Source organism: Microbacterium sp. S1037 (assembly GCF_048381605.1).
Taxonomy (GTDB): Bacteria; Actinomycetota; Actinomycetes; order Actinomycetales; family Microbacteriaceae; genus Microbacterium; species Microbacterium testaceum_B.
In genome coordinates, this window is the sequence record NZ_JBLWIG010000001.1 from 1,563,008 (window position 1) to 1,676,610 (window position 113,603).

Annotated in this window: 104 protein-coding genes, 1 tRNA gene and 1 riboswitch (1 of these 106 cut by a window edge); of the genes, 51 read left to right on the forward strand and 54 right to left on the reverse strand. The window is 70.0% G+C overall.

All coding sequences use genetic code 11. The annotated features are described in order from the left end of the window. Positions 1-13: 13 nt before the first annotated feature. From ACMW4R_RS07030 to ACMW4R_RS07040, 3 genes are all read right to left on the reverse strand, one after another. Positions 14-89, reverse strand: a tRNA-Met gene (locus ACMW4R_RS07030). 36 nt (positions 90-125) lie between these two features. After that, positions 126-842, reverse strand: coding sequence for a GntR family transcriptional regulator (locus ACMW4R_RS07035; RefSeq protein WP_418299514.1), 717 nt, complete (start codon positions 840-842; stop codon positions 126-128). Then, entirely contained in the window at positions 823-1,728 is a 906-nt protein-coding gene (locus ACMW4R_RS07040; RefSeq protein ID WP_418299515.1) for a DMT family transporter, read from the reverse strand. The genes ACMW4R_RS07035 and ACMW4R_RS07040 overlap by 20 nt, the downstream gene beginning before the upstream one ends. A gap of 221 nt (positions 1,729-1,949) precedes the next feature. On the opposite strand from ACMW4R_RS07040, the gene ACMW4R_RS07045 reads away from it, so the two are divergent. After that, complete coding sequence (locus ACMW4R_RS07045; RefSeq protein ID WP_058597129.1) at positions 1,950-2,888, forward strand: hypothetical protein; 939 nt, start codon at positions 1,950-1,952, stop codon at positions 2,886-2,888. On the opposite strand, the gene ACMW4R_RS07050 is transcribed toward ACMW4R_RS07045, so the two are convergent. Then, entirely contained in the window at positions 2,889-3,296 is a 408-nt protein-coding gene (locus tag ACMW4R_RS07050; protein ID WP_058597130.1) for a YccF domain-containing protein, read from the reverse strand. A gap of 80 nt (positions 3,297-3,376) precedes the next feature. On the opposite strand from ACMW4R_RS07050, the gene ACMW4R_RS07055 reads away from it, so the two are divergent. Together ACMW4R_RS07055 and ACMW4R_RS07060 are read left to right on the forward strand one after the other, a co-directional pair. After that, a complete protein-coding gene (locus ACMW4R_RS07055) occupies positions 3,377-5,809 on the forward strand; it encodes an ATP-dependent helicase (protein ID WP_418299516.1) in 2,433 nt (810 codons plus the stop codon). A 67-nt stretch (positions 5,810-5,876) separates the two neighbouring features. Next, the gene (locus ACMW4R_RS07060) at positions 5,877-6,935 is read left to right on the forward strand and encodes an SseB family protein (protein WP_058597132.1); all 1,059 of its coding nucleotides are present in this window, start codon (positions 5,877-5,879) and stop codon (positions 6,933-6,935) included. Positions 6,936-7,090: 155 nt separating this feature from the next. Here ACMW4R_RS07060 and ACMW4R_RS07065 read toward each other — a convergent pair whose 3' ends face one another. Next, entirely contained in the window at positions 7,091-7,717 is a 627-nt protein-coding gene (locus tag ACMW4R_RS07065) for a DUF1684 domain-containing protein (RefSeq protein WP_058626193.1), read from the reverse strand. Between the two features lie 203 nt (positions 7,718-7,920). On the opposite strand from ACMW4R_RS07065, the gene ligD reads away from it, so the two are divergent. Further along, positions 7,921-8,946 carry a non-homologous end-joining DNA ligase gene (gene ligD, locus ACMW4R_RS07070; RefSeq protein WP_418299517.1) on the forward strand — a complete coding sequence of 342 codons (1,026 nt, stop codon included), beginning with the start codon at positions 7,921-7,923 and terminating at the stop codon, positions 8,944-8,946. A 19-nt stretch (positions 8,947-8,965) separates the two neighbouring features. Here ligD and ACMW4R_RS07075 read toward each other — a convergent pair whose 3' ends face one another. The 3 genes from ACMW4R_RS07075 to ACMW4R_RS07085 form a co-directional block, all read right to left on the reverse strand. Beyond that, positions 8,966-10,009 (reverse strand): ATP-dependent DNA ligase, encoded by a 1,044-nt coding sequence (locus ACMW4R_RS07075; protein ID WP_418299518.1) that lies wholly within the window; start codon positions 10,007-10,009, stop codon positions 8,966-8,968. Positions 10,010-10,013: 4 nt separating this feature from the next. After that, positions 10,014-11,192: an AI-2E family transporter gene (locus ACMW4R_RS07080; protein WP_418299519.1), complete on the reverse strand. Its 1,179-nt coding sequence runs from the start codon at positions 11,190-11,192 to the stop codon at positions 10,014-10,016. A 63-nt stretch (positions 11,193-11,255) separates the two neighbouring features. After that, positions 11,256-12,497, reverse strand: coding sequence for an acyl-CoA dehydrogenase family protein (locus ACMW4R_RS07085; RefSeq protein WP_418299520.1), 1,242 nt, complete (start codon positions 12,495-12,497; stop codon positions 11,256-11,258). Positions 12,498-12,717: 220 nt separating this feature from the next. On the opposite strand from ACMW4R_RS07085, the gene ACMW4R_RS07090 reads away from it, so the two are divergent. Next, positions 12,718-13,260, forward strand: coding sequence for a YbaK/EbsC family protein (locus ACMW4R_RS07090; protein ID WP_418299521.1), 543 nt, complete (start codon positions 12,718-12,720; stop codon positions 13,258-13,260). 152 nt (positions 13,261-13,412) lie between these two features. Here ACMW4R_RS07090 and ACMW4R_RS07095 read toward each other — a convergent pair whose 3' ends face one another. The 6 genes from ACMW4R_RS07095 to ACMW4R_RS07120 all read right to left on the reverse strand — a co-directional run bounded on the left by ACMW4R_RS07095 (position 13,413) and on the right by ACMW4R_RS07120 (position 22,321). Next, positions 13,413-14,081, reverse strand: coding sequence for a TetR/AcrR family transcriptional regulator (locus tag ACMW4R_RS07095; RefSeq protein WP_418299522.1), 669 nt, complete (start codon positions 14,079-14,081; stop codon positions 13,413-13,415). A gap of 25 nt (positions 14,082-14,106) precedes the next feature. Then, complete coding sequence (locus tag ACMW4R_RS07100) at positions 14,107-15,900, reverse strand: S8 family serine peptidase (protein ID WP_418299523.1); 1,794 nt, start codon at positions 15,898-15,900, stop codon at positions 14,107-14,109. A gap of 134 nt (positions 15,901-16,034) precedes the next feature. Then, positions 16,035-16,667 (reverse strand): LysE family translocator, encoded by a 633-nt coding sequence (locus ACMW4R_RS07105; protein ID WP_058615240.1) that lies wholly within the window; start codon positions 16,665-16,667, stop codon positions 16,035-16,037. A gap of 567 nt (positions 16,668-17,234) precedes the next feature. Continuing rightward, the gene (locus ACMW4R_RS07110; RefSeq protein ID WP_418299524.1) at positions 17,235-18,800 is read right to left on the reverse strand and encodes an FAD-dependent oxidoreductase; all 1,566 of its coding nucleotides are present in this window, start codon (positions 18,798-18,800) and stop codon (positions 17,235-17,237) included. Beyond that, positions 18,793-20,931: a molybdopterin oxidoreductase family protein gene (locus ACMW4R_RS07115; protein WP_418299525.1), complete on the reverse strand. Its 2,139-nt coding sequence runs from the start codon at positions 20,929-20,931 to the stop codon at positions 18,793-18,795. The genes ACMW4R_RS07110 and ACMW4R_RS07115 overlap by 8 nt, the downstream gene beginning before the upstream one ends. 4 nt (positions 20,932-20,935) lie before the next feature. Then, on the reverse strand, positions 20,936-22,321 hold the full coding sequence (locus ACMW4R_RS07120) for an MFS transporter (protein WP_418299526.1): 1,386 nt from the start codon (positions 22,319-22,321) through the stop codon (positions 20,936-20,938). Between the two features lie 1,024 nt (positions 22,322-23,345). Here ACMW4R_RS07120 and ACMW4R_RS07125 point away from each other — a divergent pair. The 5 genes from ACMW4R_RS07125 to ACMW4R_RS07145 all read left to right on the forward strand — a co-directional run bounded on the left by ACMW4R_RS07125 (position 23,346) and on the right by ACMW4R_RS07145 (position 27,709). Beyond that, on the forward strand, positions 23,346-24,179 hold the full coding sequence (locus tag ACMW4R_RS07125) for a hypothetical protein (protein ID WP_153001447.1): 834 nt from the start codon (positions 23,346-23,348) through the stop codon (positions 24,177-24,179). A 233-nt stretch (positions 24,180-24,412) separates the two neighbouring features. Beyond that, positions 24,413-26,392, forward strand: coding sequence for a hypothetical protein (locus ACMW4R_RS07130; protein ID WP_153001446.1), 1,980 nt, complete (start codon positions 24,413-24,415; stop codon positions 26,390-26,392). A gap of 139 nt (positions 26,393-26,531) precedes the next feature. Continuing rightward, complete coding sequence (locus tag ACMW4R_RS07135; RefSeq protein ID WP_242864347.1) at positions 26,532-27,188, forward strand: epoxide hydrolase family protein; 657 nt, start codon at positions 26,532-26,534, stop codon at positions 27,186-27,188. Positions 27,189-27,196: 8 nt separating this feature from the next. Then, positions 27,197-27,472 (forward strand): hypothetical protein, encoded by a 276-nt coding sequence (locus tag ACMW4R_RS07140; RefSeq protein WP_418299527.1) that lies wholly within the window; start codon positions 27,197-27,199, stop codon positions 27,470-27,472. 36 nt (positions 27,473-27,508) lie between these two features. After that, positions 27,509-27,709, forward strand: coding sequence for a hypothetical protein (locus ACMW4R_RS07145; protein WP_418299528.1), 201 nt, complete (start codon positions 27,509-27,511; stop codon positions 27,707-27,709). Positions 27,710-27,747: 38 nt separating this feature from the next. Here ACMW4R_RS07145 and ACMW4R_RS07150 read toward each other — a convergent pair whose 3' ends face one another. The 8 genes from ACMW4R_RS07150 to ACMW4R_RS07185 all read right to left on the reverse strand — a co-directional run bounded on the left by ACMW4R_RS07150 (position 27,748) and on the right by ACMW4R_RS07185 (position 31,506). After that, on the reverse strand, positions 27,748-28,380 hold the full coding sequence (locus tag ACMW4R_RS07150; RefSeq protein ID WP_418299529.1) for a hypothetical protein: 633 nt from the start codon (positions 28,378-28,380) through the stop codon (positions 27,748-27,750). Next, positions 28,373-28,798 (reverse strand): RidA family protein, encoded by a 426-nt coding sequence (locus ACMW4R_RS07155; RefSeq protein WP_418299530.1) that lies wholly within the window; start codon positions 28,796-28,798, stop codon positions 28,373-28,375. Before ACMW4R_RS07155 ends, ACMW4R_RS07150 begins: the two co-directional genes overlap by 8 nt. A 202-nt stretch (positions 28,799-29,000) precedes the next feature. Beyond that, complete coding sequence (locus ACMW4R_RS07160) at positions 29,001-29,369, reverse strand: hypothetical protein (protein WP_418299531.1); 369 nt, start codon at positions 29,367-29,369, stop codon at positions 29,001-29,003. A 55-nt stretch (positions 29,370-29,424) separates the two neighbouring features. Continuing rightward, the gene (locus ACMW4R_RS07165) at positions 29,425-29,676 is read right to left on the reverse strand and encodes a hypothetical protein (RefSeq protein ID WP_058596376.1); all 252 of its coding nucleotides are present in this window, start codon (positions 29,674-29,676) and stop codon (positions 29,425-29,427) included. Positions 29,677-29,753: 77 nt separating this feature from the next. After that, the gene (locus ACMW4R_RS07170) at positions 29,754-30,116 is read right to left on the reverse strand and encodes a GNAT family N-acetyltransferase (protein WP_418299532.1); all 363 of its coding nucleotides are present in this window, start codon (positions 30,114-30,116) and stop codon (positions 29,754-29,756) included. Positions 30,117-30,213: 97 nt separating this feature from the next. After that, on the reverse strand, positions 30,214-30,492 hold the full coding sequence (locus ACMW4R_RS07175; RefSeq protein WP_058626158.1) for a hypothetical protein: 279 nt from the start codon (positions 30,490-30,492) through the stop codon (positions 30,214-30,216). A 145-nt stretch (positions 30,493-30,637) separates the two neighbouring features. Next, positions 30,638-31,066 carry a hypothetical protein gene (locus ACMW4R_RS07180; RefSeq protein WP_418299533.1) on the reverse strand — a complete coding sequence of 143 codons (429 nt, stop codon included), beginning with the start codon at positions 31,064-31,066 and terminating at the stop codon, positions 30,638-30,640. Positions 31,067-31,125: 59 nt separating this feature from the next. Continuing rightward, on the reverse strand, positions 31,126-31,506 hold the full coding sequence (locus tag ACMW4R_RS07185; RefSeq protein WP_136587130.1) for a nuclear transport factor 2 family protein: 381 nt from the start codon (positions 31,504-31,506) through the stop codon (positions 31,126-31,128). 305 nt (positions 31,507-31,811) lie between these two features. Between ACMW4R_RS07185 and ACMW4R_RS07190 the strand changes: the two genes are divergently transcribed. The 5 genes from ACMW4R_RS07190 to ACMW4R_RS07210 all read left to right on the forward strand — a co-directional run bounded on the left by ACMW4R_RS07190 (position 31,812) and on the right by ACMW4R_RS07210 (position 38,274). Next, a complete protein-coding gene (locus ACMW4R_RS07190) occupies positions 31,812-33,317 on the forward strand; it encodes a class I adenylate-forming enzyme family protein (RefSeq protein WP_418299534.1) in 1,506 nt (501 codons plus the stop codon). Between the two features lie 39 nt (positions 33,318-33,356). Beyond that, complete coding sequence (locus tag ACMW4R_RS07195) at positions 33,357-35,186, forward strand: DUF3556 domain-containing protein (protein ID WP_418299535.1); 1,830 nt, start codon at positions 33,357-33,359, stop codon at positions 35,184-35,186. Beyond that, positions 35,183-36,628, forward strand: coding sequence for a phytoene desaturase family protein (locus ACMW4R_RS07200; protein WP_058626153.1), 1,446 nt, complete (start codon positions 35,183-35,185; stop codon positions 36,626-36,628). Before ACMW4R_RS07195 ends, ACMW4R_RS07200 begins: the two co-directional genes overlap by 4 nt. Beyond that, entirely contained in the window at positions 36,625-37,914 is a 1,290-nt protein-coding gene (locus ACMW4R_RS07205) for a PucR family transcriptional regulator (protein ID WP_418299536.1), read from the forward strand. Before ACMW4R_RS07200 ends, ACMW4R_RS07205 begins: the two co-directional genes overlap by 4 nt. Before the next feature lie 102 nt (positions 37,915-38,016). Beyond that, on the forward strand, positions 38,017-38,274 hold the full coding sequence (locus tag ACMW4R_RS07210) for a nuclease (RefSeq protein WP_081322739.1): 258 nt from the start codon (positions 38,017-38,019) through the stop codon (positions 38,272-38,274). Positions 38,275-38,322: 48 nt separating this feature from the next. Here ACMW4R_RS07210 and ACMW4R_RS07215 read toward each other — a convergent pair whose 3' ends face one another. The 3 genes from ACMW4R_RS07215 to ACMW4R_RS07225 all read right to left on the reverse strand — a co-directional run bounded on the left by ACMW4R_RS07215 (position 38,323) and on the right by ACMW4R_RS07225 (position 39,660). Continuing rightward, positions 38,323-38,724 (reverse strand): hypothetical protein, encoded by a 402-nt coding sequence (locus tag ACMW4R_RS07215; protein WP_058596385.1) that lies wholly within the window; start codon positions 38,722-38,724, stop codon positions 38,323-38,325. Positions 38,725-38,839: 115 nt separating this feature from the next. Beyond that, entirely contained in the window at positions 38,840-39,268 is a 429-nt protein-coding gene (locus tag ACMW4R_RS07220) for a carboxymuconolactone decarboxylase family protein (protein WP_418299537.1), read from the reverse strand. Next, on the reverse strand, positions 39,265-39,660 hold the full coding sequence (locus tag ACMW4R_RS07225) for a MerR family transcriptional regulator (RefSeq protein ID WP_058628131.1): 396 nt from the start codon (positions 39,658-39,660) through the stop codon (positions 39,265-39,267). Before ACMW4R_RS07225 ends, ACMW4R_RS07220 begins: the two co-directional genes overlap by 4 nt. Positions 39,661-39,778: 118 nt before the next feature. On the opposite strand from ACMW4R_RS07225, the gene ACMW4R_RS07230 reads away from it, so the two are divergent. Further along, positions 39,779-40,390, forward strand: coding sequence for a LysE family translocator (locus tag ACMW4R_RS07230; RefSeq protein ID WP_058613234.1), 612 nt, complete (start codon positions 39,779-39,781; stop codon positions 40,388-40,390). Positions 40,391-40,801: 411 nt separating this feature from the next. Next, complete coding sequence (locus tag ACMW4R_RS07235) at positions 40,802-42,088, forward strand: sodium:proton exchanger (protein WP_418299538.1); 1,287 nt, start codon at positions 40,802-40,804, stop codon at positions 42,086-42,088. A gap of 46 nt (positions 42,089-42,134) precedes the next feature. On the opposite strand, the gene ACMW4R_RS07240 is transcribed toward ACMW4R_RS07235, so the two are convergent. The 7 genes from ACMW4R_RS07240 to ACMW4R_RS07270 form a co-directional block, all read right to left on the reverse strand. Next, the gene (locus ACMW4R_RS07240) at positions 42,135-42,344 is read right to left on the reverse strand and encodes a DUF1653 domain-containing protein (RefSeq protein WP_418299539.1); all 210 of its coding nucleotides are present in this window, start codon (positions 42,342-42,344) and stop codon (positions 42,135-42,137) included. Then, positions 42,345-42,665, reverse strand: coding sequence for a hypothetical protein (locus tag ACMW4R_RS07245; protein WP_058596392.1), 321 nt, complete (start codon positions 42,663-42,665; stop codon positions 42,345-42,347). It abuts the gene before it with no gap. Between the two features lie 123 nt (positions 42,666-42,788). After that, positions 42,789-44,360 (reverse strand): carbohydrate-binding domain-containing protein, encoded by a 1,572-nt coding sequence (locus ACMW4R_RS07250; protein WP_418299540.1) that lies wholly within the window; start codon positions 44,358-44,360, stop codon positions 42,789-42,791. Further along, a complete protein-coding gene (locus ACMW4R_RS07255) occupies positions 44,345-45,169 on the reverse strand; it encodes a polyphosphate polymerase domain-containing protein (protein WP_418299541.1) in 825 nt (274 codons plus the stop codon). The genes ACMW4R_RS07250 and ACMW4R_RS07255 overlap by 16 nt, the downstream gene beginning before the upstream one ends. Continuing rightward, entirely contained in the window at positions 45,166-45,849 is a 684-nt protein-coding gene (locus tag ACMW4R_RS07260; protein ID WP_418299542.1) for a DUF4956 domain-containing protein, read from the reverse strand. Before ACMW4R_RS07260 ends, ACMW4R_RS07255 begins: the two co-directional genes overlap by 4 nt. After that, entirely contained in the window at positions 45,846-46,946 is a 1,101-nt protein-coding gene (locus tag ACMW4R_RS07265) for a glycosyltransferase (protein WP_418299543.1), read from the reverse strand. Before ACMW4R_RS07265 ends, ACMW4R_RS07260 begins: the two co-directional genes overlap by 4 nt. A gap of 3 nt (positions 46,947-46,949) precedes the next feature. Continuing rightward, positions 46,950-47,963, reverse strand: a complete 1,014-nt coding sequence (locus tag ACMW4R_RS07270; protein ID WP_418299544.1) for a phosphodiester glycosidase family protein — start codon at positions 47,961-47,963, stop codon at positions 46,950-46,952. A gap of 107 nt (positions 47,964-48,070) precedes the next feature. Between ACMW4R_RS07270 and ACMW4R_RS07275 the strand changes: the two genes are divergently transcribed. Continuing rightward, on the forward strand, positions 48,071-48,553 hold the full coding sequence (locus ACMW4R_RS07275) for a nucleoside deaminase (RefSeq protein ID WP_418299545.1): 483 nt from the start codon (positions 48,071-48,073) through the stop codon (positions 48,551-48,553). A gap of 23 nt (positions 48,554-48,576) precedes the next feature. Here ACMW4R_RS07275 and ACMW4R_RS07280 read toward each other — a convergent pair whose 3' ends face one another. Both ACMW4R_RS07280 and ACMW4R_RS07285 read right to left on the reverse strand, forming a co-directional pair. Next, on the reverse strand, positions 48,577-50,025 hold the full coding sequence (locus ACMW4R_RS07280) for a GH39 family glycosyl hydrolase (protein ID WP_418299546.1): 1,449 nt from the start codon (positions 50,023-50,025) through the stop codon (positions 48,577-48,579). Between the two features lie 20 nt (positions 50,026-50,045). After that, positions 50,046-51,209: an FAD-dependent monooxygenase gene (locus tag ACMW4R_RS07285; protein ID WP_058628122.1), complete on the reverse strand. Its 1,164-nt coding sequence runs from the start codon at positions 51,207-51,209 to the stop codon at positions 50,046-50,048. A gap of 141 nt (positions 51,210-51,350) precedes the next feature. On the opposite strand from ACMW4R_RS07285, the gene ACMW4R_RS07290 reads away from it, so the two are divergent. Continuing rightward, on the forward strand, positions 51,351-52,049 hold the full coding sequence (locus ACMW4R_RS07290) for a TetR/AcrR family transcriptional regulator (RefSeq protein ID WP_418299547.1): 699 nt from the start codon (positions 51,351-51,353) through the stop codon (positions 52,047-52,049). Positions 52,050-52,088: 39 nt separating this feature from the next. Here the strand turns inward: ACMW4R_RS07290 and ACMW4R_RS07295 are convergent, their stop codons facing one another. Next, on the reverse strand, positions 52,089-52,589 hold the full coding sequence (locus ACMW4R_RS07295) for a hypothetical protein (protein WP_058596401.1): 501 nt from the start codon (positions 52,587-52,589) through the stop codon (positions 52,089-52,091). Between the two features lie 152 nt (positions 52,590-52,741). On the opposite strand from ACMW4R_RS07295, the gene ACMW4R_RS07300 reads away from it, so the two are divergent. From ACMW4R_RS07300 to sucD, 7 genes are all read left to right on the forward strand, one after another. After that, positions 52,742-53,908, forward strand: coding sequence for a sensor histidine kinase (locus ACMW4R_RS07300; RefSeq protein ID WP_241493661.1), 1,167 nt, complete (start codon positions 52,742-52,744; stop codon positions 53,906-53,908). After that, positions 53,905-54,507, forward strand: coding sequence for a response regulator transcription factor (locus ACMW4R_RS07305; protein ID WP_058596403.1), 603 nt, complete (start codon positions 53,905-53,907; stop codon positions 54,505-54,507). The genes ACMW4R_RS07300 and ACMW4R_RS07305 overlap by 4 nt, the downstream gene beginning before the upstream one ends. A 105-nt stretch (positions 54,508-54,612) precedes the next feature. Continuing rightward, positions 54,613-55,377 (forward strand): ABC transporter ATP-binding protein, encoded by a 765-nt coding sequence (locus ACMW4R_RS07310; protein ID WP_058596404.1) that lies wholly within the window; start codon positions 54,613-54,615, stop codon positions 55,375-55,377. Then, positions 55,353-56,909 carry a hypothetical protein gene (locus tag ACMW4R_RS07315; RefSeq protein ID WP_418299548.1) on the forward strand — a complete coding sequence of 519 codons (1,557 nt, stop codon included), beginning with the start codon at positions 55,353-55,355 and terminating at the stop codon, positions 56,907-56,909. The genes ACMW4R_RS07310 and ACMW4R_RS07315 overlap by 25 nt, the downstream gene beginning before the upstream one ends. 71 nt (positions 56,910-56,980) lie before the next feature. Further along, on the forward strand, positions 56,981-57,208 hold the full coding sequence (locus ACMW4R_RS07320) for a hypothetical protein (protein ID WP_058596406.1): 228 nt from the start codon (positions 56,981-56,983) through the stop codon (positions 57,206-57,208). Between the two features lie 173 nt (positions 57,209-57,381). Beyond that, on the forward strand, positions 57,382-58,545 hold the full coding sequence (gene sucC / locus ACMW4R_RS07325) for an ADP-forming succinate--CoA ligase subunit beta (RefSeq protein ID WP_058613220.1): 1,164 nt from the start codon (positions 57,382-57,384) through the stop codon (positions 58,543-58,545). A 17-nt stretch (positions 58,546-58,562) separates the two neighbouring features. Further along, positions 58,563-59,465, forward strand: a complete 903-nt coding sequence (sucD, locus tag ACMW4R_RS07330) for a succinate--CoA ligase subunit alpha (RefSeq protein ID WP_058596408.1) — start codon at positions 58,563-58,565, stop codon at positions 59,463-59,465. 247 nt (positions 59,466-59,712) lie between these two features. Here sucD and ACMW4R_RS07335 read toward each other — a convergent pair whose 3' ends face one another. Further along, complete coding sequence (locus ACMW4R_RS07335; protein WP_058628112.1) at positions 59,713-61,164, reverse strand: NCS2 family permease; 1,452 nt, start codon at positions 61,162-61,164, stop codon at positions 59,713-59,715. Positions 61,165-61,230: 66 nt separating this feature from the next. Between ACMW4R_RS07335 and ACMW4R_RS07340 the strand changes: the two genes are divergently transcribed. The 9 genes from ACMW4R_RS07340 (at position 61,231) to purH (ending at position 72,119) form a co-directional block, all read left to right on the forward strand. Next, positions 61,231-61,668 carry a nitroreductase family deazaflavin-dependent oxidoreductase gene (locus tag ACMW4R_RS07340; RefSeq protein WP_418299549.1) on the forward strand — a complete coding sequence of 146 codons (438 nt, stop codon included), beginning with the start codon at positions 61,231-61,233 and terminating at the stop codon, positions 61,666-61,668. A gap of 376 nt (positions 61,669-62,044) precedes the next feature. Next, positions 62,045-64,624 carry a nitrite reductase large subunit NirB gene (gene nirB / locus ACMW4R_RS07345; protein WP_418299893.1) on the forward strand — a complete coding sequence of 860 codons (2,580 nt, stop codon included), beginning with the start codon at positions 62,045-62,047 and terminating at the stop codon, positions 64,622-64,624. A gap of 29 nt (positions 64,625-64,653) precedes the next feature. After that, the gene (gene nirD, locus ACMW4R_RS07350) at positions 64,654-65,100 is read left to right on the forward strand and encodes a nitrite reductase small subunit NirD (protein WP_081317336.1); all 447 of its coding nucleotides are present in this window, start codon (positions 64,654-64,656) and stop codon (positions 65,098-65,100) included. Then, positions 65,097-66,329 (forward strand): uroporphyrinogen-III C-methyltransferase, encoded by a 1,233-nt coding sequence (gene cobA, locus ACMW4R_RS07355; protein ID WP_418299550.1) that lies wholly within the window; start codon positions 65,097-65,099, stop codon positions 66,327-66,329. The genes nirD and cobA overlap by 4 nt, the downstream gene beginning before the upstream one ends. After that, positions 66,326-67,465: a uroporphyrinogen-III synthase gene (locus ACMW4R_RS07360; protein WP_058596412.1), complete on the forward strand. Its 1,140-nt coding sequence runs from the start codon at positions 66,326-66,328 to the stop codon at positions 67,463-67,465. Before cobA ends, ACMW4R_RS07360 begins: the two co-directional genes overlap by 4 nt. After that, a complete protein-coding gene (locus ACMW4R_RS07365; protein WP_418299551.1) occupies positions 67,462-68,277 on the forward strand; it encodes a sirohydrochlorin chelatase in 816 nt (271 codons plus the stop codon). The genes ACMW4R_RS07360 and ACMW4R_RS07365 overlap by 4 nt, the downstream gene beginning before the upstream one ends. Positions 68,278-68,317: 40 nt before the next feature. Beyond that, positions 68,318-69,811 (forward strand): DUF6350 family protein, encoded by a 1,494-nt coding sequence (locus tag ACMW4R_RS07370; RefSeq protein ID WP_418299552.1) that lies wholly within the window; start codon positions 68,318-68,320, stop codon positions 69,809-69,811. A gap of 48 nt (positions 69,812-69,859) precedes the next feature. Further along, positions 69,860-70,459, forward strand: coding sequence for a phosphoribosylglycinamide formyltransferase (gene purN / locus ACMW4R_RS07375; protein WP_058596414.1), 600 nt, complete (start codon positions 69,860-69,862; stop codon positions 70,457-70,459). A 55-nt stretch (positions 70,460-70,514) separates the two neighbouring features. Continuing rightward, positions 70,515-72,119, forward strand: coding sequence for a bifunctional phosphoribosylaminoimidazolecarboxamide formyltransferase/IMP cyclohydrolase (gene purH, locus ACMW4R_RS07380; protein ID WP_058596415.1), 1,605 nt, complete (start codon positions 70,515-70,517; stop codon positions 72,117-72,119). A 297-nt stretch (positions 72,120-72,416) separates the two neighbouring features. On the opposite strand, the gene ACMW4R_RS07385 is transcribed toward purH, so the two are convergent. Together ACMW4R_RS07385 and ACMW4R_RS07390 are read right to left on the reverse strand one after the other, a co-directional pair. After that, complete coding sequence (locus tag ACMW4R_RS07385; RefSeq protein WP_418299553.1) at positions 72,417-72,932, reverse strand: DUF1697 domain-containing protein; 516 nt, start codon at positions 72,930-72,932, stop codon at positions 72,417-72,419. 9 nt (positions 72,933-72,941) lie between these two features. Then, a complete protein-coding gene (locus ACMW4R_RS07390) occupies positions 72,942-74,369 on the reverse strand; it encodes a dihydrolipoyl dehydrogenase family protein (protein ID WP_418299554.1) in 1,428 nt (475 codons plus the stop codon). Positions 74,370-74,622: 253 nt separating this feature from the next. On the opposite strand from ACMW4R_RS07390, the gene ACMW4R_RS07395 reads away from it, so the two are divergent. The 6 genes from ACMW4R_RS07395 (at position 74,623) to ACMW4R_RS07420 (ending at position 81,980) form a co-directional block, all read left to right on the forward strand. Continuing rightward, a complete protein-coding gene (locus tag ACMW4R_RS07395; RefSeq protein WP_058596418.1) occupies positions 74,623-75,648 on the forward strand; it encodes a LacI family DNA-binding transcriptional regulator in 1,026 nt (341 codons plus the stop codon). Positions 75,649-75,686: 38 nt separating this feature from the next. Then, positions 75,687-76,970 carry an extracellular solute-binding protein gene (locus ACMW4R_RS07400; protein WP_418299555.1) on the forward strand — a complete coding sequence of 428 codons (1,284 nt, stop codon included), beginning with the start codon at positions 75,687-75,689 and terminating at the stop codon, positions 76,968-76,970. Position 76,971: 1 nt separating this feature from the next. Continuing rightward, entirely contained in the window at positions 76,972-77,946 is a 975-nt protein-coding gene (locus ACMW4R_RS07405; RefSeq protein ID WP_418299556.1) for a carbohydrate ABC transporter permease, read from the forward strand. After that, positions 77,943-78,770, forward strand: coding sequence for a carbohydrate ABC transporter permease (locus tag ACMW4R_RS07410; protein WP_418299557.1), 828 nt, complete (start codon positions 77,943-77,945; stop codon positions 78,768-78,770). The genes ACMW4R_RS07405 and ACMW4R_RS07410 overlap by 4 nt, the downstream gene beginning before the upstream one ends. A gap of 2 nt (positions 78,771-78,772) precedes the next feature. Beyond that, positions 78,773-79,840 (forward strand): glycosidase, encoded by a 1,068-nt coding sequence (locus ACMW4R_RS07415; protein ID WP_418299558.1) that lies wholly within the window; start codon positions 78,773-78,775, stop codon positions 79,838-79,840. Positions 79,841-79,967: 127 nt separating this feature from the next. After that, positions 79,968-81,980, forward strand: coding sequence for a hypothetical protein (locus ACMW4R_RS07420; protein ID WP_418299559.1), 2,013 nt, complete (start codon positions 79,968-79,970; stop codon positions 81,978-81,980). Between the two features lie 71 nt (positions 81,981-82,051). On the opposite strand, the gene ACMW4R_RS07425 is transcribed toward ACMW4R_RS07420, so the two are convergent. Further along, on the reverse strand, positions 82,052-82,924 hold the full coding sequence (locus ACMW4R_RS07425) for a LysR family transcriptional regulator (protein WP_193752652.1): 873 nt from the start codon (positions 82,922-82,924) through the stop codon (positions 82,052-82,054). Positions 82,925-83,005: 81 nt separating this feature from the next. Here ACMW4R_RS07425 and ACMW4R_RS07430 point away from each other — a divergent pair, with 81 nt between their 5' ends. The 5 genes from ACMW4R_RS07430 to ACMW4R_RS07450 all read left to right on the forward strand — a co-directional run bounded on the left by ACMW4R_RS07430 (position 83,006) and on the right by ACMW4R_RS07450 (position 90,612). Continuing rightward, positions 83,006-84,238, forward strand: a complete 1,233-nt coding sequence (locus tag ACMW4R_RS07430; protein ID WP_418299560.1) for an MFS transporter — start codon at positions 83,006-83,008, stop codon at positions 84,236-84,238. Positions 84,239-84,396: 158 nt separating this feature from the next. Then, positions 84,397-86,115: an AlkA N-terminal domain-containing protein gene (locus ACMW4R_RS07435; protein WP_418299894.1), complete on the forward strand. Its 1,719-nt coding sequence runs from the start codon at positions 84,397-84,399 to the stop codon at positions 86,113-86,115. Continuing rightward, on the forward strand, positions 86,112-86,606 hold the full coding sequence (locus ACMW4R_RS07440; protein ID WP_418299561.1) for a methylated-DNA--[protein]-cysteine S-methyltransferase: 495 nt from the start codon (positions 86,112-86,114) through the stop codon (positions 86,604-86,606). The genes ACMW4R_RS07435 and ACMW4R_RS07440 overlap by 4 nt, the downstream gene beginning before the upstream one ends. A 326-nt stretch (positions 86,607-86,932) precedes the next feature. Beyond that, positions 86,933-88,798 carry an ABC transporter ATP-binding protein gene (locus tag ACMW4R_RS07445; protein ID WP_418299562.1) on the forward strand — a complete coding sequence of 622 codons (1,866 nt, stop codon included), beginning with the start codon at positions 86,933-86,935 and terminating at the stop codon, positions 88,796-88,798. Next, positions 88,795-90,612, forward strand: a complete 1,818-nt coding sequence (locus ACMW4R_RS07450; RefSeq protein WP_058596428.1) for an ABC transporter ATP-binding protein — start codon at positions 88,795-88,797, stop codon at positions 90,610-90,612. Before ACMW4R_RS07445 ends, ACMW4R_RS07450 begins: the two co-directional genes overlap by 4 nt. Before the next feature lie 373 nt (positions 90,613-90,985). Here ACMW4R_RS07450 and ACMW4R_RS07455 read toward each other — a convergent pair whose 3' ends face one another. Further along, positions 90,986-91,822 (reverse strand): DUF559 domain-containing protein, encoded by an 837-nt coding sequence (locus ACMW4R_RS07455; RefSeq protein ID WP_418299563.1) that lies wholly within the window; start codon positions 91,820-91,822, stop codon positions 90,986-90,988. 200 nt (positions 91,823-92,022) lie between these two features. Next, the gene (locus ACMW4R_RS07460; RefSeq protein ID WP_058596430.1) at positions 92,023-92,475 is read right to left on the reverse strand and encodes a GNAT family N-acetyltransferase; all 453 of its coding nucleotides are present in this window, start codon (positions 92,473-92,475) and stop codon (positions 92,023-92,025) included. Positions 92,476-92,650: 175 nt separating this feature from the next. Here ACMW4R_RS07460 and ACMW4R_RS07465 point away from each other — a divergent pair, with 175 nt between their 5' ends. Then, positions 92,651-94,870, forward strand: a complete 2,220-nt coding sequence (locus ACMW4R_RS07465) for an NADP-dependent isocitrate dehydrogenase (protein ID WP_363337796.1) — start codon at positions 92,651-92,653, stop codon at positions 94,868-94,870. 259 nt (positions 94,871-95,129) lie between these two features. Here the strand turns inward: ACMW4R_RS07465 and ACMW4R_RS07470 are convergent, their stop codons facing one another. The 3 genes from ACMW4R_RS07470 to ACMW4R_RS07480 all read right to left on the reverse strand — a co-directional run bounded on the left by ACMW4R_RS07470 (position 95,130) and on the right by ACMW4R_RS07480 (position 98,451). Continuing rightward, on the reverse strand, positions 95,130-96,530 hold the full coding sequence (locus tag ACMW4R_RS07470) for a L,D-transpeptidase family protein (protein ID WP_418299564.1): 1,401 nt from the start codon (positions 96,528-96,530) through the stop codon (positions 95,130-95,132). Positions 96,531-96,664: 134 nt separating this feature from the next. Further along, positions 96,665-98,068: an FAD-binding oxidoreductase gene (locus ACMW4R_RS07475; protein ID WP_418299565.1), complete on the reverse strand. Its 1,404-nt coding sequence runs from the start codon at positions 98,066-98,068 to the stop codon at positions 96,665-96,667. Then, complete coding sequence (locus ACMW4R_RS07480) at positions 98,065-98,451, reverse strand: YrdB family protein (RefSeq protein ID WP_081317485.1); 387 nt, start codon at positions 98,449-98,451, stop codon at positions 98,065-98,067. Before ACMW4R_RS07480 ends, ACMW4R_RS07475 begins: the two co-directional genes overlap by 4 nt. 126 nt (positions 98,452-98,577) lie before the next feature. Beyond that, a riboswitch (ZMP/ZTP riboswitch) is annotated at positions 98,578-98,663 on the forward strand. A 57-nt stretch (positions 98,664-98,720) separates the two neighbouring features. Between ACMW4R_RS07480 and glyA the strand changes: the two genes are divergently transcribed. The 3 genes from glyA (at position 98,721) to ACMW4R_RS07495 (ending at position 101,692) form a co-directional block, all read left to right on the forward strand. Beyond that, positions 98,721-99,995: a serine hydroxymethyltransferase gene (glyA, locus tag ACMW4R_RS07485; RefSeq protein ID WP_058614210.1), complete on the forward strand. Its 1,275-nt coding sequence runs from the start codon at positions 98,721-98,723 to the stop codon at positions 99,993-99,995. A gap of 239 nt (positions 99,996-100,234) precedes the next feature. Next, the gene (locus ACMW4R_RS07490; RefSeq protein ID WP_058626231.1) at positions 100,235-101,119 is read left to right on the forward strand and encodes a bifunctional methylenetetrahydrofolate dehydrogenase/methenyltetrahydrofolate cyclohydrolase; all 885 of its coding nucleotides are present in this window, start codon (positions 100,235-100,237) and stop codon (positions 101,117-101,119) included. Positions 101,120-101,209: 90 nt separating this feature from the next. Then, positions 101,210-101,692, forward strand: a complete 483-nt coding sequence (locus ACMW4R_RS07495) for a hypothetical protein (protein WP_058614208.1) — start codon at positions 101,210-101,212, stop codon at positions 101,690-101,692. A gap of 62 nt (positions 101,693-101,754) precedes the next feature. On the opposite strand, the gene ACMW4R_RS07500 is transcribed toward ACMW4R_RS07495, so the two are convergent. The 7 genes from ACMW4R_RS07500 to ACMW4R_RS07530 form a co-directional block, all read right to left on the reverse strand. After that, on the reverse strand, positions 101,755-102,489 hold the full coding sequence (locus ACMW4R_RS07500) for a DUF6882 domain-containing protein (protein WP_418299566.1): 735 nt from the start codon (positions 102,487-102,489) through the stop codon (positions 101,755-101,757). A gap of 36 nt (positions 102,490-102,525) precedes the next feature. Further along, on the reverse strand, positions 102,526-103,326 hold the full coding sequence (locus tag ACMW4R_RS07505; RefSeq protein ID WP_058598090.1) for an aldolase/citrate lyase family protein: 801 nt from the start codon (positions 103,324-103,326) through the stop codon (positions 102,526-102,528). Then, positions 103,311-104,096, reverse strand: coding sequence for a fumarylacetoacetate hydrolase family protein (locus tag ACMW4R_RS07510; protein WP_058626228.1), 786 nt, complete (start codon positions 104,094-104,096; stop codon positions 103,311-103,313). The genes ACMW4R_RS07505 and ACMW4R_RS07510 overlap by 16 nt, the downstream gene beginning before the upstream one ends. 128 nt (positions 104,097-104,224) lie before the next feature. Then, positions 104,225-105,376, reverse strand: coding sequence for a 3,4-dihydroxyphenylacetate 2,3-dioxygenase (gene hpaD, locus ACMW4R_RS07515; RefSeq protein ID WP_418299567.1), 1,152 nt, complete (start codon positions 105,374-105,376; stop codon positions 104,225-104,227). A 45-nt stretch (positions 105,377-105,421) separates the two neighbouring features. After that, the gene (hpaE, locus tag ACMW4R_RS07520; protein ID WP_418299568.1) at positions 105,422-106,942 is read right to left on the reverse strand and encodes a 5-carboxymethyl-2-hydroxymuconate semialdehyde dehydrogenase; all 1,521 of its coding nucleotides are present in this window, start codon (positions 106,940-106,942) and stop codon (positions 105,422-105,424) included. A gap of 94 nt (positions 106,943-107,036) precedes the next feature. Then, the gene (locus tag ACMW4R_RS07525) at positions 107,037-107,774 is read right to left on the reverse strand and encodes a GntR family transcriptional regulator (RefSeq protein WP_081317486.1); all 738 of its coding nucleotides are present in this window, start codon (positions 107,772-107,774) and stop codon (positions 107,037-107,039) included. After that, a complete protein-coding gene (locus ACMW4R_RS07530; protein WP_418299569.1) occupies positions 107,774-109,234 on the reverse strand; it encodes a fumarylacetoacetate hydrolase family protein in 1,461 nt (486 codons plus the stop codon). Before ACMW4R_RS07530 ends, ACMW4R_RS07525 begins: the two co-directional genes overlap by 1 nt. 116 nt (positions 109,235-109,350) lie before the next feature. Here ACMW4R_RS07530 and ACMW4R_RS07535 point away from each other — a divergent pair, with 116 nt between their 5' ends. After that, positions 109,351-110,733 carry an MFS transporter gene (locus tag ACMW4R_RS07535; RefSeq protein ID WP_418299570.1) on the forward strand — a complete coding sequence of 461 codons (1,383 nt, stop codon included), beginning with the start codon at positions 109,351-109,353 and terminating at the stop codon, positions 110,731-110,733. A gap of 441 nt (positions 110,734-111,174) precedes the next feature. Here the strand turns inward: ACMW4R_RS07535 and ACMW4R_RS07540 are convergent, their stop codons facing one another. From ACMW4R_RS07540 to ACMW4R_RS07550, 3 genes are all read right to left on the reverse strand, one after another. Next, positions 111,175-112,143 carry a hypothetical protein gene (locus ACMW4R_RS07540; protein ID WP_418299571.1) on the reverse strand — a complete coding sequence of 323 codons (969 nt, stop codon included), beginning with the start codon at positions 112,141-112,143 and terminating at the stop codon, positions 111,175-111,177. Between the two features lie 259 nt (positions 112,144-112,402). Beyond that, positions 112,403-113,170 carry a ribonuclease E inhibitor RraB gene (locus ACMW4R_RS07545; protein ID WP_081319284.1) on the reverse strand — a complete coding sequence of 256 codons (768 nt, stop codon included), beginning with the start codon at positions 113,168-113,170 and terminating at the stop codon, positions 112,403-112,405. Between the two features lie 39 nt (positions 113,171-113,209). Continuing rightward, positions 113,210-113,603: the end of an FAD-binding oxidoreductase gene (locus ACMW4R_RS07550; RefSeq protein ID WP_418299572.1), read on the reverse strand. It continues 1,037 nt past the right edge of the window; 394 of the gene's 1,431 nt are visible here — the last part of the coding sequence; its start codon lies beyond the right edge, outside the window; it ends in the stop codon at positions 113,210-113,212.

Consider the following 113,603-nt stretch of genomic DNA (forward strand, 5'->3'; position numbering starts at 1 on the left):
GGGAACCGAGACGTGGACGCGACGGCGGGAGTCGAACCCGCCACGCCTTCGGTTATGAGCCGAGGCCCGGGACCGCCCGGATCGCCGCGATGTGCCCCCACGCTAACCCGGGCCCCGCGGGCCTCCTACGGGCGTTGCGGATCGTGACCGGATGTGTCGCCGTGTGGCGAAGGTGCACGCCGACTCTCCAGGATCGCCCGCGTCGAGTGCTCCAGATGCGCGCGCACGGCCCGCTGCGGATCCGCCCACGCCTCCTCGACGTACTCGCGGTGTTCCTCGGTCAAAGCCCCGGGTGCGTACGCCGGGCGCACGTGCGTCAGCAGCAGGTGCATCTCGGAATCGAGGCGCCGATACTCCTCCGCGATCCGCGGGCTGCCGGCCGCATCGACGAGCGCGAGATGCACGCGCGCGTGCGCGTCGAGCGTCGCGGGCCAGTCTCCGGATGCCTCGGCGGCGGCGAGGGCATCGAGGGCGGCGTCGATCTCGGCCGGACGGATGCCGCGACCCCGCGCGATCCGCACCGCTTCGGTCTCGAGAGCACAGCGCAACTGCTGCAGCGCGACGAGCGCGTCGTCGTCGAGCAGTGACACGCGGACGCCGCGGTAGGGCTCCGCGGTGACGAGGCGTTCCGCGGCGAGCCGGGTGAGGGCCGTGCGGGCGGTGTGCCGCGAGACGCCGTGCGTCGCGCTCAGCTCCTCCTCCCGGAGGGGTGTGCCGGGCGCCAGTTCGCCGGAGAGGATGCCGGCACGCACCGCGTCCGCGACGAGGTCGGCGGCGCGAGGGCCGGGTACGTGGGCTGCTGTCGCGGCGGAGGCGGGGGAGTCACGCGGGGGCCGTGGCATCCGGAACCTCCTGACGTCGACGAGACGGAACCGACACGACGGCGAGGCCGATCGCGATGAGCGCGAGGCCGATCGCGCTGACGGGCGTGAGCTGCTCGTGCAGCACGAAGAGGCCGAGGAGGGTCGCCGCGAGGGGCTCGGCGAGGGTCAGCGTCGAGACCGTGACGGCCGTCAGACGCGCGAGGCCCCAGCCGAACAGGAGGTACGCGACCGTCGTCGTGATCACTCCCAGCCAGAGCGCGAGCGCGAGACCGTTCGGGGTCGTGAGCCACGACGCTCCGGCGATCAGGAGAACGGGCAGGCTCGCGACAGCCGCGACGCCGAACACCGTTCCCATCACGCGCGTGGAGTCCCACCCCCTCTCGATCAGCGCCTTTCCGCACACCGTATAGAGGGCGTACGACATTCCCGCGCCGGCCGAGGCGAGCAGCCCGCCCGGCGCGAGCACCACCGCCCCGCCGGTCACCCCCGATACGAGCACGACGCCGGTGAGCGCGATGGCGGTGGCGAGCATCCACCGGGGTGAGGGGAGGCGGCGTGAGCGGATGGCATCCACGATCCCCGTCGCGATGGGGGCCGATCCGAGGGCGACCACTGTGCCGATCGCGACGCCGTTCTCGCGTGTCCCGAGGAAGAAGAGCGGTTGGTAGGCGAGGACCCCGATCGCTCCCACGGCGATGAGCGCGGCCGTGGAGACGCGCGATCCGGTGGGCGTCGGCGTGCGCGGGCGCCGCGCGAGCGCGAGCAGACCCAGGATGCCGCCGCCGACGACGATCCGCGCCGCGCCGACCGCAAGGGGCGAGGCATCGACGCCGGCGAGCGCTTGCGCCGTCCCGGTGGTGGAGAAGCACAGTGCCGCGGCGAGGATCGCGAGAGCGGGAAGCATGGATGGATTGTTACACAATCTGGCCGCGCGTGTCGCCGCGCGGGCGGGCTGCCGTGCCGTCGTGCGGAGTTCGTTGCGGACACGCCGGTTCGGGATGCCGTGAGGCGGCGTGTCGGCCGCCAACTCCGCGCGATGGTACGCAGAGGCGGGGCGCGGGCGGCGGCGCTCGGGCCCCTCCCCGGTGGGACGGACGCTCAGGAACCGCTGTGTAACGTAGGTGCATGGCGACGACGGCGGGGCGAGGCATCCTGGCCCTGATCGTCGCCGGGGGGCTCCTGGTTCTCGGAGCCGCCTCGGCCCTCCTGGTGGATCCGTTCGCGCGCACGCCCATGGTCGTCGACGCCACCACCGAGTGGCTCGCCCGCATTCTGCTGCTGTTCGGGGTCGGCTGGATCGTCGTCGGCGCGGTTGCTGCCCGCACGCGTCTCGTGCGCCGCCCCGGTGCCGCCGCCGCCCGCGCGAGCTGGATCGCCTCGACGCGGCCGTGGCGAGCGGCGGAATCGAGCCTCGGCCTGCTGCCCCTCGACCGCTGGCTCATGATCGTCGTCCCCGCGGGTGTCCTGGTCGCCACGCGTGTCGTTCAGACGCCGCGCGACGGGCTCTGGGGTGCCGCGCTCGCCGTGGTCGGGTGGCTCTTCTTCGCGATCGTGGTGCGGTTGCTGCTCGGCAAGCGCTCGCCGTGGCCGATCATCGCCGCCGTCGGGGGAGCTCTCGTCCTGCGGTGCGTCGTCGCGCTGGCCGTGATCTCGGTCTCGGGTCCCGAGGGGATCTGGCCCGCGCTGTGGGCGATGCCGGTGGTCCGCGTGCTCTATCTCGCGCTGGCGTTCGCGCTCCTGGCCTGGGTGTTCGTCGTCGCCGGCTGGTCGCTGCGCCCGCAACTGGGGCGTCGGCGTGCGACCGGTGTCGCCCTGGCCGGGATGGGGATCGCGTACGCCCTGCCCGCGGCGACGATCGCCGTCGTCGGGGCCGGCGACGCCCTGCGCTCGTGGAACGAGCAGATCGGCGTGCTGCCCTGGGATCTCGCCCGGTTCACGGGCGGGCGCGACGGTGACATCCCCGCCGAGCTCGTCATCGGCGCGGCCGTCGCGGGTGCGGTCGTGACGATCATCGGCATCCTGCTCGCTCTTCCGCAGCGCTCTCGGGAACGCTCGACGCTCTAGTCAGCTCGCCAGGGTGCGGTCGAACGGACCGCCCCGACGGATGTCGCGCACCTCTTTGCCCAGCGGCATGAGCGACACCGGCACGAGCTTGAAGTTCGCGATGCCGAGCGGGATGCCGATGATCGTGATGCACAGCGCGATGCCGGTGAGGATGTGCTCGAGGGCGAGCCACCACCCGGCGAGGATCACCCACACCACGTTGCCGAGGAACGAACCGACTCCGGCGGTCGGCTTGGCCACGATCTCGCGCCCGAAGGGCCAGAGCGCGTACAGCCCGATGCGGAACGACGCGATGCCCCACGGAATCGTCACGATGAGGATGCACAGCACGATCCCCGCCAGCATGTAGCTGACGAAGAGCCAGAAGCCCGACAGGACGAGCCACAGGATGTTGAGGATGAGGCGCATGCCTCCATCATGGCGGGAGGACTCCGGATGCCAAGGGGGCGAGGCCGATGTCGGAGCCCCCGCCTAGACTTGGACGCGCCATGACCGACGCCTCCACGCCCCTGATCGTCGGCGGTCCCGCACCGTCGGATGCCCGCCCCGACGCCGACCTCCTCCAGGGGCTCAACGGCCCTCAGCGCGAGGCCGTGACTTACCGCGGGCAGGCGCTGCTCATCGTGGCGGGTGCAGGGTCGGGCAAGACGAGCGTGCTCACCCGACGTATCGCCTCGCTGCTCCGCACACGCGAGGCCTACCCGAGCCAGATCCTCGCGATCACCTTCACCAACAAGGCCGCCGGTGAGATGCGCGAGCGCGTCCACCAGCTGATCGGTCAGAAGGCCGACGGCATGTGGATCTCGACGTTCCACTCCGCGTGTGTGCGGATCCTGCGGCGCGAGGCCGAGCAGTTCGGCTTCACCAAGGCCTTCACGATCTACGACTCGGGTGACTCGCGCGCGCTCATCAAGCGTCTCGTGAAAGAGCACGAGGGCGACTCGTTCGGCCTCACTCCCGCGGGCACGCAGAGCCGCATCTCGAAGCTCAAGAACGAGCTCGCCGACGCCGAGTCGTACGCGCGATCGGCGAACATGAGCGACCCCGCTGAGCGCATCTTCGTCGAGATCTTCTCGTCGTATCAGCGTGAGCTGCAGCGGGCCAACGCCTTCGACTTCGACGACCTCATCGCGCAGACCGTCTACCTGTTCCGCGCCTTCCCGCAGGTCGCGGACCGCTATCGCAAGCGCTTCCGCCACATCCTGGTCGATGAGTATCAGGACACCAACCACGCGCAGTACGCGCTGATCCACGAGCTCACGCGGCCCGTCGGGGCCGACGCCGAGCCGTTCTCCTCTGGCGGAATGATGATCTTCGACGCGGAGCCCGCGGGCGACGATGCCGCGTCGCTCACGGTCGTCGGCGACTCCGACCAGTCGATCTACGCGTTCCGCGGCGCCGACATCCGCAACATCAGCGAGTTCGAGCGCGACTACCCGGGCGCCAAGGTCGTGCTGCTCGAGCAGAACTACCGCTCGACGCAGAACATCCTGTCGGCCGCCAACGCGGTGATCTCGAACAACTTCGACCGCAAAGACAAGAAGCTCTGGACCGACGTCGGGGCGGGAGACCCGATCATCGGCTTCACCGGCTACTCGCAGCACGACGAGGCGCAATTCGTCGCCGACGAGATCGAGGCGCTGCACAAGAAGGGCGTCGACTACTCCGGTATCGCGGTCTTCTACCGCACCAACTCGCAGTCGCGAGCGCTGGAAGAGATCTTCATCCGCTCCGCTGTGCCTTACAAGATCATGGGCGGCACGAAGTTCTACGAGCGCGCCGAGATCAAAGACGCCCTCGCCTACCTGGTCGCCGTCGCGAACCCGGCCGACGGCATGGCGGTCCGCCGCATCCTGAACCGCCCCCGACGCGGCATCGGCGACGTGACCGAGACGGCCATCGCCCGCTACGCCGCCGAGCACGACATCACCTTCCGTGACGCCCTGGCCAACTCCGCGCAGATCGGCGTCGGGCCGAAGCTTCAGAAGGCGATCGACCAGCTCGACGCGGTGCTCACCGAGGCCACGGCGATCATGCTCCCGACATCCGGAGAGCTCGCCCCCTCCACCTCGGTCACCGAGGGTCTCACTCTGCTGCTCAACAAGAGCGGGTACTTCGACGCCCTGCGTGCCAGCAAAGACCCGCAAGACGAAGCCCGCCTCGAGAACCTCGACGAGCTCATCGCCGTCACGCGAGAGTTCGCACGGAACAACCCCGAGGGGACGGTCATCGACTTCCTCACCGAGGTGACGCTGGTGGCGGATGCCGACGACCTCGACGACGCGTCCGGCTCGGTGTCCCTCATGACCCTGCACACCGCGAAGGGCCTCGAGTACGACGCCGTGTTCCTGACCGGTGTCGAGGAAGACCTGCTCCCGCACCGGATCTCGGCGAATGAGCCCGGTGGTCCCCAGGAGGAGCGGCGACTCTTCTACGTCGGCATCACGCGCGCGCGCAAGCGTCTGCACGTGTCGCTCGCGATGACCCGCGCGCAGTTCGGCGAGGTCACGGTGGCGATGCCGAGCCGTTTCCTGCAAGAGATCCCGGCCGACCTCATCGACTGGCGCCAGTCTCCGGGCGACGTCAACGGTCGAGGCGGGTCGCAGTCGCGCGCGCTGAATGCGCGCGGCCGCCGCCCGGGTCAGAGCGGGGGCGGAAGCCGCTACGGCGACGACCTCGTCCCGCTGCCGAAGCGCGCGCCGGCCGACCCCAGCAAGTTCCCGAACCGCATCCCCGCCAAGGTCCGCGACAACGGCGACATGGTGCTGGCGTCGGGCGATCGCATCCGTCACGACGACTTCGGTGAGGGGCGTGTGGACGCCGTCACGGGCGAGGGGGCGAAGCGCGTCGCGCACGTGCGCTTCGACACCGTGGGCCCGAAGAAGCTGCTGATCAAGATCGCGCCGATCACGAAGCTGTAGCCGGAGGGTCACCTCCGAGTTCACCCGGCGGAGACACGAGGAGAAGGCGCGCGGCTAGGCTGGCCCAATGGCTCTTTTCTCGCGCCGAAACAAGTCCGACGACCGCGCTGACACCACGATCGAACCGGGCGAGCAGCCCGTCGACCCGGCCGGTCCGAGCGACGCCACCGATTCCGCGGACGCCGGCACCGACGCCGCAGCCCCGCCCACCCCCAGCGTCACCATCTCGACCTCCTCCTTCCGCGGGGTCGGCGCCGCCCCCGAGACCCCGTCGACCCCTCCGGTCGCGGCGCGTCCGTCCGCTCGGCAGCCTGGCCCGATGGAGGCGCCCGAGGGCTTCGAGTCGATCCCCGGCCTGCGCGACAACGCGCTTCTCGCGACCGCGCTCGCTGAGATCAAGGGTCAGCCGGAGCCTCCCCAGCTGCTGAACGTCGCTCGCCAGTTGCTGCAGGGACACGTCTTCCTGCGCGTGAAGGGTGACGCACGCGCTCTTCTCGCCGAGGGCAAGGACCTGCCCCTCGCGATCGCGACCCGCGGAGACGAACAGCTCGTCCTCGCCTACAGCAGTGGCCAGGCGCTCAGCAAGAGCGTCGAGGCCGACGGTGACCGCGACACGTCCGCGATGGGGCAGCCGATCATGGCGCTCCTGCGGCACGTCCTCGACGGTCCGTACGCCGGAATCGTCCTCGACCCGGCGTCCGACGACGCGCGTGCCGTGCTGCCGTCGGCGCTGCTGGAGCGCATGGTCGGCGAGGCCGATGAGCAGCTGCGCGTCAAGACGGCGCTCAGCGAGAAGCGCACCGACGACACGGCCTCCGCGATCGTCTCCGCCATCGTCGACGGCGTCCCGCTCTGGATCGCGGTGAACCAGACCGAAGAGGGCGGAGCGGTCGGGGTCGCCGAGTCGCGCTCGGCCACGGGCGAGCGTTTCCTCGAGGTGTTCTCGCACCCGCTCGAGCTCCTCGCGCTCGGCCGCGGCGACCAGCCCGTGCCGCTCAAGGCGGAACAGCTGGCCAAGGCCCTCGCGAGCGACGAGGGGCTCACCGGCCTGCTCGTCGATCCCGCCGGCCCGTGGATCCGTCTGTCGCGCGCCGACCTCGCCCCGGTGCTGGCGCTCGCGGAGTAGATCCGCCGTTCCCGGCCGCTGCGTCGGTCCGCGCGGGCGAAACTCCTGAGTTTTCGCGGTGTCGCCCCTCCGGTGGTCGCCGCGCGGCGCAAAACCGGTAGATCCTCAGGAGTTTCGCCCACGGGCGGACGCCGTGGATTCGGGCGTCCGAAGCGTCAGACCCCGTACAACTCGCCGACCGGGACGGCGACCGGCAGGACGTTGCCCGCGGGTGCGAGCGGGCACGCCCACATCGGGTCGTACGCGCACGAGGGGTTGTACGCGAAGTTGAAGTCGATCACGAGCGTCTCCGGGGTCGCGCCCCGGCCGAGGTCGGCGCCCTTGATCGTGTCGATGAGGTAGCGGCCGCCGCCGTAGGTCCCACCGGGCCGGCCGGCTGCGGCATCCCGAACCGGCACGAACAAGCCCCCGCCGTACGAGGTCAGCCGCCACACGTCGAGAGACCCCGTGTCGGGCAGCTCGACGCGGCCGATGCGTTCGAAGCCGACTTCGCCGTCGGTTCCGGTCGTGGCGACGAACGACGCTTCGTCGGCGTCGAGCAGCGGCACGTCGAACCGCCATGCCGCGTCATAGGGCGCGAGCGGGAGACCCGCGAACGCCTCACGCTGCTCGGGGAGCAGAGGCGTCGCGGGATGCCCGGCGAAGAGCGCGTCGCGCTCGATACGCCAGAGCTCGTGCGCCTCTTCGGGGTCGTCCGCCTCGCGCACGGCGTCGTAGAGGGCGAACACGCGGCGACGCCAGTCGGCGATCTCGAGGGCGGTGCGGGCAGCGGCGGAGGTCATCCTCTGAGCGTAAGGGCGGCCGGATGCCAGGGCTCGGGGTGGACAGCGGGCGGTAGCCGTGATGCTCTGGGCCCCCCCGGCCCCGGATCCGGCGTGCACCTCGAGCGCGTGAGCAGGGGAGCGCATGGTCCGCGCCCCGGAACGCGACGACCACGATCGCAACGGGGCAGACACGACCCCGGCCCGCGCACTAGCGTCGGGGCATGGCATCCCCTCGCATCACCCTGACCGCACCGGGCCCGCACGGGGACCGAGAGATCGGGCTGTCGAGCCCCGACCGGGTGCTGTGGCCCGAGGTGGGTATCACGAAGCGCGAGCTGGCGGAGTACTTCCTCGCCGTCGCCGATCCGTTCCTCGCGGCCAACGGGAATCGCCCTGTCTCGCTCGAACGCTTTCCCGAGGGCATCGGCGGGGAGAGCTTCTTCTCGAAGAACCCGCCGAAAGGGGCGCCCGACTTCGTCGAGGCGGTCACCGTCACGTACAACAGCGGGCGGCGGCATCCGCAGCTCATCGTCACCGAGATCGGCACCGCGGTCTGGGCGGCGCAGATGAACACGATCGTCTTCCATCCGTGGGCGTCTCTCGCGAGCGACCCCGATCACCCCGTCGAACTGCGCATCGACCTCGACCCGCAGCCGGGTACGGGCATCACCGAAGCTGTCGCGGCGGCGCACGAGCTGCGCGCCGTGCTGCGCGAGGCGGGTCTCGAGGCCTGGATCAAGACGAGCGGCAACCGCGGCCTGCACGTGTTCTGCCCGATCGAGCCGACGCACGAATTCCTCGACGTGCGGCACGCGGTGATCGCCGCGGCCCGGGAGCTGGAGCGACGGATGCCGGAGGCCGTCACCACCAATTGGTGGAAGGAGGAGCGGGGACAGCGCATCTTCGTCGACTTCAACCAGGCGAACCGCGACCGCACCATGGCGGGGGCCTACTCGCCCCGCGCCCTGTCGGCCGCGACCGTGTCGACGCCGATCGGGTGGGACGAACTCGACGGCCTCGACCCGAGCGTGTTCACCGTGCGCACGATCCCCGAGCGGTTGGCATCCATCGGCGACCCGTGGGCGGACTTCGCGGCGAATCCCGGCCGCATCGACACGCTGTTGGAGTGGTGGCGGCGCGACCTCGACGACGGCCTGGGCGAGCTGCCATTCCCGCCGGAGTTCCCGAAGATGCCCGGCGAGCCGCCGCGCGTGCAACCGTCGCGCGCGAAGGCCCCCGAGGCCTGAGCCCGGCCGCGCGGCTGGCTCAGTCGAGCACGCCGCCCAGGTCGTACGCGTTCACGGCCTCGAGCTGCGCGAACGTGCAGGAGCGGGCGTCGCGGTCGGGACGCCACCGTTCGAACTGCACCGTGTGGCGGAAGCGCATGCCCTCGAGCTGGTCGTAGCGCACCTCGAGCACGCGTTCGGGACGCAGCCGGACGAACGACACATCCTTGGACGCCGAGAACCGCGAGCGATCGGTCTCTCCGACCACCGCTTCGCCGTCGGCATCCCGTTCGACCAAGGGGGCGAGCTCGTCGATCAGCTCGAGACGACGTTTGTCGGTCCAGGCGGAGACGCCGCCGACGCCGTGCAGTCGACCTTCGTCGTCATAGAGTCCGACGAGGAGCGAGCCGACGCCCTGACCCGACTTGTGGATGCGATACCCCAGCGCGACCACGTCGGCCGTGCGGGCGTGTTTGATCTTGAACATCGTGCGCTTGTTCGGCGCGTACGGCTGGGCGAGCGGCTTCGCGACCACGCCGTCGAGGCCCGCGCCCTCGAACTCGGCGAGCCACCGGCGCGCGAGGTCGGGATCGTCGGTCGTGCGTGTGACGTGCACCGGGTGGGGGACCGCGCCGAGCAGATCTTCGAGCTGCGCTCGCCGCTCGGAGAAGGGCTCGGATTGCAGATCGCGGTCGCCGCGCGCGAGCAGGTCGAACGCGATGAACATGGCCGGGGTCTCTTGCGACAGCATCGTCACGCGCGAGGCGGCGGGGTGGATGCGCTGCGACAGTGCTTCCCAGTCGAGGCGCTGGGCGCCGGGCTCGCCGCGCGCGACGACCACCTCGCCGTCGATCAGGCAGGGTTCGGGCAAGATCTCGGCGAAGGCCGCCACGAGCTCGGGGAAGTACCGCGTGAGGGGCTTCGCCCCGCGGCTCCCGATCTCGACGTCGGTGCCGTCCCACGACACGAGCGCCCGGAAGCCGTCCCACTTGGGCTCGTAGCTGAACCCGCCGTCGACCTTGCTGTGGTCGGGGATCGCCGGTACGGCCTTCGCCAGCATCGGCGCCGGGATCTCGTACGCCACGGTGTTAGTCCGAGCTCTCGTCACCGGCCAGGGGGACCGGGTTCCGACGCTTCTTGCGGCGCGCCCACTCGGCAGGCTTGTCAGGGCCGTTCCAGACGGTGATGATGCCCCACGCGACGGCGGTGAGCGGCACGGCGAGCAGGGTGCCCAGGATGCCGCCGATCGCCGTTCCGCCGGCGAGCACGACCAGGACGACGAAGGAGTGCAGCTTCATCGTGCGCCCCATGAGGACGGGCTGGAGGAAGTTGCCCTCGAGCTGATTCACCAGCACGACCACGCCGACGACGATCAGCGCGACGATCGGCCCGTTCGTGACGAGAGCGACGAGCGCGGCGAGGATACCCGCGGTCACCGCGCCGACGATCGGGATGAACGCCAGGAGGAACACGAGGACCGCGAGCGGCAGCGCGAGCGGCACCTGCAGGATGAGCAGACCGATGTAGATGCCGACCGCGTCGACGGCGGCGACGGAGGCCGTGCCGCGAACGTAGGAGCCGAGGACCGTGACGGTCTTGTCGCCGATGCGGCGCGCGCGGTCGTAGTGACTGCCGTGGAACGGCCGCAGGACGAACTCCCACATACGCGGGCCGTCCTTCAGGAAGAAGAACAGGATGACGACCATCAGCACGAAACCGGTGACGAACGACGCGATCGCACTGACACCGGCCAGGGCCCCCGTGCCGAACTGCGAGCTCGTGACGAAGTCTTGAATGCCCTGCACGACCTGGTTGACCTGGTCGGGTGAAACGGCGAACGGGAGGGTGTGGTACCAGTCCTGAGCCTGCTCGAAGCCCTTCGTCGCCTGTGACGACAGGTAGTCCCACTGGTTGATGACCGCGTTGACGACGAGCCAGCCGAGCGCGGTCAGGACGACGACGACGGCGAGGAGCGTCAGGAGCGTCGCGAGGACCGAGGGCACGCCCTTCTTGCGCATCCACATGGTCACGGGCCCGAATGCGGAGGCGAAGATGAGGGCCAGGATCAGGGGAATGATGACGAGCGTCACCTGCTGGATGCCCCAGATCAGCCCCGCCACGAGGACCACGACGACGATGATCTGCACAGCCCGCACCGCGAGGCGACCGAAGCCGTCGGCCCACAGGCTCTTCGGTGGCGGCTCGACCGCTGCCGCGGCGGAGGCGATGGCGTCGCGGGGCGCGGGTTGACGAGAGAACAGGCCCATGCGATGACGTTAGCGCGAGGCTCCGACATGACCCGCGCGGCTTGCGCGGGTCGCCGTCGCGGATTAGACGAACGCGCTCATCCCGGTGATGTCGCGACCGAGGAGGAGCGCCTGGACGCTCTCGGTGCCCTCGTACGTGTGGATCGCCTCGATGTCGGCCATATGCTGCATGACCCCGTTCTCGAGCAGGATGCCGTTGCCACCCAGCAGGTCGCGGGCGATCGCTGCCACGCGGCGGGCGGCTCGCGTGTTGTGATACTTCGCGAGCGATGCCTGCGTGGGGCGCAGGCCGCCCGAGGCCTCGAGGTCGGCGAGGCGGCGGCAGTAGAGCTGCATCGCCGTGAGCTCGTCGAGCATCTGCGTCAGGCGTTCCTGCACCATCTGGAACTTCGCGAGGGGCTTTCCGAACTGCATGCGTTCGGTGGCATATGTCCGCGCGATCTCGTAGCAGGCGGTCGCATGGCCGAGGGCCGACCAGGCGACGCCGGACCGTGTGGCGAACAGCACGGTGGACGCGTCCTTGAAGGTGTGGGTGCCGGGGAGGACGGCATCCGGAGCCAGACGCACGTCGTCCATCGCGATGTGGGCCTGATGGATGCCACGGAGCGACACCTTGCCCGTGATGACGGTGCCGGTATATCCCGGGGTGTCCTGCTCCACGAGGAAGCAGCGCACTTTGTCGTGGTCCTCATCGCCCTCGGCGTCGACGCGGGCCCAGACGAAGGTGATGCCGCCGGAGGCGCCGTTGCCGATCCATTTCTTCGTGCCGCTGAGCGACCATCCGTCGGCCGTGCGGGTCGCGGTGGTCTCGAGCGAGACCGAGTCGGAACCGTGGTCGGGCTCGGTCAGCGCGAAAGCGCCGAGGACCGTGCCGTCGGCGAGGGGCTTCAGCCAGCGGTCCTGCTGCTCGGGGGACCCGAAGAGGGCGAGCGTGCGGAGCGCCAGGCCGCCCTGCACCGCGAGAGCCGTGGCGAGCGAACCGTCGTGGCGCGACACCTCCATGTTCACGAGGCCGGCGGCGAGCGGCGAGGAGTCCGGCAGGTCGGGGTGCTCGATGCCGTCGGTGAACAGCTCGAGCTCGCCCATGCGCCGAAGAAGCTCGACGGGGTAGGTCGCGGCATCCCACTCTCCCTGCATGCGCGTGCCGACCTCGTCGCAGAAGGCCTTCGCGCGATCCCAGACCGCGCGGTCGGCCTCGGGGATGTCGGCGAACACGCCGTAGTAGTCGGTGTCGCGGCGGCCGAGAAGGTCGTAGTGCGAGACGCGCTCGCCGGGGAGCGTGCGGGCATCGGCATCGATGGTCATGGTTCCCAGTATCGCTCAAGTTGGTACTGGGTGTCACGCTGTGATCCCGTGCCGTGTGTCGTGGAATCGTCGGCCGCGGGCGGGATGCGGCGCTGAGTGTCCAGAACACCCGGGCAGTGTCGCGCTCGCTTCCGGGTGTTGCGGACACTCACGCGCATCGGGGTGTGGCGAGGGCGGCATCACGCGGGTAACCGAGGGCGCGCCGGGTAGGGTCGCGAGGGTGAGCGCGCTGACCTTCCTCCCCGCGGTGGAGAACCCCGAACTTCTGGCCGCACCGGTCGCTGCGGCGATCGCGGCGATGGATGCCACGACCGCCGCGCGCATCGAGGTGGCGGCCGTCGACCCGGCGCTGGCCGACACCGCCGCGTTCTGCGAGGCCTACGGTCAGAGCCTGGACATCTCGGCGAACTGCCTGGTCGTGCAGGGGACCCGCGGCGGCGTCACCTCGACGGCGGCCTGTCTCGCCCTGGCGACGACCCGCCTCGACGTCAACGGCGCGGTGCGGCGCCTGCTCGACGCGCGCAAGGCGACCTTCGCCCCGATGGACGACGCGGTCGCCCAGACCGGCATGGAGTACGGCGGGATCACGCCGGTCGGCATCCCTTCCGCGTGGCGTCTGCTGCTCGACGCGCGCGTGGCCGCGCTGCCGCGAGCGATCATCGGTGCCGGGATCCGCGGCGCGAAGCTGTTCCTTCCCGGTGTGGTCCTGGCATCCCTCCCCGGCGCCGAGGTGATCGAGGACCTGGCGAAGCCCGTCGCCTGATAGCGCGGGCCCTGCCGCGTGTGCCGTGGCGGGGTTCCCTGACGCGTTCGCCTGTCGAGTGTCCAAAACACCCTGACGATTTTTCGAGGCGTCCGGGTGTTTTGGACACTCAGCGGGCGTCGACGGAAGCGGCACCGCCGAACGAGCGCGCGCTACTCGCCGAGCGAGGCCCGCAGTCGCCGCGTCACCTCGGCCGCGGGCATGCGGCGGGGGAAGGCCGCGACGATGAGGTCGTCGCCGGCCGCGTCGTCGCCGGCGGGGTGCACCCCGTAGCGACGGAGCACGTCGTCGAGAGCGCGACGGAGGACGGATGCCGGGACCCGGGCGCCCCGCATGAGCCGGCGCAGCACGTGGTTGTGCACCGCCGTGACCAGGGCTGCGAAGCCGACGGCATCCAGGGGATCGAGACCGGGGAGCGCTTCGCGCAGGTACTCGTCGAAGAGGCGCTCGTAGCGGAACACCGTGATGATCTCGCGGTCGCGCAGGCCCGGAACCTGACGCACGATCGCGTAGCGGCGCCGCGCGAGCTCGGGGTCGGCCGCGAAATGCCGGAACACCCGCACCGACGCTTCGCACACCGCCGCCCACGGGTCGTCGTGAGGTTGGGCGAGGTACGCGCGGGTCTCGTCGAGCAGCACCTCGTGATCGGCGAAGACGACGTCTTCCTTGCCGCCGAACTGCCGGAAGAACGTCGAGCGCGACACCCCCGCGGCCTGCGCGATCTGTTCGACCGACGTCTGGTCGTACCCGCGCTCGGCGAACAGGTCGATGGCCGCGGCCACCACGGCCGTGCGGCTCGAGGGGGCAGCGGCGTCACTCACCCTCGAAGCCTAACGGCGCGTGGTCTCAGCGTCGCCGCGACCGCACTCGCACGACGATGACCACCGCGGTCCCCACGATGAGGAGCACGATCGCCCCGATGGCGAGCGACAGTGTCGCCGAGGCATCCATTCCGCTGTTGGCGAGGCGCGAGGGACCGGCGGCGACGGGGCTCGTCGCGGATGCCGACGGCGACGGGGAGTTCGTCGGGGAGGCAGTGGGGGTGGGGGTGGGGCTCGGGGTCGGGTTCGGCGCCGGAGGAAGCGCCGCGAGAGCCGCCTCCGCGTTGATGAGTCCCGCGCCGACCGAGTTCTCGACGGATACGAAGTCGTTGGGAGCTTCCATGGGCGTGGCCGTCGAGGTGAGGAGGGCGCGCAGGCCCTCCTGGCCGAGGTCCGGGGCCTTCGACAGCGCCAGCGCGGCGACGCCGGCGGCGTTGGGAGCGGCCGCCGAGGTTCCGACGAACGTCTTCACCGCCGGATCGTCGGTGGGCATTCCCAGGACCGAGTTGCGCGCGCGGTCGACCGAGATCACGTCGGGTCGGCTCACCACGGGTCGCGGGTCGAGGATCGCCGACGGCGGGTCGGCGGTGGCCGACCCGAACGCCCAGACGACCGGGCCGTAGCTCGAGAAATACTCCATCTCGGTGGGGTCGTTGACCGGAGACGCGCCGATGGAGAGGGCCGCGGGGTCGCCGTTGTGCCCGGTGTTGGTCCGCCCGACGATGTCGTCGCCCGCCGAGCGCCAGTACTCGGCTGACAGGAAGGTCGCGCCCTGGCCGAAGATGACGGAGATGGGTGGGAGGGGCAGGGAGGTGTCGGCATCCGGAATCACGATGCGGGCGACCGAGATCTCGACCTCCGTCGGGTTCGCGGACGCGGGGAGCGTCACGGTGAAACCCGGAGTGCCGTCGAGCATCCGGGCCGCGGGAGTCGCGAGAACGTCGCCGTCGACCGTCACCACCGGAACCAGGAGGCCGCTGACCCGGCCGAGCGGCTCTCCCCACTGCACGTCGACGGTGGTGCTGCCACCGGCGGCGAGGGTGTAGCCGAGGGTGGCATCCGTGCCCTCGCCGGGATCCATGTCGAGGCAGTCGACGGGGGCGTCCCAGCCCTCTGCCTGGGCGCCCGTCACGATCTCGTCGGGGCAGGCCATCGGGCGGTACGCGGGGGTTTCCCAGCCGTTGATGGGGGATACCTCCTGGCCCGGGCGGGGGTCCCGAGCGAGGGCCGTCGAGTTTCCGGCGGCCGAGAAGTACGCGACGCCCGCTTCGTTCGCCCGCGCGATCGCTTCGCCGACGGGGGAGCGCTGGAAGACGGGCTCGTTCTTGGGCTCGACGTCGTCGACGATGACGTCCGCCCCGTCGGCGACGAGCATCTCGATCGCCTCGATGACGGATGCCGCGTGCCCCTCGTCGACGGAGGCGAAGGCGAGCTCGGCACCCGGCGCGATGCCGTGCACGAGTTGCACCATCGCGCGACCTTCGTCCGTGCCCTCGGCGGCTTCGCGCACGACGTGGACGGGGGTCTCGTGTCCGCAGGGGTTCCCGGGTCCGGGGAGAAGCCCGTTCGCGATGTCGTCGGCGACGGTCGCGCCCGGAGCCGAGGTGCGGCCGAAGGAGTCGGAGATGACGCCGACCTTCACGCCCGTACCGTCGACGCCGAAGGCCTCTCGCGCGATGTCGGCGCGCAGGGGCGCGTCGGCGTCGACGGGGATGGTGCGGCACGATTCCGGCGCGGCGGGTGGGGCGGCGAGAGCCGCGGGGGCGACCCCGCCGGTGATGAGGATGAGAGCGAGGGCGAAACCGACGGACGTACGCAAGGCGGGGGACTCCTGGTCGATGACGCCGTCGGCCGGGTGGCTCGGCGGTGGCTCGAGGAGCCGACGAGACTCATCCTATGGTTTGCACTCAGCTAACGCACAGGTTTCTCGCGAGCTCGAGATAGCGGACTCGTTCAGCTCTTCGCGCCGGTGAAGGCGAGAGCCCCGCCGAGGCCGATCATCATCACGCCGCCCGTTCCCGACAGCGTCGAGATGCGCTTCGGCGATCGGGCGAACCAGGTGCGCGCGGTGCCCGCGGCGAGGGCCCACACGCTGTCGCACGTCAGCGCCATCAGCTGGAACGTCAGCCCGAGGATGAGCAGCTGCAACCACACGGCACCCGCGTGCGGTGCGACGAACTGGGGCAGCACGGCGACGAAGAAGGCGATCGTCTTGGGGTTGGTGAGGCCCACGACGAATCCCTGGCGCAGCAGCGTCCACGAGGAGGTGGGTCCGCGCGTGGCACCCGCGACGTGCGCGTGGCGGTGGCGGATGGCCTGGATGCCGAGCCACACGAGGTAGATCGCCCCGACGATCTTCAGCACGGTGAACGCCACGATGGACGAGGCCACGATCGCGCCGACACCGAAAGCGACGGCGAGCACCGCGGGAACCGTGCCGAGGGCGTTGCCGACGACGCTCAGGACACCCGCACGGCGACCGAGGGCGATGGAACGTCCGATGACGAACAGCACGCTGGGCCCCGGAATGACGATGATGACGACGGATGCCGCCACGAAGGCCAGCATGTTCTCGATCGGAGGCATGCGTGCAGCGTACTGCTCTCGCGTTTCGGGGACGTTCCGTTGTGGAGCGTCGGGGCGTTGCTTGCCGGTGTTGGTCGATTCGGGGGTGCTCGGGCGGCGAAGTGCGGCAAGTCACGCGGGGTCCGGGTCGGCGTGCGGAGGCTTCGTTTGCCGGTGTTGGTCGCTTCGGGGGTGCTCGGGCGGCGAAGTGCGGCAAATGACGCGGCATCGCGCGGGAACGGAATGCTTCGTTTGCCGGTGTTGGTCGCTTCGGGGGTGCTTGGGCGGCAAAGTGCGGCAAGTCACGCGCGTTGTCGCCCTGCGCGCGCTGTCGCGCCGGCGCGCGGACGCTTCGTTTGCCGGTGTTCGTCGCTTCGGGGGTGCTCGGGCGGCGAGGTGCGGCAAATGACGCGGTATCGCGCGGGAACGGAATGCTTCGTTTGCCGGTGTTCGTCGCTCCGGGCGGCTCGAGCGGCCAAGTGCGGCAAGTGACGCGGCATCGCGCGGGAACGGAATGCTTCGTTTGCCGCTGTTCGTCGCTTCGAAGCGCTTGAGCGGCAAAGTGCGGCAAGTCACGCCGGGACCGCTCTACGCCGGCACGGCCTCCCGCGCCAGCAGCTCGCTGATGCGCCCCACGCAGCCGCCGCAGCCGGTGCCCGCGCGGGTCGCGGCCTTCACGCACGCGACCGTCGGCTCCCCGGCCGCGATCGCCTCGCGGATGGCCCCGGCGCTCACGCCGTTGCACCAGCACACCGTCGCGTCCGCGGCGAAGGGGTCGGCGACGACGGCCATCCCGGCATCGGGGGCGTCGAGCCGGAGCAGCGACGAGCGGTCGGCCGGGAGCTCCGAGCCGCGCTCGAACAGCAGGGTGAGCTCGGCGCCGGTGCGAGGCATCCCGACCGCGACGAAGCCGGTGAGCACGCCCTCGACGGTGACGAGCTTCACGTAGGCGCCCCGCGCGGGGTCGGCCCAGAGGGTGACCTGGGGGCCGTGGCATCCGGGAGCGTGTGAGAACGGGTCGGCGTCGACCGCGCCCCCGGCCACCACGTCGATCCCCTCGGCCTTGAGCATGACGACACCGGGGCGTTCGACGGATGCCGGCCCCGAGACGCCCGTCGAGAGCAGCGCCGCGAGGCGGTCGGCCTGACGCCAGCCCGGTCCGACGAGTCCGCTCGGACCGCCCGGGACGCGGCCGTGGGCGTCGGCGTCCGCGGGGTCGGCGACGTGCGCGCAGTCGCCGATGGCGAAGATGTCCGGGTCGGTCCACGAGCGCGAGGAGCCGTCGACGAGGATGCCGGCCGACGTGGCGAGTCCGGCGAGGGATGCCACTTCCGTCCGCGCCGCGACCCCGCACGACAGCACGAGCAAGTCGCCCGCGAGCACCTTGCCGTCGGCGCAGACGAGGCCGTCGAACCACGCGTGTCCGTGGTCGTCGTACCGGAGAAGGATGCTCTCGGCGCGCGCGTGGTGCGCCATCTCGACGCCGACGGCCGTCGCGGCGGAGGCCAGCACTCGGCCGCCGTTCTCGTCGAGCGTCCGGTTCATGGGGGCTGCGGAGTGGTAGGCCACGACGACCTCCGCCCCGGCCTCGGCGGCGGCCAGCGCCAGCTCCATGCCGAGGACTCCCGCCCCGAGCACGACGATCCGCTGCCCGGCCGAGACGGCTGCCCGCACGTGCTCGGCGTCGGCGAGGTCGCGCAGGGCGACGACGCCGCGGGGGAGGGGAGCCCCGCCGAGGTCGAGTTCTGCGGGGCTGGCTGACACGGAAGCCCGGTCGCGCCGCGCGCGTTCCATTCCGGCGAGCGTCGGGACGTTCGCGCGGGCGCCGGTCGCGAGCACGAGCCGGTCGTAGTCGAGACGGATGCCATCGTGCAGGCGCACCACACGGCGGTGGCGGTCCACGCCCACCACCGCCGTCGCGAGATGGAACCGCACTCCGGCTTCTTCGGCGACGCGGCGGTCGTCCATGTCGAGACCCGCGCGGTCGGTGCGGCCGACCGCGTACTCGGCGAGCAGGACGCGGTTGTAGACGTCGTGGGGTTCGGCTCCCACGACGGTGAGATCGATGCGCCCGTCGCGCACCGCGGGCAGCAGCCCGTCGATGAGCCGCGCCCCGACGGGGCCGTAGCCCACCAGCACCACACGCTCAGACATGTGTTCCCTCCTCGGTGCGAACAGCGCCCGGATGCTCCGACACCACCACGGGCCCGTGCTCGAACGCCGGCACGGGGACAGTGGCATCCGGAGCCACCCGCACCCGCGTGCGCTTGAACTCGGGCATCGCCGAGGTCGGGTCGACGATCGCGTCGGTCAGGCGGTTCGCGCATTCGTCGCCGGCGTAGTGGAAGGGCAGGAAGACGGTGTCGTGACGGATGTCGGTCGTCACGGTCGCCCGCGCCTTCACGGTGCCGCGCTCGTTCGACACGGCGACCAGCGCACCCTCGCGGATGCCGAGACGAGAAGCCGCCGCGGGGTGGATCTCGAGCCGCGCCTCGGGGCGCGCGCCATTCAGCTCGGCCACTCGGCGGGTCTGCGTGCCCGACTGGTACTGCTGCAGGTACCGGCCGGTGACGAGGGTCAGTTCGCCGCCGCGATCCGTGGGCGCCGGGGGAGTGGCATCCACCGGCACGAGACGCGCGCGGCCGTCGGGGTGGGCGAAGCGCTCGGTGAAGGGGCGGGGAGTGCCTGACGAGCGGTACGGCCAGTAGGCCTCGACGCCGGTGTCGAGCAGTTCGTGCGAGAGGCCGGAGTAGTCGGCGATGCCGCCCTCCGACGCGCGGGCGAGCTCGTCGAACACCTCGGCCGGGTCGGTCGACCAGGTGGATGCCGCGCCCAGGCGCCGCGCGAGCTCCGACAGGATCCACAGCTCGCTGCGGGCTCCCTCGGGTCCAGGCAGCGCCCGGCGACGGCGGATCACGCGCCCCTCGAGGGAGGTCATCGTGCCCTCCTCCTCGGCCCACTGCAGCACGGGCAGCACGATGTCGGCGAGCTCCGCGGTCTCGCTGAGGAAGAAGTCGCAGACGATGAGGGTGTCGAGCGCCGCGAGCCGCGAACGCACGGCCTCGACGTCAGGGGCCGAGACGACGACGTTCGACCCCGCGACGAGTAGGGTCTTCACCGGACCGCCGAGTTCGCCGAGCAGGGCGGTGGCCGGGATGCCGGCATCCGGAAGGTCATCCGGATCGATGCCCCACACCCCGGCGACGTGCCGGCGGGCTTCGGGGTCGCGGATGGAGCGGTATCCGGGCAGTTGGTCGGCCTTCTGGCCGTGCTCGCGTCCGCCCTGGCCGTTGCCCTGGCCGGTGAGGGTGCCGTAGCCCGAGCCCTCTCGGCCGACGAGGCCGAGGACGAGCGCGAGGTTGATCGCGGCGGTCGCTGTGGCGGTGCCGTCGACGTGCTGTTCGACGCCGCGTCCGGTGAGGATGTACGCGCCGCCCGCGGCGAGGCGCCGTGCGGTCTCGCGCAGCTGGGCGACGGGGATGCCGGTGGTCGAGGAGGTGCGTTCGGGCCACCATGCGGCGACCGACCGCCGGAGGGCGTCGAACCCCGTCGTGCGCTCCTCTATATGCGCGCGGTCGTCGAGGCCTTCGGCGATGACGATGTGGGTGAGGCCCAGCAGGAGCGGTAGGTCGGTGCCGGGCGCCGGCTGCAGGTGGGTGCCGGCGCCGTCTTCGGTGAGGCGCGCGGTGGCGGAGCGGCGCGGGTCGACGACGATGAGGCCGCCGTTCGCGCGCGCCCCGGCGAGGTGCGCGAGGAACGGGGGCATGGTCGCGGCGACGTTCGAGCCGAGCAGCAGGATCGTCCGCGCGTCGTCGAGGTCGGTGACCGGGAAGGGAAGGCCGCGGTCCATTCCAAATGCGCGATTGGATGCCGCTGCCGCCGACGACATGCAGAACCGGCCGTTGTAGTCGATGCGCGAGGTGCCGAGCGCGACGCGGGCGAACTTCCCGAGCTGGTACGCCTTCTCGTTGGTGAGTCCGCCGCCGCCGAAGATGGCGTTGGCGTCGGGTCCGTGGGCGGCTTTCGTCTCGCGCAACGCTGCGGCGACGGCATCCAGTGCCTCATCCCAGGTGGTCTCGGCGAGGGTGCCGTCGGGGCGCCGCATCAGTGGCATCCGGAGTCTGTGGGGGGAGGCCAGGAGCTCCGCCGACGTCCAGCCCTTGGCGCAAAGTCCTCCCCGGTTGGTGGGGAAGTCGCGGCCGGTGACCGTCGTGTGGCCCGCGTGGCTGACGGTCATGGCGCACTGCAATGCGCAGTAGGGGCAGTGGGTGTCGGCGGAGCTCATGGGGTCAGATCCGCGTTCCGGTCTTCTTCGACATGCGGAGGTACACGCCCGCAGTGAGGGCGAGGAACGCGACGTAGGCGAGGGCGAACCAGCCGAGGGCGGGGGTGTACGAGCCGAACGTCGTCTTCGAGAAGCCGAGCAGCTGCGGGATGAAGAAGCCGCCGTACGCGCCGATCGCCGAGATGAGGCCGAGGGCTGCGGCGGCCTTGCGCTGCGCGCCGATTCCGCCGTTGGCCTTGAGGGCGAAGATCGTCGGGATCATGCGGTACGTCGAGCCATTGCCGATGCCCGCCGCCGCGAAGAGCACGAGGAAGCAGAGCAGGAAGATCGCGAAGTTCTGCATCGGCAGGGTGAGGATCACACTCAGGATGCCGAGCCCCATCACCGTGAAGGCGCCGATCGTGATGACGGTGCCGCCGAAGCGGTCGGCAAGCTTGCCGCCGTAGGGGCGGGCGAGCGAGCCGACGAGGGCGCCGAGGAAGGCGAGGGTGACGGTGGCGGTGCCGATCGTGAATCCCTTGAAGTCGGGGAAGGTGTCGGCGAGCAGCTTCGGGAAGACGCCCGCGAAGCCGATGAACGAGCCGAAGGTGCCGATGTAGAGCAGCGAGAGCACCCACATGTGCGGCTCTTTGAGAGCGGCGAGGGATGCCGTGATGTCGGCCTTCGCGGCGGAGAGGTTGTCCATGCGGAAGTAGGCGCCGACCATCGCGACGAGGATCAGCGGCACCCAGATGAGTCCCGCGAGCGGGAGGTTGAGCGTCGCCGCGGCCCCGACGGTGATGACGATGGGGACCACGAACTGCGCGACCGAGGCGCCGAGGTTTCCGCCGGCGGCGTTGAGTCCGAGGGCGTATCCCTTCTGCGCGGCGGGGTAGAAGAACGTGATGTTCGACATCGAACTGGCGAAGTTGCCGCCCCCGAAGCCAGCGAACGCGGCGATCAGGAGCAGCAGGCCGAAGGGCGTCTGCGGGTTCGCCACAGCGATGGCGAGGCCGATGCTCGGGATGAGGAGGAGACCGGCGGACACGATCGTCCAGTTGCGGCCGCCGAAGCGCGGAACCATGAACGTGTAGGGGATTCGCAGCGTCGCGCCGACGAGGCTCGGCATGGAGATGAGCCAGAAGATCTCACCAGTGGAGAGCTGGAAGCCCGCCGCCGGCAGCGAGACGACGACGACCGACCACAGCTGCCAGACGACGAAGCCCAGGAACTCGGCGAAGATCGACCACCGCAGGTTGCGGGAGGCGATGGCCTTGCCCTCGGTGGCCCACTGGGTGGCGTTCTCGGGGTTCCAGTTGTCGATCCAGCGGCCGGGGCGGTGGCTGAGTTCTGCGCTGGCTGTTGCGGGCGGCGCCGTGGTGGCTTCGGGGCGCGGGTCGGTGACGGTCACGGGGTCCTCCGTTGGGCGATGTGGGGAGGTGCAGCGCCCCGCATGGACGGGGCGTGCCGCCAGCGTAGGAACGGGGCGTTACCCGGGAGGGCGTCGGGAGGGGCGGGCAGGTAACGGTTGTCTCACCCCGCCGGGCGGGGTGGGAGAGGGGGAGTTTACGTGGGCGTTACATGGAATCAGCGACGATATCCTTCCGCGACTCGGTGCTGGCATGAGTCCAGGCGCTGCGCTATCGCTCGAAGGAAGCTCGTCCAGTGGTGAACAGGCGGAGTGGAGAACGAATGCGCCGCTCTGCTACTCGCTCGCCTACCTTGACGGCATCGATGACGCGACCGGCAGATCGCTAGCCCGTGCGGCTTCATGACGTCATGGAGAAGAACCACTTGGCTCACACCATCAGGTCATACGATCGCTTGCTGCAAGGGCGATTGATCTTGAACGCTGGTGGGATGCAGCGTACGTTGACGGCTACCGGATCGCCCTCCATAGCTTCTTCATGGAGGACGAGGACCTCCGCAAGATCCAACTATTCCCAACTTTTGACTCCAGTGACCACCCCGGCGTCGCCGCAACCGACGATGCGGGCGGAGCTGACAGCGGGGCCGGGACGCAGACTGGAGATCACTCGACGCGACACCTACCTCCACTTCCCGAGCCGACAGAAGTAATTGCCAGGTTCCAGCGGAGCGAGAGCAGCGCGATTCAATCGATCGAACGAAACTTTGCAACGGTGGTCGGCGCGATGCCTAAGACGGGCGTGCCCAGACAGACCCATTCCTCGATGGTCAGACCGACGACAACGAACCGCTGCCCTCCATCTGGCTGACCGTTCCGCCGCCGAGGTCAGGGCAGCGCGCGATCATCCTCGCCGGCTTCGGTCATGTTCCGGCTCGTCGCGGCACCGGTCAAGGTCTCGGCGATTGCCAGGGACGGATTGGCCCGCGTAGCAGCCAGGTGGAGGCAAAATCGGCCCCCGCTCGCCGCCCTATTGTGGGTATGATCGCCGAAATGAGCTGGGGGGCCAATGTCGGCTGAGGACTTCAATGAAGCGGTGGCCAGGGGCGTGGACGCCCCTCTGAGGCAGGGGGACGTTATCGAGGCAGTGGCGGCTGACTCTTCGGCGTGGACGAGATATCTGCTGGTGCTCACTGCGGACTGCGATCTCGCAAATCAGAAAAATGCGGGAAGAATCACCTGCATACCGCTACTCCCTGCCGAGGACTACCTTCTTGCTCTTCTGCTGCCTGAACATCGAGACAAGGCGGTTCACCGTCTCGCGGAGGATTTCAATGATGATTTGAAACGTCGCGGGAAGAGAGGGATTTCGATCGAGCGTCTAATCGAGTGGGTAGGCGAGTCTGGCTTCGACGAGATCCTTGAGGCATTAGAGATAGATCAGTCAAATGGTGGCGATCTGTTGTCGCGGTACGATGGTATTCGTTTCGCGCTCGAGCCTGTGAAAACACTGGACGACGCCGTCGCGAATATCGTGGCGGCGCAGCAGAGATTTGCGCAACCAAAGTCCGCCGAGAAACTTTCTGCGGCGATGCGGGATGTCCTATCGAATAGGTTTCGCCAACCTCCCGGCGACTCTCTCTTCTTGGGGAAAATATCCCCAGGCTACGAAGCGGGGTACTTTGCATATCTTCGACACATTGAGCAGGTCTGGGAGCAAGACATCAGCTTGTCGGCGGCGCGCTCGCCTTCGGCTTATCGCAGGATTGGCGCCCTGAGTGATCGGTTTACGCATGCAGTAGTCCAGCGGTTCGCCATGGTCTTCATGCCTATTGGGCTGCCAGTGGAGTACGAAAGAATTCGAGACAGCTACGCATCGGACTTCGGAAGGCTTGTAGTTTGAATCCTCTGATTACCTCGCCAAGAGCTCTTCGAGAATTGTCCACGGGCATAGCGGCTGACGCCATCGCCACGGCCCCAGGCCTCTTCGCGAGAAGCTACGAACACTTCGATGTTCTTCTTTCGACCTCTGATACAGCCGACACGCCGCTTGTGTTGCTCTGGCGTGAGAAGTTTGGGAGGGACATGTTTGTTCCCCCCCAGTTGGCTGCGAGTCGCCGGGAGACGTTGGGCCGAATGGCCTCCTTCGCCGAGCGTGCCGAGTCCGCGCAGCTGACACTTCCCAGGGGCTGGCACCAGTACAAGCACGAAAATTTGGTGTCCTTCTTCGCTGTCCCCGGGATGGATGTAAATCGAGTCAGGTGGATCACAGAGCGTGTGAACCGCGGCCCTGGGCTTACGGTCTTCTGGAGAGTTGACACACCAAAGAGCCAGGTACGGCTGGAGGAGTTCCGGCCGGAAGTTCCTGACCTGCCTGGTGATGTCTTTGAAGTATGGGATAGCGCGCTACAGAATCTACAGTCACAACTTGAGAGCGTTCGAACTGCGGCAGACGCAGAGGTTTACCTCCCGCATCTCGCGCCCACCGCGCAAAAAGATCAGACGCTGGCTGGGTGGTTGAGCGTTGCGAGTCCCGACCAGCAGTCGTTCATCGCGGCGCCCACGGATCGTTCGATTCGACTTCGAGGGCCGGCGGGCTCTGGGAAAACCCTCGCGCTGACGCTGAAAGCCGTTCGTGAGACGCTCGCTGCGCGGACGTCTGGCTCCCCGCTTCGCGTTTTGATCGCTACGCACAGTTGGTCTCTGGCCAGCCAGATCTCGCACAACATCGACATGCTCGGGGTCGGAGATCTGCCGGAAATCGAGGTCTTCCCTCTGCTCGCAGTTGCCGAAAATCTCGCACCGCAGGCTGCTGAAGGAATCGACGATTACGCGGTGGTCGGCGACGACAGCTTCTCTGGCAAGCGGGCGCAGCTGGACGAGATTCTCGATGTTCTTTCTGACTTCCTCGCTACGGATTGGGTTACGTATAAGAAAACTACATCTCCGGAGCTGCGCGCGCGGTTCGAATCCGACGACGTCGGAGACCATCTTGCTCTTGCCTGGGACCTCCTGACCGAATTCGGGTCCGTGATTGGTGCGGCAGGAATTTTCCCCGGGGCGGGCTCGGAATCACGGTATATCCAGACTCCGCGGTCCTCGTGGATGCTCCCACTGGTTGCGCCTGGAGATCACAGGGTCATCTTCCGTCTTTATGTGCGTTACATGAAGAATCTAGACGAACGGAAGTTGATTACGACGGACCAGGTCATCGCCGACTTCTTGAACTACCTCGCAAGTCATGCGTGGAATCGAGCTCGCCGAACCCATGGGTACGATCTGGTTTTCGTAGATGAGTTCCATTTGTTCAGTCCGCTCGAGCGACAGGCCATCCATTATTTGACCGCCAACGTTCTGGAGTATCCGCGAATTTTCATGGCGATGGATCCGCGACAATCCCCTTCGGAGGTCTTCATTGGAGTTGCAGCGGATTCGACGCAATCGGGAGGAAACTTCCCACCGGAAGAAGATCTGGGTGACGTGACGAACTTGGAGTTGTCCAGCGTCCATCGGTTCACCCCTCAAATTCTCTCTCTCGTCAAACACATACACCACGCGTTTCCGACATTTGCGTTGGGCGACGATTGGGAGGTTGACTTCGCAAATGTCACGTCATCGAGATCGGATGGCAAGAAGCCGCTCGTACTGAATGCGGGCACCGCCTTCGCTGAAGAGAACGACATCGTTAGGGCAGTTCATGACGTGTATCAGCGCGGGCGGGTCGCGATAGCTGTAGTTGATGGCCGTTTCTGGCCCCGATATAGCCAGCTTGCGGCGACTCTTTCGCAGTCAGGCAAATTTCATGTGGCGACGCTTAGCGCGCGCGCCGACATCGATGACATTGGATATCGAAGTCGCGGCATCGTTCTCGGCGCGGCCGAACATCTCGCCGGACTCCAGTTCGAGACGGTACTGACCGTAGGGCTTCCCAATATTCACGACACCGCTCCGGTGCATGAGCGACGTCGCCTCCTATCGCTTCTTTATCTAGCGGTGACTCGAGCCGAATCGGAGGTTCGGATCTTTACCAACGATGAGGACGGGGGTGTCCCGGATGTCCTGCTCCAAGCTGCAGCTCAGGGACACGCCGAGGTTGCCCGCGGCGCTGAAGCGTAATGCAGATGGGTGTCTCGCCCTTGACCGCTGCACCGTTGCGGGTGACTGCGCTGGAGCTGCGTATCTCTTTCATCATCGCCTCCCTGCGGTGCGGGGCGGTGTGGGCGCGGTTCCAACAACCTGACGGCGGGGAGTGCCGATGAGCGACCAGACGACGACGGACCGGATCGAGCGCTTCGAGCCGTACGCCACCGACGAGAACCTCGCCGAGCTGCGCGCACGCCTGGCCTCAGCGCGACTCCCCGAACGCGCGACGACACCCCACGACGCGCGAGGCTCCGATCGGTGGGAGCAAGGTCCGCCTCTCGCCGACATCGTGGAGCTCCTCGAGTACTGGCGCACCACCTATGACTGGCGGGCATTCGAACGCCGACTCAACGAGATCGGCCAGTTCCGCACGCTCATCGACGGGCTCGGCATCCATTTCCTCCACCGCCGTTCGCCGCGGCCGGATGCCACCCCGCTCGTCCTGACCCACGGCTGGCCGGGGAGCGTCGCCGAGTTCGTCGACATCATCGACGAGCTCGCTGAGCCTCAGGATGCCGAGACCCCGGCGTTCCACGTCGTCGTGCCGTCGCTCCCGGGATTCGGCTACTCCGACAAACCCACCGACGAGGGGTGGGGTACCGAGCGCATCGCGGCTGCGTGGGTCCAGCTCATGAGCAGACTTGGGTGCGACCGCTTCCTCGCTCCCGGGGCGACTGGGGTGGGCCGATCACCATCGCGCTCGGTGGTCGGTTTCCGGCGCAGGTCATCGGCATCCATACGACGACCCCGATCGCGCCGCCCGGGCTGAGGCTCGACGTGCTCGACGCCACCGAACGGCAATGGGTCGAGCACACCCGCGCCTTCGAGAGGAATCGTCTCGCTTACGCGCAGGTCATGGCGACCGCGCCGCAGACGATCGGCTACTCCCTGGTCGATTCGCCCGTCGGGCTGCTCGCGTGGATCCTTGAGAAGTTCTTCGAGTGGAGCGACACGGTCGACTCGCCGTTCGAGACCATCTCGCGCGACCGCTTCCTCGACAACGTGACGTTGTACTGGCTCACCGCGACCGGGGCATCAGCGGCGCGGATCTAATTCGAGAGTCATCAGTCGCTCGACCCCGACCTGCGCGTGACGGTGCCCGCGGCCCTGACGACCTACCCGCACGACATCGAGAAGCATCCGCGGCCCTGGGCGGAGAATCGGTTCCGCCACATCGTGCGATGGCGGGCGCCCGAGGCGGGTGGCCACTTCCCCGCGATGGAGATGCCGGGGGAGTTCGTGCGCGATCTGCGGGAGGGGTTGGCGGCGGTGCTTGCGGCGTCGGTGTGAGGTGCCAGGGAGCCGCCGGGGGCGCATTCCGCCCCTCGTTACGAGGGCACGCGCGTCCCGCCGGCGTCTGAAACCGGGCGAAAACGCCGCGCCGCGAGCACGAGCACCCCGAGACCGCCGGTGATCCCCACCCAGACGACGAGGAGTCCGGTGGCTATCAGCGCGGTGAGCGGCAGGACGGAGAAGGCGACGTCCGCGTCGATGGAGCCGGAGTTCGGGAGCCAGATCGCTCCGGCGGTGAGGAGGGCGTAGGCGATGGCCGTCGACGTGAGCCAGGCGCCTCGCATCCGGCGGCCGCGACGCAGCACAGTCATGGTCCCGCCCACCAAGCCGGCGATGATGGCGACGCTCACCGCCGCGAGCACCACCCATGGTATCGACGAAGCCACGAAGCCACCCATCAAGTCGCGGCAGAAGAATGCCCTGTTGTCGCCCCAGCTTGTGTCTGGACGACGGCATTCGGCGCTGACGAAGACGATGTAGAAGAGGACGATCGTGCCACCTGCCACCAGCGCGCCCAGGCTGAGGACGAGCCAGCCCCAGCCGTAGCCCGAGCGTGGCCATCGCCGCTTTCCGCCGTTCCCCACGTCGTCAGTGTGGCATTCCGAGAGGGAGATGACCGAGTGTGTTCCGGATGCCGAGACCTCGACGGGTACGGTGCCGTCAGTCACGTGGAGTGGCGGGGTCGACCACCGCAGCCACCGCTTCGATCTCGACGAGCTGGTCGTCGTACCCGAGCACGGTCACGCCGAGGAGCGTGCTCGGCACGTCGTGCTCGCCGAATGCCTCTCGAACGACCTCCCACGCCGCCACCAGGTCGGCCTGGCGCGTCGAGGCGACGAGGACGCGCGTGTTGATGACGTCCGTGATCCCGGCGCCGGCCTCGCGAAGTGCGATCGTCATGTTCTCGACGCACTTCGCCGCCTGGGCTGCATAGTCGCCGACGCCTGCGGTCGTGCCGTCCAGGTTCAGCGGGCACGAACCGGCGAGGAAGATCAGCCGCGCGTCGGCGGCAGCGGTGGCGGCGTAGGCGTACTCCGCGCTGTCGGAGAGCGCGCTCGAACGGATGAGCGTGACGGCGGTGGGCATGTTCTGACCTTTCGCGGGCGGGCTCAGACGTTGCGGGCCATGAGCACTATCGGGGCGTCGAGGGTCTCGGGGTCGGCGGCGAATCCGAACGACTGCAGCTCTTCACCGTAGACCGGGCCGCTGCCGCCACCGGATAGTTACGCGCTCTGAGCAGACGCGGCTGTCTCAGGGCTCCGCCCACCCCTCGGCATCCGGCCGCCCGTCATCGCGCCCACCGTTCCCGCTCCGGCACCGGAGACCATGGCCACCTCTCCTCGGCTCCCGCCTCCACCGGCTTGTACGCCGGCCGGCCGCGGATGCACAGTCCGTAGAACCACGTCGTCCCGCACGCGGCGCACTTCGCGAACAGGACGATCGTGTACTTCAGGTCGGATTCGGCCAGTGGCACCATGTCGCGGAGGGGAACGTCGGCGCGGAGGACATGCATGCGTCCGTCATCCAGTCGCTCGGCGAGCCGATCCTCGGCGACGCGAATGTCCAGCTCGCGCTGGCCGTAGCTCATCCGGTACTCGGCGACCGACGTGCAGACGTCGCAGTCGGGCAAGGGAAGGTCGGGCGCGAGGGGTGGCATTCCCCGATTCTGCCTGGCGCCGTGGAAGGAGGTGCGCCTCGCGCGACCGGCCGAATCACGTCGGCGGTGTGCCCGAACGACCTCGCGGATACATCACCACTCCGACCGTGATCACTGCGCTCCCGATGACCAACAAGACGGACGTGGACAACCACAGGGGAACACCTCGGGCACTGGTGACGGTCGGGTCTCCCAGCGCCAGGAAGATCGTCAGAAAGACGAGGCCGACGAAGAGGATCATCGAGCCGACGATGATGACGAGCTGCGCCGTCGTCCGCGTCACCGGCGGTTGCTTGGGCTGGCGCATGCGCAGATCGTACCTACGGCGAGCCAAGGACGCTTCGCGGAACGCTGGCCCGGTCTGCCCGGTGGGTGCGTTCGCTGTCATCGGCAGGGAGTAGGTGTTGCCGTCGAGGCCCGCGGTGAGGTGCGCCTCGGCGTGCTGCCCCAGCCTCCCGGGTGTCGGTGGCGAGAGCTATGGCCGCGCACGGTCGGATCGACGATCAGTCGGCCGATGCGCAAAGCGTCATCGGCCGGGGTGAGCTGCACGTGGCCGACGGGCTCGCCCTCTCCGGTGTCCAGCATCCAGGCGGTCGCGCCGGGTCGTTTGTGCAGATCGTCGAGGTCGCTCGGGAGGAAGGGCCACGTCATCCACGGGCCGGCGAAGGCGTAGAGAGCCTCGGCGTCGGGAACCCAGCTCGCGACGACAGGCAGGTCTGCGTTCGTCCGAGGGCGTAACGAGTGCACGCTCTTCACCGTAGACCGGGCCGCGCAGGGAATGCTGCCGCCATCGAAGAATCACACGCTCCGAGCGGACGCGGCTGTCTCAGGTGATGAGCAGGCTTCAGTCGGCCGGCAGCTCTTCGGTGGCGGTGGGGCGCCCGCGCACCGTTGCCGCCGAGACGATCAGAGCGCCGCTGACGACAGACGCGGCAATCACCGCCGACCCGATCAAGATCGCGGCGAGGAGCGATTGCCGAAGGCGCAGACTCTCGCATGTCGCCGCGTCGTACACCACTCCTTCGCACGCCCCACCCGGAACCGTGCCCGCGAAGAGGGAGATTCCGGCGATCAGCGCGATAGCGCACGCGGCGAAGGTGACGAGGGAAAGAATCACACGCATGAGGACCCAACGTTGAGCGTGAACGACAGCGTCCTCGGGCAAGGCGCTGCATACAACGTATCGATCGTGCGCGTCTCGCCCTGAACACGTGGCGAGAGCAGAACGATTCCTCACCCGTTGCGCGAAGGCGTCGCGCTTGCTTCTCTCACGCCATTCTGAGCGAGCCCAGCACGACATCGACCTGGTCCGCGAGGTGGTCGTCGTCGATGGGAACGAAGCCGAGAACAACCACCCGATTCGCCCCCAAAGCAGCGCACATCGCGACGACCGCGAACGCGTCGGCCTCGCCCCGGACGACGGCGCAGTCGATCCCCGCCAGCGTTCCGTACTCGACATGGTCGATGTGCACGTGCGGTTCGCTCGCGTGAACGACACTCATCATGTCCACGCCATAGTCGCGCACCGTCATCACGCCGATCTCACGATGCGCGACGACGCGGACGACCGCCTCGCTCCATCGCGCCGTCAGCAGGGGATCGTCGCCGCCTGTGCCGTGCTCGATGCGTGCGCCGGACGGCACGTCGATGGTGAACGCCTCCGCCTTCGTCGTACGCAACTGGGGAGGCGTCTCCACCGAGGGAAGCTCGTCGGGAACCCGGAAGGCCACTCGTGAGTGTGTGAACAACACCCGACTCACTGCACCGGTTGGACGCTGCCGGCGACGACCTGCCACCGCCCATCGATGATCGACCAATAGCGGAGGTAGTTCATCTTTCCTTCGACGTGGTGACCGTCGTCGATCAGCCGTGCGTCGATCAATGAGTCGACCCGAGCCCTCCCCGCGTGCTCTCGTGTCGATCGATGCAGCTCGACCAACTGCTCGAAGCGAACCGCTCCGGTCGAGTGGGCGTTCAGGTCGGCTTCGCGGTCGGTCAACGAGCCATCAGGAAGCTCGAACGTCAGACCCTCGAAGAGCAAGTCCTGCAGGGCATCCGTGTCGCTGCGTCGCATAGCTTCGTGGAGGGCGTCCTGGGCCGCGTCGACGGTGCGCCCCGACGCATCGCGCGTTGTCATGCCCCGAGGCTAGCGCGGGTAGGAATGGCCCCGGACGCGCTTTGCAACAGTCCCGACGGGGTTGTGCTCGTTCCGCTCAACGACGACGACCATTCCCGACAACGGGAAGCCGATAGGCCGGGATTCCCCCGCCGGCCCACGAACCGCCCCACCCGTGCACGGTGCACACCTCGCGGTGTGAAGTTCGCCACCCGCGCCACTGTGCTGCCCGGCCGACCTTTCTAGCGTGAGGGGAGCGCGAAGACGCGCACCAGAACGCTCGAATCGCGTCCGACGCAGCCGTCGGCGCGGGGAGGTGAACGACGATGTCTCTCGACGAACTCGACACTCGCACCACGACACCGCTCTCGGTGTCCGGCCTCGCGCATCTGCCGTGGCGGAGCCCCTCAGCCGGGACCGGTCGGCCCGCTGTGCGTGACGTGACCGAAGAACTCAGCTACCGCGGCCTCGAACGGCGGGCGGCCGCGTGCGCGGAGCAGTTCGCCGCGCGCGGCATCGGACGCGGGGACGTGGTGGCGATCATGCTGCCGAACTCGGTCGCGTTCCTTGCCGCGATGCTGGGCGCCTGGCGCGTGGGCGCAGCCGTCACGCCGGTGAACCCCACGTTCACGGAACGGGAACTGCGCTACCAACTCGACGACTCGGGAGCGCGTCTGCTCGTGACGGCCGGCGCCCCCGCGGTCGAGGTCGAGACGTTGGCGCCGGCGGACCTCGCGCGCATCCCCGACCGACCCGTCGACGACCCGCCCATCACCCCCGACACACTGGCCCTGCTCGTGTACACGAGCGGCTCGACGGGCCAGCCCAAGGGCGTCATGCTCGATCACGCCAACCTCAGCGCCATGGCCGCCTCCCTCCGCCGCCACATCGAGCTCGGACCCGACGATCAGGCGCTGCTCGTCCTGCCCCTCTTCCACGTCAACTCGCTCTGCGTGAGCTTCCTCGCCCCCATCAGCGCGGGCGGCAGCGTGTCGATCCTGGAACGCTTCGCCCCCGGCACGTTCCTCGACGCGATCCAGCGTTATCGGCCCACCTACTTCTCGGCGGTGCCGGCGATCTTCGCCCGCCTGGCCGAGGTGCCGCGGGAACAGATTCCGCGCCTCCCCTCGCTGCGCGTGGCGATCTGCGGCGCCGCGCCGGCCAGCGCCGAACTCCTCGCCCTCAGCGAGGAGCGATTCGGCATCCCGATCCTCGAGGGCTACGGCCTCACCGAGGCCACGTGCGCCTCGGCGTGCAACCCGCTGTGGGGCGAACGCAAGCCGGGCACCGTCGGTCGCGCGCTCCCGGGCCAACAGATCGCCATCCTCGACGACGAGGGCCGTCTCGTGCCCCCGGGCGTGCGAGGCGAGGTCGCGATCCTCAGCCCGACCGTCATGCGCGGATACCTCGGACGACCGGATGCCACGGCCGAGGTGATGCGCGGAGGATGGCTGCGGACGGGGGACATCGGCATCCTGGACGAAGACGCCTACCTGACGCTCGTCGATCGGGCCAAGGACATGATCATCCGCGGCGGCGAGAATCTGTACCCCAAGGAGATCGAGGCCTTCCTCGCCACGCATCCCGCGGTGCTCGAGGCCGCGGTCGTGGGGCGTCCCGACCCCGTCTACGGCGAGGTTCCGCTCGCGGACGTGGTCCTCCACCCCGGCGAGGCGGTCACCGAGGACGAACTGCGCGCTCACTGCGCGCAGGGTCTCACCAAGATCAAGGTGCCCGCCGAGATCCGCATCGTCACGGATCTCGTACGCAACCCGGTCGGCAAGGTCGACAAGCCCGCAATGCGCCGCGCGCTCGCCGCGGCCGCCGCCTGACCACTTCTCTTCCCCCATCCCGTCACCGAAGGAGTTGTCATGGGATTCAAGACAGCGGATTTTCCGCCCGTGGATACGACCACGTTCCTGCACCAGCCGCTGCGCGAGCGGATCAGGGCGCTGAGCCTGCACTGGGTGGAGTACGGCTTCGGTTCACCCCGCATGATCGCCGCGACCTACGTCGTCAAGATCGTCGTGCTCTGGCTCCTCGTCGGCAGCATCATCATCACCGCCACGAGCGGCGTGGGATGGTTCTGGCAGGTCGACCAGTGGTGGAATCAGCCGATCGTCTACCAGAAGGCGATCATCTGGACGATGCTGCTCGAAGCGATCGGACTGGCCGGTTCGTGGGGGCCGACTGCGGGCAAGTTCAAGCCCATGACCGGTGGCATCCAGTTCTGGGCGCGGCCGGGCACGATCCGGCTGCGGCCGTGGGCGTGGGTGCCGGGGACGGCCGGTGACACCCGGACGGTGTTCGATGTCGTCGTCTACCTCGGATTCCTCGCGGCGCTCGCCACGGCGCTCGTGCTCCCCGGCACGGTGACCCCCGCGCTCGCCGCGGCGCTCCCCGAGAACACGAGTGGGTTGGTGCAGACCACTCCCGTGATCGTCGCGATCGCGCTCCTGGTGATCGTGGGCGTTCGCGACAAGACGATCGCGGTCGCCTCGCGCATCGAGCAGTACCTGCCGGCGCTGGTCTTCTTCGCCACGCTGTCGTTCGTCGACATGATCATCGCGCTGAAGCTGCTCATCGTGACCGTGTGGGTGTGCGCGGGCATCTCGAAGTTCGGCAAGCACTTCGTCAACGTCATCCCGCCGATGCTCAGCAACACCCCGTTCTGGCCGCCGCGGTGGCTCAAGCGCGCGCTGTACCGCGACTTCCCGCGCGACGTCCGCCCGTCGAAGCTCGCGCACTTCATGGCTCACGCCATGGGCACCACGGTCGAAATCGCCGTTCCGCTCGTGCTGCTGTTCTCACAGAACTTCTGGGTCACGCTTGCCGGGGTCGTCCTCATCGTCGGCTTCCACCTGTTCATCTTCTCGACGTTCCCGCTCGCCGTCCCGCTCGAGTGGAACACCCTGTTCTGCTACGCCGCGGTGTTCCTCTTCCTCGGATTCCCCGCGCAGTCGGGGTACGCGGTCACCGACTTCTCGAATGGGTGGCTGCTCGCCGGGATCGTCGCGGCGCTGCTCTTCTTCCCGGTGCTCGGCAACCTGCGCCCCGACAAGGTCTCGTTCCTGCCGTCGATGCGCCAGTACGCGGGTAACTGGGCGTCGGCGCTGTGGACCTTCACCCCGGGAGCGGAGAAGAAGCTGGATGCCGTCATCCGGCCGACCTCGAACCAGGTCGATCAGCTCACGCAGCTCGGCTACGCGCCCGAGATCGCCGAGATCACGATGCAGCAGACGCTGGCGTGGCGCTCGATGCACAGCCAGGGCCGCGGTCTCTTCTCGGTGCTGTACCGGGCACTGCCCGACATCGAGACGCGCACCATCCGCGAGGGCGAGTTCGCCTGCAACTCGGTCATCGGATTCAACTTCGGCGACGGACACCTCCACGACGAGTCGCTCATCCGCGCCCTGCAGAGCCGCTGCCATTTCGAGCCCGGGGAGTTCGTGGTGGTATGGGTGGAGTCCCAAGCCATCCACGCCAACTTCCAGGAGTACAAGGTGATAGATGCGGCCCGGGGTGTCATCGAGCGGGGACGGTGGCGCGTGGCGGATGCCGTGGCCGCCCAGCCGTGGCTTGCGGACGGCCCCATCCCGCTCGAGCGGTCCTGGCGTGCCGATGCGGCCGGCCGAGTGGCCGACGTGACGAACAGCGTCCGAACGGTCTCGCGGAGGCGGGGAGAGCGGGTACCGAAGTGACGAGAGCGGTGGTCGTGGGCAGCGGTCCGAACGGACTGGCCGCTGCCGCGACACTGTCTGCCGCCGGTCTCGACGTCCATGTCGTCGAGGCGGCCGAGGAACTGGGGGGAGGGGCGCGCAACAGCGAGCCCCTCCTCGCGGGTCTCATCCAGGACCACTGCGCCGCGGTCCACCCGATGGCGGCCGGCTCGCCGTACTTCGCCGACCTCGACCTGCCGGAATCGCCCTGGGTGCTCCCCGAGATCGACTGCGCCCACCCGCTCGACGACGGCGACGTGGTGCTGCTGCGCCGCTCCATCGACGACACCGCGGCCGACCTCGGGCGCGACGGGTGGCGGTGGCGAACGATGTTCGGCCCGTCGTCGCGGTCGTTCGCGGCCCTGTCGGAAGACATCCTGCGCCCGCTCGTCGGCATCCCTCGTCATCCCTTCCTCCTCGCGCGCTTCGGGGCGTCCGCGGCGCTGCCCCCGCTGTGGACCTCGCGCGCCTTCGCCGAGGAGCGGACGCGCGCGCTGTTCCTGGGCGTCGCGGCGCACGCGTTCCAGCGCCTCGACCTGCCCCTCGTCGGCGGGATCGGCGCGGGCATCATCACCGCCGGGCACGCCGTGGGGTGGCCCGTCGTCGCGGGCGGCACGGGGACGCTCACCGCGGCGGTGATCGCGCGGCTCCGCGAGCGCGGCGTGACGTTCGAGACCGGGAGGCGCATCCGGTCCCGACGAGACCTGCCCCCGCACGACGTCGCCATGCTCGACGTGCACCCGCACGCCGTCGCCGAGATCCTCGGGGGGAGCATGCCCCGTCGCACGGCCGAGGCGTTCCGGCGGTTCCGCCCGGGGCCCGCGGCCTTCAAGGTGGAGTTCGCCGTCGAAGGCGGTGTGCCGTGGCGGGCGGAAGAGACCGGCCGCGCGGGTACCGTGCACCTCGCCGGGTCGGCGCGCGAGATCGCGGCGGCCGAACGTGACGTCGCCGAGGGACGGATGCCGGACCGTCCGTTCGTCCTCGTCGGGCAGCAGCACGTCGCCGACCCGCAGCGCTCCGTCGGGGACGTGCACCCGTTGTACGCCTACGCGCACGTGCCCGCCGGATACACGGGGGATGCCACCGAAGCCGTGGTGTCGCAGATCGAGCGGTTCGCGCCCGGATTCCGGGACCGCATCCTGGCGATGCGGGTCATCACCGCGACGGAGTGGAGCCGGCGGAACCCGAACTTCGTCGGGGGCGACATCCTCACCGGCGCGAAGACGCCGCTGCAGTTCACACTCGGTCCGCGTATCACGGCGCGGCCGTACGATACGGGGGTGCCGGGCTACTACCTCTGTTCCGCTGCCACGCCCCCGGGGCCGGGGATCCACGGCCTGTGCGGGGTGAACGCCGCCCGTCGCGCGCTGCGCGGCATCGTGCCCACGCCCACGGGACGGTCGGCGGAGGTGCAGCCCGCGTGACGACGGCATCCGAGTCCGAGGCGGGGCACGCCGACGACGTGGCCGAACTGCTCGCGCTCGTCGCGCGACAGCTCGACCTGCGCATGCCCGAGATCGTCCGCGAGATGCGCGACCTCCTGGCATCCCGTATCGACGACCTCGGTGGCGATCCGCAACTGGTCGAGATGCTGCAGGCGAGCATCGAAGGCAACGTGACGACCATCTGTCACATCCTCGCCAACCACATCGACCTCGACAGCCTGCAGCCCACGACCGCTGCTGTGGAGTACGCAGCGCGCCTCGCGCAGCGCGACGTGCCGCTGTCGGCTCTGACGCGCGCCTACTACCTGGGGCAGAGCATGTTCCTGCGCCTCGGGATGGACGAAGCGGAGCGTTTGGGCGTCGCGGACCGGGTCAAGATCGACGTCGTCCGTGAGATCGCCGATGTCGTGCACCGCTACATCGACTGGATCCTGCAGCTCGTGACGGGCGTTCATGAGCAGGAGCGCCGACGCTGGTGGAGCACGCGCGCGACCCTCAACGCCAGCATCATCCTGAAGGTGCTGCGCGGAGACTCCCTGCCGATCCGCGGATTCGCGTCGGAGACCGGGTACACGCTCGCGCAGGCGCACCTCGGGGTCATGGCCTGGTCGGATGTGGATGCCGAGGAAGCGGCGCGCCAGCACGAGATCGATGTTCTGCTGCGCCGGCTGGCCACGGTGGTGCGCTCTCCCACACCGCCGCTGATCACGGCGGTGGACCGGTCGACGGCGTGGGCGTGGTTCGGGGCACCGCTCCTCGACGCGGGCGTTCTCGCGCAGGTCGAGGAGCTCGTGGCGACGGTGCCCGGCGTCCGGATCGCGCTCGGCGAGCCGGGTCACGAGGTCGAAGGCTTCCGCCGAACGCACGAGCAGGCCGCGATCGCGCGGCTCGTGGCGCTGTCGTCGCCGCGCTACCGCGATCGCGTGGTGGTGTCGTACGCCGACCCGCAGGTCGCGCTGGTCCAGCTGCTGACGAAGGATGCCACGGCGACGGCGACGTGGGTGCGCGAGGTTCTGGGCGACTACGCCGGTGCCGGCGAGCATGCCCGCTCGATGCGCGAAACCGTGGCGGCGTACTACGCCGCCGACAAGAACGCGGTGCGGGCGGCGGAGCACCTCGGCGTCCATCGCAACACCGTGCGGCAGCGCGTCGATCGGTTCGAGGGCTCGGTCGGCGCGCGCGGGGTGGATCCTCTGCAGGTGGCGCTGGCCCTGCGGATCTACGACGACCTTCTGCTCGACAGTGGTGATCCGCGGCCCTCGTGACGCTGATCGCCGAGTGTTACGGTTCGGGTCGCCTTCGATCGCTTGAGCCTGCGGCATCCCGTAGCTTCGTTTCACCAACCCCCTCCGAAGGCAGGTGAAGCCATGTCCCGCACGATCTCGTCGACAGTCCACCCGATCCAGCGCTGCATGGCAGCCTCGAACCCCTCGGCATGGTGGGACGGCCTCGTGGTCGACGCCGACGGCGCGACCGTGACCGTGGCACTGCTGAACGGCGCGACGACGGAACTGCGGGTCGTGGGACCCGCGGTCGACATCGCGGTAGGGGAGCCGGTGGCCTACCACCCGGTCGCGGAACTCCTCAGCGCCGCCGCGATCACCACGACCGCGCGCGTCGCGTAGCCGAACGGCCGCCGACGAAACGTCAGCGGCCGCGCGGGAAGAGAGCAGTCAGGCAGACATCGAGGCCATCATGGCCTCGCACTTCATAACCATGTCGTCGCAGGCCATGGCGCAGTAGCGGCACATCTCGTCCATGTCGGCGTGGGCGCGGCACTCGGCGGCGCAGGCCTTGCCCATGGTCATGCAGGCGGTCATCATGGCGCTCATCACGTCCATGTTCATCCCGGCCGGACGCATCATCATGTGCATCGTCGCCTGAGCCATCTCGACCATGTTCGAGCACATGGCGCAGCACGTGGCCATCTCGGGGCCGTGCATCATGTCGCTGCCGGCGCACATCGCCGCGGCCATCGCGCAGGCGTTCAGGGACTGCATGCATTCCTGCATGGCATCCATGTCCATGGTCATCTCGCCCATGTCCATCGACTTCATCATGGCCATCGTGTCCATTGCTTCTCCCGAGTGCTCGTTGTGACGGAGGGACCGGATGCCGCGGAGGGACTCCGGCGTACCGGCGATGCTACGCCGACGTCGTCGACGCTCGACAGGGTTCCGAGGTGGTTGATCAGAAATCAGGGGAATCGACCGAGGGCCTCGACTGTCTGACGGGCAGCAGCCCGCGCGCGGCGAACACCTTCTTCGCCGCGAACGTCGCGTTCAGCGCCCGGGGAAAGCCGCAATAGACAGCGGCGTGGAGCATCGCCTCGGTGATCTCCTCCGGTGTGAGCCCGACGTTGAGCGACGCGTTCACGTGGACGTCGAGCTGGGGCTCGCACCCGCCGAGGGCAGTCAGGATGCCGAGGGTGACGAGTTGGCGCTCCCTCGGCGCGAGGGTCGGGCGGGCGTACATCTCGCCGAAGGCCCACGCGACGACCTGGTGAGCGAGTTCCGGGGAAACATCGGCCAGTGCGTCGATGACTCTCGCGCCGGCGTCGCCGTCGATGGCATCCAGAACCTTCTTGCCGGAGGCGAACTTCTGCTGGCGATCCGTCATGGCTTCTTTCCTTCTCGGGTGGTGAGGGTACGGCGGTAGACGCGCACCTTGTCGTCGAGCGCTTTCTCGTGGGCGCGGAGGACGGCGATCTGCTCTCGCACGGCAATCTGATGGGCCTCGAGGAGGCGGAGGCGGTCGTCGATCGTCGCGTCGCCGAGCTGCCGCAGGTCGGCGTACTCGCGCATATGCGCGATCGGCATGCCGGTCTGGCGGAGTCGGAGCAGGAATGCGACCCACTCGACGTCGACCGCGCTGTATCGGCGCTGGTTGCCGGCGTTGCGGGCCACGGGGCGGATGAGGCCGGCGCGCTCGTAGTAACGCAACGTGTGCGCGGTGACCCCCGTCGCTTCCGCCATCTGCGCGACGGTCAGGAGCGTCTCGTCGTCTGCCATGCGGTCAGGCTAAGAGTTCGAGCGCGCTCGAAGTCAAGCGGGCGCGGAACGGAGCACGGCGTCAGCGGGCCGGCGAACGCGGTACTGTGCGGAAGCAACGACTCTCGGAGGAACAACGATGAGCATTGCCTTCTTGCTGACCACCCTCGTCGTGGTCGCCACCCCGGGCACGGGGGCCGTCTACTCCATCGCCGCCGGGCTTTCTCGGGGCACGAAGGCCGGCATCATCGCCGCTTTCGGTTGCACTCTCGGCGTGATCCCGCACATGATCGCCGCGATCACCGGACTCGCCGCGATCCTGAACGCGTCGGCGATTGCTTTCCAGACCATCAAGTGGCTGGGGGTCGCCTACCTGCTCTACCTCGCCTGGCAGACCTTCCGTGACAAGTCGCTGATCGACGTCGACGCGAGCGCGGAGCCCGTCTCGTTCTGGCGCGTGATCCGAACCGCCGTCTTGATCAACCTGCTCAACCCGAAGCTGACGATCTTCTTCTTCGCTTTCCTGCCGCAGTTCGTTCCCGCAGGCGAAGCCAACGGCACCTGGCACATGGTTTGGCTCAGCCTCGTGTTCATGGCGCTGACGTTCGTCGTGTTCGCGTTCTACGGCGTCTTCGCCGCGACGATGCGCACCCAGGTGATAACTCGGCCGAAAGTCATGGCGTGGCTGCGCCGCACATTCGCGGCGACCTATGTTCTGCTCGCCGGACGGCTCGCTCTCGAGTCGCGGTAGGGGCCACCGGCGATCGGTCCCAGAGGTACCGCGTGAGCGTGGCCCCGTGGCAAGAGTCCTCATGACCGGAATGTCGGGCACGTCGGCGGGACGGACAGGTCTCGTTCGGGGTCCCGAAACGCTGAGAATGCGTGACGCCGGCCGCGGAAACACGAGAGTTAGGGCACCCTAAAAACTGACAATCGCGCTCACAGCTTGCGCTCAGGAATCGCGATGTCGAAAGCTGGAATCCACGAAGGGGAGTAGCTCCGGACCGCGCGCGGTCCGCGGCGATGTCGACATACTGGCGTTCACGACGATCGCCCGGCATCCCACCTCGGCCGCACGGCGGCGAGGCGAGCGAGACCTTCGGCCCGCCCAGGCCGAAGCGTCGCTGTACCGTCTTCGGCCGCGTCCGACCGGAGATCACCCATGCCTCGCGCGCTTATCCATCGCATCGGCCTGTGCCTGCTCATCGCGGCGCCCGCCATCGTCTTCCGCCTCTTCGGGTTCCATCCGAACGCCGTGCTCGACCTCGTCGTGTTCGGAGCGGCCGTGGTGGCGGCGAGCTTCATCCTCGCCTGGGCGGCCGAGGCGGCGCAGAAAGACATCTCGGGGCCGCTCGCGATCGCGATCCTCGCGCTCATCGCCGTGCTGCCGGAGTACGCCGTCGACCTCTACTACGCCTTCCGTTCGGGATACGACCCGGCGTACGAGCAGTTCGCCGCGGCGAACATGACCGGCTCGAACCGCCTGCTGCTCGGCTTCGGCTGGCCGCTCGTCGTGATCGTGGCGCTGATGGTGGCGAATCGGGCGGCGAAGCGCACGCGGGCTGCGCGGGTGTCGTACCTGCAGTTGCCCGAAGAGTCCCGGCTCGACGTGGGCTTCCTCGCGGTGCTCGCCGTCCTCGCTTTCGCGATCCCCTTCCTCGGACACATCCCCATCTGGTTCGGCCTCGTGCTGATCGCCGCGTTCGCGTTCTACCTCTGGCGCGCCAGCCAGGCCGAGAACGACGACGAGGAGCACTTCGTGGGACCCGCGGCGCTCATCGCCGACATGCCGCAGCGTCCCCGTCGCCTGACCGTGATCGCCCTGTTCGTCGTGGCCGCGGCCATCATCCTCGCCTGCGCCGAGCCCTTCGCCGAGGCGCTCGTCGACTCCGGGTCGGCGCTGGGGATCGACAGCTACTTCCTCGTGCAGTGGCTGGCGCCCCTGGCATCCGAAGCTCCCGAGTTCATCATCGCCGTGATGTTCGCACTGCGCGGCATGGGAGCGGCCGCGATCGGCACGCTCATCGCGTCGAAGATCAACCAGTGGAGCCTGCTCGTCGGGTCGCTCCCGCTCGCGCACTTCTTCGGCGGCGGCGGGGGAGACCTTCCCCTCGACGCGCGTCAGATCGAGGAGTTCGTGCTCACCGGCTCGCAGACGGTCATGGGCGTGGCGATCATCATGGCGCTGCGTTTCCACTGGTGGTCGGCGGCGTCGCTCGCGGCGATCTTCGCGGTGCAGTTCTTCGTCACCGACACCGGGGGACGCTACGTCCTCTCGGGAGTGCAGATCGCGATCGCCGTCGTCGCCCTCATCGTGCACCGACGCAGCGTGCTGCCAACCCTGGCGGCGCCGTTCCGGCGGCGGTTCGTGCCCGAGGCGCTTCCGAGCACGGCGCAGGGCTCGTCGGGGGAGTCGACGATGACCGGCCCGCAGCGGACGAGCGTGTGACGGCGCGCGGCTGCCACGGCTCTCGGTCGCGAGGCCGGGGCAGCCGCTAGGCGATCCGCCGGAAACGGGGGCCGGAGTACCCGTCGCGCTCGACGTCACCGGTGAACATGTCGACGGGACGCACCCAGTACGAGTAGTCGTCGTACAGCTTGCGGTACGAGACGAAGACCTCTTCGGTCTCGGAGTGTCTCGCCACCCCGAACACTTCGTAGCGTTGGCCCTTGAAGTGCTCGTAGATCCCGGGTTCGATCTCCACTCAGGCCGTCCGCGACTGCAGGTACTCGCAGAGACGACCGGTCGTCAACAGCTCCTCGCCGAGAGCGATGAGGTGCCCGCCGGAGAGCGGGAACTCGCCGGATCGCTCCGTGAGGGCGGCCGTCCACTTCCGGTCGCAGTCGACGTTGAGATAGATCGAGGCGGGACCGTGGTTCAGGTGGACCGCGACGATCCCGGACTCGAGGTGCTCGGGGTCTTCCTGGGGGAGGACGTGCACGGTCGCGTGGGCGACGTGGTCGTGCTTCTCGTAGTCGGCGACCCACTCGGAGATCTCGGCGAACGTCGGGCGGGAGCAGGTCATGCGTCGAGACTAGTCGGCCGGGGGCTGAGCGACCCCTCGGAGAGCCGCCGATCTCCGCTCACGACGCATGGATGCCGCGAGCCCGAGGAGAAGCCCGGGCTCGCGGCATCCTGCTCGTGACGGTCAGGGTCGACCGCCGCCCATGCCTCCTCCTCCCGTGCCCATTCCGCCGGACGCGGCGACGCCCGCGGTGACCGAGGTCGCGCTGCCGTCGACGGTCACGGTGTACGACTGCCCATCGGTGATCGCCGCCGACGTGAAGACCACCGAGCCGAAGGTCTTCGTGGCGGTGTAGGTGGCGATGACGGTGCCGGTGGCATCCTGGATCTCCACCGTCGAGCCCGCGGAGCCCGACGCCGTCGCGGCGAGCCAGCCCTGAGCCGACGACTCGTCTGGCGACTCGGCCATGCCGGTGCTGCCGATCGCGACGAGCGTGCCGCCCGAGACGTCGATGCCGCCGTTCGAGTCCAGCGCGCCGTTGTTCTGCGCGGTCGGACCGAGGACCGTCACGTCGCCGCCGGTCATGGTGATGGTCCCGTTCGAATCGAGCCCGTCACCGTTGGCATCGATCATGAGCGTGCCGCCGGAGATGGTGATCGTCTCACCGGTGTCCTGCATACCCCCGCCGCCCATGCCGCCGCTCGAGCTCGTGCTGCCCGAGGCGTTCACGCCGTCGTCCGACGAGGTGACGCGGGTGGTGCCGCCGGCGATGCGGATGTCGGCCGATTCGAGGCCCTCGTACGATCGGCTGATCGTCACGTCGCCGCCCGTGATCGCCAGTGCGGTCTCGGAATGGATGCCGTCATCCTCGGTCGCGAGAGAAACCGAGCCGCCGGTGATCACGGCGTCGGTCTGCGCGTCGATGCCGTCGTCGGTGGCGGTCGCTTCGACGGTTCCGCCGGCGATCCACACGTATCCCTTCGTGGCGTCGTCGGTCTGATCGCTCTTGAGGGCGTCGCCGCCGGCCGTGAGCGTCAGCGTTCCGTCCTTCACCACGAGCGAGTCCTTGCCGCGCAGGGCGTCGTCGGCGGCATCCACCGTGATGGTCCCGCCGATGATCGCGAGGTCGTCGGTGGCCGAGATCCCGTCGTTGCCGGTGTCGGTGACGCTCAGCGCGCCGGAACCCGAGACCGTGAGGTCGCTGTCGGCGTAGATGGCCGCGCTCGCCTCGGCGGCGGCCGAACTCGCCGCGGTGACCGTGTTGGTGGAGCCAGCGGCGAGGTTGATGGCGACGTCGTCGGCGGTCACGACCTGGATCGCTGCGCCCGAGCTGCTCGCGATGGTCGCGTCGTCGAGGACGAGGATTACCTGTGCGTCGTCGGGGGCGGCGACGACCACCTGCCCGTCGAGCGTGCCGCTCAGCTGGTAGACGCCGGCGGCGGTGATCGTGACGGTCGCGCCGTCGACGGTCACTCCCGCTGAGTCGCTGGAGGCGGTGGATCCGGCGAGCGTGATGGTCTCGGCATCCGAGAGGCTCCACTCGTCGTCGTTCACGACCGTGCCGTCGGCGTTCGCGGCGAGCAGCTCGGCGGCGGCCGCGGGGATGGTCTCGTCGACATCGGAGACGGTCTCGACGACGGAGGTCTCGGCCGCCTGCGTCGAGCTGCCGGTGGGCTGCGCGGTGACCGCGCATCCCGCGAGCACGAGGCCGGCGAGGGCCAGAGGGAGAGCGAGGGGGATCAGGCGGCGGCGCATGGCGTGTCCTTTCGGGTGGGGTGGCTGGAGGCGAAGGGGCCCGTGAGAACGCGGGTCCATCGGTTGCGGGGCAGGTCGGCGCGCAGGGCCGCCATGCCGGTGGCGTACTTGCTGATCCGCTGCGGGCGATGACCCGCGCGCCAGAGCGCCCGGTCGAGGGCGCCCGCCTGCCCCGGCGATTTGGTCTCGACGATCGCGAAGCGCGGGAGGGTGAAGCCTCCGCCGTCGGCGTCGATCCACCGCAGGTCGAGGTCGATCGTCGCCCGCGAGGGGATCTCGCCCGGCAGGAGCAGCGTCGTGCGCCTATAGAGGGTCTGCAGTCGTGCGTCGAGGTCGTCGGCGCGCTCCGGCTGCACCCCGATCGCTGCGAGGGCGGTCGCCACCTCGTCGCGGGCTTCGGCGGTGAGTCGGTCGACCGCGTCGAGGTCGTAGGCGTCGCGCTCCTTGCGCGTGAGGCCGCGCGCCCCGCGCGTCTTCATCTCGAGGAACGCCGCTCCCGTGTCGAGGTAGGTGCGGGTGCGGAGCTTGAAACGGCGTCGACGCCCGTGGGCGGCGAGGCGGAAGCTCAGTAGGTCGGGGGTGTCGAAGTACACCGAGCGGTAGGCGAGCTCGCGCTCGCCCGCGATCTCGAGAGCGGCGGGAGCATCGGCCGAGCGCTGGAGGGCGTGGAGAAGGGATGCCGTGGCCTCGATCGGCACGACGTACTTGCGGTCGATGCGGGTCAGGAGGGCGGCGTCGGTCGTCAGCGCGTCGAGACCCACCGAGGGCAGGGCCGCGATCGCGGAGGCCGCGCCGTCGCGAGCGTTCATCGGGTGCCGCCGATCAGGTCGGCGAAGCTCTGCTCGGTGTCGGTCGAGGGGGTGCGACCCGGGCCGGTCGTGGGGCCGGTGCCCGTGCTCGTGGTCGTTCCGAGGCGCGGGTCGAGGGATGCCGTCGGCGCGGGCGTCCCCACCCGGTACCGCACGTCCACCAGCGTGGTGTCGTCGACCAGGTCGAGCTGCTGCACCGTGAGGCCGGTCACCTCGCCGCCGAGCAGACGTTCGAGTTCGGCGCGCAGCTCGCCCTCGTCGGCGATCGCGCGGTCGAGGTGCACGGTCTGATGACGCGAGCGCGACAGCACCCGCGGGTGGTCGGCGACGGCGAGGACGGCCACGATGAGGCCGACGAGCACGAGCGGGGTGGCGAGCTCGGCGTGCGGGAGTCCGCAGATCAGGCCGATCGCGAGGGCGGCGAAGTAGTACGCGACCTCTCGCTGCGTGATCTCGCTCGAGCGCAGGCGGATGATCGACAGCACGCCGAAGAGGCCGAGTCCGAGACCGAGGGCGACCTCGGCGGTCCCGAGGACGGTCGCCACAGCGAGCACACCGACGTTGACGCCGAGGAAGGCGACCACGAGGTCGCGGCGCCTGTGGCGCTGGAAGTACACCGCACTGAGGAGGACGGCGGCGACGAGGTCGGTGGCGGCGATGATCAGGGCGGTGGTGGTCATGGGGTGCTCCTTGTGGGGGTGAGGGATGAGGGGCGGGGGGACGGGGTGCGGACCTCGGGTGCGGGGTCACGGGTCTCGGGGAAGACGAGCGAGCGCTGCACGCCGTAGCTCAAGACGAAGAGGACGCCCTCGGTCACGACCTTCGCGGGAAGGAGTGCGAGTCCGTTGTCGGTGAGGAAGGACATCCACGCGATGTTCGAGGCGAGCAACGCGAGCGCGAGCACGCCGTACCGCACGGCCTGCGCGAGCATCGGTCCGCCGCGTGCGCGGAAGACGACACGACGGTTGACGGCGAAGTTCGCTGTCGCCGACAGCACCCGCGCGGCGACGATCGAGGGCACGAGCCAGCCGGTCAGCGCCTGCAGCACGAGAAGAGCGACCGTGTCGACGACGAAAGCGGCCAGCGACGACGACGCGAACAGCAGCACCGGGAGCAGGACGCGCAGGGAGTCGCGTACCGGGCGGAAGTGGCTCGACGCGTTGTGATCGAGATACACCGTCTCGATCGGCACTTCGTGCGCGGCCAGCCGGTCGGGCCCGAGGCGCAGCAGCATGCGCTGCTCGTACTCGAAGCCGTCGCCCGGGATGCCGAGTGCCCAGCCGAGACGGTCGGAGGGGATGCCGCGCAGTCCTGTCTGCGTGTCGCTTACGCGCCGCCCCGTCGCGAGGTGGAACAGTCCGCGCGCGATCGTGTTGCCGAGGCGGCTGCGCAGAGGGACGTCGCCGCGAAACCCGCGCACTCCCAGGACGAGAGCGCTGCGTGCCTGCGCCGCGTCTTCGCGGAGAGCGTCGGCGATGCGGCAGACGTCGGCCGGCGTGTGCTGGCCGTCGGCGTCGGCGGTGACCACGTCGGCATCCGGATCCTGAGTCGCGATATGGGCGAAACCGGTCTTGAGGGCCGCACCCTTGCCACGGTTGCTCTCGTGCGCGATCACCCGCGCGCCCGCGGCGCGGGCAGCCGCGAACACGCTCGCGAAGGCCGGCCCGCTGCCGTCGTCGACGATGAGGACGTCGAGGTCGGGATCGGCGCGGAGCAGATCGGCGACGAGGTCGGGCAGGCGCGGGCCGGGCTCGAAGGCCGGGATGAGCACGAACATCGCTCAGCCCGCCACGTAGAGGATGTCGCTCGTGCCGCGCTCGCCGCCGTTCGAGGGCGAGTTCACCACCTGGCCGTTGAAGTACATGGTCGACGAGCCGCCACCGTCGAGGTTGTAGGCCGTCGTGGCACCGAGCGACAGCATGATGTCGGCGAGCCCGGGCAGCGTGACGCCCTCGCTGTATCCCTCTTGGCGACCGTCGACGACCACGAAGACGAGGTGGTTGTCGTCGATCACGCCGACGGCGGTGCGAGGCTGGTCGCCCTGGATCGAGTGATTGCCGACGTTCGTGTCGATCTCGACGTCGTCGATGCCGTCGACCGTCTCGCCGTTCTCGACGATCGCGGGGCCGAAGCTGAGGGTGTTCCAGACTCCGGATGCCAGCAGCTCGTCGGCAGTGGTCTGCGTCTCGTCGTAGACCTCGACATGCCCGTCGGTGTAGAACGCCAGTCCCTGGCGCGCGCCCTCGTCGCGGTACACGACGCCGTTGCGGATCTCGATCCCCGTGGAGCGGAAGCCGTAGTAGTCGCCGTTGATCGCGAACACCGCTCCGTTGGCGGCCGCGATCTCGCTCGTCGTCTGCGTGATGTTCTCGCCGAACTGATTGTTCGCGAAGGCGGAGCGCAGATCGGTGGCGTCACTGAGCACGACGTCGGCCACGTAATACGTGAGCGTGTCGGTCGTGACCGTCGAGAGGGTCACCGAGGTGGAGCCGTTGCTGTAGCTCGTGTCGGTGAGGGTGGTCGCCTCCGGTTCGGGTGTGGTGGTGGTGACCACGGCGGCGTGCTCGGCTTCGTACGCCGCGACATCGGTCACCTCGACGTGCGGGATGAGGAACCGATCGGCCGCCCACCACGTGACCCCGCCCGCCACGAGCACGAGACTCAGGCCGCCGGCGAGGAAGGCCCGCCGAGCGACACGGCGGCGCGGGGCGCGGGCGCGGGTGGCCGGGGGGCGCGGGGCCGGGGCGATCGATCCGCCCGGGAGGGTGTCGGGGGTGGTCTGCTCGGGGTCCATGGCATCAGAGAAGACGCCGCGCCCTACCCGTGACCAAAAGGCGCCCTACCCGCGGCCAAGAGAACCTATGGGTGTGCCATGAGCGCTGGGCGCGCCATCATCGACTCATGGCCGACACCCTCGACGCGACCGACCTCGCCCATCTCCGCCGAGCGATCGAGCTCGCCCAGCTCGCCCGCGATCACGGCAACCACCCGTTCGGTGCGCTCCTCGTGACCGCTGACGGCCGTGTCATCGAAGCCGAGAACACCGTCCTCACCGACCGTGATGTCACCGGTCACGCCGAGACGAACCTCGTGCGCCGCGCGTGGACCGAGGTGGATGCCGCCGAGTTGCCGGCATCCACTCTCTTCACCTCGTGCGAACCCTGCGCGATGTGCTGCGGCGCGGTCTTCTGGGCGGGGATCGGCCGCGTGGTCTACGCGCTGTCGGGGACGGGGCTCATCGCCCTGGCCGGACCCGAGGACGACGGCGCCTCGCTCGACCTCCCGTCGCGCACCGTCTTCGCGCACGGGACCCGCCCCGTCGAGGTGTCGGGCCCGCACCTGGAGGACGAGGCGGCTCAGCCGCACGTGGGATTCTGGCGCTGAGATCGCTCGCGGACGTGGTGGCCTTACGCCGTGACCTCGAGGAGGACCGCGGACTGCGGAGTGATCGCGAGATCGAGCTCGAGGTCACCCGTGTCGGATACCCGCACCTCGCGGGGCTCGGACGTCTCGCCGCTCAGCGCGGTCTGCGTGAGCGAGACGGTCCGGCCGGCCCACGGCAGGTTGGCGATCGAGACGTGCGCCGAGGTGACACCGGCGGATGCCAGCTCCGCCCGCTGCGGGGGCAGGTCGAGGCTCAACTCGATGCGCTGCTCTCCGATCGGGATGCGGAACGTGAACGTGTCGCTCTCCCTCTTCTCCAGCGCTGAGGCGGGGGCGACGAAGTTCGCGACCAGCACGCGGACGGTGTCGCCGTCGCGGCCCGCCGCGCAGGCGAAGCCGGAGGTGTCGCCGCCGGTCACCGCGAGCCGCTGACCCGTCATCGTTCTACCGGCGAGGATCAGCGCGCGGGCGCGCTCATCGGGTCCGTCGGCGCCGTAGACGCCGGCGGGATCGACCATGCCGTAGTGCGGATCCCGTCCGCTGTCGGCGCGGAAGAAGAAGGCGCTGTCGATCGCCGTGTCCTGCAGGGCGATCGCCGTCGCCACCTGGAACGCACCCTTCTCATCGGAGGGGGCCGAACTCGTCGGGATCGAGAGGTAGTTCCAGTAGCAGAGCATCAGCTCGGTCTTCGTGAATCCGTACTCGTCCAGCAGGCGACGAAGCTCGTCGGCGACGTAGCCGAAGTTCAGCGGGTCGCGGCTGGAATCGGTGAACCACAGGAACGAGAAGAAGTCGAGCGGCAGACCATGCTCGCGGACGTAGGCGAGGAAGCCCTCCCGGTAGGCGGCATCCGCGTTCAGGGGGAAGGCGACGGCCGGGCCCCCGATGATCAGCGCGTCGTCGACGCGCTGGACCGCGGCGCAGAACGCCGCGTACATGTCGTAGAACTCCTCGGGGCGACCCGCGAAGTGCAGCGGGCCGAGGTCGGGCTGATCGCCGAACTCGAACATCCGGATCGGCTTGGCGGGGCCGCCCGCCCACCCCTGCGCGTAGTGGCGGACCACGTGCTCGACGACTCTGCCGTAGACCTCGATGTCTTCGGCGGGCAGCTTGTTCTTCGGGATCGAGCTGGCCACCGTGAAGAGCACCTCGGCGCCGATCGCGTGCACGGCCTCGACCCACTCGTCGGTCGCGGTGAAGTTGTAGCTCGCCGGATCGTCGGGGTCGGCGGCCCAGTCGGGGAAGAGGCTCGTCGGATTGTCGCGGGTGTCGAGCCGCGACATCCAGTCGAACGAACGGATGACGCTCACTCCCGCCTCGCGCCAGATCGGCGTCAGATCCGGGAACTGTTCGAATCCGGTGGCGGGGCCCGGGATGCCGCCGACCCCATTGAGGGGCTTCCACGCGCTGACGGCGCTCGCGTCGACGTGCACGGAGCGGACGGTCTGGGAGGTTTCGTGGGTAAGGGACATGGGATTCTCTCCTCGACCGATCAGATGGGCATTCTCAGGAGCCGGTTCGCGTACTCGTTCGCGATGGGCTCGTCGTGGGCGAGGAACTCGATGCGGCGCCGGAACGTCTCCGGCGTCACCGAATCGAACTCCTCGTTCATGGACTCGATCGAGCGATCGTGCACTGCCCGCACCCGCGGGAGTCGCCGTCGCATCACGGCGAGCTGCGCATCGAGGAGGGACTGGTCCTTCGCGAGCTCCTGGGCGAGCACGACCCCGTCCTCGATGCTCATGGCCGCTCCCGAACCGAGGTACGGCGTCATCGCGTGTGCCGCGTCGCCCAGGATCATCACGCGCCCGCGGAACCACGGGTAGGGCACCCAGACCGTGGAGTACGGCGTGTACGCCACGCTCTCGGAGTGCAGCACGTCGTCGAGCGCGTCGCTGAGCCACTCCGCCCCGCCCATGAGTGCGAGAGCGCGGTCGTGCATGATCCTCGGCATCTCGGCCGGGTCGTAGCGCGGACGCCCCTGCTCCGCGACCGTCAGGACCATGTACATCGTCTCGGCCGACAGCGGGGTCAGCATGATCTTGCCGCCGTAGCCCTGGCAGATGATGGGCTGGGTCAGGCGACGACGATTGGGCAGGGCGCATCGCCAGGCGACACCGCCGACGGGCTTCGGGTCGTACTGCGCGCCGAAGTACTCGTGGCGGATCTGCGAGTTGATGCCGTCGTAGCCGACGACGAGGTCGTACTCGGCGCTGTCGCCGGTGTTGAAGGTGACAGTCACCCCGTCGTCGTGCTGCTGCAGGTCGGCGACGGTCGTCGCGAGACGGATGGTGCAGCCCACTTGGAGCGCGCGATCGGTGGCGATCTCGAGGAAGCCGATCCGCGACATGGTGACGCACCCGGGCAGACCCTCGTCTTCGGTGCCGTAACTCATGGTGCTGAGCAGGCGTCCGTCGGGGTCGTAGAGGTCGATCGCGGGGGACTGCTGGCCCATCTCGAGGCAGCGCTCGAGGAGGCCGATCTCACGTATGGCACGGAGGCCGTTCAGGCGGAGTCCGAAGCCGACGCCGGGAACGCTGTTGTCGGGCTTGATGTCGATGATGTCGACTTCTGCGCCGATCTGGGCCAGGGCGGTGGCAGCGCAGAGCCCGCCGAGGCCGGCTCCGACGATCAGGACTTTCTTCGCGGCGGGCATGCCGTGCTCCTCTCTGAGCGGATGGCTTCCGAGCGGCCGCTGGCGAGCGAAGCCATCTCTGGAATCCGAAGCTGAATACGTATTCGGATTTCTCACGGTAGCCTCGACCTGACGAAAGGGCAAGCCGACATGGAGTCTCGCGTGAGAGCGCAGTCAGCGGAGGCGACGCTGCCTCCCGCGACGCAGGAGCGCAGTCGCGCCTCGCTCGAGCGAGTGCTGGATGCCACGGTCGCTCTGCTCGTGCAGCGCGGGGCGACGGGGTTCACGGTTGCGGAGGTGAGCACGCTCGCGGGTGTCGCGGTAGGCACGATCTACGGCCGCGTCGGGAGTAAAGAGGCGCTGTTGCTGGCCGTCTCGGCACGCGAACTCGATCGCATCGACGCCGACATGGCGGAGTCGCTCGCGGATGCCGCGGAGCAGGGCGGCGATCTGGTCGACGCCATCGCGCATCTGATCGATGCCCGCCTGACGATCCTCACCAGAGAGGCGACGCTGCTGCGCGCCATCATCCGCGCCGCCGACGACTATCCGGCCGCAGCCGGACGCGGTCACACCTCGGGCTCGGTCGTGCAGCGAACCGTCACCGACGCTCTCGCGCGCGTCTGCGATCGCTTCGGGATCACGGTGACCACGGACGACCTGTACTGGGCCGGCGACGTCGTCGAGGCCGTCGCGACCCATCACCTCAGCATCGGCCTCCCCGACCACGCCGCCCCGGCCCGCCGCGTCGACTCGGATGAGTTCGCGCAGCGGTTGACCGAGACCGTGGCATCCTTCCTGCTCGCGAGAGCCGGGATGAGCGACCCCGCCCCGCCCGCGGCGTCGCGTTCGCGACGCTGATCCGGGGTCGGATGCCGCGTGCGCGACGCCGCACCCGACTCACGCGACTGCGCGGATGACTCCCGTGATGATCAGCGTGATCACCGTCGTCCACAGGGCGATCGCCGCGGCCTGCCACGCGAGCACGCGCATCGGCGGGACCCCGGTCGAGGTGAGGGCCGCGGCCGTGAACTGCGTGGGCAGCAGGAGGGGGCCGAGCAGGCTCACGCCCGGCGTTCCGTAGCGGTGGTAGGCACGCTCGAACTTCTCGCGGCGAGCGGTGGCGGGCTTCGCCGAACCTCCTCGGCGAGTGGTCACGGCCGTGCGCACGCGCGAGGTCGCCAGGACGACGACCGCGACGCAGATCAGGTTGCCGACGGCTCCGGCGAGAGCCGCGACGATCGGGTGGATGCCGCCGATGATGCCGATCGCGGCGGCCCCCTCACCCTCGATGAAGGGCACGGCGCCGGCCAGGGCCACGACGAGCGGCTGGACGAGGTCGGGAACCTCGGCGACGAGGTTCTGGAAACCGAGGACGAGATCGGAGACGGGGTTCGACATGGATGCTCCCGGGGGATGAGCCCGCGGCGTGTTCCGCGGTGATTCCATCCCAGCGAGAGCGGCCCTCCGACGGCAGTGTCACGGTGTCACGGTGAATCCGGAGGATGTTCCGCCCCACCCATGACGAATGTCACGGCCGTACAGTGGCCGGGGTGAGCACTTCCCCCGCTGCCGCGTACGCCCGTGACGTCCGCGTGACGTGGTGGTACACGGTCGTCTCGATCATGATGCTGCACGTCTTCGGCCTGGTCGTCTGGGCCCTCGTGCTGATCCTGAACGAGCCCGCGTGGATCACGGCGCTCTACGTCGTCGGGGCGGCCGGGTCGGTGGCATCCGCGATCCTGCTGCTCGTGCACTACCGGCGCGAGCCGCTAGACGACGGCGATGTCAGCGCGCGGCGTCCGGTCTGGCCGTGGGTGCTCGCCGGGTCGGCGTCGGCCGTGCTCGCCGGAGCGGCCGCGGGCTCCCTGCTGCTCGGCACCGTGCTCGTCGCCCAGACCCTGTGTCTCGTGCGGTGGCGAGCGGGTATCCGGCTCCGTCTCGTCGTGCTGCTGACCGTCGTGATCATCGCCGCGTGGATCATCGAGGTCACACGCCTCAACCCGGACGGATACGTCGCGCAGATCGTCGGGATGGGCATCTTCATCGCGATGCTGCCGCCCCTGACCGCGACGTCGCTGTGGTGGTGGGACATCGTGCGCGAGCTCGATCGCGCCCGTCGCGCTGAGGGTCGTCTCGCCGCCGCTCAGGAACGCCTGCGCCTGGCAAGCGACCTGCACGACCTGCAGGGGCACCACCTCCAGGTGATCGCGCTCCAGCTCGAGCTCGCCGAGAAGATGATGGGGCGCGATCCGGAGGCGGCCGTCGAGCAGGTGCGCGCCGCTCGGGCCAGCGTCGACGATGCGCGGCGCGGCACCCGCGACCTCGCCGCGCGGTTCCGCGGGGTTCCCCTTCCCGATGAGCTCGCCAATGCCGCCGACCTGCTCCGCGCGGCGGGTCTCACCGTCGAGCTACTCGTCGACACCGAGGCCGGTCGAGCCCCGGCCGACGTGCTGGGTCCGGTGATCCGCGAGTCGACGACGAATGTGCTCAAACACGGCGGTGGGGTGTCGGCATCCCTCTCCCTCGCTCGACACAAGGGCGCGTGGGTGCTGACCGTCGAGAACGATGCGCGCGCCGCCGCGTCTCCGGTCGGAGACGGCGCCGGGCTCTCGGGAATCGCCGAGCGCGTCCGCCGCGTCGGCGGAACAGTGGATGCCGCCCACGCGGGCGATCTCTTCCGCATCACCGTTCGCGTGCCCGAGGAGGTGCCGGCATGATCCGCGTGCTCATCGCCGATGACGAAGACATGATCCGCACGGCACTCGCCGCGCTCCTGCGCCTCGAACCCGATCTCGAGGTCGTGGGGGAGTGCCGCGACGGCGAGAGCGCGATCGTCGAGGCCGAGCGGTTGCGTCCCGACGTGTGCCTGCTCGACCTCGAGATGCCCGGGCTCGACGGTGTCGACACGGCCGCGCGGATCCTGCGGCGTGTGCCGTCGCGGTGCGTGATCGTCACGCGTCACGCGCGGCCCGGTGTGCTGCGGCGCGCGCTCGGTGCGGGGGTCGACGGCTTCCTGCCGAAATCACGGCCGGCGGATGACGTTGCCGCGGTCATCCGCGAGGTCGCCGCCGGGCGACGCTATGTCGACCCCGAGATCGCCGCCGACGCCCTGAGCGACGAGCGCAGCCCGCTGACCGACCGCGAGCTGGACGTGCTGCGCGCGGGGGCGCGAGGAGAAACGGTGGCCGAGATCGCGTCGGCGCTGCACCTGTCGGCCGGCACCGTGCGCAACCACGTCTCGTCGGTGCTCGGGAAGCTCGGTCTGGCGAGCCGCCAGCAGGCGACGATCCACGCGCGGGAGCGGGGCTGGATCTAGTCGACCCGTGCGTTTTCGATCGCAGGTCGCGCGCATCGAACAAAGACGAAACTGATTTAGCAGCTCGTCACAATCGCAACCTTTTCTTCCCCTATTCTCAGCGATATGACAGGCGCTATTCAGGTTGCGGGAGTGGTCAAGAAGTTTGGTGACGTCACGAGCGTCGACGGTCTGAACCTGACCATTCCGCAGGGGTCGTTCTACGGCATCGCCGGCCCGAACGGCGCGGGCAAGACCACCTCGATTCGGATGATCACCGGTCTTCTCGAGCCGGATGCCGGCACGATCGAGGTCGCCGGAGTCTCGGTGTGGCCCAACCCGCGGCGCGCCAAGGCCCTTCTCGGATATGTCGCCGACAACCCGCCCTTGTTCGGACGTCTCACCGCACGGGAAATGCTCGACTACGCGGGGATGCTGCGCGGAATGGCATCCGCCGACATTCGCAGCCGCGGCGACGATCTGCTTCGCGTGCTCGACCTGGAAGCCGACGCCGGGCGTCCCATCGCCGACTTCTCGCTCGGAATGACCAAGCGCGTCGGCCTCGCCGTGGCGATGCTGCACAGCCCGCGCGTGCTGATCCTCGACGAACCCTTCGGTGCGTTGGACCCGGTCAACACGCAGGTGATGGAGCAGATGCTGCAGCGCTTCCGTCAGGGCGGCGGCACCGTCGTCTTCTCGAGCCACGTGCTCGACGTGGTCCAGAAGCTGTGCGACCGCGTGGCCATCATCGCCAAGGGCACCCTCGTCGCCGAGGGCACGGTGGCAGAACTCGCGCCGAACGGTTCGTTGGAGGATGCGTTCGTCGACATCGTCGGCGGCCGCGACCTCGCGGAGGGGGATCTCGCATGGCTCTCGTCCTCGCCCGCCTGAGGCTCGCGATCCAGATCGGGGGCGCGCGCGCCTCCGCTCTCGGCATCGCCACCTTCGCGCTCGGCTGGGCGCTCGGCATCCTCGCGGGGCTGTGCGGCGGTGCGCTCGTGGCGGCCCTCGACTCCGGGGTCGAGGCCTTCGGCGACCTTCTCGTGCTCCTGCTGTTCGTGGCGCTCTTCGTGGGGTGGGTCGTCCTCCCCATCACCACGCCCCTGCCGATCGCGAACATCATCGATCCCACGGTGCTCGAGCAATACCCGCTCAGCAGGACGCAGCAGGTGAGCGGGCTGCTCCTCGGTGGACTGTTCTCGCCGATGGCGGCGGCGACGTTCCTGACCGCCATCGGCGGCGTCGCGCAGATCCATGTCGACCTGCCCAGCAGGCTCGCGGCCGTCGCGGCGGGGCTGTTGTTCACCGTGATGTGCGTGGCGACGTCGTACGCCGTGCGCGCACTGTTCGCGGAGGCGCTGTCGGCACGTCGCGGACGTGACGTGGCCGTGATCCTCTCGAGCCTCGTGGTGGTCTCGATCTACGTCCTGCCGCACGTGTTCGCTCCGATCCTCGGTGCGGCCGAGGACGCGGGGGCGATCTTCCTCACCGTCCTCACCTGGACGCCCCCGGGCGCGGCAGCGGCCGTCGGCTACGTGCTCGACACGGGCGATCTGCCCGGTGCGCTCGCGCGGTTCGGCGTCGTGATCGTGACCATCGCGCTCGCCCTCGTGCTCTGGGGCGTCGCCCTGCGCCGGCATGTGAAGGGCCACACCGCTCGGGCCGTGGCATCCCCCCACCGCCGGTCGGCGCGGGTGCTGTCGCTCGTGCCGCCGGTGCTGCGTCCGCTCTCGGCCGGCGCCGCCCTGGGGGCGGCGAGCCAGCAGTTGCGCTACTACTTCTTCCGGGCGCCGCGCGCCGCGCAGTTCCTGATCGTCGGCCCCGTTGTCGGCGTGATGTTCGCCGCGGCGCAGGTGCATACGACGGGGCTCCCGTTCGCTGTCGCCATCGGAACCGTGGCCATGGGGTCGGGCGTGCTGCTGAACCTCTTCGCCTGGGACGGGCGCGGGGTCGAACTGACGGTGCAGACCGGCGCGTCGCTCGCATCCGTGCTGCGGGGGAAGATGCTGGCGGTCTCGCTGTTCCTCGTTCCCGCGGCGGCCGCGCTCACCATAGGGCTCGGGATCGCGAGCGGGACGGCCGATCAGGTTCCGACGGCGCTCATCTCCGCGCTCGCCGCCCTGGCCCTCTCGTTCGCCGTCGGCGCGGTCTCGAGTTCGCGCAACCCGTACGACCAGGAGACCCCGCAAGGGGACCGCAGCACACTGGCGGTGCGTGCACTCGGCGCGTCCGGTGCCGCTATCGGCCTCGTGCTCCTGGCCGGGTGGCTGAGCTCTCTCGCCCAGGCGTTCCTTCCCGTACAAGCGGTGCTCGTCGCGGCACTGGTGGTGGCCGTCGTCGCCGCCGTCGTGTCGACCAGGGTCAGCGGGCGGTATCTCGACCGGCATCCCGATCGGCTGCTCGCTGCCTTCACCCCACGCTGAACCTGCACGTCCCGCCCCGACCGTCGGACCTCGCCACCGCGAACCGACGCCACCCACCCAGAGGAGAACCCATGTCCACCCCCGCTGCTCAGCCCAGCAAAGGCCGTCTTTGGCTCAACAGCTTCATCATGGCGCTCGCGTCCAGCCTCGGCTACCTCATCGTCGCGCTGCTCGGTCAGCACCAGACGCTCGTCATCGTCATCGCGATGTCGGCCATCGTCGTCGTGCTGACGCCGATCTTCTACTGGGTCAACGTGCGCCGCATCCGCCTCGGGGCTGCGCCGCGCCGCGACTCCTGAGCCTGTTGCGCAGCGAACGGAGGGGGTCCCGGCATCCGGGACCCCCTCCGTTCTGACGGGCTGGGGTCGGGGGCGGCGGACCTGTCTAGTAGGCTTGTCGATTGGCGCAGATCTCTTGATATCGAGAGACTTTTGCCTCCTCCCACCACCGATCGCCCAGCGAAGGATTGTCCGTGGATCTCTACGAGTACCAGGCACGTGATCTTTTTGAGAAGTACGAGGTGCCGGTGCTCGCCGGCATCATCGCCGACACCCCTGAGGAGGCGAAGGCGGCCGCAGAGAAGCTCGGTGGCGTCGTCGTCGTCAAGGCTCAGGTCAAGACCGGAGGCCGCGGCAAGGCCGGCGGCGTGAAGGTCGCCAAGAACCCCGACGAGGCCTTCGAGGCGGCGCAGGCCATCCTCGGACTCGACATCAAGGGCCACGTCGTCAAGCGCGTCATGGTCGCCGCAGGCGCGCGCATCGCCAAGGAGTTCTACTTCTCGGTGCTGCTCGACCGCTCGAACCGCTCGTACCTCTCGCTCTCCAGCGTCGAGGGCGGCATGGAGATCGAGGAGCTCGCCGTCGAGCGTCCCGAAGCCCTCGCGCGCATCGAGGTCGACCCGATCGAGGGCATCACGCCCGAGAAGGCGCTCGAGATCGCTCGCGCCGCCAAGTTCGACGAGGAGCTCGCGCCCAAGGTCGCCGACGTCTTCGTCAAGCTCTTCAACGTCTACAAGGGCGAGGACGCCACGCTCGTCGAGGTGAACCCCCTCATCCAGAGCGAGGACGGCGACATCATCGCCCTCGACGGCAAGGTCTCGCTCGACGAGAACGCCGGCTTCCGCCACCCCGACCACGAGGCGCTCGAAGACAAGGACGCCGCCGACCCGCTCGAGGCCAAGGCCAAGCAGCACGACCTCAACTACGTCAAGCTCGACGGCCAGGTCGGCATCATCGGCAACGGCGCGGGTCTGGTCATGTCGACCCTCGACGTCGTCGCGTACGCCGGTGAGAAGCACGGCGGCGTCAAGCCCGCCAACTTCCTCGACATCGGCGGCGGCGCCTCGGCGACGGTCATGGCCGCCGGCCTCGACGTCATCCTCGGCGACGAGCAGGTCAAGAGCGTCTTCGTCAACGTCTTCGGTGGCATCACCTCGTGCGTCGCCGTGGCGGAGGGCATCGTGAAGGCCCTCGAGATCCTGGGCGACACCGCGACCAAGCCGCTCGTCGTCCGCCTCGACGGCAACCAGGTCGAGGAGGGCCGCGAGATCCTCGCCGCCGCCAACCACCCGCTCGTCACCCTCGCCGCCGGTATGGACGAGGGCGCCGACAAGGCCGCCGAACTGGCCAACGCGTAAGGGATAGGGACAGAGAAATGTCGATCTACCTCAACAAGGACTCCAAGGTCATCGTCCAGGGCATCACCGGAGGCGAAGGCACCAAGCACACCGCCCTCATGCTCAAGGCCGGCACCCAGGTCGTCGGCGGCGTGAACGCCCGCAAGGCCGGCACGACCGTCACCCACAAGGACGCGTCGGGCAACGACGTCGAGCTCCCCGTCTTCGCCTCGGTCGAAGAGGCCATGCGCGAGACCGGCGCCGACGTGTCGATCGCGTTCGTGCCCCCGGCCTTCACGAAGGACGCGATGGTCGAGGCCATCGACGCCGAGATCCCCCTCCTCGTCGTCATCACCGAGGGTGTGCCCGTCGGCGACACCGCCGAGGCCTGGGCGTACGCGAAGTCGAAGGGCGAGAAGACCCGCATCATCGGCCCGAACTGCCCCGGCATCATCACGCCCGGCGAGGCGCTCGTGGGCATCACCCCCGCGAACATCACCGGCAAGGGCCCCATCGGCCTCGTGTCGAAGTCGGGCACCCTGACCTACCAGATGATGTTCGAGCTGCGCGACCTCGGCTTCTCGACCGCCATCGGCATCGGCGGCGACCCGGTCATCGGCACCACGCACATCGACGCGCTCGCCGCGTTCGAGGCCGACCCCGAGACCAAGGCCATCGTCATGATCGGTGAGATCGGTGGCGACGCCGAGGAGCGCGCCGCCGCCTTCATCGAGGCCAACGTCACGAAGCCCGTCGTCGGCTACGTCGCCGGCTTCACCGCCCCCGAGGGCAAGACCATGGGTCACGCCGGTGCCATCGTCTCCGGCTCCGCCGGTACCGCTCAGGCGAAGAAGGAGGCCCTCGAGGCCGCCGGCGTGAAGGTCGGCAAGACGCCGTCCGAGACCGCCGCCCTGATGCGCGAGATCATCGAAGCGCTCTGACGTTGCGTTTGTGAGGGCCCGGATGCCATGGCATCCGGGCCCTTTCGCGTTGCCGCCGCGGCGCGTCTGCGCGCCTGTCGGCGCCGTCGAGTGTCCAGAACACGCCGTTATGCGGGGCGACTTTGCGGCGTGTCTTGGACACTCGACGTCGTCGCGGCGGAGCCGCGGTGGGCGGGCGGGCGACATGCTCGCGGAACGGGGAGGGGCCCGGATGCCGTGGCATCCGGGCCCCACCAACGCGCGGGGCTCAGCCGAGCAGCGCCTCGACCGGCCCGCGGGCGAAGAAGATGACGAAGCCGGCGGCCACGATCCACAGCAGGGGGCTGACTCGGCGGGCGCGGCCCGACAGTGCCTGGATGAGCACCCAGCTGACGAAGCCCGCGCCGATGCCGTTCGCGATCGAGTAGGTCAAGGGCATCACGGTCACGGTGAGGAACACCGGGATGAGCACGGACATGTCGCTGAGGTCGACGTGGCGGATCTGCGCCATCATCAGAGCGCCGACGATGACCAGGGCCGCGGCGGCGATCTCGGTCGGAACGATGCTGGTCAGCGGGGTGAAGAACATCGCGAGCAGGAACAGGCCGCCGGTGACGACGTTCGCGAGGCCCGTGCGAGCGCCCTCGCCGATGCCCGAGCCCGACTCGATGAACACGGTGTTCGACGACGACGAGGTCGCTCCACCCGCCACCGCGCCGATGCCTTCGATCACCAGGGCGGAGCGCAGACGGGGGAACGTGCCGTCGGGAGCGGCGAGACCGGCTTCGCGGGAGAGGCCGGTCATCGTGCCCATCGCGTCGAAGAAGTTCGTGAAGACGAGCGTGAAGACGAGCATCAGGGCGGCGAGGACGCCGATGCGGCCGAAGGAGCCGACGAGGTCGACCTGGCCGACGAGAGAAAGGTCGGGCAGGCTCACGAGCTGCGCAGGGAGCGTCGGGACGCTCAGGCTCCAGCCGCCCGGGTTGACGTCGGAGCGGGCGCCGAGGTGCGCGACCGCCTCGACGATCACCGCGATGATCGTGCCCGAGAGCAGACCGATGAGAAGTGCCGCCTTGACCTTGCGCACCAGCAGCACGGCGGTGATGACGAGCGTCAGCACGAACAGCGTGGTCGGGATCGTCGCGATCGAGCCCTCGACACCGAGGCCCACCGGCGGCGAGCTGAGCCCGGTCGAGGTGACCAGGCCGCTGTCGACGAAGCCGATGAACGCGATGAAGAGACCGATGCCGACGGTGATCGCGGTCTTCAGGGCCAGCGGCACGGCCTCGAAGATCATGCGACGAAGCCCGGTGACGGCGAGCAACACGATGATGAGGCCGTTGATGACGACGAGCCCCATGGCCTCGGGCCAGGTAACCCCGCCGACGATGCCGACCGCGAGGAACGAGTTGATGCCCAGGCCCGCGGCGAAAGCGAACGGCAGGCGGGTGACGAGACCGAACAGCATCGTCATGACGCCGGCGGTGAGGGCGGTGGTGGCCGCGACCTGGGGGAAGCCGAGGGCGTTGCCGGAGACGTCGGGGGTCCCCGACAGGATGATCGGGTTCAGGATGACGATGTAGGCCATCGTCACGAACGTGACCACGCCGCCGCGGACCTCGGCGCCGACGGTCGAACCGCGGGCGGTGATCTCGAAGAACCGGTCGAGGCCGTTCTTCGGTTCGGGGGCGGCCGTGGTCTCGGGAGCAGAAGCGCTCATGAAGGCTCCAGAAAAAGGGGGAAGGGGCTAGACCGGAGGGGAAGACGCCGACGTATCGTGGGAGACATGTCGCTCTCAGGAGAGTATCTGCCCAGCACCAGCGAGTGGGCCCGCCAGCAGGCCGAAGCGTTCGAGGCCTCGGGAGGCCGGGAAGCCGCCGAGCTGCGGGGCGTACCCATCATCGTCCTCACCACGGTCGGGGCCAAAACCGGAGGGCTCCGCAAGACCGCGCTGATGCGGGTCGAGCACGACGGAAAGTATGCGGTCGTGGCCTCCAAGGGCGGCGCTCCCGAGCACCCCGCGTGGTTCTACAACCTCGTGAAGAACCCGCGCGTCGCCCTGCAGGACGGCGACGAGAAGAAGGAGTACGACGCGCACCAGGCCGAGGGGGTCGAGCGCGAGGAGTGGTGGGGCTACGCGACCGAGGTCTGGCCCGACTACGACGAGTACCAGAAGAAGACCGAGCGGCGCATCGAGGTGTTCGTGCTGGAACCGGTCGACTGACGCCTCGTGCGAGGGGTCCGCACGGGCCGCTGAGTGTCCAAGACACCCGGACGTTCTGAAAATTTGTCCGGGTGTTTTGGACACTCGGCCATCGTTCGCGGACGTTGCTGGATATCGCCCGGGTGTTTTGGACACTCGATGAGGATCACCCGGCACGAGCGGGGGTTGCGGGTTGCGGGGCGGGGAGGATGCCGCCGGCAAAACCTCACACGAACGACAGCCCCGCGTGAGAGAAACGTTCGCCGGGGGTAACGCCGGGGCGACGGCGGGGGAAACCTCGGCTGCTTAGCGTCGGGGCATGGCCCGCTCGAACCCCGCAACCGGAACGAAACACGCCGCAGACGCGTCGGCAAAGTCCGCCGCGTACGGTGACGGCATGCTCCACCCCGCGTCATCCGGATCCGTCGTGGTCGTGGGTGCCGGGATGGTGGCGCATCGCTTCGTCGAGAGCCTCACCAGCCGGGACACCGACGGCCGCTGGGTGATCACCGTGCTCGGCGACGAGGCCCGCGGACCCTACGACCGCGTCGGCTTGACCGGGATCTTCAGCGGCAAGACCCCCGACGACCTCACGCTCGACCCCGCGGTGCTCGACCACGAGCGGGTGCGTGTCGAAACCGACGCGCGCGTCACCACCATCGACCGCGCGGCGCGCACCGTCACCACCGCGGCCGGCTCCACCTACGACTACGACCGTCTCGTCCTCGCCACCGGCTCGTACGCCGCGCGGCTCGCGCTCGACGGCTTCGACCACCGAGGCTGCTTCGTCTACCGCACGCTCGACGACGTCGCCGGCATGCGCGCCTGGATCGCTCAGCGCTCCGCACAGCTCGGCCGCCCCCTGCGCGGCGCGGTCGTCGGCGGCGGCCTGCTGGGCCTCGAAGCTGCCGGTGCGCTCCAGGCCGAGGGCGTCTCGCCCTTCGTGCTGCAGTCGAACGAGCGGCTCATGTCGGCGCAGCTCGACCTGGGCGGCGCGAAGGCGCTGCAGCGGCTCATCGAGGCACGCGGCATCGAGGTGCGCACGCAGTCGGTGACCACACGGGTGGATGCCGACAAGTCCGGCGCCGTGGTCGGCCTCGAGCTGCGCGACGGCACCTGGGAGGCCGTCGACATCGTCGTGTTCACGGTCGGCGTGCGTCCCCGCGACGAGCTGGCCCGCGCCGCGGAGCTCGCGGTCGACCCGCGCGGCGGCGTCGTGATCGACGCGGGCTGCGACACCTCCGACCCCTCCATCCTCGCGATCGGCGAGGTCGCGAGCTTCGACGGACAGTGCATCGGCCTCGTCGCCCCGGGCTACGCGATGGCCGAGGTCGCCGCGACCCGCCTGCTCGGGGGAGAGGCCGCGTTCGACGGCTTCGACACCTCCGCGAAGCTCAAGCTCTCGGGCGTCGAGGTCGCCAGCTTCGGCGACGCGTTCGCCGAGACGCCCAAAGCCCTCGACGTCACCTACGCCGACCCGGTGTCGGGCGTCTACAAGAAGCTCGTGCTGAGCGACGATGCCCAGACGCTGCTCGGCGGCATCCTCGTCGGCGACGCCTCGGCCTACACCTCGCTCCGTCCGCTCGTCGGCCGGGCGCTCGGCGGCGACCCGGCGGCGTATCTCATGCCGAGCGACCTCGCCCCGGCCCCGCAGGGCGACCTCCCCGACGACGCGATCGTGTGCTCGTGCAACGGCGTGACCGCCGGTACGGTCCGCGGGGCCGTGACCGAGCACGACTGCGCGGATGCCGCCGAGGTCAAGGCCTGCACGAAGGCCGGGGCGGCGTGCGGTTCGTGCTTCACGCTCGTGAAGAAGCTCGTTCAGACCGAGCTGGCGGCATCCGGGAAAGAAGTGTCGAACGGCCTGTGCGAGCACTTCGCGTTCACCCGCGCGCAGCTCTTCGACGCCGTCCGCATCTCGGGGCTTCGAACCTTCACCTCGATCGTCGAGCGCTTCGGCACCGGCCGCGGGTGCGACATCTGCAAGCCGGCTCTCGCGAGCATCCTCGCGAGCCTGTACGCGGAGCACGTGCTCGACGGCGAGCTCGCGACGATGCAGGACACCAACGACCACGTCATGGCCAACATCCAGCGCGACGGCACGTACAGCGTCGTCCCGCGCATCGCGGGCGGTGAGATCACGCCCGAGGGGCTCGTCGTGATCGGCGAGGTCGCGCGCGACTTCGGGCTGTACACGAAGATCACCGGCGGCCAGCGCATCGACATGTTCGGCGCCCGGCTCGAACAGCTCCCCGCGATCTGGAAGCGCCTCGTCGACGCCGGCTTCGAGTCGGGGCAGGCGTACGGCAAGTCGCTGCGCACGGTGAAGTCGTGCGTGGGGCAGACGTGGTGCCGCTACGGCGTGCAGGACTCGGTCGGCATGGCCGTGCAGCTCGAGCTGCGCTACCGGGGCCTGCGCTCGCCGCACAAGATCAAGTTCGGCGTCTCGGGCTGCGCGCGCGAGTGCGCCGAGGCCCGCGGCAAGGACGTCGGCGTCATCGCGACCGAGGCCGGCTGGAACATGTACGTCGGCGGCAACGGCGGCTTCACCCCGCGCCACGCGGTGCTCTTCGCCGAGGGTCTCGACGACGAGGGCCTGCTGCGCGCGATCGACCGCTTCCTGATGTTCTACATCCGCACCGCCGACCGGCTGCAGCGCACCGCGCCCTGGATGGAGGACTACGAGGGCGGCCTCGAGGCGCTGAAGGGTGTCGTGTTCGACGACACGCTCGGCATCGCCGAAGACCTCGACCGGGCGATGGCCGCCCACATCGACAACTACGAGGACGAGTGGGCCGCGACCCTTGCCGACCCCGAGAAGCTCAAGCGGTTCCAGAGCTTCGTCAACGCCCCCGACACGGCCGACCCCACGCTCGCCTACGTGAGCGAGCGCGGTCAGCCCCGTCCCGCCACGGCCGAGGAGCGCACCTCGGGCGCGGTGTTCATCGGCGGCACGACGCTGGCGGTGCGCTCGTGACGATCGTGAACGCGACGAGGACGGATGCCATGACTCCGGATGCCGAGACCCCCGCCGCCGCAACGCCCGAGGCGACCGCCGTGCCCGCGCCCGCGGCATCCGTCCCCGGTTGGACCCGCATCTGCCGCGTCGACGACCTGCTCGTCGAGCGCGGGGCGGCCGCCCTCGTCGACGGGCGCCAGATCGCGCTGTTCCGCACCTACGACGGCCGACTCTTCGCGACCGACCAGATCGACCCGTTCAGCGGGGCGGCGATCCTGTCGCGCGGGATCGTCGGCGACCGCGGGGGAGTGCCCACCGTGGCATCGCCCATGTACAAGCAGGTCTTCGACCTGCGCACCGGCGCGTGCCTCGACACGCAGGGCAAGGAACCGTTGAGCGTCCGGGTGCACCCGGTCGCGGTGACCGACGGCGTCGTGTTCGTCAAGCTCGCCCCCGCGGATGATTCCGTCGGCGCAGGAAAGGACCCCCGATGATCGCTCTCGCAGGACTCGACCTCACCGATCGCCTCGTCGTGTGCGTCGGCGGAGGCACCGTCGCCGAGCGGCGGATCGCCCGGCTCCGCGCCGCGGGCGCCCGGGTGCGCCTCGTCGCGCCGGTCGCGACCGACGGGCTGACCGCGCTCGCCGCTTCCGGCGACATCGAGTGGCACGCGCGCCCGTTTGCGGCCGCGGACCTCGACGACGCCTGGTTCTGCCACACGGCCACGGGCTCGGCATCCGTCGACGCGTCCGTCGTCGCCGCGGCCGAGGCGCGCCGCGTGTGGTGCGTCAACGCCGGACACGGGGGCAAGGGCACCGCGCGCCTCGCCGCCGAGACGACGAGCGGCGACGTCATGGTCGGCGTCGTCTCGACCGCGGGTGCCGACCCGCGCCGCACCGTCGCCGTGCGCGACGCCATCGCCCAGCGCCTCGCCGAAGGCGCCCTTCCGCTCCGCCGCCGACGTCGCCCGCTCGTGGGGAGCGTGGCGCTCGTCGGCGGCGGCCCTGGCCCGGTCGACCTGATGACCGTGCGCGCCCGCGCGCTGCTGGCCGAGGCCGACGTCGTCGTGCACGACCGCCTCGGCCCCACCGGGGTGCTCGCCGAGATCGGCGACGACGTCGAGCTCATCGACGTGGGCAAGCGCCCCCAGCACCACCCGGTCCCGCAGGACGAGATCAACGCGATCCTCGTCGACCGCGCCGCGAAGGGCCTGCGCGTCGTGCGTCTCAAGGGCGGCGACCCGTTCGTCTACGGACGCGGCGGTGAAGAGGTCATCGCGTGCCGGGCGGCCGGCATCCCCGTCGAGGTCGTCCCGGGGATCTCCAGCTCGATCGCCGTCCCGTCCGCCGCGGGAATCCCCGTGACCCATCGCGGCGTGGCCGGTACCCTGCACGTTGTGAACGGTCAGGAGTCCCCGAGCGAAGCGACCCTCGCGGCGCTCCGCGACGACACCGCCACCGTCGTCGCCCTCATGGGGGTGAGCGCCCTGCCGCGGTTCGTCGCGGCGGCCCGCGCCGCGGGCGCTCCCGAGGACCGCCCCGTCGCCTTCGTCGAGAACGGCCACACGCCCGCCCAGCGCACGATCCGCACGACGCTCGCCACGGCGATCCAGGATGCCGAGACCCACCGTCTCGCCAACCCCGCGGTCCTCGTGTTCGGCGAGGTCGCCCGGCCCGACCTGCTGCTCCCGGTGGCGGTCGCCCAGAGCGAGGGGATCGGGTGACCACACCCGCGCGGACGATCAGCACGGTGCTCCAGGGATGCACCGTGCTGCTTCCCGTCGACCGGCGGTCGGGGGAGCTGTCCGCCGCGCTCGAACGCCACGGCGCCCGGGTGCGCGTGGCGCCCGCGCTCACGATCGTCCCGCACGTCGACGACGAGGAGCTCATCGCGCAGACCCGCAGCCTGGTCGACGACCCGCCGGACGTCGTCGTCGCCACGACGGGCGTGGGCTTCCGTGCGTGGATGGAGACGGCGGACGAGGCGGGACTCCACGACGCTCTCGCCCCGGTGCTCGACGCCGCGCGGATCGTCGCGCGCGGACCCAAGGCCCGCGGCGCGATCCAGCAGGCGGGATTCGAGGCCGACTGGGTCGCCGAGAGCGAGACGGCGGCTGAGCTGCGCGACTTCCTCGTCGCCGAGGGGATCGAGGGGCTGCACGTCGCGGTCCAGCATCACGGCTCGGGGGCCGACGGCCTCGACGAGGCCTTCGAAGCCGCGGGGGCGCGTGTGACGAGCCTCACCATCTACCGCTGGGGTCCGCCGCCCGATCCCGAGGTCGTCGCGGCGTCGACGCAGCAGGTCGCGCGCGGAGAGATCGACGCCGTCCTGTTCACCTCGGCTCCCGCGGCACGCGAATGGATCCTCGCGGCCGAGCGGGCCGACGCGCTCGACGGGGTGGCATCCCGTGCCGCCCGCGGGCACGTCCTGGTCGCCGCCGTCGGCCCCATCACCGCCGGCCCCCTGATCGAGGCGGGGATCCCCCCGCTCATCCCCGACCGCGGTCGACTCGGAGCCCTCGTGCGCGCGGTCGTCACGTACTACGGCGGGGCGGACGCTCCGCTCATCCCCACCACGGCGGGGCGCCTCGGCATCCGGTCGTCCGGGATCGTGCTCGACGGCGTCTTCACGCCCCTGCCCCGCACGGGCGTCGAGATCCTGCGCGCGCTCGGCCGCCAGCCCGGGGCGGTGGTCTCGCGCGCCGACCTCATCGCGGCGCTGTCGAGCGCGGAGTCGAGCGGGCACGCCGTCGAGGTCGCTGTCGCCCGTACGCGCGAGGCGCTGGGCGGGCTCGACCTCATCCGCACCGTGTACAAGCGCGGCTACCGGCTCGACGTGATCGACGAGGAGGACGCATGACCGCTGTACTCATCGCCTGTGCGCACGGCACGAGATTCGAGGAGGGGCGCGTCGTCGTGCGCGAACTGCTCGAGGTGCTGCGCGAGACCGCGCCCGCGGGCGTCGAGGTGCACGAGGCCTACGTCGACGTGCACGGGCCCTACGTCACGGACGTCGTCGCGGCAGCGCGCGAGCGCACGGACGACATCGTCATCGTGCCGCTGCTGCTGTCGACGGGCTATCACACCGAGGTCGACCTCGTGGAGGCGGCGGACGGGCTTCCCGTGGCTCCCGCGCTCGGCCCGCACCCCGTGCTCGCCGAGATCCTCGTGGACCGCGTCCGCGCGATCGGTGCCCGCACGGACGATACCGTGGTGCTCGCCGCCGCGGGCTCCACACGCCCCGGCGCGGTCGTGGACGTCGAGCGTATGGCCGAGCTGATGACGGAGGCCGGCATCGCCGGTCCCGTCGTGACGGCGTACGCCGCGGCATCCGAACCCCGGATCCCGGATGCCGTGAACGAGGCGCGCGAGGCCGGTCGCCGCACCGTCGCGGCGAGCTACGTCCTCGCGCCGGGGCATTTCTCGCGTGTGATCGAGAAAGCGGACGCGGATCTCACCACCGCTCCGATCGGTGCTGACCCGCGGTTGGCGACCGTGGTGTGGGAGCGGTGGGCGACGGCGCGCAGCGCTGCGACGGCGGAGGTGGCTGAACCTGTCGAAGCCTCCGGTCGGGCGCCGGGGGCGGACCCTTCGACGGGGTCAAGGCCCTCTCGGCGCCGCCTGCTCGGAACCTTGCGCGACCTCGTCTCGGGCGCTCGCCGCCGCGCCTGAGGGGAGCGCTGGGGGAGCGCGGGTAGGGTCTCTCACGCCCATGCATCGCCTTCTCGTCGCCCTTCTGGCCGCTCTCGACGCCGTCCTGGCCGCCGCGGGCGGTATCGCCGTCGTGCTCGCCCCGCTCGCCCTGCTCTGGGTGGCCGGTCTCGGCAGCCCCGACTGGAGTGCGCTGTGGCCCGCAACGGCCGCCATCTGGCACCTCGGGCACCTCGTGCCGCTCGCGGTGACCCTCCCCGACACCTACCTCGCTGCCACCGGCATCGACCCCTCGCTCGCGAGCTTCACCCTGTCGCTCGCTCCGCTGGCGTTCGCCGCGTTCACCGCGCTCTTCGCCGCGCGCTCGGGCGTTCGCGCCGCGGAAGCCGGGGCCGGGATCACGGGATGGCTCTCGGGCTCGCTGGTCTTCGCCGCGATCGCGAGTGTCGTCGCGTTGACCGGCAACGCCGCGCTCGTGGCATCCGAGACCTGGCTGGCGATCCTGCTGCCCTCGCTGCTGTTCTTCGTTCCTTCCCTCCTCGGCGCCGTGGTCGGGGCCTGGCGCGTCGGCGACGACGGGCCGATCGACGCGCTGCGCGGTCAGCTGGCGCGCCTGCCGGGAGCATGGGGGAGCGTGCCGCCGCTCGCTCTGCGGGGCCTCGCCCTCACGACGCTGGGACTCGTCGGTGCCGGCGGGGTCGTCGTCGTCGCGGGACTCATCGCCCGCTCGACCCAGGTCATCGGCATCTACCAGGCGAGCAACGCGGATGCCATCGGCGCCACCGTCATCGCGCTCTGCCAGCTCATGTACCTCCCGACGCTCGTCCTGTGGGCGGTGGCGTTCATCGCAGGTCCGGGGTTCGCGGTCGGCACCGACACCGCCGTCACCCCCGCAGCCACGCAGGTCGGCGCACTCCCCGGCATCCCGGTGCTCGGGGCGATCCCCGACACGACCTCGCCGTGGCTGCTCCTGCTGGTGCTGCTCCCCGTCGGTATTGGCGCCTTGACCGGGTGGATCCTTCGATCCCGGATGCCACTGACCACCGACCCCGAACCGGTCGGCCCGCGTCTGGTCCTCGCGATCGTCGTCGCGGCGCTCACCGGCGGGGTGGGTGCGCTCATCGCGGTGGCGTCGACGGGAGCGATCGGTCCCGGGCGCCTGGCCGACACCGGCCCGGAGGCGGGCCCGCTCGCCCTCGCCCTCGGTCTCGAGGTGCTGGTCGGCCTCGCGATCCTGCTGCTGAGCCCGCGCTTCGGTCCGACGGCCGCCGACGAGGTCACGCCGCGCCTGCAGGACGAGGCGCGCGACGAGGTGCCCGCGTTCTCGTTCAGCCCGCGCGCGCACGCACCGTTCGACCGCGACGAGCACGCCACCGGGCCCGCCCCCACCGTGTCGGCGCCCGGCACGGGAATCGCCCACGACGTCTGGCCGAGTTCGTATCGCGCCCCCGGCGAGACGGACCCGGCGGGCGAGCTCAGCGACGACGAGGTGCGCGCGCGCATCCGCGCGGCGTGGGCGAAGCCCGACGACGACGGTTCGGCGGGTCGGGGCTGAGCGTCACGCGCTCGGCGGGCCCGGACGCACCTGCGTAGACTGGCCTCCGTGCTCACGGTCGCCGTTCTCATCTCCGGCACCGGCTCCAACCTCCGCGCCCTGCTCGAGGCGGCTGCCGCCCCCGACTTCCCGGCGCGCGTGGTCGCGGTCGGTGCGGATCGCGAGGCCGACGGCTTCGCGCACGCCGAGCACTTCGGCATCCCCACGTTCCTCGTTCCCTTCGGCGCTTTCGCGACGCGCGAGGAGTGGGGCGCCGAGCTCGGAGCGCAGTTGGCGGTGTGGAACCCCGACCTCGTCGTGCTGAGCGGGATGATGCGTCTGCTGCCCGCCGACCTCGTCGCCGCGTGGGAACCGCGCATCATCAACACCCACCCCGCGTACCTGCCCGAATTCCCGGGTGCCCACGGTGTTCGCGACGCTCTCGCCGCGGGCGTGGACCAGACGGGGGCCAGCGTCATCGTCGTGGACTCCGGCGTCGACACCGGGCCGATCCTCGCCCAGGAACGCATCCCGGTCCTCCCCGGCGACGACGAAGCCGCCCTGCACGAGCGCATCAAGCCCGTCGAGCGACGTCTGCTGATCGACGTCGTCCGCCGTATCGCCGAGGGCGAGCTCGACCTCGCCGCCGCGGCATCCCGCACCCCCTGATCCCCGCGGGCGGTCGCCCGCTCTTCGAACCGCACGAGACACAGGAGCCGCAGCCATGGCCGGACCCCGCCACGACCCCGCCGACTACCGTCCCCGCGACATCGTCCCGATCCGCCGCGCGCTGGTGTCGGTGAGCGACAAGACCGGCCTTCTCGAGCTCGGGGCCGCTCTCGCGGCGGCCGGGGTCGAGATCGTCTCGACCGGCGGCTCGGCGACGCTGCTGCGCGAGGCCGGTTACGACGTCACCGACGTCTCGGCGGTGACCGGCTTCCCCGAGTCGCTCGACGGTCGCGTGAAGACCCTGCACCCGAACGTGCACGCGGGACTCCTCGCCGACCTGCGCTTGGAGGGCCACGAAGCGCAGCTCGACGAGCTCGGCATCCTGCCGTTCGAACTCGTCGTCGTGAACCTGTACCCGTTCGTCGAGACCGTGGCATCCGGAGCCGAGGGCGACGACGTCGTGGAGCAGATCGACATCGGCGGTCCCGCGATGGTGCGCGCCTCGGCGAAGAATCACGCGAACGTCGCGATCGTCGTGTCGCCCGAGTCGTACCCCGCGATCATCTCGGCCCTGCAGAGCGACGGCGGGACCTCGCTGGTGCAGCGTCGCGAGCTTGCCGCGCGCGCGTTCTCGCACACCGCCGCCTACGACACGGCGGTGTCGACGTGGTTCGCCGAGGGGACGCTCGGCGACGACATCGACCTCCCGGCGCACCTGACGATCCAGGCCGAGCGCCTCTCGACGCTGCGTTACGGCGAGAACTCGCACCAGCGCGCCGCGATCTACACGCGCGTCGGCGGTCACGGCATCGCCCAGGCGACACAGCTGCAGGGCAAGGAGATGTCGTACAACAACTACGTCGACGCCGACGCCGCCCTGCGCGCCGCCTTCGACATGGTCAAGCCGGCCGTCGCGATCATCAAGCACGCGAACCCCTGCGGCATCGCTGTCGCAGCGCCCAACGCCCTCGACCCCATCGCCTCGGCGCACCTGCGCGCGCACGAGTGCGATCCCGTCTCGGCGTTCGGCGGCGTGATCGCGGCCAACCGCACGGTGACGCTCAAGATGGCGGAGAACCTGCGCGACATCTTCACCGAGGTGATCATCGCGCCCGACTTCGAGCCCGAGGCGCTCGAGGTGTTCAAGCTCAAGAAGAACCTCCGCGTGCTGCAGCTGCCCACCGACTGGCAGCAGGAGCGCATGGACGTGCGCCTCGTCTCGGGCGGCCTGCTGCTGCAGGATGCCGACCGCTTCCCCGACGACATCGAGTCGGTCGCGAAGGACTGGGAGCTCGTCTCGGGCGAGCGCCCCGCCGAGATGGAGAGCCTGATCTTCGCGTGGAAAGCGTGCCGCGCCGTGAAGTCGAACGCGATCGTGCTCGCCCAGGGCTCGGCCACCGTGGGCATCGGCATGGGCCAGGTCAACCGCGTCGACTCGTGCCGCCTCGCGGTCGAGCGCGCCGGCGACCGCGCTCACGGTTCGATCGCGGCATCCGATGCGTTCTTCCCCTTCGCCGACGGCCCGCAGGTGCTGATCGACGCCGGGATCTCGGCGATCATCCAGCCCGGCGGTTCGGTGCGGGATGCCGAGGTCGTCGACGCCGCGCGAGCCGCCGGCGTCACGATGTTCTTCACGGGGGAGCGTCACTTCTTCCACTGACCCGCGCTGTTCCCGCCGCCCCCGCGACTTCGGTTGCGGGGGCGGCGGTGTTTGTGCGGCGTGCGGTGGGTGCCGCGGGGGCGGGACGCCGCGGCATAAACGCTGTTTGCGCACATAAACGCGTGGGGCTCGTGTTTATGTGCGTGGATCGTGTTTATGCGTGGGAGAAGGCGCCGATGCCGGTGCGAGCGCGAGCGGCGCGGGTGCGGGCGCTCGCTTGAGCGTGGATGCGGCCCTCGGCGCGGGGCCGCGGGCGCGGAGGGGCAGGGCGCTGTGATCGGGTGCGGGTCGCGCGGCTCAGGCGCTCAGCGCGATGAGCTTCGCGATCGTGTTCGCGTTGCGGGCGGTACCCGTGGCGCCGAGGCGCTTCTCGAACCAACCGGCCTGCAGCTTCGACCCGCCGATCCCCTCGGGATAGCGCACGAACACCTCGCGGCCGTCGAGCACGGCCTCCTCGGGGATGCCATCGGGCACCGCCAGCGCGACGACCGGTGCGGCGTCGAGGAACACCGTCTGAACCCAGCGTCCCTCCGAGGCGTCGGCGAACGGATTCCGCGCATGCGCATCCGCCAGCTCGGTGTGCGAGCGAACGATCACCGGAAGGTCGTGGCCGAACGCGGAACGGACCGCATCCCGAACCGTCCCGGCAATCTCGTGGGGGGAACGGCCACCGTCGTCGAGCACGACGTTCCCCGCCACCTGCAGCGTCTCGACCTCACCGAGACCCGCGGATGCCAGCACCTCGCGCAGCAGCGGCATCTTCATGGCCGTGGGTCCACCGACCCCGCGGATGAGGGCGACGGAACGGGGCATGGCGCCAGATTACGCGGAGTCGCGACCGAGCGTCTCGAGCAGGCGGAGCCAGACCTCGCTGACCGTGGGATACGACGGCACGGCGTGCCAGAGCCGCTTGATCGGGACTTCGCCGACGACGGCGATCGTCGCGGAGTGCAGAAGTTCCGCGATGTCGGGGCCGACGAAGGTCGCGCCGACGAGGACGCCACGGTCGAGGTCGACGATCGCGCGCGCTTTGCCGACGTACGCGTCGGACTGCTCGCTGGAGCCCGCGACGTGTGCCAGGTCGTAGTCGAGCACTTTCACGTTCAGCCCGCGCTTCTCGGCGCTGGCGGCGGTGAGACCGACGGATGCCACCTCGGGATCGGTGAACGTCACCTGCGGCACGGCGTCGTGGTCGGCGGTGGCGACGTGGGCGCCCCACGGAGCGTCGTCGACCTCGCCACCCTGCGCCCGCGCGGCGATGACGTCGCCGGCGGCGCGAGCCTGGTACTTGCCCTGGTGGGTGAGGAGCGCACGGTGGTTGACGTCGCCGACGGCGTACAGCCAGTCGAAGCCGCGCACGAGGAGCGTGTCGTCGACATCGAGCCACGACCCCTCTTCCAGCCCGACGGTCTCGAGGCCGAGGTCGGTCGTGCGGGGGACGCGGCCCGTCGCGACGAGAAGCTCGTCGGCGGTGACGGTGGTGCCGTCGGACAGCTCGAGCACGCGGCGCCCATCGTCGACGCGGCGGGCGGCCGTGGCATCCACGCCCGTCTTCACCGTGACGCCGCGCGAGCGGAGGGAGTCCGCGACCAGCTCGCCGGCGAACGGCTCGGTGCCGCCCAGCAGCCCCGAGCGCGCGATGATCGTGACCTGGGCGCCGAGGCTCGCAAACGCCGTCGCCATTTCGGCACCGACGACGCCGCCTCCGAGGACGGCGAGCGAGGCCGGGACGCTCTGGACCGCGGTCGCCTCGCGGCTCGTCCACGGTTCGATGTCGGCGAGGCCCGGGATGTCGGGGAGCAGTGCGGCGGAACCCGTGCACACCGCGACCGCGTGGCGGGCGACGAGGTCGGTCGTCGTGCCGTCGTCGGCGGTGACCTGGACCGTCTTCTCGCCGGTGAGGCGTCCGTGCCCGCGAACGAGGTCGATGCCCGCGCCCTGCAGCCACTCGACCTGGCCGGAGTCGTTCCAGTCGCTCGTCATCGTGTCGCGGCGCCGAAGGACAGCGGCGACGTCGAGGTCGCCGGTGACGGCCTGCTTCGCGCCGTCGACGTCGCGCGCGGCGCGGAGCGCGGCGCCGCTGCGCAGCAGCGCCTTCGAGGGCATGCACGCCCAGTACGAGCACTCGCCGCCGACGAGCTCGGACTCGACGATCACGGCGGTGAGCCCCGCCTGCACCGCGCGGTCGGCGACGTTCTCGCCGACGGGGCCGGCTCCGATGACGATCAGGTCGTACTGGCGTTCGCTCATGTCCTCACGCTATCGAGGGCCTCCGACATCGGGGAGGGGTTGCGCGCGTCCCCGATGGCGGCCGGGGTTCGGGGCGCGAAATGGCGTTGGGGGCGGAGAATCTCACGCCCCACGCGGAGAAACGCGCCCCGAACCCGCACGTCGACCCGTCGACGAACGCTCCCACCGCGGGACTTGACGCCCGACCTGAACCGGTTTAGGCTCAACACCACTGAACCGGTTTAGACCGACGGATGCCACAGCGAGGTGCACCATGACGAACGAGACGCGACCCACGATCGCCGACGTTGCGCGGCGCGCCGGGGTCAGCAAGGGCCTCGTGTCGTTCGCGCTGAACGGCCGCGCCGGCGTGGCCCCCGACACGCGTGACCGCATCCTCTCCGTCGCCGCCGAAATGGGTTGGAGCCCGAGCCTGCGAGCGCGGTCGCTCAGCGTCGGCCGAGCCTTCGCGTGCGGCCTCGTCATCGGCCGCAGCCCCGACGTCATCGCCGCCGACCCGTTCTTCCCGTCGTTCATCGCGGGCGTCGAGGACGAGTTCTCCGTCTCGGGCCAGGTGCTCGTGCTCGCGGCCGCCACCCCCGGCCGCCACGAGGAGGAGACCTACCGCGGACTCGCGGCCGACCGTCGCGTCGACGGCGTGATCCTCTCCGACCTCCGTGCCGACGATCCGCGGATCGACCTCGTCGCGAGCCTCGGCATCGCGGCCGTCACCCTCGGCGTCCCCGACGTCGACAGCCCCTTCACCTCCGTCTCGGTCGACGACGGCGCCGGAATCCGCCTCGCCGTCGACCATCTCGCCGACCTCGGCCACACCGACATCGCCCACGTCGCGGGGCCCTTCGCGATGCTGCACGGACGCCACCGCGCCGCGGCGTTCGAAGCCGCGGCGCAGGCGCGTGGCATCCGGGTCCGTGTCGTCGAGACCGACTTCAGCGCCGCTGACGGGGCGCGGGCCACCACCGCCCTGCTCGACGCCGAGGTCCCGCCTACGGCGATCGTGTACTCGAACGACAACATGGCTGTCGCGGGGCTCGGCACGGCGCAGCGCCGCGGCCTGTCGGTGCCCCGCGACCTCTCGATCACCGGGTTCGACGACACCGAACTCGGCCGGCACCTTTTCCCCGCCCTCACGAGCGTCTCCACCGACGCGCGGGGCTGGGGAGCGGCCGCGGCCCGCGCTCTGCTCCAGGCGATCGCGGGGGGAGAGCCCGAGGCGCTGGCCCTCGCCGACCCCGGCCTGCAGGTGCGCGACTCCACCGCGCCGCCGACCCGAAGCTGACACCCGCGGGCCCCCGCCCGCCCCACAAGGAGGAAGACATGCGACGACGCATTCTCGCCACAGCAGTAGCCGCCACCGGCATCCTCGTCCTCTCCGCGTGCAGCGGAGGCGGCGGGGGAGCATCCGGGATGGATGCCAAGGGCCCCATCACCATCTGGTACTCCAACAACGCCGCGGAGATCGCGTGGGGTCAGCAGATGGTCGAGGCCTGGAACGCCGACCACCCCGACGAGCAGATCACCGCGCAGGAGATCCCCGCCGGGTCTTCCAGCGAAGAGGTCATCGGCGCGGCGATCACCGCGGGCAACGCCCCGTGCCTGGTGTTCAACACCTCGCCCGCGGCGGTGCCCGGGTTCCAGCGCCAGGGCGGCCTCGTGAACCTGTCGGACTTCCCCGACGGCGAGCAGTACATCAAAGACCGCAGCGGCGACCTCGCCGACCAGTACCGCTCCGACGACGGCGGCTTCTATCAGCTGCCGTGGAAGAGCAACCCGGTCATGATCTTCTACAACAAGGACCTGTTCGCGAAGGCCGGCCTCGACGCCGAGAACCCGCAGCTGTCGACGTACGACGAGTTCCTCGCCACCTCGCAGAAGCTGAAGGCGGCGGGCGTCTCGGACTACGCCATCAACCCGGCGCCCACGAGCGAGTTCTTCCAGTCGTGGTTCGACTTCTACCCGCTGTACGCCGCGCAGACCGGCGGAAAGCAGCTCGTCGAGGACGGCAAGGCCACCTTCAACGACGCCGACGGTGAGGCCGTCGCGAACTTCTGGCGCACCATCTACGCCGACAAGCTCGCCGGCAACGAGCAGTACCAGGGCGACGCGTTCGCCGACGGCAAGGCCGCGATGGCGATCGTCGGGCCGTGGGCCGTTTCGGTCTATAAGGACAAGGTCAACTGGGGTGCCGTGCCCGTGCCGACGGAGAAGGGCACCGCGGCCGACCAGACGTGGACCTTCAGCGACGCGAAGAACGTCGGCCTGTTCACCGCGTGCCAGAACAAGGGCACCGCGTGGGAGGTGTTGAAGTTCGCCACCAGCCAGGAGCAGGACGGGAAGTGGCTCGAGGCGACCGGGCAGATGCCGCTGCGCACCGACCTGACCACCACGTACGCCGACTACTTCAGCGCCAACCCGGCGTACCAGCAGTTCGGCGACCAGGCCGCGCGCACCGTCGAGGTGCCGAACGTCACCAGCTCGGTCGAGATCTGGCAGGCGTTCCGCGACGAGTACTCCAAGTCGGTCATCTTCGGCGAAGAGGACGTGAACACCTTCCTCTCCAACGCCCAGACCCAGATCGACCAGCTCGCGGCGGGGAAGTGACATGACCGTCGATCTCACCCGCACGCCCGGGCGGACCGGGGGCGACCCCGGCCGGTCCGGTCGTGCGGGGGGAGTGGGGGATGCCGGGAAGAAGCGGCGCCGCCTCCTCGGGGCGCAGCCGCTCGGCATCCTGTTCTCCGCTCCGTACCTGATCTTCATCGCGGTCGTCTTCGCCTACCCGATCGTGTTCGCGGTGTGGATGTCGTTCCACGACTACTTCTTCACCGCCCCGGGCGCGAACGTCGACCGGCCGTTCGTCGGCCTCGACAACTACGTCACGGCGCTCAGCGATCCGGCCGTATGGCGGTCGTTCGGCAACGTCGGGATCTTCCTGCTCATCAACGTCCCGCTGACGGTCGTGCTCTCGATCGTGCTGGCCACGGCGCTGGACCGCGTCGTGCGCGCCCGGGCGTTCTTCCGGGTCGCGTTCTACGTGCCCTACGTCACGGCATCCGTCGCCGTGGTCGCGGTGTGGCTCTTCCTGTTCTCGAACGACGGGCTGATCAACAACGCCCTCGGGCCGCTCGCGCCGAACCCGTCGTGGCTGGTCAACTCGGCGCTGGCGATGCCGACGATCGCGCTTTTCGTGACGTGGAAGGGGCTCGGGTTCTACATCCTGCTCTACCTCGCGGCGCTCCAGAACGTGCAGCGCGAGCTCTACGAATCGGTCGCGGTCGACGGTGGCGGACGCCTCCGGCAGTTCTTCTCGGTGACCGTCCCGGGCGTGCGCCCGGCGACGTTCCTCGTGGTGCTGCTCGCCACGATCACGGGCGCGAATCTCTTCACCGAGCCGTACCTGCTCACCAACGGCGGCGGCCCCAACGGAGCGTCGACCTCACCCGTGCTGCTGATCTACCAGAAGGGCATCGAGCAGCAGAACCCCGACGTCGCCGCGGCCATCGGGGTGGTGCTGATCGTCTTCGTGCTGATCATCGCGGCGCTCCAGCGCCGGTTCGTGGGGAGGGAGGAATCATGAGATCCAAGGTCGTGACCTACGGCGTGCTGACGCTCGGGGCCCTGGCGTTCCTGTTCCCGTTTTACTACATGGTCGTCGGCTCGCTGCAGACGAACCCCGATACCTCGATCGCGGGGGCGTTCCCGCACCCGTCGAACCTGACGCTCGAGAACTACGTGGCGATCGACGGACGCATCAACCTGTTGAAGGGCCTCGTCAACTCGGGGATCTTCACCGGGGGAGTGATCCTCGGCACCATCGTGTTCGGCGTGCTCGCTGGGTACGCGCTCGCGGTGCTGAAGTGGCGCGGCCGGTCTGCGACGTTCGCCCTCGTGCTGCTGGTTCAGGTGATCCCGTTCCAGCTGCTGATGATCCCGCTGTACGTCATGATCGCCCGCGACTACGGGCTGAGCGACAGCTACCTCGGCATGATCCTGCCGTTCTTCATCAACTCCACGGCGGTCGTGATCTTCCGGCAGTACTTCCTGCAGCTCCCCAGGGAGCTGTTCGACGCCGCCCGGATCGACGGGGCCAATGAGTTCCGGCTGCTGTGGAGCGTCGCGCTGCCGCTCGTGCGTCCGGCGCTGCTGACCGCGGTGCTGCTGACCTTCATCGGTCCGTGGAACGAGTTCCTGTGGCCCTTCCTCATCACGAAGGACGCCGCGATGCAGCCGCTCGCGGTGTCGCTCGCGAACTTCATCTCCACGATCGCGGCATCCACGACCAATCCCTTCGGCGCGATGATGGCCGGCGCCGTCGTGCTCGCCGCCCCCGCCGTGGCGCTGTTCCTGATCTTCCAGCGCTACTTCACCTCCAACGACCTCGGATCCGGAGTGAAAGGATGACAATGACCCCCGAATCCCCCGTCCCCTACCGCCTCACACGTGTGGGTGTGGTGATGACCCCCGAGCCCGGGAACGCCGACGAAGCCGAGGGTGTCCTCAACCCGGCCTCGGGCCGCGGCCCGGACGGCGAGCTGTACCTGCTGCCGCGCCTGGTCGCCGAGGGCAACGTCTCGCGCGTGGGCCTCGCCCGCGTCGTCGTCGAGGACGGTGTGCCCGTCGCCGTCGAACGCGAGGGCGTGGTGCTCCAGCCCGACCGCGGGTGGGAGCGCGGCGCCGACAACGCCGGAACCGAAGACCCGCGCACGACCTGGGTCGAGGCACTGGGGCTGCACGTCATGACGTACGTCGCCTACGGCCCGCTCGGCCCACGCACAGCCGTCGCGGTCTCCGAGGACCTGCGCGACTGGCGGCGGCTCGGCCCGGTGCTCTTCCGATACCAGGAGGACCTCGACATGGACCTCAACCTGTTCCACAACAAGGACACGGTCTTCTTCCCCGAGACGGTCACGGCCCCCGACGGCAGCGAGGCGTTCGCCGTGCTGCACCGACCGATGTGGGACCTCGGCGAGACCAAGCCCGGACAGGGCGTGCGGGTGCCGGCCGGCGTCGAGGACGAGCGGCAGTCCATCTGGATCAGCTACGTGCCCGTGGCATCCGTCCGCGAGGACCTCGCGAACCTCGCGCTGTGGGAGCAGCATCACTTCGTCGCGGGACCGGAGTTCCCCTTCGAAGAGGTGAAGATCGGTGGCGGCCCGCCGCCCCTTCGCATCCCCGAGGGGTGGCTCGTGCTGCACCACGGGGTGACCGGCGTGATCGACAGCGCGTTCTCGCAGCAGCAGAAGGTCAACTACGCGGCGGGAGCCCTGATCCTGGATGCCGACGACCCCCGCCGCGTGATCGCGCGGACGCCCGAGCCGCTGCTGGCCCCCGAGACCGACGACGAGCGCAGCGGCATCGTGCCCAACGTCGTCTTCCCGACCGCGATCGAGGAGATCGACGGCCGCCACTTCGTGTTCTACGGCATGGCCGACTCGAAGATCGGCGTCGCCCTGCTCGAGCGCACGGACTGAGACCCGCGCCGCGCCCGACGCCGTGACGGCTCGGGCGCGGTGCGGACCGAACCCCCGCCCGCGCTCGACGCCCTGACGGCTCGGGTTCGGGTGGACGGACACCCCCCATCGAAAGGATCCCCCTCCCATGAACGCACGATGGAGTGCGCGCATCACGGCGGCCCTCGCAGCCGTCGCCCTGGCGGTGCCGATCACGGCGGGCCCGGCGTCGGCCCTCGCGACCTCGTCCACCGCCACGGCCGAGGCCGCCCCGGCCGCGCCGCTGACGAACCTCGCCCATCTCGACTTCCTGCTCGACGAGGCCACCCCGCCCGCGGGCGTCGCCGGCCACTCGACGTACCGGCAGGCCGAGGAACCGACGCTGCTGGCGCCGTGGACCTACGCCGACGCCCGCGACGGAGGTGCCTTCGAGCGCGTCGGCGGCGGGCCGCTCGACCCCGCGACCGGCGATTGGGGCCAGGGCGCGTACAACGCCGACGACAACACCCGCGCCGCCGTCGTCTACCTCCGCCACTGGAAGCAGACCGGCGACGCAGACAGCCGGCACAAGGCCTACGAGCTGTTGCGGACGGTCGCCTACCACCAGACGACGGACGGACCCTCGGCCGGCAACGTCGTGCTCTGGATGCAGCCGGACGGCGAGCTCAACCCGTCCGCCGAGCCCGTCGAGTTGCCCGACCCGTCCGACTCGGACCCGAGCTACTGGACGGCACGCACGGTCTGGGCGCTGGGGGAGGGGTATGCGGCCTTCGTCGACGACGACCCCGCCTTCGCGGCCTTCCTGAAGGAGCGCCTCGCCCTGTCCCGCGGCGCGATCGAACGCGACGTGCTGTCGAAGTACGGCCAGTACACCGAGGCCGACGGCATGCGCGTGCCCGCGTGGCTCATCGTCGACGGGGCGGATGCCTCGGCCGAGGCCGTCCTCGGACTGACCGCGGCCGTCCGCGCCGGCGACGACACCTCGGCCACCGCGGCGCGACAGCTCGCCGAGGGCGTCGCGGCGATGGCATCCGGGAACACCCGTCAGTGGCCGTACGGCGCGATCCTGCCGTGGGCGCAGTCGCCCGCGATGTGGCACGCGTGGGGCTCGCAGATGCCCGCGGCCCTCGCCGAGGCGGGAGACCTCTTCGGCGACGATGCGCTCGTCGCCCCGGCGATCACGGATGCCACGAGCTTCACCACCACGCTGCTGACAGCGGGAGGGCCGGACAACGGCTGGTTCCCGAGCCCCACCGATCGCGTCCAGATCGCGTACGGTGCGGACTCGCGTGTGCAGTCCCTGCTCGCGCTGGCCGACACGACCGGATCGTCGGCATTCGCCGAGCTCGCGGGACTGCAAGCCGCGTGGTTCTTCGGCGCGAACCACGCCGGAGCGCGGATGTACGACCCGTCGACCGGTGTGACCTTCGACGGCCTGCAGCCCGACGGGACCGTGAACCGGAACAGCGGCGCGGAGTCGACCATCCACGGGCTCTTGACCGCGCTCGCCCTCGACGCGCACCCCGAGGTGGCCGCGCGTGCGACGGCCCTCACGTCCGTCACCGACCGCGTCGGCCTGACGTTCGTCCAGGCGGAGGATGCCAGCTCCACCGACGGCACCGTGTCGACGCCGACGTCGTGGACGGGCGAGTCGAGCTGGTCGGGCGACGCTCTCACTCTGAAGCCCGGGCAGAGCGCGACGTGGGACATCGGCTCCGGAGACACGAAGCGCTGGGTCGAGCCGGTCGTGTTCTCGCAGCCGAGGGAGCAGTCGCTCTCGCGATGGCGCGGGAACGGGGCACTGAAGATCACCGGCCCCGCGCAGGGCATCTCACCGACCCCGGGGGCGCTGCTGCCGCGCGCTCTCACCGCGCCCGTGTCCGAGCGCCGGACGGAGCTGAACGTCACCGCCCAGCGCGGCGATCTGATGCTCGACGGACTCATCGTGCGGCCGTTCGTGTCGCGCCTCGTCCTCGAGGGCGCCGGAAGCCGCAGCGAGCTCGTGCAGTCCAGCGCGCCCGGTGCGCAGCGGACGACCGTCACGGGCGGCGGTACGGTGCGCGTCTACGACGCCCGCGGCGTGCTTCTGCGCACGGCGTCGTTCGACGGCGAGATCACGGTGGTCCTGCCCTCGGGCGGGTTCGCGGTCGCGGAGCGCTGAGCGCCGGCGGTGCCTGACCGCGGCGTCGACCTCGCGTGGGTCGGCGCCGCGGTGGCATCCGCTCACCGGGGTCACCCCGACGCGTGGATCGCCTCCACCACCGCCTGCACGTGCCGGCGGCGCACGGCCGCGGCGGCGACCGTCAGCGAGACGATCCACGGCGGGAGGTCGTCCGCGACGGGACGGACGCGGCATCCGGTCGTCGGCACCACGTCGGGTATCACCGCGACTCCGAGCCCGGCGGCGACGTACTCGGGGACCGTCGCCAGTTCGCCGACCTCGGCCACGATGTGCCGGGCCATCCGACGGCGCTCCAGCTCGCCGTCGAGCTGCACGCGGTTGCCGAATCCCGGGAGCACGTCGATCCAGTCGTCGCCTGTGAGTTCGGCGAGGGCGATCGGCCCGTCGGCAAGGGCGAGCGGGTGCGCCTCGGGCAGCACGGCGACGTAGGGGAAAGAACCGAGCGGTCGCGAGACGGCACCGGATGCCGAGGGCAGAGCCGTCAGCGCCAGATCCAGCCGGTCGCGATCGAGGTCGTCGAAGAGCCCCCGCGAGCCGGTGGCCGAGACCGTGACCCGGACATCGACCAGCGGGTGCGTGCGACGGAGGCGGGCGAGGATCCGCGGGAGGTCGATGACCCGCAGGCCGGCGAAGGTGCCGATGCGCACGAGGCCGCGGACGCCGGTCCCCGACTCGGATGCCACTCCCCGCAGCGCGTCGAGATCGGCGAGCAGCGCGCGGGCGAGGGGGAGGAGCGCCTCGCCGGCGGGCGTCGGGCGGACAGCCTTCGTGGAGCGCTCGAACAGACGCACGCCCAGGTCGCGCTCGAGGCTTGCGAGACCCGCCGACACCGTCGACTGCGCGGCGAACAGGCGGGCGGCGGCGGCCGTGACATTGCGCTCGTCGGCGACCGTGACGAGGTATTCGAGCAGGCGCGTCTCCATGGCGCAATGATAGAGCTGATCGATCATCAGCATCGAAAACGTTCGTTTCCCTCGATGTCACGCCCGCGGCATCCTGAGCACATGACTTCCTCGATCGTCGTTCCGGTGGCCGTTCCGGCGACCACCGCGCGTCTCTCGCACCGGACCGGGTTCTGGGTCACGGCCGCCACGTTCCTCGCGCTCATGGCCTTCAACACGGTGCCGACGCCGCTCTACGCGCTGTATCAGGCACGCGACGGCTTCCCTACGTTCCTCATCACGGTGATGTTCGCCGCGTACTCGATCGGCGTCACGGTGTCGCTGTACCTGGCCGGGCATCTCAGTGATCGCCTCGGTCGCCGCCCGCTCATCCTCGCGGCCACGGTGCTCGAGATCGTCGCGGCCCTGGTGTTCGTGCTGCGCGCCGACCCCGCCAGTGTCATCGTCGCCCGCCTCGTGGCCGGGCTCGGCATCGGACTCCTGACGGCCTCGGCCACCGCGCATCTCGCCGATCTGCGGCGCGTGTCACATCCGGCATCCCCGGGTTTCGCCGCCACGGTCGCGGGTGTCGCGAACATGGGCGGCCTGGCCCTCGGTCCGCTGATCGGCGGCCTCTTCGCCGAGTTCACCCCCGCGCCGCTCGTGCTGCCGTACGTCGTCTTCCTCGTCGGGTTCCTCGCGCTCGGCCTCGCTTACGTCTTCGTTCCCGAGACGGTCGAGGTCGACCGCTCCTTCCGGTACCGGCCGCAGCGGGTCCGCATCCCCGCGGACGGACGGCGCGCCTACTGGGCTGCCGGGACCGCGGCCTTCGCGGCGTTCGCGGTCACGGGGCTCTTCGGCTCGGTGGCCCCGACGTTCCTCGCCGGGCGGCTCGGCGTCACGGATCACCTCGTCGCCGGTGCGGTGTCGTTCTCGGTTTTCGGTGCCGCCGCGGTGTCGCAGGTCGTGTTCGCGGGCCGCTCCATCCGCACTCAATTGCGCCTCGGGCTGGTGGCGATGATCGCCGGGCTCCTCATGCTGGGCGCGGCGGACCTCTCCACCTCCGGCATCCTGTTCGTGAGCGGCGGCATCGTCGCGGGAGCCGGCGTCGGGCTGCTCTTCCGCGGCGCTCTCGCCACGGCCGGGTCGCTCGCCGACCCCCGTACCCGCGGCGAGATCACCTCGGGCGTCTTCCTCCTCGCCTTCGCCGGGATGACCGTGCCGCCGCTGGCCGTCGGCATCGCGCTCCTCGCCCTCCCGCTGGTGCCGGTATTCCTCGGCTTCGTCGTGCTGGTGCTGGCCCTGACGATCTGGGGCGGCCTGGTGATCCTGCGCGAGACCGCGCGGGTCGCCTGACGGATCGGCATCCGGCCCCGCGTCGTCGCTCGCCAAGTGTCCGCGGCACGCCGTGTCGGGCCGGGGGATGCGGCGTGTCGTGGACGCTCGAGCTCAGCCCCACGCTCGTGTCCGATTTCCGCCAGCCGATGTCGGAGGTCGGTGGCAGGGTGGATGCCATGAGCCTCCCCGTTCCGACCGCTCCGGGCTTCGCCGAGCGCTACCGCGCGATCCAGTCGCGCGACCGGCGCTTCGACGGGCAGTTCGTCACGGCCGTGCGGTCGACGGGCATCTACTGCCGACCGAGCTGCCCCGCACGGACGCCGAGAGAAGCGAACGTCACCTTCTACGCCACCTCGGCCGCGGCGCACGAAGCGGGCTATCGCGCATGCAAGAGGTGTCTGCCCGAGGCCGCCCCGGGGTCGCCGCTGTGGGACGTGCGCGGCGACGTCGCCGCCCGTGCCATGCGCCTGATCGCCGACGGCGTGGTCGACCGCGAGGGGGTGCCGGGCCTCGCGCGACGGCTCGGGTACTCGCCGCGCCACCTCACGCGCGTCCTCACCACCGAGCTCGGGGCGGGGCCTCTCGCCCTGGCTCGCGCGCATCGCGCGCACACCGCCCGTGCGCTGCTGGTCGGCACCGACCTCTCGTCGGCTGATGTCGCCTTCTCCGCCGGGTTCTCCAGCATCCGTCAGTTCACCGAGACGATCGGAGAGGTGTTCGGCATGCCGCCGCGCGAACTGCGCGCACGGCGCTCGCGGGCGTCCGGGGCGGAGGCCTCCGCGGGAGAGATCGATCTCGCCCTCCCCGTCCGCGGACCGATCGACACCACGGGCCTCTTCGGGTGGATGCGCGCCCACGCGATCCCGGGCGTCGAGGTCGGAGACGACCGGTCCTTCGCCCGGGTCGTGCGCCTGCCCGGCGGGCCCGGGTGGTTCGAGGTGCGCCTCGCCGACGACGGCCGGCTGCGCCTGCGCGCGCGCCTCACCGCCCTCGCCGACCTGGGCACGCTCATCGCGCGCGTGCGTCGCCTCTTCGATCTCGACGCCGATCCGCTGGCCGTCGACACCGAGCTGTCCCGGCATCCCGAGCTCGCCGCCGCCGTGGCGGCGATCCCCGGGGTCCGCGTCCCCGGCGCGATCGACGCGGGCGAGATGCTCCTGCGCGCGATGATCGGCCAGCAGGTCAGCGTGGCCTCCGCCCGCACGATGCAGGGGCGGCTGACCGCCGAGCTCGGCGAGTCGGTCACGATCGGTCCCGAGCCGCTGACCCTGTTCCCGGATGCCGCGGCGATCGCCGATCGAGGACTCGAGGTGCTGCGCGGTCCCGGTGCCCGCATGCGGGCGATCGTGGGCGTCGCCGAAGCCCTGGCGGACGGCTCCCTCACGCTCGGACCGGGCGATGACGGCGTCGAGCAGCGCGAGCGGCTCCTCGCCCTCCGCGGGGTGGGCCCGTGGACGGCCGACTACGTCCGCATGCGGGTCCTCGGCGATCCCGACGTCCTCCTCCCCGGCGACGTCGCGGCGCGAGCGGGGGCGGCGGCCCTGGGCCTGCCGTCCGACCCGGCCGGCTTCACGGAGTGGTCCGCGCGGCTGGCTCCCTGGCGCAGCTACGCCATGGCTCACTACTGGTACGCCGCTCCTGTCACCCAGGCGTGGCGGCTGTCGGGTGCCGAAACGGCGGCGGCTGCCGCGGTCCGGCGGCCCGGGAAAGCCGTCACCCGCCGTCCGCCTGCCCCCGAGAGATCGCACCGCCGATCCGCGTCCCTCCCCACCGCCTCCGCGTCTCTCCCCACCGCACCCTCGACCCCTGCCGCGCCCGCGACCCTTACCACGCCCGCGTGCCCCACCGCCTCCGCGTCCCTCCCCACCGCACCCGAAAGCGAGCCCCGCCGATGAGCACCTCGACCCTGCAGTTCCTCGACACGCCCGACGGCCCCTTCGCGATCCTCGTCGACGCCGACGGACGCGTCCTCGTCTCGGGGTGGACCTCCGACGCGGAGGCGGTGCTCGCCCGTCTTCGGCCGGACCGGCGGCCCGACGAGGTCGTCGAAGGCACCACCGCCGCGGCCGACGCGGTGCGGGCCTACTACGACGGCGACCTCACCGCGATCGACGCGGTCGAGGTCCGCCAGTTCGGGACGCCCCTTCAGCAAGCGGGGTGGGACGCCCTGCGTCGCATCGCGCCGGGAGCGCCGCTGACCTACACCGGCTTCGCCGCGGCGCTCGGTTCTCCCGCGGCCGTCCGGGCGGCGGCATCCATCTGCGCCCGCAACGCTCCGGCCCTCTTCGTACCCTGCCACCGCGTTCTGCGCGGCGACGGCACGATGGGGGGATTCGCGTGGGGGACCGACGTCAAGCGGCGTCTGCTGGAGCGCGAGGCGGGGTGAGGCGAGGGGCGGTCGCGCGGTCGCTCTCGTGTGCTCGCCCCGATCCGACTCTTGCCCTCCGTCTTCTCACGGGGATATCCTGAAGGGCTGTCACACCCCCGGGCAGCTTCCGCTCATCTCAAGGAGGATGCCATGGACCACATCGACGCCCCCGTCGCCCGTGTCGCTGCGCCCTCCGTCTTTTCCGCGCGTCCTCACGGGCGCCACTAGGGCCTCTCGCCGGCGCTCGAGCGCCGCCCACCGCGCCCGTCCCGGCTGAGTGCCGGTGCCCTCGGCATCCCCTTTCCGCGCCCGATCCCGGCGCTCGCTTCGACCCCTTGAGGATCATGACTTCCGCTTTGCCTCGCCCGCACCTGTCCACCCCGCGCGCTCTCGCTCGGCTTCTGCCCATCGCGCGTCCCGTCATCCCGCGCCTCATCGCGGGCGCGGTCACGGCCCTCATCGCGAGCCTGCTGGCGCTGGCGATCCCGCTGGTGCTCGAGCAGATCGTCGCCGGACCCATCGCCTCGCTCGACCCCACCGCCCTCGTGTGGGGGTCGGTCGCCGTGCTCGCGCTCGGACTCGCCGAGGCGGCGATGGTGTGGCTGCGCCGCTGGTTCGTCCTCGCACCGGCGACGAAGGTCGAGTACGACCTGCGCCAGTCCTTCTACTCGCGCCTGCAGCGCCTGCCCGTCGCGTTCCACGACCGCTGGCAGTCGGGCCAGTTGCTGTCGCGCATGATGCAGGACATCAGCATGCTCCGCCGTTGGCTCGCCTTCGGCGTGATCCTGCTCGTGGTCAACCTGCTGACCATCGCGATCGGAGCGGTCCTGCTCTTCCGTTGGCACTGGTTGCTCGGTGCCCTGTTCCTCATCACGTCGGCCCCCGTCATCTACGTCGGCTTCCGCTTCGAGAAGCGCTACGGCGCCCTGACCCGTCAGAGCCAGGACCAGGCGGGCGACCTCGCCACCTCGGTGGAAGAGAGCGTCCACGGCATCCGTGTCCTGAAGGCCTTCGGCCGGGGGCGTCACGCCCTGCAGAAGTTCACCCGACAGGCCGAGTCGCTGCGCGAGACCGAGATCGACAAGGCGCGCGCCGTGGGCTGGATCTGGTTCTTCCTGGTGCTCCTGCCCGACATCGCCTTCGCGGTGTGCCTGGGCGCGGGCATCGTGCTGAACCAGCTCGGGCAGCTCCAGGTCGCCGAGCTCGTCGCGTTCTTCGCGATGGCGACGGTGCTGCGCTGGCCGATGGAGTCGATCGGATTCCTCTTCTCGTTCCTCCTCGACGCCCGTACCGCGACCGACCGCATCTTCGAGGTGTTCGACGAGCAGAACACGATCGTCGATCCCGAGAACCCGCGCACGATCGCGGAGCCCCGGGGCGAGCTCACCTTCGAGGGCGTGCGCTTCCGGTATCAGGATGCCGCTGCCACCGAGCCCGATCTCATCGACGGCGTCGATCTGGTGCTGCGTCCCGGCGAGACGATGGCTCTCGTCGGTCTCACGGGCTCCGGCAAGACGACGCTCACGACCCTGCCCGGGCGCCTGTACGACGTCACGGGTGGACGCGTGCTGCTCGACGGCGTCGACGTGCGCGAACTGACCCTCGCCGAACTGCGCCGGCACGTGGGCATGGCGTTCGAAGACGCGACGCTGTTCTCGCAGACGGTGCGCGAGAACGTGCTGCTGGGTCGCGAAGACCTCGAGCCGGGCTCGGCCGAAGCCGACCGCATCCTGCGAGAGGCGCTGCAGGTCGCGCAGGCGCACTTCGTCTTCGACCTTCCTGACGGCCTCGACACCGTCATCGGCGAAGAGGGGCTGAGCCTGTCCGGCGGGCAGCGTCAGCGGCTCGCGCTCGCGCGCGCCGTCGCGGCGCGTCCGGCCGTGCTGGTGCTCGACGACCCGCTGTCGGCGCTCGACGTCGACACCGAGGCCCTCGTCGAAGACGCCCTCCGCGAGGTGCTCAGTGAGACGACGGCCCTCGTCGTGGCGCACCGTCCCTCGACGGTGACGCTCGCCGACCGGGTCGCGCTCCTCGAGAACGGCCGGGTCACCGCCGTCGGCGCTCACTCCGACCTGCTCCGCGAGAGCGAGCACTACCGGTACGTCATCTCGAGCCTCGAGGAGGCGGAACGCGAAGCGCGCACCGGCGCGATCGACGTGATCCGCGCACATGACGACGACACCCTGACCGAGAAGGAGGCGACCCGATGAGCACCGCGACCGTCTCCGGAACCAGCGGCGAAGACCGTTCCGACTACACGCGCGACGAGAGCCGCGCGATCCGTCAGCGCTCGCTGCGTCTGCTCGGCTCGCTCGTGTCGCCCCTGCGGTGGCAGCTCGTCCTCGCGGCGGCCGTCCTCGTGGTGTCGACCGCGCTCCGCGTCGCCGGCCCCGCACTGATCGCGTACGGCATCGACAACGCGCTGCCCGCGGTGATCGATCGAGCCGATTGGATGCCGACCATCGGCGTCGTGGGCATCTACCTTCTGGCGGGTGTCGGCGGGGCCGTCCTGATCGGCTGGTACGTCGTGGTCGCCGCGCGGCTGACCCAGGCGGTGATGCTGGATCTGCGCAAGCGCATCTTCCTGCACACGCAGAAGCTGAGCCTCGAGTTCCACGAGTCCTACACCTCGGGGCGCATCATCTCGCGCCAGACGAGCGACCTCGACACCATCCGCGAGCTGCTGGACGGCGGCCTCAACGAACTCGTGTCCGGTGTGCTCTACGGTCTCTTCACGCTGGTCGCTCTGTTCCTCATCGACTGGCAGTCGGGGCTCATCCTGACGGTCATGGGCATCCCGATGTACCTGCTCATGCGCTGGTTCTACCGTCGCTCGCAGGTGATCTACCGCGAGTCCCGTGTGATCAGCGCGCAGGTCATCGTGAAGTTCGTCGAGACGATGACGGGGATCCGCGCCGTCAAGGCGTTCCGCAAAGAGCCCCGCAACGACGAGGAGTTCGGCAAGCTCGCCGGCGACTACCGCGATGTGAACATGCGCTCGATCCGTCTCTTCGGCACGTTCGAGCCCGGCATCATGGCGGTCGCCGCGGTGTCGGTGGCGGTCGTGCTGCTGTGGGGCGGTGGCCGCGTGATCGCGGGACCCCTCGAGATCGGTGTGCTGACGGCGGCCGTGCTGTACGTCCGCAACTTCTTCTCGCCGCTTCAGGAGGTCGCGTTCTTCCTGAACTCGTATCAGTCGGCGACGGCCGCGCTCGAGAAGGTGTCGGGCGTGCTCGAGGAGGAGCCCACGGTTCCCGACCCGACCGACCCGGTCGATCTGTGGGAAGCTCAGGGCCACGTCCGCTTCGACGAGGTCACCTTCGGCTACAGCGACGACCGCGTCATCCTGCCGAACTTCTCGCTCGATATCCCGGCGGGGCAGACGATCGCCCTCGTCGGCACGACCGGCGCGGGCAAGTCGACGCTGGCCAAGCTCGTGTCGCGCTTCTACGACCCCACGGCGGGCGCGGTCACCCTCGACGACGTCGATCTCCGCCGCCTGCACCCGAAGGACCTGCGCCGCGCGATCGTCATGGTCACGCAGGAGGCGTACCTCTTCAGCGGAACGGTGGCCGACAACATCGCGCTCGGAAAGCCCGACGCGACGATGGACGAGATCCGCACCGCGGCGCGCGCGGTGGGTGCCGACAGCTTCATCGAGAAGCTGCCCGACGGCTACGACACCGACGTGAACAAGCGCGGAGGCCGTGTCTCGGCCGGGCAGCGGCAGCTCATCTCCTTCGCCCGGGCGTTCCTCGCGAACCCCGCGGTGCTGATCCTCGACGAGGCGACCGCGTCGCTCGACATCCCGAGTGAGCGCCAGATCCAGGACGCGCTGCAGACCCTGCTCGCCGATCGCACCGCGATCATCATCGCGCACCGCCTCTCGACGGTCGCGATCGCCGACCGCGTGCTGGTGATGGAGCACGGCCGCATCATCGAGGACGACACTCCCGCCGCCCTCATCGCCGGCACCGGCAAGTTCGCCCAGCTCCACGCCGCCTGGCGCGAGTCTCTGGTCTGACCTCTCTCCGACCCGCGGATGCCACGCTCCAGCCGTCACGGTGGGGGGTGGCATCCGGGGTTCGGGGTGGCTCCGTGGAGGGCTGTGCGTAACCGCAACGGATTCGGACCTGCGCAACAACCTCGGATTCCGGGGCACCCGCGGTCCGATTCCGGTGCGCCGATCCGAATCTGCGGGCACCCCGTCGAGCCCGGCTCAGCCCACCACAGCCAGCCAGCCCACCCGGCCGACCCAGCCCGACGCGATTCACCAAAATCGGCTCCGCATGATGGATTCGGATGGGGGAGTTGACGACATCCGATTCCGGTGCGCCGATCCGAATCTGCTCGTGGTTCCGGTCGCCTCGCGCCACCCGGCCTGCTCCGAGCTGCACTCACGCCGCTACATGGAGGCCCTGGGCGAGAGCGGTCGCGATGACCCTCTCGACGGCCGGCCAGTCCGCTACGACGTCGCGATAGGTGAAGCGCAAGACCGTGTACCCGCGCGCGATGAGCTCTCGATCGTGGTCGAGGTCGCGCTGTCGGTCTTTGGGGGTCGAGTGGAAGGCGAAGCCGTCGAGCTGGACGACGAGTCGATCGCCGATCAGGACATCGACGTGATGTCCCGCAATCAACACCTGCTGGCGGATCGCTACGCCCCACGGAGAGAGACGAACGACGAAGATCGTCTCGAGCCCAGAGTCGGACTCCCCCCGCGAGACGGAGGCGAGTCGGCGCGCCACGGGCGAGCGCCAGTTGACGTTGGCGATGACGTCCGGGTGCAACCGTTCGCGGCGCAACGCCGACTCCCACACGACCAGGGCCTGTTCGAACGATAGGCAGCTTGCCACGTGCTCGAGGCTGTCGAGCATCGACTCGACGAGCTGATGCGGCGGCAGCGGGACGAGCGGCGACGACCAATGCGCGACGACACCCTCTCCCGGAGGGCGCCCGTCGGCCTTCACGGTGACATGGAGCGAATCGCCGACGCCCGGGGGGATCCACCACCCGCGGAACGCTGCGGCGCTGACGCACGCGAGCCGTGCCGACGACCGCGCGGCCTGCACGAGGGCGGCCGGAGCGTTCGTCGAGGCGACCCAATAACGCCGCACCCGGTCGACCTCGCCCCGCGTGATGGCTGTGCGCAGACGACTCGCGGGGACACCGGCATCCAGAATCTGCTGCCGATGCACGATGCCGCCATGCTCTGCCACCCACTTCGCGATGTCCATCGCTTCACCCTGCCCGCGCGAGCGTCGCGCCGCGTGGCAACAGCGGTCAACGGTGCACGGCTCGGGGAAGTTCGCATTTGTGGAGGGAAGGCCCCGCCGTCACCGAATCGGAACGGTGCAGCGGATTCGGACGAGCGAGCGGATCTGAGCCGAATCCGCTGCCCGAATCCGATTCTGTTGATCAGCCCACGCGCCGCGCGTCAGACGCTGACGCGCGCGATGACCTCGCCGTACTCGGTCTCGCCGACGGGCTGGAAGCCCACGCGCTGGAAGAAGGCCTCGGGGCCACCGACGCCGGGTTCGTAGATGACGTCGACGTGGTCCATGCCGCGCTCGCGCGCCTCGGCGAGCACCGCGGCGATCGCGTAGCTGCCGACGCCGCGGCCCTGCTCGTCCGCGTCGACGTTGATGCGCCAGAGGACGGAGCGGAAGTGCTCTTCGTGCGCGTCGGGATCGAAGTTGGCGCTGACGAAGCCCACGACCTCGTCGCCGTCGAGCACCACGCGCTGCCACGACGTCGAGGGGTTCATGACGGTGGCGGCGATGCCGTAGCTCACCGGGGCCAGGAACTGTTCCTGTCCGGGCTTCAACGACAGCGTGTTGACCGCCACGATCGTGGCGGCGGACAGTTCGACGAGACGAAGGTCGGCCATGCGCCCAGGCTATCGGCCCGACGGGGGTGTGCAACCTTCGGGATGCCGCAGAGTCACGGACGAAACCCGCAAGGGGCCGTCGCGGCGACCACCGAATTATCTTGACATCAAGAGACTTTGCCGAGGTGCGATAGGCTGAAACCACACCCTGGCCGCCTCTACGGAGAGATCTGACGTGCCCGATTCCACCATCATCTACACGTACACCGACGAGGCGCCGGCTCTCGCCACCGCGTCGTTCCTGCCCATCGTGCAGGCCGTCACGAAGCAGGCGGGGGTCGACGTCGAGACCCGCGACATCTCGCTCGCCGGCCGCATCCTCGCGGCCTTCCCCCAGCGCCTCACCCCCGAGCAGCAGGTGGGCGACGCGCTCGCCGAGCTCGGCGGTCTCGCGACGCTGCCCGAGGCGAACATCATCAAGCTGCCGAACATCTCGGCATCCATCCCGCAGCTCAAGGCCGCGATCGCCGAGCTCCAGTCGCAGGGCTACGACATCCCCGACTACCCGGACGAGGCGACGAGCGTCGAAGACAAAGACGTGCGCGCGCGCTACGACCGCATCAAGGGTTCCGCGGTGAACCCCGTGCTGCGCGAGGGCAACAGCGACCGCCGCGCCCCGCTCGCGGTGAAGAACTACGCGAAGAAGCACCCGCACCGCAACAAGCCGTTCGGCGAAGGCTCGAAGACCCGCGTCGCCACGATGGGCCACGACGACTTCTTCTCGAACGAGAAGTCGGTCGTGATCGCCGACGACGACGTCCTGTCGATCCAGCACGTCGCCGCCGACGGCACCGTCACCACGCTCAAGGAGGGCCTGAAGGTCCTCCAGGGTGAGATCGTGGATGCCACCTTCCTCTCGGCCGCGGCCCTCGACGCGTTCCTCGCCGACACGCTCGAGCAGGCGAAGGCCGACGACGTGCTCTACTCGGTGCACCTCAAGGCCACGATGATGAAGGTCAGCGACCCGATCATCTTCGGCCACGTCGTCAAGGCGTTCTTCGCCGACGTATTCGACCGCCACGGCGACGCCCTCGCTGCTGCCGGTCTCACGCCCAACGACGGTCTCGGCTCGATCCTCGCGGGTCTGGCGAACGTCGAAGGTGGCGACGCCATCGCTTCCGAGATCCGCGACGCCCTGGCATCCGGCCCCCGCCTGTCGTACGTCAACAGTGACAAGGGCATCACCAACCTGCACGTTCCGTCCGACGTGATCGTGGATGCCTCGATGCCGGCCCTCGTGCGCAACGGCGGCAAGCTGTGGGGCGTCGACGGGGGAGAGGACGACACCCTCGCCGTCATCCCCGACTCCTCGTACGCCGGGGTCTACCAGGCGACGATCGAGGATGTCATCGCCAACGGCCCGCTCGACCCGGCCACGATCGGTTCGGTGCCGAACGTCGGGCTCATGGCCCAGGCCGCCGAGGAGTACGGCAGCCACGACAAGACCTTCGAGATCGCCGCGCCCGGCCGCGTGCAGGTCGTCGCCTCGAACGGCGACGTGCTGCTCGAGCACGAGGTGAACGCGGGCGACATCTGGCGCGCGACGCAGACCAAGGACGTGGCCGTGCGCGACTGGGTGAAGCTCGCCGTGACCCGCGCCCGCGCGACCGGCGCGCCCGCCGTGTTCTGGCTCGACGAGAACCGCGCGCACGACCGCAACCTCATCGCCAAGGTCAACGAGTACCTCGCCGACCACGACACCGAGGGGCTCACGATCGAGATCCTCGCCCCCGCCGAGGCCACCAAGTACTCGCTCGAGCGCATCCGCCGCGGCGAGGACACGATCTCGGTCACGGGCAACGTGCTGCGCGACTACCTCACCGACCTGTTCCCGATCCTCGAGGTGGGCACGAGCGCCAAGATGCTCTCGATCGTCCCGCTGCTCGCGGGCGGTGGCCTGTTCGAGACGGGCGCCGGCGGTTCGGCTCCCAAGCACGTGCAGCAGCTCGTGCAGGAGGACTACCTCCGTTGGGACTCGCTCGGCGAGTTCTTCGCCCTCGCGGCGTCTCTCGAGCACCTCGCCGACACCACGGGCAATGAACGCGCTCGCGTCCTCGCCGAGACCCTGGATGCCGCGACCGGCACGTTCCTCGAGAACGACAAGTCGCCCGGCCGTGCCCTCGGCACGATCGACAACCGCGGCAGTCACTTCTACCTCGCGCTGTACTGGGCGCAGGAGCTGGCGAAGCAGACGAAGGATGCCGACCTCGCCGCGGTCTTCGCGCCGGTCGCCGAGAAGCTCGCGGCCGAGGAGCAGACCATCGTGTCCGAGCTCAACGCGGTCCAGGGCCACCACGCGGAGATCGGCGGCTACTACCGCCCCGACACCGCGCTCGTCGAGAAGGTCATGCGCCCGTCCGCGACCCTGAACGCGGTGGTCGACGCGCTGCGTTGAGTCGCTGACACGCTGAACCCGGGAGGGGCGGATGCCACTGGCATCCGCCCCTCTGCCGTCGCGACGCGCCCCCGGGCGGGATCGCGCCCGCGTCCCACGGCCCGCCGGGACCGGTCGAGTGTCCAAGACACGCCGTAACGGCCGCCCCGATTACGGCGTGTTTTGGACGCTCAACGGGGGCTGCTCGGGCCCGGGGTGCGGGCGCGGAGACGACGGAGGGGGCGGATGCCATGGCATCCGCCCCCTCGCGTGTCCGGGCTCAGTAGTGGACCGACACCTCGGTACCGCGGTACGCCCAGTCGTAGAGCTCCTTCGCGGCGGAGATGGTCATGTTGATGCAACCGTGGCTCATCGGCGTGCCGAAGTTGTTGTGCCAGTACGTGCCGTGGAAGCCCTCGTCACCGTTGAAGTACGAAACCCAGGGGACGTCCTTCGTGCAGTAGTCGTAGCCGGGGACGCAGCCCATGTCCTGCATCGACGTCTTCCAGCCGATGCGGAACTCGCCGGTGTGGGTGGCGTGCTCGCCCGCGCCCGACGAGATCGACCAGGAGCGATAGACCTGCCCGTTCTGCCAGAGCGTCGTGGTCTGGGTGCTGAGGTTGACATCGATCCAGCGCTCGGTCTTCGTCGTCTCGAACGGCGTCTCGCTCACCGTCAGGGCGAATCGTCCGTTGCCCTCGGCGAGCTGGGAGGCGAAGGCCGCGGCGATCCCCGTGGTGTCGCCGAGTGCGCGTCCGGTCTGGCCCTCGGTGTTCGTGTGGATGACCTCGCCACCCTTGTCCACGATCACGTCCGCGTTCACCGCGCCGCGGTCGACGGCCGCGGGGAGGCCCGCGACGGCCTGCTGGATCGCCGCTTCGTCGGCGGAGATCGCGAAGTCACCCGTGCCGTCGGGCGTGATCGTGAGCCACGAGGCGGCGGTGGCCCGGTCGACCGGGACCGTGCGCTCGTCGCCGACGTAGAAGCCGGCGTTGTCGAGGATGCCGTTCAGCTGCGCGACGGCCGCGTCGGCCTCTTCGGTGGTGACCGGGGCCTCGACCGGGACGACGCCCGCCTGCGCGGTCGTGCTGACGGTGCCGGCGTCGAAGGCGCTCTGGAGGGCGGCGGTGACCGCGGCTGGGTCGATGCCCTCACCGGGCTGCGCGGGAGTTGCGACGTACGACTGCGAACCGGCGTCGTACGCGACGGTCGCGTCGACGGGAGCCTTGTAGGTGTCGGGGGCGAGGTCGCGGAGTGCCGCCGCGGCCTTGGCGGGGTCGACGTTGATCGCGACACCCGTGCCCTCGGGGAACCACGACGAGGGCTTCCACATCGGGTTCTCGGAGAACGCCTTGTCGGCGATGGCCTGCGCGTCGACCGTGGCGCCGAGCTCGGCACCGGTCACGGTGACCGAGCCCGCCGGGCTCTCGACCGCGATGCTCGTGTTCGCCAGTCGGTCGGAGATCGCCTGGGCCGCGGCTCCCGCCGTGAGGCCGCCGATCTGCACGCCGGCGACGGAGGCTCCGGGGGCGATGAGGACGAAAGATGCCGCCAGCAGCGCGACGGCGGTCGCGCCCGCCGGGATGCCGATCCACAGGCCCGATCGGTTCTTGCGCTTCTTCGGCTCGGGCGGTGCCCACGCGTACGTCGCGCCGTCGGTGCTGTTCGCGCCGTCGGTCATAAGTCAAACCCCCCGATAGTCAGTCTTCTCATGCTAAAGGCGAGTGTTGCGTGTGCGCCGTGAGCTTTATCACGGTCTTATCACGTCGAGGACGATGCAGCCCGGGGCTCGCGGCCGCGTCCATCGAACGGACGTCAGGCGGCGAAGACCTTGCCCGGATTCAGGATGCCGAGGGGATCGAACACGCGAGCGATCTCGCGCTGCAGCTGCCACTGATCGTCCCCGAGCTCGTCGGCGAGCCAGCGGCGCTTGAGCACGCCGATCCCGTGCTCTCCGGTGAGCGTGCCACCGAGTTCCAGCGCCGCGCGGAACACCTCCTCGGCCGCCTCCCACACGATCGGCGGCACGTCGGGACCCTCGAAGACGAAGTTCGGGTGCAGGTTTCCGTCGCCGGAGTGCGCGACGGTCGGGATGACGAGGCCGTACTTCTGCTCGATCCGCGCGATCTCGTCGAACATCGCGGGCAGGGCGGTGCGCGGCACCGAGACGTCCTCGATGAGGGTGGTGCCGAGTGATTCCATGGCGGCATGCATCGATCGGCGCACGGCGAGAAGCTCCTCACCCTCGGCATCGTCGGCGGCGACGGACACCTTCCCGCCGGCCGCGGTCAGGACCTCGGCGATCGTGCGCGCCTCGGCAGCGGCGACCGGACCGTCGGTCTGGATGGTGAGCTGAGCTGCGCCCTGCGGCGGTTCGGGGAGTGACAGCAGGCGGTGCACGGCCGCGAGGCACCTGGCATCCATCAGCTCCATGATCGCGGGCTGGACTCCGGATGCCGTGACCGCGGCGGACGCGACGGCGGCGGCGCGCACCCCGTCGAACAGCGCGGTGAGGGTGACGCGCTCGCCCTCGACGAGACGTCGGAGCTTGAGAGTCGCTCCCACCACCACGCCGAGAGTGCCCTCGGAGCCGATCACGAGAGAGGTGAGGTCGAGACCCGTGACGCCTTTCACGCTGCGATGGCCGAGGTGCATCAGCCGGCCGTCGGCGAGCACGAGGTCGACGCCGAGGACCGCGTCGCGCACGACGCCGTACTTCGCGCAGAGCAGGCCGCCGGCACCCGTGGCGATGTTGCCACCGACCGTCGAGATCGCGCGGCTCGCGGGGTCGGGAGCCCACCACACGCCGTGCGGCTCGAGAAGGGCGTTGAGCTCGGCGTTGACGATGCCCGGCTCGACCACCGCGAGGAGGTCGTCGGGGCGCACCTCGAGAAGCCGGTCCATGCCGCGTAGCGAGAGGGCGATCTCACCGCCCCCCGTGTTCGCTCCGCCCGCGAGACCCGTCCCGGCACCGCGAGGCACCACGGGAGTCCGCGTCGCGGTCGCGATGCGCATGACCGCCTGCACGTCGGAGACGGATGCCGCGTGCACGACGGCGAGGGGCGTGCCGTCGGAGGCGTGGCCCGACTTGTCGGCGCGGACGGCGGCCAGAGCGTCGGGGGAGGTGTCGACGCGGTCGCCGAGCTCGGCGCGGAGAAGCGCGAGCGTCGCATCCGCCGCACCCCGCGCGGGAGTCGCCGCCGCGCCGTCGGCGCTCACGCCAGACGCCGCCGGCCGTTCAGCGCGCCGAGGACCACGGCGACGATCGCGAAGCCGAGGCCGATCCACGCCTGGCCCATGCTCCACCACGCGACGGTGGCGGCGGCGTACACGAAGAGCTCGACGAGGGCGCGGATGAAGGGGTGCACCGCGAGCACCGCGCGCGGCGACACGAACAGGGCCCAGATCAGGATCGCGAGGAGGGGGGCGCCGATCCCCGCGACGATGTTCCACGGCAGCGGCCACGCGGTGAAGCCCCAGATCGCGAGGGTCACGAATGCGAAGATCCCGCAGAGCACGCTGCCGATCTCGATCGCGGTCGGACGCGGGCGCATGCCGGGAGCGAGCGGTGCCTGCGCGCGGACGTTGGGGGAGTCGGTCACCCCGCCATTTTACGCGGGCCGGTCGGCGCACCCTCCCGACTCTTTCGCCATCGAGCCGACAGCGATCCTGTGCAGGAACAGTGGATGCCGGAACACGAGGGATGCGGACACCTTTACCCGCTAAAGTGGCACCGTCGCGACTGGCGTTGAGGTGGGACACCACCGGGGAGCGACCGCTTGACGGTATTCGACCGCACGCCTGGGTCGATGCGGTATCTCCGCGGACTCGCCGAGTCCGTGGCATCCGGAACCATCGTCAAGGAGATCGCATGACCGATCCGTACTTCAACGCCCCCCTCTCCGAGGTCGACCCCGAGATCGCCGAGGTGCTCGAGCGCGAGCTGAACCGTCAGCGCGGATTCCTCGAGATGATCGCGTCGGAGAACTTCGTTCCCGTCTCGGTTCTGCAGTCGCAGGGCTCGGTACTGACCAACAAGTACGCCGAGGGCTACCCGGGTCGCCGCTACTACGGCGGTTGTGAAGAGGTCGACGTCGCCGAGTCGCTCGCGATCGAGCGGGCGAAGCAGCTGTTCGGTGCCGAGTTCGCGAACGTCCAGCCGCACTCCGGTGCCTCGGCGAACGCCGCGGTGCTGCACGCGATCGCCCGCCCCGGCGACACGCTCCTCGGTCTCGCCCTCGACCAGGGCGGTCACCTGACCCACGGCATGAAGATCAACTTCTCGGGCCGTCTCTACGACATCGTCGCCTACGGCGTCGACCCCGAGACCAGCGTCATCGACATGGACGAGGTGCGCCGCCTCGCCGTCGAGCACAAGCCGAAGGTCATCATCGCCGGTTGGTCGGCGTACCCCCGTCAGCTCGACTTCGCGGCCTTCCGCGCGATCGCCGACGAGGTGGGCGCCCTCCTGTGGGTCGACATGGCGCACTTCGCCGGTCTCGTCGCCGCGGGCGTGCACCCGAGCCCCATCCCGCACGCGCACGTCGTCTCGACCACCGTGCACAAGACGATCGGCGGCCCCCGTTCGGGCCTCATCCTCACCAACGACGAGGCGCTGGCGAAGAAGATCAACACCGCGGTCTTCCCCGGGCAGCAGGGCGGTCCGCTCATGCACGTGATCGCCGCCAAGGCGACGGCGTTCAAGCTCGCGATGACGCCCGAATTCAAGGAGCGTCAGGAGCGCACCCTCCGCGGTGCGGCGATCCTCGCCGACCGTCTCACCCAGGACGACGTCAAGAACGCCGGCATCGCCGTGCGCTCGGGAGGCACCGACGTGCACCTCGTGCTCGTCGACCTCCGCGAGGCCGAGATCGACGGCAAGCAGGCCGAAGACCTGCTGCATGACATCCACATCACGGTCAACCGCAACGCCGTCCCCAACGACCCGCGCCCGCCGATGGTGACCTCGGGTCTGCGCATCGGCACTCCGGCGCTCGCGACGCGCGGCTTCGGTGACGCGGAGTTCACCGAGGTGGCCGACATCATCGCGCTCGCGCTGATCCCCGGCGCCGACGTCGAGGCCCTGCGCGCGCGCGTGGCGAAGCTGACCGAGGCGTTCCCGCTGTACCCCGACCTGCAGCAGTGAGCCCCGCCGGGGCGGGACCGTCAACGCGGCGGCCCCGTCCCGGCATCCGCTCCTCCGCTGACGCGGATCGTGCGGTCCGCCGCACCGCCCCCGCCCCGGGACCGCACGCATAAACGCGATCCGCGCACAGAAACACGGGGAGAGCGCGTTTACGTGAGTGGATGGCGTTTATGCGTCACGGAGCGTTCATGCGTGGGCACACCCCGCACGACCCATCGACACCCAGGAAGAGGGATGCCATGACGGCGACGATTCTCGACGGTAAGGCCGCGTCGGCGGCGATCAAGGCGGAGCTCACCGAGCGTGTCGCCGCCCTGCGCCAGAAGGGGATCATCCCGGGTATCGCGACGGTGCTCGTGGGCGCCGACCCGGCCTCGCAGCTGTACGTCGGCATGAAGCACAAGCAGTCCGAGGCGATCGGGATGAACTCCATCCAGGTCGAACTGCCCGCCGAGGCCACTCAGGAGGAGGTCGAGGCCGTCATCGACCGTCTCAATGCCGATCCCGCCTGCCATGGCTACATCGTGCAGCTGCCGCTGCCGAAGCACCTCGACACCGACGCGATCCTCGAGCGCATCGATCCGGCGAAGGATGCCGACGGCCTGCACCCCACGAACCTCGGACGCCTCGTGCTCAACGTCAACGCGCCGATCCTCACGCCCCTGCCGTGCACCCCGCGCGGTGTGATCGAGCTGCTGCTACGCAACGACTACGACCTGAAGGGCAAGGAGGTCGTGGTCGTCGGCCGCGGCGTCACAATCGGCCGTTCGATCGGCCTGCTGCTCACCCGCCGCGAGATCAACGCCACCGTGACGCTGACCCACACGGGTACGGCCGACCTCGCGAAGCACCTGCGCGAGGCCGACGTGATCGTCGCCGCCGCGGGCGTGAAGCACATCGTGCGCGCCGAAGACGTCAAGCCGGGCGCCGCGGTGCTCGACGTGGGCGTGACGCGCGAGACCGACCCCGAGACCGGGAAGTCCCGCGTCTACGGCGACGTGCACCCTGACGTGGCTGAGGTCGCGGGCTTCGTGTCGCCCAACCCGGGCGGCGTCGGACCCATGACGGTCGCCCTGCTGATGACGAACGTCGTCGAGGCCGCGGAGCGCGCCGCCGCGGTCTGACGGTGAACGGGGTGCGACCGCCGAGCGAACGGACGGAGCCTCGCGTGCAAGGGCTGGGCAGGATCCCTCTCCCCGTGGGATCGTATGTGCATGACTGAGTCCGTGCTGAACGACCTCCTCCGCCGCGTCACCGAGAGCGGCCTGCTCGACGACGCCCAGATCGACGAAGACAGCGTGATCGGTGTCGGACACCTGGATGCCGCCGGCGTCGAGGTGGAGGTCGACCTCGACCCCGAGATCGACGACGAGGACGAGCCCGACCTCGACGGCATCCTGTCCAACCTGAAGGACATCCTCTCGGTGACCGAGGACCGTTGGAGCGCGATCGTCGACGAGATCGCCACCGAGATCGAGGAGGCGGTGGACGACGACGAGCTGAGCGCGGACATCGACCTGCGCACCGACCTCGAGGCGATCGGCGTGGGCATCTTCGCCGACGCGATCATCGTCGTGTTCGCGGGGGAGACGGCATTCCCCGACGCGCTCGTGCACGTGCAGCTCACGCCCGAGCTCGAGGTCGAGGACATCGAGATCATCGGTGACGACGACGACGAGGACGACGACGAAGACTGACGCGCGATGAAGGGGGCCGGACGGATCGTCCGGCCCCCTTCATCGTTTCCGCGGAACGCGAATCAGGCCGCGGCGCCGCCCAGCGAGCTCTCCATCGCCGTGATGCGGGCGTGCTCGTCGAAGCGGAACGTCATCGACCCCGTGGCATCCTGCACGGTGGCCGCCGAGAAGGCGCCATCGGCCCACTCCAGGGTCCAGCCGGCCAGGCGTGCGAGGTCCCACACCGAGCTGCGCGGGTCGGCGGGCGTCGTGGTCGACAGGATGCGCGGCATCCGGACTCCCGCGTGCGCGACGGTCAGAGGCGGCAGCGGGGCGTCGAGGAGCAGGACCGCGCGCGTGCCCGCGTCTCCGACCGGTGCGGAATAGTACGGTGATCGGCCAGTCACCTCGACCGCGACTCCGGCGATGACGTGCGAGGCCTCGGCGATCCAGTCGGCGTCTCCGGCCGCGTCGGCGGGAAACGGGGCCTCGGGGGAGGACAGCTCGGCGATGCCGTGCTCCTGCCCGTACGCGCGCAGGCGAGCGGCCGGGTTCTGGTCGCCGCCGCCGTTCGGGTGCGCCCATCCCCAGAGCACCGAGCGCGGTCCCGGCGCGATCGAGGCGACGAGGTGCGCGCGGGCGACGAGCGTGCGGTTCGGGTCGTCGAGAGCGCTGAAGGTCAGGGTGCCCGCCGCGAGGTCGGTGTCCCAGCGGTGGGGACCGAGGGCGTCGGCGGCGGTGCCGAGGTCGTCTTGCCGCAGCGCGGTGAAGAACGCGGCTCGGTCGGCGAGGGGTTGAAGCGCGGGGAACGTGGTCATGTGCTCACCCTAGAGACGGACCCTTGGTGCGAGGTCTCAATAGCTTGCGCGTTCGCCGCTCCCCGGCGCGGCGAACCGCTGCGCGAGGGCCTCGGAGGCGCGCGCCAGCAGGGCGACGTCCGCCCCGACCGCGACGAAGTCGGCTCCGGCGTCGAGGTAGGCCTCCGCCACCGCGGGGTCGAACGCATTCACGCCGACCGGGGTCCCGGCATCCCGGCACGCGGCGAAGACGGCGTGGACGGCCGCGACGACGTCGGGGTGCGACTGCCGGCCGAGAAGACCCATGGATGCCGAGAGGTCGGAGGGGCCGACGAAGACGGCATCCACTCCCTCGACGGCGGCGATCTCGGCCGCGGCGGCGACTCCGGCGGTGGTCTCGATCTGCACGGTGAGTGAGACGTGCTCGGTCGCACCCGTGAGGTACCCGTCGACACGGTTCCAGCGGGCGCTCCGGGCCAGGGCGCTGCCGACCCCGCGGATGCCCGCGGGCGGGTACCGCGTCGCCGCGACCGCTGCGCGCGCTTCGTCGGCCGACGACACCATCGGCACGATGAGGTTCTGCGCGCCGAGGTCGAGCACCTGCTTGATCACGACCGGGTCGTTCCACGGCACGCGGACGACCGGGGTCACCGGGTAGGCCGCGGTCACCTGGAGGAGCACGAGCACCGTCTCGAGCGAGGTCGCCGAGTGCTCCATGTCGAGCAGCAGCCAGTCCAGCCCCGATCCCGCGGCGATCTCGGCGGCGACGGGGCTGCCCGAGCACACCCACATCCCCGCCAGGGGACGATCGGATGCCGCGAGAGCCGCGCGGAAGGTCGGGTTCAGACGAAGCGGCACGAGATCGTTCCCATCGGTCCGTAGTCGCAGAGCACGTCGTCGCCCCGCGACACCCACATCGGGCGTGTGAACGATCCTGCCAGGATGATCTCGCCCGCCTCCAGGCGCGCGCCGTGCTGGGAGAACTTGTTGGCGAGCCACGCGACTCCGGTCGCGGGGTGGCCGAGCACGCCCGCGGCGACGCCGGTCTCCTCGATCTCGCCGTTACGGCTCAGGACGCCGGGGACCCAGCGCAGGTCGATCTCGTCGGGGCGCCTGTGGACGTCGCCGAGCACCATCGCGCCGTAGGCGGCGTTGTCGCTGATCGTGTCGACGATCGTGCGTCCCTCGAGCTCGATGTGGGAGTTGAGCACCTCGAGCGCGGGGACGGCGTAGTCGATCGCGGCGAGGGCGTCGTCGAGCGTGCAGTCGGGCCCCTCGAGCGGCGTCCTCAGGACGAACGCGAGCTCGACCTCGATACGGACGTTCGAGAAGTGCTCGACGGGGATCTCGTCGCCCGACCGGTAGACGGTGTCGTCGAACATCACGCCGTAGTCGGGCTCGGTGATGCCCGTCGCCTGCTGCATGGCCTTGGAGGTCAAGCCGATCTTGCGCCCGACGAGCGTGCGACCCGCGGCGAGCTGCGTGTCGCGCCAGCGGCCCTGGATCCGGTACGAGTCGTCGACCGTGGCATCCGGGAATCTCGCCGTGATCCGCGGGATCACCGAATGCGTCCGGTCGGCTTCGGCGAGTTCGGCCGCGATGGCGTCGATCTGTTCGTCGGTGAGCATGGGTTCCTCTCCAAATGACTACCCTCGTCCCACTTCTGGCGGTGCATGTCCCGATCGTGGTCGGTCGAGCGGGGCTCAAGTAGCCATAAGTGGGACATCGTCTGTGGGGGCGCGCGGGGTCGGTGGGGTCAGAGCTGGTTGCCGAGCTTGAACTCGGAACCGGATGCCGAAGCCTCGGGCGGGCGGGTGTAGCTGAAGCCGTCGGCGCCGATCGTCACGGCCATCTCGCTCGAGTCCGTGCGTGCGCGCACCGGTTGCGGGTTGCCGTCGAGGTCGAGCACGAGCGAGCCGTCGGTGTACCAGGAGGGGACGACGGGGTTGCCCCACCAGTCGCGGCGCTGGTTGTCGTGCACGTCCCAGGTGATGACCGGGTTGTCGGGGTCGCCGGTGTAGTAGTCCTGCGTGTACACCTCGACGCGGTGGCCGTCGGGGTCGCGCAGGTACAGGTAGAACGCGTTCGAGACGCCGTGGCGGCCGGGGCCGCGTTCGATGGCATCCGACCGACGGAGGGCGCCGAGCTTGTCGCAGATGGCGAGGATGTTGTGCTTCTCGTGGGTGGCGAAGCAGACGTGGTGCATACGGGGGCCGTCGCCGCCGGTCATGGCGGTGTCATGGACGGTCGGCTTGCGGCGCATCCAGGCGGCGTAGACGGTGCCCTCCTCGTCCTGGATGTCCTCGGTCACCCGGAAGCCGAGCGCTTGCATGAAGTTGACCGCGCGGGGCACGTCGGGCGTGATCTGGTTGAAGTGGTCGAGGCGGACGAGCTCGCCGGGGGAGTGCAGGTCGTACCGCCACGACAGGCGCTCCTGGTGCTCGGTGTCGAAGAAGAACTCGTACGGGAAGCCGAGCGGGTCGACCACGCGCACGGAGTCGCCGATGCCCTTGGTGAACCCGTTCGGTTCGCGGCGCACGTCGCAGCCGAGCTCTTCGTAGAACGCCACGGCCTTGTCGAGGTCGTCGGACGAGCGCACGCGGTACGAGAACGCGGCGACCGCGGCCACCGGGCCTTTGCGCAGCACGAGATTGTGGTGGATGAACTCCTCGGTGGAGCGGAGGTAGATCGCCTCGTCGTCCTCCTCGGTGATGTGCAGGCCCAGGATGTCGACGTAGAAGACCCGGGATGCCGCGAGGTCGGTGACGATCAGCTCCATGTAGGCGCAGCGCAGGATGTCGGGTGCGGGCGCCTGGGGCGTCGGGATGGGGTTGTCCGAGTGGATCGGGGCTTCCTGGGTCACCCAGAAGCCCGAGGAGGTCTTCTCTTCTTCGGTGTGCTTTGCCATGGTTCGCGTCCTTGCGTGTGGTCGGGAGGGTCGGGCGGCGGCGGCTCAGTGGGCCTGCGCCTTGCCGAACGTGGGGTTGTGGGCGGGGCCGAGCGTGATGTGCACGGCCTGCTGGTCGGTGTAGAAGTCGATCGAGCGGTAGCCGCCCTCGTGACCCAGGCCCGAGGCCTTCACACCGCCGAACGGGGTGCGGAGATCGCGGACGTTGTTGGAGTTCAGCCACACCATGCCCGCCTCGACGTTCTGCGCGAAGTTGTGCGCGCGCTTGAGGTCGCTGGTCCACACGTAGGCGGCAAGGCCGTACTTCGTGTTGTTCGCCAGGGCGAGCGCCTCTTCGTCGGTGTCGAAGGGCGTGATCGCGACGACCGGCCCGAAGATCTCCTCCTGGAAGATGCGCGCGTCGGGGGAGACGTCGGCGAAGACCGTGGGGCGCACGAAGTTGCCCTCGGGGAACTCCTCGGGCCGGCCGCCGCCCGCGACGAGACGTCCCTCGGTCTTGCCGAGCTCGACGTACGACATGACCTTCGCGTAGTGCTCGGGGTGCACGAGCGCGCCGACCTCGGTCGCGGGGTCGTCGGGGTAGCCGACCGTGACGCGATCGGCCTGCGCGGCGTAGCGCTCGACGAACTCGTCGTACACGTCACGCTGCACGAGGATGCGGCTGCCCGCGGTGCAGCGCTCGCCGTTGAGCGAGAACACCCCGAAGATGGTCGCGTCGATCGCGGCGTCGAGGTCGGCATCCGCGAAGACGATCGCCGGGCTCTTGCCGCCCAGCTCCATCGACAGGCCCTTCAGGAACGGCGCAGAGTTCGCGAAGATCAGCGACCCGGTGCTGCTCTCGCCGGTGAACGAGATGAGCGGCACCTCGGGGTGCTTCACGAGCGCGTCGCCGGCGTCTTCGCCGAGGCCGTTGACGAGGTTGAACACGCCCTCGGGGAGACCCGCCTCCTCGAAGATCCCGGCCCACAGGGATGCCGAGAGAGGGGTGAACTCGGCCGGCTTGAGCACCACGGTGTTGCCGGTCGCGAGCGCGGGGCCGAGCTTCCACGACTCGAGCATGAAGGGCGTGTTCCACGGCGTGATGAGACCTGCGACGCCGATCGGCTTGCGGTTGACGTAGTTGAGCTGGCGCCCCGGCACCTTGAAGGCGTCGTCGGTCTGGGCGACGATCAGGTCGGCGAAGAAGCGGAAGTTCTCCGCCGCCCGTCGGGCCTGACCGAGCGCCTGGGTGATGGGCAGGCCCGAGTCGAAGGACTCCAGCTCCGCGAGGCGCTCGTCGCGCGACTCCACGATGTCGGCGATGCGGTGCAGCACGCGCGAACGCTCGCGGGGAAGCATCCGGGGCCAGGGTCCCTCGGTGAACGCCTTCCGGGCGGCGGCGACGGCGAGGTCGATGTCGGCCTTCTTGCCGGCGGCGGCGCGCAGATACGTCTGGTTCGTCACCGGGTCGAGCACGTCGAACGTGTCACCGTCGACCGAGTCGACGAACCGGCCGCCGATGTAGTGCTGGATGCGCTCGGGCAGATCGGCCGGGACGCGGCGGGTGGTGGTGAGCGGGGTGGTCATGCGGGCTCCTTCGGTGAAGAGGGGTGGCTGCCGGGGACCTCGCGATCCGCGACGTCGGCGTCGTGGGGGCGTGGGGTGTCGGCATCCGGGATCATCAGAAAGCGGGCAGGCCGAGCGCCTCGTCGGGGTGCTCGTGGATCATGTAGGCGTCGAGGGTCGCGGAGCGGTGGCGGCGCGAGGCCTTCTCGATCTCGGCGAGCGGGGCGCCGGTCTCGATGAGGACGAGGATGTTCTCGTGCTCGCGCACCGACTCGGCCGCGCGACCGGGCACGAAGCTGAACGTCGAGTCGCGCAGGTGCCCGAGGCGGGCCCACTCGGCCTGCACGAGCTCGAGCATGCGCGGGTTCGCGCACCTCTCGAACAGGATCGCGTGGAACTCCTGGTTCAGCGCGGTGAAGGCGCGGGGGTCGAAGTGCTCGAGCGTCTCGACCATCAGCTCGTTCACCTGGCGGGCCCGGCGCACGTCGTCGGTCGTGAGCGCACGTGCCGACAGGGCGGTCGCCGCCCCCTCGAGGATGCTGAGCGACTGCATGCTGAAGCGGTAGGCGGTGTCGTCGACCATCGACACGCGCGCGCCCACGTTGCGCTCGAACATCACGAGGCCCTCGGCTTCGAGCTGGCGGATCGCCTCACGCACCGGGACCACGCTCATGTCCAGCTCGCCGGCGATCGTGCCGAGCACCAGGCGGTAGCCGGGGGTGAACTCCTGTGAGGCGATGCGGTCCTTGATCCAGTGGTAGGCCTGCTGCGATTTGCTGCGGCTGGGGGCCGGTGTGGCGGGGGCCTGCGTCGCGCGGCGGTCGGGCGCGGCACCGGGGGTCGTGGCATCCATCAGTTCTGCCTCTCGCTCTCGTAGCGCGCGCGCCACTCCGCGTTCATGGGGAAGAGCCCCTCGACCGGGTGACCGGATGCCACCTGGCGGGCGATCCACGCATCCTCCTCTTCCTGCGCGAGGGCGGCGTCGACCACTTCTTCGGCGAGGGCGGGAGGGAGGACGATCACGCCGTCGCCGTCGCCGACGAGGATGTCGCCGGGTTCGACGGTGGTACCGCCGCAGCCGATCGCGACGTCGGTCTCCCACGGCACGTGCCTCCGGCCGAGGACGGCGGGGTGCGGGCCGGCGGTGAACACCGGGATGCCGACCGCGGCGACGGCCTCGGCGTCTCGGACGCCGCCGTCGGTCACGATCGCGGCGGCTCCGCGCGCGTGCGCGCGAATCGCGAGGATGTCGCCGAGCGTTCCCGAGCCGGTCTCGCCGCGGGCCTCGATCACGAGGACCTCGCCCTCTTCGACGGCGTCGAACGCACGCTTCTGCGCGTTCTGGCCGCCGCCGTGGCTGGCGAAGAGGTCTTCGCGGTGGGGGAGGAAGCGGAGCGTGCGGGCGGTGCCGACGAACCGGCTGCCCGGGGTGAGGGCGTGGACGCCGTCGATCGTGACGTCGTTCAGGCCGCGCTTGCGCAGCTGTCCGCTGAGGGCGGCGACGGGGACGCGGCCCAGCTTCTCGCGGAGGGCGGGGGTGAGCGCGGGAGCGGGCGGGGTCAGCCCCGCGGCCGCAGCCGAGCCCCACGCCTCGGTGCGCTGGGTGTCGTCGACCCCGGGCAGTGAGCCGATCGCGGCGTCGAAGGATCGCGAGCCCTCGACCACCGTGGTGCGGAGCCGGCCGGTCGAGTGGATGCCGGCATCCACCTGAACCTCGACGACGTCGCCGGGCACGACCACCGAGGATCCCGCGGGGGTGCCGGTGAGGATCACGTCGCCGGTCTCGAGGGTGAAGTGCTGCGAGAGGTCGGCGACGATCTGGGCGAGGGGGAAGATGAGCCCGGCGGTGGTGTCGTCCTGCACGATCTCGCCGTTCACCCACGTGCGCAGGCGCAGGGCCGCGGGGTCGACGTTGCGCGCGTCGATGAGGTCCGGGCCGAGGGGCGTGTAGCCGTCGCCGCCCTTGGAGCGGACGTTCGAGCCCTTGTCGTTCGCGCGCAGGTCGTACAGACCGAAGTCGTTCGCGGCGGTGACGGATGCCACGTGCGACCACGCGGCATCCGGAGTCACCCATCGCGCGGGCTCGCCGATGACGAGTGCGATCTCACCTTCGAAGGCCAGCAGCTCGGTGCCGGCGGGGCGCACGATCTCAGCGCCCGAGGGAGCGAGCGAGCTGGACGGCTTGAAGAAGTACGAGGGCGTGGCCGGGCGACGGCCGCGCTGATCGGCGCGGGAGGCGTAGGAGAGGTGGACGGCCACGATCTTGCCGGGGCGCGCGCCGAGGGCGGTGAACCGGGGGTCGGTGTCGGTCATGGGTGCTCCCTTGCGTCGTATCTGAAATCGTATACGATGTTGCCCACCCCAGCAACAAACGCCTCGTCGCCGACGACGACGTCCGGGGTCTGACGATGACGTCTCGAAGGAGTCCCATGTCCCGCTCACAGTCGCCGGGTTTCACCCCTACCGGCACCATCTCCACGTCCACGGACCGCCGCCGGGTGGTCTTCGCAACGGTCGTCGGCACCACCGTCGAGTGGTACGACTTCTTCCTCTACGCCTCGGCCGCGGGCCTCGTCTTCGGCCAGTTGTTCTTCGCGCCCGCCGGTCCCGGCATCGCGCAGATCCTTTCGTTCCTGACCGTCGGACTGAGCTTCCTCTTCCGCCCGCTCGGGGCGTTCCTCGCCGGTCACCTCGGCGACAAGTACGGGCGTCGCGTCGTGCTGATGCTGACGCTCATCCTGATGGGCGCCTCGACCACGCTCATCGGCGTGCTGCCCACATACGACGCGATCGGTGTCGTGGCGCCGATCCTGCTGATCCTCCTGCGCGTGCTGCAGGGCATCTCTGCCGGCGGCGAGTGGGGTGGTGCGGTCCTCATGGCCGTCGAACACGCGCCCAAGACCAAGCGCAGCCTCTTCGGCGCCTCCCCGCAGCTCGGCGTGCCCCTCGGCCTGCTGCTCGCGAGCGGCATGCTCGCCCTCATGGCGCTCATCGCCCCCGGCGACGCGTTCCTCGCGTGGGGCTGGCGCGTGCCGTTCCTGCTGTCGTTCGTGCTGATCCTCGTCGGCTACTACGTGCGGCGGAAGGTCGAGGAGAGCCCCGTGTTCGTCGAGATCGCCGAGCGCAAGGAGCAGACCCGGATGCCGATCGTGCAGCTGTTCCGCAAGCACGCGCTGCTCGTGATCATCGCCGCGTTCGTGTTCGCCGGCAACAACGCCGTCGGCTACATGACCACCGGCGGCTACATCCAGCGCTACGCGACCAACCCCGACGGCCCCCTTGGGCTCGCGACCGCCGACGTGCTCGGCGCCGTGACCCTCTCGGCGGTGTCGTGGTTCGTCTTCACGCTGCTCGGCGGGTGGCTCGGCGACAAGATCGGGCGCCGCAACACCTACATCATCGGGTGGATCGCGCTGCTCGTCGCCATCGTGGCTCTGTTCCCGCTGGTGAACACCGGGAGCGTCGCACTCCTCGCCCTCGGGCTCGTGCTCCTGACGGTGGGACTCGGCCTGACCTACGGTCCCCAGGCGGCGCTGTACGCCGAGCTGTTCCCGGCATCCATCCGCTTCTCGGGGGTCTCGATCTCGTACGCGATCGGTGCGATCTGCGGCGGCGCGTTCGCCCCGACCATCGCGACGGCGCTCGTGGATGCCACCGGCACCACCGTGTCGGTCACGGTGTACCTCGCGATCATGGCGGTGCTCGGCCTCATCGCGACGCTGCTGCTGCGCGACCGCAGCGGTATCCCGCTCGGCCCGGACAACGAGGCCGCGCAGGAGGTCAGCCCCGTGCGCGGATTGTCTCGGGTCTGACGCTGGGTTCGGCGGCCCCGTTGCGCTTCGGCGTGGCGGGGCCGCTCGGCGTCGGCGCGTGGTGGCGGCTTCGTTTGCCCGAAGTAGTCGGTGGTGGGGGTGTGGTGCGGCGATGTGGGGCAGGTGAGGGGATGCCGTGGGTTGGGGCGGTGGGTTGGTTTGTCTGAGGTGGTCGGTGGTGGGGTGTGGTGCGGCCATGTGGGGCAGGTGAGGGGATGCCGTGGGTTGGGGCGCGGGTTGTTCGTTTGCCCTAGATGGTCGCCTGCGAGGGCGCGAGGTGGCCATATAGGGCAAGTGAGCGGATGCCATGGGTCGGTGCGGGCGTTGACTTGCCCGAGGTGTCCGCTGATGGAGTGCCGAGCGGCCAGGTGCGGCAGATGAATGGATGCCGCGATGGTGGGCGACGCGCCGCTGCCGGGGCGATCGCGAAGACCGAGGATGTCAGCTGACGCGGGTCCGCCCGGCGAACGCCGCGCGCGCCCGCTCCACGAAGGGCGAACGGTGCGCGGAGAGGTCGAATTTGGTGACGCGGATGATGCGCCATCCGAGGTCGGCGAGCATCTCGTAGCGTCGGATGTCGCTTGCCCACTGGTGCGGGTCCGTCAGGTGCTGCTCGCCCTCGTACTCGAAGCCCACCTTGCGCTCCGGATAGGCCAGGTCGATGAGCGCCACGACCTTTCCGGCCACGACCACCGGCCAGTTCAGCGACGGCTCGGGGAGTCCCGCCGCGATCAGCGTCAGCCTCGTCTCGGTCTCTTTCCTCGACCGCGAGCGTGTGCGCACCAGGGGTAACGCGTCGCGGAGAGTGGCGGCGCCCCGCCGTCGCCCCGCCTCCAGGGCCGCCGCGAGCTCGGCGATCGTCGCGAGCGCCGGCGGGTCGTCGGGGCGCATCGGCTCGCGCACGAACGCATCGCCCAGTGCGACGAGATCGTCCCGGTGTAGCAGGGCACCCATCATCGCCCACGTGGTCGCCGGGCTCGTCGCTCGCAGGCCGCTCGCGGGCTCGGTGCGGACGCTGCCCATCCCCTCCGCGATCGAGGTGCCTCGCACTCCTCGAGCTCTGCTCGCACGCGAGGGGAGGATCACCCCGACGTCGAGCGGGCGTTCGACGAGTCGGCCCGATGAATCGCGGAGGTGAAAGACCGACGAGGGCAGCGGTGCATCCCACACCACGGCCGCCGCGACCAGAGAGAAGAATTCACAATCCCGCATCCGTGCGGCGTACTCGGTCGATCGACGTCGAACGGATGCCTCGAATCCGTCGTCCGGCGGGGCCGAGCGCGTCCGCACGCCGTGGAACGGAGACGAGAGGTCGGCAGCCCGGAGTCGTCGCCGTGACACGCCCAGCTCCACCGCCGCACCGACCGAGAAGGACTCGGGCAGTTCGTCGGGCAGGGATGCAGCTCTCACCCTTGCAACATCACACTGTCGGAGCGGCGCGTGGGCACGGCATCCGCAATCTGTGGAGAACCCCGCCTCCGTCGTTTGCCGCACCTGGTCGGCCGCCGCCGCCCGCCCCGGCCCTTCGCGGCAAACGAGCGTCCGGGGCCCGGCGTCATTTGCCGCACGTTGCCGCCTCGTGTGCACGGCGCCGACTATCTGCGGCAAACGAATGGATGCCGCCTCCGGCCGCTCGCGATCGCGGTGCCCGAGGCGACGGCGCGCGTCCTCAGGCGTCGCGGACCTCGACGTTCGCGCCCCAGCCGTCGTAGTCGCCCTTCCTCGCCTCGACGACGCCGATGACCTCGGTGAGGAATGTCGCCACCGACGCATCGGTCAGCGTCTCGACGCGTGTGGCGACCAGGATGAGGCGTAGCCCTCGGCGGTGGATGTCGACCGTGAAGCCGCGCGAGCGGAGATCGTCGGCTGCGGCATCGGCGGATCTGCGAGAGCGGAAGTACGCGAAATGTTCGACCGGTCGCGGGGAGGTGAAGTCCTCGCCGAGCTCTCGGCGAGGTGCCACCTGTTCCGGCCACATCGCGATCTCGCGTCCGACCGTCGCCGAAGGTCGTGCGGGTGGTGCAGAGGGCGCGGATCTGTAGACGCTCTGCTCATCGGCCGCGTCGGCGAAGTCCTCCCAGTCCGCGTTGGCGAGGTTGAGGTTGTTGTCCACGGCCCAGAGGTCGGCCGCGACACACCGGAACGACGGACGCCCCTTCTGGAGGTCGACGACGAGCACGGGGGAGCCCTCGGTCGTCAGGGTGATGTCATCCGCGATGAAGAGGACGGACGCACCCTCATCGTTCTCGGGAATCGCCGACCGGACGTCGTCCTCCGTCGCGCCGTACCAGCGGGCGTCATCGACGAACTGTACGTACCCGCGAAACCCATCGGCGTTCTCGGTGCGCACCGCAGCCACGAGGTTCATCCATTCGTCCGCGGGTGCTGCCGCGGTGCGGACGAGAAGTGAATCGCTCGTTCGAGGGAGGGAGTCCATGCGGTCCGTATGGCGGTCCCGGGCCGCGGGTGACGCGTGTCAGATCGCCCGACCCGGGGTCAGGATGCCACGCGGGTCGAGCGCGGCCTTGATCGCGCGCTGCACGTCGAGGGCGGTGGCATCCTGCTGCCAGGGGAGCTCGTGGCGCTTGACCGAGCCGATGCCGTGCTCGCCGGAGATCGTGCCGCCGAGCGACAGCGCGAGGCGCGTGATGTCGTCGATGACGAGCTCGGCAGCGGCGTACTCGTCGGGGGTGTCGCCCGCCTCGACCGTGGGGTGCAGGTTGCCGTCGCCGGCGTGGGCGACCACCGCGATGCGGCGGCCGTGGCGCGCGGCGATCTCGCCGATGCCGCGGAACACGGTCGCGAGCGCGGCGACCGGAACGCCGACGTCGCACGAGACCCGCAGCCCCTGCGCCGTGAGCGCGGGGTTC

Coding starts and splice junctions, on each gene's coding strand:
- ACMW4R_RS07035 (WP_418299514.1), bottom strand. CDS start 842: ATGCCACGGCCCCCGCGTGACTCCCCCGCCTCCGCCGCGACAGCAGCC.
- ACMW4R_RS07040 (WP_418299515.1), bottom strand. CDS start 1,728: ATGCTTCCCGCTCTCGCGATCCTCGCCGCGGCACTGTGCTTCTCCACC.
- ACMW4R_RS07045 (WP_058597129.1), top strand. CDS start 1,950: ATGGCGACGACGGCGGGGCGAGGCATCCTGGCCCTGATCGTCGCCGGG.
- ACMW4R_RS07050 (WP_058597130.1), bottom strand. CDS start 3,296: ATGCGCCTCATCCTCAACATCCTGTGGCTCGTCCTGTCGGGCTTCTGG.
- ACMW4R_RS07055 (WP_418299516.1), top strand. CDS start 3,377: ATGACCGACGCCTCCACGCCCCTGATCGTCGGCGGTCCCGCACCGTCG.
- ACMW4R_RS07060 (WP_058597132.1), top strand. CDS start 5,877: ATGGCTCTTTTCTCGCGCCGAAACAAGTCCGACGACCGCGCTGACACC.
- ACMW4R_RS07065 (WP_058626193.1), bottom strand. CDS start 7,717: ATGACCTCCGCCGCTGCCCGCACCGCCCTCGAGATCGCCGACTGGCGT.
- ligD (WP_418299517.1), top strand. CDS start 7,921: ATGGCATCCCCTCGCATCACCCTGACCGCACCGGGCCCGCACGGGGAC.
- ACMW4R_RS07080 (WP_418299519.1), bottom strand. CDS start 11,192: ATGGGCCTGTTCTCTCGTCAACCCGCGCCCCGCGACGCCATCGCCTCC.
- ACMW4R_RS07085 (WP_418299520.1), bottom strand. CDS start 12,497: ATGACCATCGATGCCGATGCCCGCACGCTCCCCGGCGAGCGCGTCTCG.
- ACMW4R_RS07105 (WP_058615240.1), bottom strand. CDS start 16,667: ATGCCTCCGATCGAGAACATGCTGGCCTTCGTGGCGGCATCCGTCGTC.
- ACMW4R_RS07110 (WP_418299524.1), bottom strand. CDS start 18,800: ATGTCTGAGCGTGTGGTGCTGGTGGGCTACGGCCCCGTCGGGGCGCGG.
- ACMW4R_RS07115 (WP_418299525.1), bottom strand. CDS start 20,931: ATGAGCTCCGCCGACACCCACTGCCCCTACTGCGCATTGCAGTGCGCC.
- ACMW4R_RS07125 (WP_153001447.1), top strand. CDS start 23,346: ATGTCGGCTGAGGACTTCAATGAAGCGGTGGCCAGGGGCGTGGACGCC.
- ACMW4R_RS07130 (WP_153001446.1), top strand. CDS start 24,413: ATGGCCTCCTTCGCCGAGCGTGCCGAGTCCGCGCAGCTGACACTTCCC.
- ACMW4R_RS07135 (WP_242864347.1), top strand. CDS start 26,532: ATGAGCGACCAGACGACGACGGACCGGATCGAGCGCTTCGAGCCGTAC.
- ACMW4R_RS07155 (WP_418299530.1), bottom strand. CDS start 28,798: ATGCCCACCGCCGTCACGCTCATCCGTTCGAGCGCGCTCTCCGACAGC.
- ACMW4R_RS07160 (WP_418299531.1), bottom strand. CDS start 29,369: ATGCCACCCCTCGCGCCCGACCTTCCCTTGCCCGACTGCGACGTCTGC.
- ACMW4R_RS07165 (WP_058596376.1), bottom strand. CDS start 29,676: ATGCGCCAGCCCAAGCAACCGCCGGTGACGCGGACGACGGCGCAGCTC.
- ACMW4R_RS07175 (WP_058626158.1), bottom strand. CDS start 30,492: ATGCGTGTGATTCTTTCCCTCGTCACCTTCGCCGCGTGCGCTATCGCG.
- ACMW4R_RS07185 (WP_136587130.1), bottom strand. CDS start 31,506: ATGACAACGCGCGATGCGTCGGGGCGCACCGTCGACGCGGCCCAGGAC.
- ACMW4R_RS07190 (WP_418299534.1), top strand. CDS start 31,812: ATGTCTCTCGACGAACTCGACACTCGCACCACGACACCGCTCTCGGTG.
- ACMW4R_RS07195 (WP_418299535.1), top strand. CDS start 33,357: ATGGGATTCAAGACAGCGGATTTTCCGCCCGTGGATACGACCACGTTC.
- ACMW4R_RS07210 (WP_081322739.1), top strand. CDS start 38,017: ATGTCCCGCACGATCTCGTCGACAGTCCACCCGATCCAGCGCTGCATG.
- ACMW4R_RS07215 (WP_058596385.1), bottom strand. CDS start 38,724: ATGGACACGATGGCCATGATGAAGTCGATGGACATGGGCGAGATGACC.
- ACMW4R_RS07220 (WP_418299537.1), bottom strand. CDS start 39,268: ATGACGGATCGCCAGCAGAAGTTCGCCTCCGGCAAGAAGGTTCTGGAT.
- ACMW4R_RS07225 (WP_058628131.1), bottom strand. CDS start 39,660: ATGGCAGACGACGAGACGCTCCTGACCGTCGCGCAGATGGCGGAAGCG.
- ACMW4R_RS07230 (WP_058613234.1), top strand. CDS start 39,779: ATGAGCATTGCCTTCTTGCTGACCACCCTCGTCGTGGTCGCCACCCCG.
- ACMW4R_RS07235 (WP_418299538.1), top strand. CDS start 40,802: ATGCCTCGCGCGCTTATCCATCGCATCGGCCTGTGCCTGCTCATCGCG.
- ACMW4R_RS07245 (WP_058596392.1), bottom strand. CDS start 42,665: ATGACCTGCTCCCGCCCGACGTTCGCCGAGATCTCCGAGTGGGTCGCC.
- ACMW4R_RS07250 (WP_418299540.1), bottom strand. CDS start 44,360: ATGCGCCGCCGCCTGATCCCCCTCGCTCTCCCTCTGGCCCTCGCCGGC.
- ACMW4R_RS07255 (WP_418299541.1), bottom strand. CDS start 45,169: ATGAACGCTCGCGACGGCGCGGCCTCCGCGATCGCGGCCCTGCCCTCG.
- ACMW4R_RS07260 (WP_418299542.1), bottom strand. CDS start 45,849: ATGACCACCACCGCCCTGATCATCGCCGCCACCGACCTCGTCGCCGCC.
- ACMW4R_RS07265 (WP_418299543.1), bottom strand. CDS start 46,946: ATGTTCGTGCTCATCCCGGCCTTCGAGCCCGGCCCGCGCCTGCCCGAC.
- ACMW4R_RS07270 (WP_418299544.1), bottom strand. CDS start 47,963: ATGGACCCCGAGCAGACCACCCCCGACACCCTCCCGGGCGGATCGATC.
- ACMW4R_RS07275 (WP_418299545.1), top strand. CDS start 48,071: ATGGCCGACACCCTCGACGCGACCGACCTCGCCCATCTCCGCCGAGCG.
- ACMW4R_RS07280 (WP_418299546.1), bottom strand. CDS start 50,025: ATGTCCCTTACCCACGAAACCTCCCAGACCGTCCGCTCCGTGCACGTC.
- ACMW4R_RS07285 (WP_058628122.1), bottom strand. CDS start 51,209: ATGCCCGCCGCGAAGAAAGTCCTGATCGTCGGAGCCGGCCTCGGCGGG.
- ACMW4R_RS07295 (WP_058596401.1), bottom strand. CDS start 52,589: ATGTCGAACCCCGTCTCCGATCTCGTCCTCGGTTTCCAGAACCTCGTC.
- ACMW4R_RS07305 (WP_058596403.1), top strand. CDS start 53,905: ATGATCCGCGTGCTCATCGCCGATGACGAAGACATGATCCGCACGGCA.
- ACMW4R_RS07310 (WP_058596404.1), top strand. CDS start 54,613: ATGACAGGCGCTATTCAGGTTGCGGGAGTGGTCAAGAAGTTTGGTGAC.
- ACMW4R_RS07315 (WP_418299548.1), top strand. CDS start 55,353: ATGGCTCTCGTCCTCGCCCGCCTGAGGCTCGCGATCCAGATCGGGGGC.
- ACMW4R_RS07320 (WP_058596406.1), top strand. CDS start 56,981: ATGTCCACCCCCGCTGCTCAGCCCAGCAAAGGCCGTCTTTGGCTCAAC.
- sucD (WP_058596408.1), top strand. CDS start 58,563: ATGTCGATCTACCTCAACAAGGACTCCAAGGTCATCGTCCAGGGCATC.
- ACMW4R_RS07335 (WP_058628112.1), bottom strand. CDS start 61,164: ATGAGCGCTTCTGCTCCCGAGACCACGGCCGCCCCCGAACCGAAGAAC.
- ACMW4R_RS07340 (WP_418299549.1), top strand. CDS start 61,231: ATGTCGCTCTCAGGAGAGTATCTGCCCAGCACCAGCGAGTGGGCCCGC.
- nirB (WP_418299893.1), top strand. CDS start 62,045: ATGCTCCACCCCGCGTCATCCGGATCCGTCGTGGTCGTGGGTGCCGGG.
- nirD (WP_081317336.1), top strand. CDS start 64,654: ATGACTCCGGATGCCGAGACCCCCGCCGCCGCAACGCCCGAGGCGACC.
- cobA (WP_418299550.1), top strand. CDS start 65,097: ATGATCGCTCTCGCAGGACTCGACCTCACCGATCGCCTCGTCGTGTGC.
- ACMW4R_RS07365 (WP_418299551.1), top strand. CDS start 67,462: ATGACCGCTGTACTCATCGCCTGTGCGCACGGCACGAGATTCGAGGAG.
- ACMW4R_RS07370 (WP_418299552.1), top strand. CDS start 68,318: ATGCATCGCCTTCTCGTCGCCCTTCTGGCCGCTCTCGACGCCGTCCTG.
- purH (WP_058596415.1), top strand. CDS start 70,515: ATGGCCGGACCCCGCCACGACCCCGCCGACTACCGTCCCCGCGACATC.
- ACMW4R_RS07385 (WP_418299553.1), bottom strand. CDS start 72,932: ATGCCCCGTTCCGTCGCCCTCATCCGCGGGGTCGGTGGACCCACGGCC.
- ACMW4R_RS07390 (WP_418299554.1), bottom strand. CDS start 74,369: ATGAGCGAACGCCAGTACGACCTGATCGTCATCGGAGCCGGCCCCGTC.
- ACMW4R_RS07395 (WP_058596418.1), top strand. CDS start 74,623: ATGACGAACGAGACGCGACCCACGATCGCCGACGTTGCGCGGCGCGCC.
- ACMW4R_RS07400 (WP_418299555.1), top strand. CDS start 75,687: ATGCGACGACGCATTCTCGCCACAGCAGTAGCCGCCACCGGCATCCTC.
- ACMW4R_RS07405 (WP_418299556.1), top strand. CDS start 76,972: ATGACCGTCGATCTCACCCGCACGCCCGGGCGGACCGGGGGCGACCCC.
- ACMW4R_RS07410 (WP_418299557.1), top strand. CDS start 77,943: ATGAGATCCAAGGTCGTGACCTACGGCGTGCTGACGCTCGGGGCCCTG.
- ACMW4R_RS07415 (WP_418299558.1), top strand. CDS start 78,773: ATGACCCCCGAATCCCCCGTCCCCTACCGCCTCACACGTGTGGGTGTG.
- ACMW4R_RS07420 (WP_418299559.1), top strand. CDS start 79,968: ATGAACGCACGATGGAGTGCGCGCATCACGGCGGCCCTCGCAGCCGTC.
- ACMW4R_RS07425 (WP_193752652.1), bottom strand. CDS start 82,924: ATGGAGACGCGCCTGCTCGAATACCTCGTCACGGTCGCCGACGAGCGC.
- ACMW4R_RS07430 (WP_418299560.1), top strand. CDS start 83,006: ATGACTTCCTCGATCGTCGTTCCGGTGGCCGTTCCGGCGACCACCGCG.
- ACMW4R_RS07435 (WP_418299894.1), top strand. CDS start 84,397: ATGAGCCTCCCCGTTCCGACCGCTCCGGGCTTCGCCGAGCGCTACCGC.
- ACMW4R_RS07440 (WP_418299561.1), top strand. CDS start 86,112: ATGAGCACCTCGACCCTGCAGTTCCTCGACACGCCCGACGGCCCCTTC.
- ACMW4R_RS07445 (WP_418299562.1), top strand. CDS start 86,933: ATGACTTCCGCTTTGCCTCGCCCGCACCTGTCCACCCCGCGCGCTCTC.
- ACMW4R_RS07450 (WP_058596428.1), top strand. CDS start 88,795: ATGAGCACCGCGACCGTCTCCGGAACCAGCGGCGAAGACCGTTCCGAC.
- ACMW4R_RS07455 (WP_418299563.1), bottom strand. CDS start 91,822: ATGGACATCGCGAAGTGGGTGGCAGAGCATGGCGGCATCGTGCATCGG.
- ACMW4R_RS07460 (WP_058596430.1), bottom strand. CDS start 92,475: ATGGCCGACCTTCGTCTCGTCGAACTGTCCGCCGCCACGATCGTGGCG.
- ACMW4R_RS07470 (WP_418299564.1), bottom strand. CDS start 96,530: ATGACCGACGGCGCGAACAGCACCGACGGCGCGACGTACGCGTGGGCA.
- glyA (WP_058614210.1), top strand. CDS start 98,721: ATGACCGATCCGTACTTCAACGCCCCCCTCTCCGAGGTCGACCCCGAG.
- ACMW4R_RS07490 (WP_058626231.1), top strand. CDS start 100,235: ATGACGGCGACGATTCTCGACGGTAAGGCCGCGTCGGCGGCGATCAAG.
- ACMW4R_RS07495 (WP_058614208.1), top strand. CDS start 101,210: ATGACTGAGTCCGTGCTGAACGACCTCCTCCGCCGCGTCACCGAGAGC.
- ACMW4R_RS07500 (WP_418299566.1), bottom strand. CDS start 102,489: ATGACCACGTTCCCCGCGCTTCAACCCCTCGCCGACCGAGCCGCGTTC.
- ACMW4R_RS07510 (WP_058626228.1), bottom strand. CDS start 104,096: ATGCTCACCGACGAACAGATCGACGCCATCGCGGCCGAACTCGCCGAA.
- hpaD (WP_418299567.1), bottom strand. CDS start 105,376: ATGGCAAAGCACACCGAAGAAGAGAAGACCTCCTCGGGCTTCTGGGTG.
- hpaE (WP_418299568.1), bottom strand. CDS start 106,942: ATGACCACCCCGCTCACCACCACCCGCCGCGTCCCGGCCGATCTGCCC.
- ACMW4R_RS07525 (WP_081317486.1), bottom strand. CDS start 107,774: ATGGATGCCACGACCCCCGGTGCCGCGCCCGACCGCCGCGCGACGCAG.
- ACMW4R_RS07530 (WP_418299569.1), bottom strand. CDS start 109,234: ATGACCGACACCGACCCCCGGTTCACCGCCCTCGGCGCGCGCCCCGGC.
- ACMW4R_RS07535 (WP_418299570.1), top strand. CDS start 109,351: ATGTCCCGCTCACAGTCGCCGGGTTTCACCCCTACCGGCACCATCTCC.
- ACMW4R_RS07545 (WP_081319284.1), bottom strand. CDS start 113,170: ATGGACTCCCTCCCTCGAACGAGCGATTCACTTCTCGTCCGCACCGCG.